The 115,343-nt window shown below is 53.6% G+C and carries 96 protein-coding genes, 1 tRNA gene and 1 pseudogene (1 of these 98 running past the window's edge); 27 read left to right on the top strand and 71 right to left on the bottom strand.

All coding sequences use genetic code 11. From position 1 onward, the window contains the following. Positions 1–123 precede the first annotated feature (123 nt). From H8K04_05745 to H8K04_05725, 5 genes are all read left to right on the top strand, one after another. Entirely contained in the window at positions 124–447 is a 324-nt protein-coding gene (locus tag H8K04_05745) for a helix-turn-helix transcriptional regulator (GenBank protein ID UVT17055.1), read from the top strand. Further along, positions 429–1,349, top strand: a complete 921-nt coding sequence (locus H8K04_05740; protein ID UVT17054.1) for an ImmA/IrrE family metallo-endopeptidase — start codon at positions 429–431, stop codon at positions 1,347–1,349. The genes H8K04_05745 and H8K04_05740 overlap by 19 nt, the downstream gene beginning before the upstream one ends. 325 nt (positions 1,350–1,674) lie before the next feature. Beyond that, complete coding sequence (locus H8K04_05735) at positions 1,675–2,565, top strand: sce7726 family protein (GenBank protein ID UVT17053.1); 891 nt, start codon at positions 1,675–1,677, stop codon at positions 2,563–2,565. A 4-nt stretch (positions 2,566–2,569) separates the two neighbouring features. Continuing rightward, complete coding sequence (locus H8K04_05730) at positions 2,570–3,514, top strand: sce7725 family protein (GenBank protein ID UVT17052.1); 945 nt, start codon at positions 2,570–2,572, stop codon at positions 3,512–3,514. Between the two features lie 6 nt (positions 3,515–3,520). Further along, entirely contained in the window at positions 3,521–4,564 is a 1,044-nt protein-coding gene (locus tag H8K04_05725; protein ID UVT17051.1) for an RES family NAD+ phosphorylase, read from the top strand. A 192-nt stretch (positions 4,565–4,756) separates the two neighbouring features. Here the strand turns inward: H8K04_05725 and H8K04_05720 are convergent, their stop codons facing one another. The 3 genes from H8K04_05720 to mobC are packed head-to-tail and all read right to left on the bottom strand — an operon-like array spanning position 4,757 to position 6,648. Continuing rightward, the gene (locus tag H8K04_05720) at positions 4,757–5,056 is read right to left on the bottom strand and encodes a hypothetical protein (protein UVT17050.1); all 300 of its coding nucleotides are present in this window, start codon (positions 5,054–5,056) and stop codon (positions 4,757–4,759) included. A 60-nt stretch (positions 5,057–5,116) separates the two neighbouring features. Beyond that, entirely contained in the window at positions 5,117–6,100 is a 984-nt protein-coding gene (locus H8K04_05715) for a relaxase/mobilization nuclease domain-containing protein (GenBank protein UVT17049.1), read from the bottom strand. Next, positions 6,097–6,648 carry a plasmid mobilization relaxosome protein MobC gene (gene mobC, locus H8K04_05710; GenBank protein ID UVT17048.1) on the bottom strand — a complete coding sequence of 184 codons (552 nt, stop codon included), beginning with the start codon at positions 6,646–6,648 and terminating at the stop codon, positions 6,097–6,099. Before mobC ends, H8K04_05715 begins: the two co-directional genes overlap by 4 nt. Before the next feature lie 534 nt (positions 6,649–7,182). On the opposite strand from mobC, the gene H8K04_05705 reads away from it, so the two are divergent. After that, positions 7,183–7,845 carry a hypothetical protein gene (locus H8K04_05705; GenBank protein ID UVT17047.1) on the top strand — a complete coding sequence of 221 codons (663 nt, stop codon included), beginning with the start codon at positions 7,183–7,185 and terminating at the stop codon, positions 7,843–7,845. A gap of 90 nt (positions 7,846–7,935) precedes the next feature. Here H8K04_05705 and H8K04_05700 read toward each other — a convergent pair whose 3' ends face one another. The 5 genes and pseudogenes from H8K04_05700 to H8K04_05680 all read right to left on the bottom strand — a co-directional run bounded on the left by H8K04_05700 (position 7,936) and on the right by H8K04_05680 (position 10,681). Continuing rightward, on the bottom strand, positions 7,936–8,361 hold the full coding sequence (locus H8K04_05700; GenBank protein UVT17046.1) for a hypothetical protein: 426 nt from the start codon (positions 8,359–8,361) through the stop codon (positions 7,936–7,938). 65 nt (positions 8,362–8,426) lie between these two features. Beyond that, the gene (locus H8K04_05695; protein ID UVT17045.1) at positions 8,427–8,669 is read right to left on the bottom strand and encodes a hypothetical protein; all 243 of its coding nucleotides are present in this window, start codon (positions 8,667–8,669) and stop codon (positions 8,427–8,429) included. Positions 8,670–9,169: 500 nt separating this feature from the next. Beyond that, a pseudogene (locus H8K04_05690) lies at positions 9,170–9,739 on the bottom strand (PIN domain-containing protein). A 2-nt stretch (positions 9,740–9,741) separates the two neighbouring features. Beyond that, complete coding sequence (locus tag H8K04_05685; protein ID UVT17044.1) at positions 9,742–10,200, bottom strand: helix-turn-helix domain-containing protein; 459 nt, start codon at positions 10,198–10,200, stop codon at positions 9,742–9,744. 268 nt (positions 10,201–10,468) lie between these two features. Then, on the bottom strand, positions 10,469–10,681 hold the full coding sequence (locus tag H8K04_05680; GenBank protein UVT17043.1) for a hypothetical protein: 213 nt from the start codon (positions 10,679–10,681) through the stop codon (positions 10,469–10,471). Positions 10,682–11,171: 490 nt separating this feature from the next. Here H8K04_05680 and H8K04_05675 point away from each other — a divergent pair, with 490 nt between their 5' ends. The 4 genes from H8K04_05675 (at position 11,172) to H8K04_05660 (ending at position 15,051) form a co-directional block, all read left to right on the top strand. After that, positions 11,172–11,381, top strand: coding sequence for a helix-turn-helix domain-containing protein (locus tag H8K04_05675; protein ID UVT17042.1), 210 nt, complete (start codon positions 11,172–11,174; stop codon positions 11,379–11,381). Continuing rightward, a complete protein-coding gene (locus H8K04_05670; GenBank protein UVT17041.1) occupies positions 11,356–12,465 on the top strand; it encodes a site-specific integrase in 1,110 nt (369 codons plus the stop codon). Before H8K04_05675 ends, H8K04_05670 begins: the two co-directional genes overlap by 26 nt. A 27-nt stretch (positions 12,466–12,492) precedes the next feature. Continuing rightward, positions 12,493–12,569 (top strand) — tRNA-Arg (locus H8K04_05665). 1,705 nt (positions 12,570–14,274) lie between these two features. Further along, positions 14,275–15,051 carry a hypothetical protein gene (locus H8K04_05660; protein UVT17040.1) on the top strand — a complete coding sequence of 259 codons (777 nt, stop codon included), beginning with the start codon at positions 14,275–14,277 and terminating at the stop codon, positions 15,049–15,051. Positions 15,052–15,229: 178 nt separating this feature from the next. On the opposite strand, the gene H8K04_05655 is transcribed toward H8K04_05660, so the two are convergent. Next, on the bottom strand, positions 15,230–15,484 hold the full coding sequence (locus H8K04_05655; GenBank protein ID UVT17039.1) for a SemiSWEET transporter: 255 nt from the start codon (positions 15,482–15,484) through the stop codon (positions 15,230–15,232). Positions 15,485–15,974: 490 nt separating this feature from the next. Between H8K04_05655 and H8K04_05650 the strand changes: the two genes are divergently transcribed. The 3 genes from H8K04_05650 (at position 15,975) to H8K04_05640 (ending at position 16,887) form a co-directional block, all read left to right on the top strand. Continuing rightward, positions 15,975–16,295: a hypothetical protein gene (locus H8K04_05650; GenBank protein ID UVT17038.1), complete on the top strand. Its 321-nt coding sequence runs from the start codon at positions 15,975–15,977 to the stop codon at positions 16,293–16,295. A 258-nt stretch (positions 16,296–16,553) separates the two neighbouring features. Next, positions 16,554–16,694, top strand: a complete 141-nt coding sequence (locus tag H8K04_05645) for a hypothetical protein (GenBank protein ID UVT17037.1) — start codon at positions 16,554–16,556, stop codon at positions 16,692–16,694. Continuing rightward, positions 16,684–16,887 carry a superinfection immunity protein gene (locus tag H8K04_05640; protein UVT17036.1) on the top strand — a complete coding sequence of 68 codons (204 nt, stop codon included), beginning with the start codon at positions 16,684–16,686 and terminating at the stop codon, positions 16,885–16,887. The genes H8K04_05645 and H8K04_05640 overlap by 11 nt, the downstream gene beginning before the upstream one ends. Before the next feature lie 350 nt (positions 16,888–17,237). Here the strand turns inward: H8K04_05640 and H8K04_05635 are convergent, their stop codons facing one another. Next, positions 17,238–17,408 carry a hypothetical protein gene (locus H8K04_05635; GenBank protein UVT17035.1) on the bottom strand — a complete coding sequence of 57 codons (171 nt, stop codon included), beginning with the start codon at positions 17,406–17,408 and terminating at the stop codon, positions 17,238–17,240. Between H8K04_05635 and H8K04_05630 the strand changes: the two genes are divergently transcribed. Further along, positions 17,402–17,875 (top strand): hypothetical protein, encoded by a 474-nt coding sequence (locus H8K04_05630; protein UVT17034.1) that lies wholly within the window; start codon positions 17,402–17,404, stop codon positions 17,873–17,875. The two genes, H8K04_05635 and H8K04_05630, sit on opposite strands and share 7 nt — an antisense overlap. A gap of 588 nt (positions 17,876–18,463) precedes the next feature. Then, the gene (locus tag H8K04_05625) at positions 18,464–18,862 is read left to right on the top strand and encodes a hypothetical protein (GenBank protein UVT17033.1); all 399 of its coding nucleotides are present in this window, start codon (positions 18,464–18,466) and stop codon (positions 18,860–18,862) included. Between the two features lie 1,614 nt (positions 18,863–20,476). Here H8K04_05625 and H8K04_05620 read toward each other — a convergent pair. Next, entirely contained in the window at positions 20,477–20,800 is a 324-nt protein-coding gene (locus H8K04_05620; protein ID UVT17032.1) for a hypothetical protein, read from the bottom strand. A gap of 441 nt (positions 20,801–21,241) precedes the next feature. Between H8K04_05620 and H8K04_05615 the strand changes: the two genes are divergently transcribed. The 3 genes from H8K04_05615 to H8K04_05605 all read left to right on the top strand — a co-directional run bounded on the left by H8K04_05615 (position 21,242) and on the right by H8K04_05605 (position 23,832). Next, complete coding sequence (locus H8K04_05615) at positions 21,242–21,739, top strand: hypothetical protein (GenBank protein UVT17031.1); 498 nt, start codon at positions 21,242–21,244, stop codon at positions 21,737–21,739. A gap of 65 nt (positions 21,740–21,804) precedes the next feature. After that, a complete protein-coding gene (locus tag H8K04_05610) occupies positions 21,805–23,364 on the top strand; it encodes a CRTAC1 family protein (protein UVT17030.1) in 1,560 nt (519 codons plus the stop codon). A gap of 135 nt (positions 23,365–23,499) precedes the next feature. Beyond that, the gene (locus tag H8K04_05605) at positions 23,500–23,832 is read left to right on the top strand and encodes a hypothetical protein (protein UVT17029.1); all 333 of its coding nucleotides are present in this window, start codon (positions 23,500–23,502) and stop codon (positions 23,830–23,832) included. 34 nt (positions 23,833–23,866) lie between these two features. On the opposite strand, the gene H8K04_05600 is transcribed toward H8K04_05605, so the two are convergent. Together H8K04_05600 and H8K04_05595 are read right to left on the bottom strand one after the other, a co-directional pair. Continuing rightward, on the bottom strand, positions 23,867–24,058 hold the full coding sequence (locus H8K04_05600) for a hypothetical protein (GenBank protein UVT17028.1): 192 nt from the start codon (positions 24,056–24,058) through the stop codon (positions 23,867–23,869). A gap of 276 nt (positions 24,059–24,334) precedes the next feature. Beyond that, positions 24,335–24,634: a hypothetical protein gene (locus H8K04_05595; GenBank protein UVT17027.1), complete on the bottom strand. Its 300-nt coding sequence runs from the start codon at positions 24,632–24,634 to the stop codon at positions 24,335–24,337. A 29-nt stretch (positions 24,635–24,663) separates the two neighbouring features. Between H8K04_05595 and H8K04_05590 the strand changes: the two genes are divergently transcribed. From H8K04_05590 to H8K04_05580, 3 genes are all read left to right on the top strand, one after another. Continuing rightward, on the top strand, positions 24,664–26,049 hold the full coding sequence (locus tag H8K04_05590) for a hypothetical protein (GenBank protein UVT17026.1): 1,386 nt from the start codon (positions 24,664–24,666) through the stop codon (positions 26,047–26,049). Between the two features lie 163 nt (positions 26,050–26,212). Beyond that, on the top strand, positions 26,213–26,467 hold the full coding sequence (locus H8K04_05585; GenBank protein ID UVT17876.1) for an Lrp/AsnC ligand binding domain-containing protein: 255 nt from the start codon (positions 26,213–26,215) through the stop codon (positions 26,465–26,467). Then, positions 26,464–26,952 carry a hypothetical protein gene (locus tag H8K04_05580; protein UVT17025.1) on the top strand — a complete coding sequence of 163 codons (489 nt, stop codon included), beginning with the start codon at positions 26,464–26,466 and terminating at the stop codon, positions 26,950–26,952. Before H8K04_05585 ends, H8K04_05580 begins: the two co-directional genes overlap by 4 nt. Here H8K04_05580 and H8K04_05575 read toward each other — a convergent pair. The 30 genes from H8K04_05575 to H8K04_05430 all read right to left on the bottom strand — a co-directional run bounded on the left by H8K04_05575 (position 26,949) and on the right by H8K04_05430 (position 66,337). Then, positions 26,949–28,361 carry a sigma-54-dependent Fis family transcriptional regulator gene (locus H8K04_05575; GenBank protein ID UVT17024.1) on the bottom strand — a complete coding sequence of 471 codons (1,413 nt, stop codon included), beginning with the start codon at positions 28,359–28,361 and terminating at the stop codon, positions 26,949–26,951. The genes H8K04_05580 and H8K04_05575 overlap by 4 nt on opposite strands. Then, complete coding sequence (locus H8K04_05570) at positions 28,361–29,533, bottom strand: hypothetical protein (protein ID UVT17023.1); 1,173 nt, start codon at positions 29,531–29,533, stop codon at positions 28,361–28,363. Before H8K04_05570 ends, H8K04_05575 begins: the two co-directional genes overlap by 1 nt. 79 nt (positions 29,534–29,612) lie before the next feature. Next, the gene (malQ, locus tag H8K04_05565; GenBank protein ID UVT17022.1) at positions 29,613–31,832 is read right to left on the bottom strand and encodes a 4-alpha-glucanotransferase; all 2,220 of its coding nucleotides are present in this window, start codon (positions 31,830–31,832) and stop codon (positions 29,613–29,615) included. Positions 31,833–32,083: 251 nt separating this feature from the next. Beyond that, positions 32,084–33,436: a TolC family protein gene (locus tag H8K04_05560; protein UVT17021.1), complete on the bottom strand. Its 1,353-nt coding sequence runs from the start codon at positions 33,434–33,436 to the stop codon at positions 32,084–32,086. 3 nt (positions 33,437–33,439) lie between these two features. Beyond that, positions 33,440–34,831, bottom strand: coding sequence for an HlyD family type I secretion periplasmic adaptor subunit (locus tag H8K04_05555; protein UVT17020.1), 1,392 nt, complete (start codon positions 34,829–34,831; stop codon positions 33,440–33,442). 13 nt (positions 34,832–34,844) lie between these two features. Next, positions 34,845–37,037 carry a type I secretion system permease/ATPase gene (locus tag H8K04_05550; GenBank protein UVT17019.1) on the bottom strand — a complete coding sequence of 731 codons (2,193 nt, stop codon included), beginning with the start codon at positions 37,035–37,037 and terminating at the stop codon, positions 34,845–34,847. Between the two features lie 101 nt (positions 37,038–37,138). Further along, the gene (locus tag H8K04_05545; GenBank protein UVT17018.1) at positions 37,139–43,273 is read right to left on the bottom strand and encodes a hypothetical protein; all 6,135 of its coding nucleotides are present in this window, start codon (positions 43,271–43,273) and stop codon (positions 37,139–37,141) included. 25 nt (positions 43,274–43,298) lie between these two features. Further along, on the bottom strand, positions 43,299–44,036 hold the full coding sequence (locus tag H8K04_05540; GenBank protein ID UVT17017.1) for a hypothetical protein: 738 nt from the start codon (positions 44,034–44,036) through the stop codon (positions 43,299–43,301). Further along, complete coding sequence (locus H8K04_05535; protein ID UVT17016.1) at positions 44,033–44,254, bottom strand: hypothetical protein; 222 nt, start codon at positions 44,252–44,254, stop codon at positions 44,033–44,035. Before H8K04_05535 ends, H8K04_05540 begins: the two co-directional genes overlap by 4 nt. Before the next feature lie 119 nt (positions 44,255–44,373). Next, positions 44,374–46,137: a hypothetical protein gene (locus H8K04_05530; protein UVT17015.1), complete on the bottom strand. Its 1,764-nt coding sequence runs from the start codon at positions 46,135–46,137 to the stop codon at positions 44,374–44,376. A gap of 2 nt (positions 46,138–46,139) precedes the next feature. After that, entirely contained in the window at positions 46,140–46,940 is an 801-nt protein-coding gene (locus H8K04_05525; GenBank protein ID UVT17014.1) for a hypothetical protein, read from the bottom strand. A 21-nt stretch (positions 46,941–46,961) separates the two neighbouring features. Then, complete coding sequence (locus H8K04_05520; protein UVT17013.1) at positions 46,962–47,285, bottom strand: hypothetical protein; 324 nt, start codon at positions 47,283–47,285, stop codon at positions 46,962–46,964. A gap of 514 nt (positions 47,286–47,799) precedes the next feature. Then, positions 47,800–48,078, bottom strand: coding sequence for a hypothetical protein (locus H8K04_05515; protein ID UVT17012.1), 279 nt, complete (start codon positions 48,076–48,078; stop codon positions 47,800–47,802). Between the two features lie 96 nt (positions 48,079–48,174). Then, the gene (locus tag H8K04_05510) at positions 48,175–48,351 is read right to left on the bottom strand and encodes a hypothetical protein (GenBank protein ID UVT17011.1); all 177 of its coding nucleotides are present in this window, start codon (positions 48,349–48,351) and stop codon (positions 48,175–48,177) included. A gap of 162 nt (positions 48,352–48,513) precedes the next feature. After that, positions 48,514–50,208 (bottom strand): hypothetical protein, encoded by a 1,695-nt coding sequence (locus H8K04_05505; protein UVT17010.1) that lies wholly within the window; start codon positions 50,206–50,208, stop codon positions 48,514–48,516. 90 nt (positions 50,209–50,298) lie between these two features. Next, positions 50,299–51,609, bottom strand: a complete 1,311-nt coding sequence (locus H8K04_05500; GenBank protein UVT17009.1) for a glutamate-5-semialdehyde dehydrogenase — start codon at positions 51,607–51,609, stop codon at positions 50,299–50,301. A gap of 103 nt (positions 51,610–51,712) precedes the next feature. Then, complete coding sequence (locus H8K04_05495; protein ID UVT17008.1) at positions 51,713–52,738, bottom strand: SDR family oxidoreductase; 1,026 nt, start codon at positions 52,736–52,738, stop codon at positions 51,713–51,715. Between the two features lie 158 nt (positions 52,739–52,896). Continuing rightward, a complete protein-coding gene (locus tag H8K04_05490; GenBank protein UVT17007.1) occupies positions 52,897–53,547 on the bottom strand; it encodes a hypothetical protein in 651 nt (216 codons plus the stop codon). A gap of 60 nt (positions 53,548–53,607) precedes the next feature. Then, on the bottom strand, positions 53,608–54,195 hold the full coding sequence (locus H8K04_05485; protein ID UVT17006.1) for a hypothetical protein: 588 nt from the start codon (positions 54,193–54,195) through the stop codon (positions 53,608–53,610). Between the two features lie 2 nt (positions 54,196–54,197). Then, positions 54,198–54,770 (bottom strand): hypothetical protein, encoded by a 573-nt coding sequence (locus tag H8K04_05480; GenBank protein ID UVT17005.1) that lies wholly within the window; start codon positions 54,768–54,770, stop codon positions 54,198–54,200. After that, positions 54,767–55,402 carry a PilN domain-containing protein gene (locus H8K04_05475; GenBank protein UVT17004.1) on the bottom strand — a complete coding sequence of 212 codons (636 nt, stop codon included), beginning with the start codon at positions 55,400–55,402 and terminating at the stop codon, positions 54,767–54,769. The genes H8K04_05480 and H8K04_05475 overlap by 4 nt, the downstream gene beginning before the upstream one ends. Before the next feature lies 1 nt (position 55,403). Continuing rightward, positions 55,404–56,399 carry a hypothetical protein gene (locus H8K04_05470; GenBank protein ID UVT17003.1) on the bottom strand — a complete coding sequence of 332 codons (996 nt, stop codon included), beginning with the start codon at positions 56,397–56,399 and terminating at the stop codon, positions 55,404–55,406. Positions 56,400–56,403: 4 nt separating this feature from the next. After that, entirely contained in the window at positions 56,404–58,131 is a 1,728-nt protein-coding gene (gene tadA, locus H8K04_05465) for a Flp pilus assembly complex ATPase component TadA (protein ID UVT17002.1), read from the bottom strand. A 57-nt stretch (positions 58,132–58,188) separates the two neighbouring features. Then, positions 58,189–59,403 (bottom strand): type II secretion system F family protein, encoded by a 1,215-nt coding sequence (locus H8K04_05460; GenBank protein ID UVT17001.1) that lies wholly within the window; start codon positions 59,401–59,403, stop codon positions 58,189–58,191. A gap of 44 nt (positions 59,404–59,447) precedes the next feature. Then, positions 59,448–60,221, bottom strand: a complete 774-nt coding sequence (locus H8K04_05455) for a LysM peptidoglycan-binding domain-containing protein (protein UVT17000.1) — start codon at positions 60,219–60,221, stop codon at positions 59,448–59,450. A gap of 47 nt (positions 60,222–60,268) precedes the next feature. Beyond that, on the bottom strand, positions 60,269–60,670 hold the full coding sequence (locus H8K04_05450) for a prepilin-type N-terminal cleavage/methylation domain-containing protein (protein UVT16999.1): 402 nt from the start codon (positions 60,668–60,670) through the stop codon (positions 60,269–60,271). Beyond that, entirely contained in the window at positions 60,645–61,151 is a 507-nt protein-coding gene (locus H8K04_05445) for a prepilin-type N-terminal cleavage/methylation domain-containing protein (GenBank protein ID UVT16998.1), read from the bottom strand. Before H8K04_05445 ends, H8K04_05450 begins: the two co-directional genes overlap by 26 nt. Continuing rightward, entirely contained in the window at positions 61,148–63,481 is a 2,334-nt protein-coding gene (locus H8K04_05440) for a hypothetical protein (protein UVT16997.1), read from the bottom strand. The genes H8K04_05445 and H8K04_05440 overlap by 4 nt, the downstream gene beginning before the upstream one ends. 220 nt (positions 63,482–63,701) lie before the next feature. Beyond that, the gene (locus H8K04_05435; GenBank protein UVT16996.1) at positions 63,702–64,997 is read right to left on the bottom strand and encodes a nucleotide sugar dehydrogenase; all 1,296 of its coding nucleotides are present in this window, start codon (positions 64,995–64,997) and stop codon (positions 63,702–63,704) included. Between the two features lie 377 nt (positions 64,998–65,374). After that, on the bottom strand, positions 65,375–66,337 hold the full coding sequence (locus tag H8K04_05430; GenBank protein UVT16995.1) for a fibronectin type III domain-containing protein: 963 nt from the start codon (positions 66,335–66,337) through the stop codon (positions 65,375–65,377). Between the two features lie 136 nt (positions 66,338–66,473). Here H8K04_05430 and H8K04_05425 point away from each other — a divergent pair, with 136 nt between their 5' ends. The 3 genes from H8K04_05425 (at position 66,474) to H8K04_05415 (ending at position 68,754) form a co-directional block, all read left to right on the top strand. Beyond that, on the top strand, positions 66,474–66,728 hold the full coding sequence (locus H8K04_05425) for a hypothetical protein (GenBank protein UVT16994.1): 255 nt from the start codon (positions 66,474–66,476) through the stop codon (positions 66,726–66,728). Between the two features lie 883 nt (positions 66,729–67,611). After that, positions 67,612–68,364: a transposase gene (locus H8K04_05420; GenBank protein UVT16993.1), complete on the top strand. Its 753-nt coding sequence runs from the start codon at positions 67,612–67,614 to the stop codon at positions 68,362–68,364. A gap of 51 nt (positions 68,365–68,415) precedes the next feature. Next, on the top strand, positions 68,416–68,754 hold the full coding sequence (locus H8K04_05415; GenBank protein ID UVT16992.1) for a transposase: 339 nt from the start codon (positions 68,416–68,418) through the stop codon (positions 68,752–68,754). Positions 68,755–68,932: 178 nt separating this feature from the next. Here the strand turns inward: H8K04_05415 and H8K04_05410 are convergent, their stop codons facing one another. From H8K04_05410 to H8K04_05400, 3 genes are all read right to left on the bottom strand, one after another. After that, positions 68,933–71,251, bottom strand: coding sequence for an AAA family ATPase (locus H8K04_05410; protein UVT16991.1), 2,319 nt, complete (start codon positions 71,249–71,251; stop codon positions 68,933–68,935). A 77-nt stretch (positions 71,252–71,328) separates the two neighbouring features. Further along, entirely contained in the window at positions 71,329–73,875 is a 2,547-nt protein-coding gene (locus H8K04_05405) for a polysaccharide biosynthesis protein (protein ID UVT16990.1), read from the bottom strand. Beyond that, on the bottom strand, positions 73,875–75,032 hold the full coding sequence (locus H8K04_05400; protein ID UVT16989.1) for a DegT/DnrJ/EryC1/StrS family aminotransferase: 1,158 nt from the start codon (positions 75,030–75,032) through the stop codon (positions 73,875–73,877). Before H8K04_05400 ends, H8K04_05405 begins: the two co-directional genes overlap by 1 nt. 826 nt (positions 75,033–75,858) lie before the next feature. Between H8K04_05400 and H8K04_05395 the strand changes: the two genes are divergently transcribed. After that, on the top strand, positions 75,859–76,074 hold the full coding sequence (locus tag H8K04_05395; GenBank protein UVT16988.1) for a hypothetical protein: 216 nt from the start codon (positions 75,859–75,861) through the stop codon (positions 76,072–76,074). 117 nt (positions 76,075–76,191) lie between these two features. On the opposite strand, the gene H8K04_05390 is transcribed toward H8K04_05395, so the two are convergent. From H8K04_05390 to H8K04_05325, 14 genes are all read right to left on the bottom strand, one after another. Further along, entirely contained in the window at positions 76,192–78,414 is a 2,223-nt protein-coding gene (locus H8K04_05390) for a heparinase II/III family protein (protein UVT16987.1), read from the bottom strand. A 130-nt stretch (positions 78,415–78,544) separates the two neighbouring features. Continuing rightward, positions 78,545–80,476 (bottom strand): acyltransferase, encoded by a 1,932-nt coding sequence (locus H8K04_05385; protein UVT16986.1) that lies wholly within the window; start codon positions 80,474–80,476, stop codon positions 78,545–78,547. A gap of 253 nt (positions 80,477–80,729) precedes the next feature. After that, positions 80,730–82,433 (bottom strand): PAS domain S-box protein, encoded by a 1,704-nt coding sequence (locus H8K04_05380; protein ID UVT16985.1) that lies wholly within the window; start codon positions 82,431–82,433, stop codon positions 80,730–80,732. A 520-nt stretch (positions 82,434–82,953) separates the two neighbouring features. Next, the gene (locus tag H8K04_05375; GenBank protein UVT16984.1) at positions 82,954–83,358 is read right to left on the bottom strand and encodes a sxtJ; all 405 of its coding nucleotides are present in this window, start codon (positions 83,356–83,358) and stop codon (positions 82,954–82,956) included. A gap of 11 nt (positions 83,359–83,369) precedes the next feature. After that, on the bottom strand, positions 83,370–85,214 hold the full coding sequence (locus tag H8K04_05370; GenBank protein ID UVT16983.1) for a carbamoyltransferase: 1,845 nt from the start codon (positions 85,212–85,214) through the stop codon (positions 83,370–83,372). A gap of 309 nt (positions 85,215–85,523) precedes the next feature. Next, positions 85,524–86,660, bottom strand: a complete 1,137-nt coding sequence (locus tag H8K04_05365) for a DegT/DnrJ/EryC1/StrS family aminotransferase (GenBank protein UVT16982.1) — start codon at positions 86,658–86,660, stop codon at positions 85,524–85,526. Between the two features lie 21 nt (positions 86,661–86,681). Then, on the bottom strand, positions 86,682–88,277 hold the full coding sequence (locus tag H8K04_05360) for a Gfo/Idh/MocA family oxidoreductase (protein ID UVT16981.1): 1,596 nt from the start codon (positions 88,275–88,277) through the stop codon (positions 86,682–86,684). Between the two features lie 439 nt (positions 88,278–88,716). Next, positions 88,717–88,869, bottom strand: a complete 153-nt coding sequence (locus H8K04_05355; GenBank protein ID UVT16980.1) for a hypothetical protein — start codon at positions 88,867–88,869, stop codon at positions 88,717–88,719. 84 nt (positions 88,870–88,953) lie between these two features. Continuing rightward, a complete protein-coding gene (locus H8K04_05350; protein ID UVT16979.1) occupies positions 88,954–89,886 on the bottom strand; it encodes an SGNH/GDSL hydrolase family protein in 933 nt (310 codons plus the stop codon). 686 nt (positions 89,887–90,572) lie between these two features. Beyond that, on the bottom strand, positions 90,573–92,009 hold the full coding sequence (locus H8K04_05345) for a GMC family oxidoreductase (GenBank protein UVT16978.1): 1,437 nt from the start codon (positions 92,007–92,009) through the stop codon (positions 90,573–90,575). Positions 92,010–92,353: 344 nt separating this feature from the next. Then, entirely contained in the window at positions 92,354–93,223 is an 870-nt protein-coding gene (locus H8K04_05340) for a DUF3473 domain-containing protein (protein ID UVT16977.1), read from the bottom strand. A 126-nt stretch (positions 93,224–93,349) separates the two neighbouring features. Next, on the bottom strand, positions 93,350–94,393 hold the full coding sequence (locus H8K04_05335) for a glycosyltransferase family 2 protein (protein UVT16976.1): 1,044 nt from the start codon (positions 94,391–94,393) through the stop codon (positions 93,350–93,352). 385 nt (positions 94,394–94,778) lie between these two features. Next, positions 94,779–96,659, bottom strand: a complete 1,881-nt coding sequence (locus tag H8K04_05330; protein UVT16975.1) for a hypothetical protein — start codon at positions 96,657–96,659, stop codon at positions 94,779–94,781. Positions 96,660–97,137: 478 nt separating this feature from the next. Then, positions 97,138–97,518: a serine acetyltransferase gene (locus tag H8K04_05325; GenBank protein ID UVT17875.1), complete on the bottom strand. Its 381-nt coding sequence runs from the start codon at positions 97,516–97,518 to the stop codon at positions 97,138–97,140. Positions 97,519–98,267: 749 nt separating this feature from the next. Here H8K04_05325 and H8K04_05320 point away from each other — a divergent pair. Both H8K04_05320 and H8K04_05315 read left to right on the top strand, forming a co-directional pair. Further along, positions 98,268–99,485 carry a hypothetical protein gene (locus tag H8K04_05320; protein UVT16974.1) on the top strand — a complete coding sequence of 406 codons (1,218 nt, stop codon included), beginning with the start codon at positions 98,268–98,270 and terminating at the stop codon, positions 99,483–99,485. A gap of 757 nt (positions 99,486–100,242) precedes the next feature. After that, positions 100,243–101,142: a right-handed parallel beta-helix repeat-containing protein gene (locus H8K04_05315; protein ID UVT16973.1), complete on the top strand. Its 900-nt coding sequence runs from the start codon at positions 100,243–100,245 to the stop codon at positions 101,140–101,142. An 82-nt stretch (positions 101,143–101,224) separates the two neighbouring features. Here the strand turns inward: H8K04_05315 and H8K04_05310 are convergent, their stop codons facing one another. From H8K04_05310 to H8K04_05260, 11 genes are all read right to left on the bottom strand, one after another. After that, positions 101,225–102,454, bottom strand: coding sequence for a glycosyltransferase family 4 protein (locus H8K04_05310; GenBank protein ID UVT16972.1), 1,230 nt, complete (start codon positions 102,452–102,454; stop codon positions 101,225–101,227). Positions 102,455–102,525: 71 nt separating this feature from the next. Continuing rightward, complete coding sequence (locus H8K04_05305; GenBank protein ID UVT16971.1) at positions 102,526–103,233, bottom strand: glycosyltransferase; 708 nt, start codon at positions 103,231–103,233, stop codon at positions 102,526–102,528. 571 nt (positions 103,234–103,804) lie between these two features. Next, positions 103,805–105,079 carry an O-antigen ligase family protein gene (locus H8K04_05300; protein ID UVT16970.1) on the bottom strand — a complete coding sequence of 425 codons (1,275 nt, stop codon included), beginning with the start codon at positions 105,077–105,079 and terminating at the stop codon, positions 103,805–103,807. 13 nt (positions 105,080–105,092) lie between these two features. After that, positions 105,093–106,217 (bottom strand): glycosyltransferase family 4 protein, encoded by a 1,125-nt coding sequence (locus tag H8K04_05295; GenBank protein ID UVT16969.1) that lies wholly within the window; start codon positions 106,215–106,217, stop codon positions 105,093–105,095. Positions 106,218–106,246: 29 nt separating this feature from the next. After that, positions 106,247–107,626, bottom strand: a complete 1,380-nt coding sequence (locus H8K04_05290; protein UVT16968.1) for a glycosyltransferase — start codon at positions 107,624–107,626, stop codon at positions 106,247–106,249. 76 nt (positions 107,627–107,702) lie between these two features. Further along, the gene (locus H8K04_05285) at positions 107,703–108,872 is read right to left on the bottom strand and encodes a hypothetical protein (protein ID UVT16967.1); all 1,170 of its coding nucleotides are present in this window, start codon (positions 108,870–108,872) and stop codon (positions 107,703–107,705) included. After that, entirely contained in the window at positions 108,856–110,409 is a 1,554-nt protein-coding gene (locus H8K04_05280) for a hypothetical protein (protein UVT16966.1), read from the bottom strand. Before H8K04_05280 ends, H8K04_05285 begins: the two co-directional genes overlap by 17 nt. 54 nt (positions 110,410–110,463) lie before the next feature. After that, entirely contained in the window at positions 110,464–111,435 is a 972-nt protein-coding gene (locus H8K04_05275; GenBank protein ID UVT16965.1) for a hypothetical protein, read from the bottom strand. Between the two features lie 147 nt (positions 111,436–111,582). Further along, positions 111,583–112,791 carry a hypothetical protein gene (locus H8K04_05270; protein UVT16964.1) on the bottom strand — a complete coding sequence of 403 codons (1,209 nt, stop codon included), beginning with the start codon at positions 112,789–112,791 and terminating at the stop codon, positions 111,583–111,585. A gap of 199 nt (positions 112,792–112,990) precedes the next feature. Then, the gene (locus H8K04_05265) at positions 112,991–113,983 is read right to left on the bottom strand and encodes a glycosyltransferase family 2 protein (protein UVT17874.1); all 993 of its coding nucleotides are present in this window, start codon (positions 113,981–113,983) and stop codon (positions 112,991–112,993) included. A 455-nt stretch (positions 113,984–114,438) separates the two neighbouring features. After that, a protein-coding gene (locus tag H8K04_05260; protein UVT16963.1) for an ABC transporter ATP-binding protein crosses the window boundary here: on the bottom strand, positions 114,439–115,343 show its 3' portion. The gene runs 379 nt beyond the window's last position; the window shows 905 of its 1,284 coding nt (coding positions 380–1,284); its start codon lies off the right edge, out of view — the gene reads right to left on this strand; its stop codon occupies positions 114,439–114,441.

Here is a 115,343-nt window from a genome sequence, read left to right as displayed (position 1 = left end):
GCTGTCTCCTTTCTGATGGTTGAGAACAAAAAGTATCGCTACTCTGAACTTGATCCTACCGATTCTTCTTCCTCTAGTCAAGTACATGTTGTATGATTACTCAGAACTTATGGAGGGCACCTAGTGACGACGCCAATCGGCAAGAAAATCAGAGATTTGCGTAAACAGCAGGGTTACACATTGGAGAAGTTGGCAGAGTTAACTGAATCGAGCAAGAGTTACATATGGGAATTGGAGAACAAGGACCCGCCGCGCCCATCGGCTGAAAAGGTCGCAAGGATTGCCAGCGTTTTGGGCGTCACGACTGATTATCTAATCAGCGCGACCAAAGCCGCTCCCAATGAGGAAGTTCTAGATCAAGCATTCTTTAGGGATTATAAGGACCTGGACGATCCGACCAAGGAGAAGCTGCGCGAGCTTGTAAAAGTATGGGGCAAGAAAGATTGATAGAGGTGCGTAAACCGACGCGCTGGGCAGTAGACATCTCCGCCATTCTTAATACTGTTCACGGTCCCAATCACTTTCCGATTTCGGTTGCCGAAGTCGCCCTAGATCTTTCCAAACATTGGTTTCCTGATGACCCGCTGTCACTCGTGAAGGGCGACAACTTGCCCGGTTTCGACGGTGCGCTCTTTCGGGCACCATCCGGTAAAAAGGGTTGGGGAATTTTTTACAATAACGCAATTCCATCGAAGGGTAGGATCAACTTTACGCTCGCACACGAATTCGGCCATTACTTGATTCACCGTCTCGCATTCCCCAATGGGGTGCGCTGCAGTCAACATGATTTCGTTGGATGGAATTCTGAATACAAGCATATCGAGAACGAGGCCAATACTTTCGCGGCATATTTGTTGATGCCTTTCGATGATTATCGGCGGCAGATCAACGCAAGCGTAGTTGTTACATTTGACATGCTGAGCGAATGCGCAGAGCGGTATGAGGTCTCGCTGGTAGCAGCGACGCTGCGCTGGCTTGCCTATACCGAACAACGGGCGGTGTTGGTAGTTTCTCGTGATGGCTTCATACTCTGGGCGCGCTCAAGTAAATCCGCGCTGAAATCCCGCTATTATTTCAAGACTTCGGGTCGGGCCATTCCGGTCCCAGACCTTTCAATAGCTGCCCACCCCGATTCTGTCGCGGACGCACGACTTGGGCTGAACCATCCTGCTGGCATCTGGTTTCCTGAACCCTGCCAGGAGATGAGCATAGTTTCGGAAAACTATGATTTTACGCTTTCCCTGATTCAGCTCCCGTCGAGCAGCGGATACCATAGCTTTGACGCCGATGACGGCGAGGAGGATTTCGAAACCCTCGCAGATAAGATCGAGCGCATTCATGGCCTATGAGTCCAACCAACGTACATATCGAAACCAGGAACTCCATGAGTTGTTCAAGTTGTGTTGACTGCGGAGTGTCTAGGGCAGAAATGCTCCGGCTCGTCGGGGTCTCCTGTAAACGGAGAAAACGTTGAGGCTCCCCGGATTTGGACTGGCATAACGCAGTACGAACGAGGTGCACATGCTTGGCGGAACAAATTGCTCTGCTCCGCACGCATAGCGGTTATAACACTATGAAATATAATGACATTATGATATAAGCAGGGGCGCGTTTGAGGTATATTGCGTTAAAGTTCTTCTGAAGGCACCATACTCAGGCCATATTAGTATGACTATGACGAACATCGCGTCAGAACAATTAGCTGCACTATCTCGGCTCTTTTCTTCAGGAGTAGTCCGGGAAATGGCGAGAAAAGGCAGATCGCCTATCTTTGCGAGATTGGCCACTCAGTCTGGACTCTGTCAATCATTGCCTGCATCCGATCGTGTGAGGGACCTGTTCGAGGCAGCGTTCGCACTACTAAAGCGCGAAGGTTATCGACATGAGTATATTTATAAGGCAGCGCTCACCCATAACATATTGCTCGGCATACACGGGTTAAAAAATGCTTCGATGCTAACTGAATTTCGCGTACGTGAATGTAAAGCCGATGTTGCGATTCTCAATGGCACATCGACAGTTTACGAAATTAAGTCCGAACGTGACTCTCTCAGCAGGCTGGAGCGACAAGTGGATGCATATGGCAAAGTATTCGCCAAAGTGTATGTTGTTGCCGCTGAAGATCACGTTTCTTCGGTTCTCTGCTCAGTACCTTCCTACGTAGGCGTGATGCGTCTAAGCAAGCGCTATCACATTTCAAGGTTAAGAGAAGCATTAGATCAACCAGAACGCACTCGGCCCGATGTAATATTTGACTCGATTCGGACGCAAGAAGCACGCTCAATTCTACTTGCACTCGGAGTGCGAACTCCGTTGGTACCCAACACTGAATTAAACGCAGCGCTTCGAGAATTATTCATTAGGCTGAAACCGCGTGAGGCACACGAAGGCATGGTGAGAGTCCTCAGGACAACGCGCAACCTACTACCACTCTCGGAATTGGTTGCTCGGCTTCCTTACTCACTGAAGACGGCAGCCCTCTCCGTACCTCTTCGCAAACTGGACCATGAGAGACTCGTTTCAGCAGTGAACACGCGTTTAAAAGACTCCATGGTCTGGGCATAAGCGTATGTATCATCCATATTTTCGCGGAAAACAGTATGAACTGATAACGATAAGAGAAATGGCCTCTATTCTTCAGGAGGCAAATTTTTGTCCGATTATTGAACCAGTCAAGGAAACTTTGAATGGGCTTAGCAGAACGCTAAAAGCTGTTGCTGAGGTCGAGGGCCACGCAATCGTCATTGTAAATCCACACCATGGCGACTTGTCAGAATCAGGGGAACCATTGACAGAACTCTTACAAGAGGAATTTCTTAACTTACCTGGAATATCAGCAGGAATTCTTCTCAAGCCCCACATGTCAGTTGCTGAAGCACTCGAATGTTTCGAAGATCACTCTGACCACTCACCGTGTTTCATACATGCGGGTTTTACCGATGCCAAAACTCTGTCGGTCAAGTTAAGCGTGTCGATGAAAGAACAATGCCATATCTTTGTTGATCGATTTTGCGGAAAACTTTACCAAAAGCATTTCAAACAGGCACATAGAGTACTCTTAAGAGACGGCTTTCAAAGAAAGCGAAATCGAGATTATGAAGAACTCGAGTTTTTTTCTGATCTTCACGTTACCTACCCGGATGAAGGCATGGATGGTTTCGGCGATTTTCTAATCGTTGGTGATGATTACAGCGAAACTGGGGGACCGGCCTATGCGGTTGCAATCCATCTTACATTTATCGACCCAGACAAAGATGATGCAATGCAGATTTATCATTTCGTGTCTGATCGACAGGATACGCCCCAAGACCCCGCAGGAAAGTTTGCTGAGGCGCTGGAAAAGATGATCTCGATTCTGAAGAAAAAACACTACAAGATAGAGGAGACATCAGCAGTCCAAGAGTTTCGCGAGCTTCACAGGCGAGGACATTTTCCTGGCTTGGGATATATCAAGAAACTTTCGATGAATCATCACATCGAGACGCTCGCCCGTTACTTTGATTCAGCGAATTAGCTCACCATGCAGTGTTGTCCAGAATGCTTCGGTGATCGCGGTCTTCGTCTCAGCATCTTCCCTCATTTGTCGACAGCAAAAGGCAAATGTTCATTCTGCTCAGCTGAAAATCAGCCGGTTCTTAACCCGAAGCAGTTGCAAGAATATTTTGAGCTATTAGTAAGTGCATACCGCTCGGATGCGAATGGCAATTTACTTGTTCATTGGTTTCGGGATGATTGGGGTTTATTTTCGAGCCCAGTAATGAATGAGGCCAAAGCAAAGGAGCTCCTGAGCGAGGTGTTGGATGACGGTGAGATAGTCAGAAAGCCGTTTCTGCCTTCCGAAATCGTTGACAAAGATAGATTGAGCGAGTGGGAAAAGCTTCGAGAAGAATTGATGTATCGAAACCGCTTCTTCCCCAATATTAAACTCGACGAGGATCGTTTAGAGCAGCTCCTTGATCACTTAATCATAATGTCGGGAGAAGTACCCGACGTTTGGTATCGTGCGCGTATAAAAACAGAAGAGGTTCCATTTTCTATCGAGAAGATGGGTGCGCCAGATAGACGGATCGCCGCCCACGGACGGGCGAATCCTGCAGGCATCCCCTACCTATATTTGGGTTCACATCCAAGAACCGCAGTATCTGAAATTAGACCTCATACAGGTGAAAGAGCTTGCGTGGCCGACTTCAGAACTCCTACTGACCTTAGACTCGTTGATCTACGCGGACCACGAAAGACTGTTTCGCCGTTTCTGCTAGCCGATGCTCTCGATATCCAAAGAATGAGAAATGATTTACCATTTCTCGAACGCCTTGGGTTAGAACTCACCACGCCCGTCCTTCCTCAAGCTGCGGCGGTCGACTACACTCCCAGTCAATTTTTGTGTGAATTCATCAAACGGTGTGGCTATGACGGAGTCATTTATCGCAGCTCGGTGAGCGATGGAATGAATTTGGCGCTTTTTTATCCAGCGAAAGCCAACCCCGGCTCTGTCGTTGAATACTCAGTCACTAGCGTGACTGTAGCGGTCTCCGAGACAAACACTGCGATAACATGTCAATGATTGAATAGATGTCGGCGACATTGTATCCGCACTGAAATATCTGCCGGTTGGATGAGTGAAATTTGAAGAAGCTCTACGCGTAGTTATTCCTCACCGATTAAAGCATGCTAGGCACATATCAAAGTAAGTCACCACTATAAGCGTGACCAGATGCGCCTTCCTGCTCGCACTCGTTGGCCTGCAAGACGGTCATCAATGCCTGTATCGTGATCGATTGTTTACAATCACATAGGCACATCGCTTGTCTTCCATCGCCTTCTTCACCAGACCAACAGTGTCTCGCCGCATCTCTGGAAGTTCTCCCACAATTTTGGTATAGGGCTCGGCGCGTTTCTTTGCGGCTTCATAAGACATTTTCAACGGCGTCAGGGGTCTCAGGACGGTAAATGGCGCAGTGAAGCGCTCCATGCGCTGATGCTGTTCATTCAACGGCGGCTTGTAGAACCAATGATTGTAGACATGGTCTTGGGGCCGCGCGTGAAGCGGGACCAAAACCAATCCTGTGGGCCGAGCTGGTCCATGTAAGGATCAAGAAACGGACGGTGCAGTACCTTAAGAAGAGCGGTCGCGCTCCTGCGAACGAGTCTTCGGGATTTCCTGCGATCGCTCACTCAAATAACGGACCAGGTCTGCGGCCAGTTGCCGATCTTCCCCTCGATCTGACCGGGCTAACGCTCGCATCACCTGCTCATAATTTCGCATGACCTCCTGGGCTTGCACAGATCGCCGCGTTGTGCGTTTCATCCTCTCTAGCGTCTTCCCTTTCCTGCTCGCTTCATGCAGATGCCGCACGGTCCAGCGTTCCTGGTTCGTACGGTGGAGGCGACTGGTCGTGGTGGCCTCGATACCATGCTCTCTTAACGATTCCGCAAACCCCTCTCGCCAGCGTTGGAGGTCCGCCTTCCTCGGATTTAAGCGAGCCCCATCGAGACTGGCGGCCTTCACTGTCAGGTGAACATGCGGGTGCGGAGCTGGGTCCGGATCCGGATCGGTCTCAAACGTGTGGAGGACCATCGCGTACTGAAAACCGGAGAACTCCCGCTTCGCAAACTCACGCGCCGCGCGTTGCACCGACAACGGATCGGTGCGTGTCGGCATGGAGAGGACGAGGTGAAAGGCATCGCGCATCGTAGAGTCCGCGGCGATCGGCATGCCGCCGTCGCGCCATTCGGTCTTCAGATCCTCCACGGCGGCCCTGCCTTGAATAACCTGGCCGTCCTGATCCTCGATCTCGAGTTGGCCATCACGCGAAATGTACGTGAGGTTGTTCGAGATCCCCTTCATACCCTTCGGCGCCTTGACGAGTTTTACCACCACTTGTGGAGCATGGCGGACCATGGCCTGCAGTTTCTGCCGCACATAGGTCGCACGAGCCTGCGGCGTGCTGAGCCGCCCGCCGGTACTTACGGGCTTGGCTGAGCCAAGAGGATTGCGCTTGCTACTACGCGGCCGCGGTAGGGTCTCGGTTGAGATGTTGAAGAGCCGACTCCCCCACTCATCGAGCTTCTCGTCGATCCGGTTGGTTGGCGGGGTCATTGAAGGTGCCATCTCTCCACGGTCCCGCGTAAGACATCGGACACCTTCTTCGTATGAGCCTGAATCACGCGAGAAAGTTCGGTGACGACCTCAACCCGAAACGCTGTTCTGTTTTGAGGCGCAGTATTCAGAACTTTGGCAATCTGGTTCAGGTTCCTCCCCAATGCGAGGAGTTGTTGATTCGACCGAGCCAATGTCTCCAGTTCCGACTGTCCTACCTGCGGCTGCCCGGTCAACTTAGCTCGCACCATCGCCACCACCCATTTCGTCGGCACATAGCCTTCGTGACCGGCCATGCGCTTCAGAGCGGCAAGCTCTGAGGTCGTCAGGTTCAGTTCGATGCGAGCGTTGGCTCGTTCTCGCTTGGGCATGACCCGCAGCCGAGGTGCAGGAGCCCGCGTTGCTCTCCGATCCATGGCCTGCCGAAGGGCGTTCCGCAACGCATGGCTCGGCGTGACGCCGTGGTCCTGACACCAAGTCTGCCAGGGCGCTTTCAGTTCACCCAGATCCACCGTGATCGTGGTCGTCCGTTTGGCCGTCTGCCCCATCAGCTCACCTGCACCAGCCCAAGTCGAGACGCTTCACGTCAATCACCAACCTGTGCCTGATTCTGTTCATCGGAGGAGAGTCCGGGCGCGGGAGCAAAAGAACATAGGCAAAACGATACAAGAAATGTAAGACAACTACGGGCAACAGCCATATCCTGCAACCTCTTAAAATCGGCCTCTCGCTTACTTTCCAAAGACGCCAGGACCGCGCCTGGATCACTGGTCGATGCAGCCTGCGTCAAGACGGGCACGCCGGCATCGTCTCGCGTTGCGTTCCCCGTTTTCTCTCCCCCAATGGAGGGGGATTACCCTCTTGTTATACTGAGAACGGGTGCAACACCCTCTACCTTTCGCTCTCGGGTTGAGGCGACAACCATGCGCACGACATGGCCGAACACGATGAAATGCCTTCTGACAGTCTGTTTGATGAGTGGGCTCGTTGCATGTGGCAACCTGACCAATTGCATAAATAGTGGGTTCGCTTCCGTCGCCTGTGGGGGTGGAGGCGAGTATGGCGAAAATCCCCCTTCTTCTATGCCGCGGCCAACAGCCCCATCAGCTGAAGGTCGATGGACCGGCGCGACTCCCACGAGTCGCACAGTCCGTGGACTGGTCCTCGATGACGGCTCCTATTGGGTCTTCTATGCGGCAAAAGACAATCCCACCGTTCTGGCTGGACTGGTTCAGGGCACTGGCACGTCGCACTCCGGCTCCTTCGGTTCCTCGAACACCAGGGATTTCAATTTGGAAGGCGCGGGCATTCGTGCTGCGACAATGAGTGGCACCTATGGTATGAAAGAGAACTTTCGCGGGACGATCGCGTATTTCAATGGCGACACAGAGAGCTTTACGACTACGTACGATGCGGACTCTGAGTCGGCCACAAATCTGAATCTGGTAGCCGGGAATTATGGTGGGCTCCGTGCGGACAACCACACGGTCACGGTGACAGTAGACTCAGCAGGAACTTTTTCAGGTCATTCAACAGATGGATGCGCCTTTGCTGGCACCCTATCTCCTCGTGCAAAGGGAAATGTGTTTCATACCTCGGTGACATTCGGAGGTGGCGCCTGTTCCCATGGAACCGACACAGTCACTGGGGTGGCCTTTTACGATGCACCAACACACCGGCTGTACAGTGCGGCCCTCAACAATGCCAGGACCACCAGCTTCATTTTAATCGGCACGAAGCGGTAAGCCTCACTGGCTCCGTGTTGTATCAGGGTTTCATTTTGTTGACGGCGCATGATCTCTTCACATTATGCCTCGTGAAATGGATTGAAGAGATCACAGCGATAAGATCTCTCGAATGGCGGTGGCCCCAAAGAATCCCTGAACTCTGAGCGTGGCAAACCAGGTCGTGGCAAACGTCTTCAACTCCTGTTTCAGCGTGGGAAACACGTGGGTACGTCTGCCAGCCTCGTTATAGCGATAGGCTTCTTGCGAGATCCCCAGGTAGTCGTTCCTAAAGGACACCGGTTCGGCTGCCACACCGTCGGGTACGTTATGGAACAGGAACACCATGTCGGGATCGCGCATCAGATCGCCGTTCTGTTCGCCATAATGGCAGAGGGACACCAAGCGGTGTCCCTCTTCACTGGATCCAATCTCCTCGACCGATAGCGGCATATAACCAGGTACTGAGATACGCACCGCACGTGCGCCGGCGAGTAGCTCGTCCAGGAGCTTCGCGCATTCCAGATATGTTTCCATCAAAGTTCTCCTTTCTTCGGATTCAGGAAGCCCCCGGCGCGAGGGCCGGAGGCTTCCCGTGACGGTCAGCGTCCTGACCGCTCGGTGACCCAGAGTTTCGCCTGTTGGGCGACAGCCACGAGCGCGTCGAGGTCCGCCGGGCCGAAGGATTCGGAATTCTTCCAGACTCCATCCTGGCCCTTGTACGAACGGGCTACGGTCACGTTGTAGAACGGGCCTTTTATGCCCTCGTTCTTCCAGATACTCGCCTTGATGTTGCTGCATCGCAGCGTGGTGACCGGCTTGGATTTGTGTTCTTGAGTTGCCATGTGTTGTCTCCTTTGGTTTGAGTTGTTGTGTTGGCCTCTCACTAGGCGTGGAGGCCACACAGCGACGACAAAGGAGACAGAGAGGCCGCCGCATCCTGGCGGACCGGCGGGCGCGATGCGGAGGAATGCGCGAGCAAGGGAGCCGTCTCAGAGGCGGCCCGCGGGCATGATCGACGCAGCCCGCCGGTGGAAAGCCAGGGCGAAGGCCGCATGCACACAGGCAATAACCAATAAGCCGGCTCTCACACACGCAGAGCACAGCACGATCAGAGAATGGACACGAGAAGTATAGGTCCTGTGTTCACATGCTGACCAACGCTCGCCCGCTTGTCGATGTGAAGGATAATCAATGGGTCGGCTTCGAGCTTAGTTTGACGCGGCTGTCGGCCGGCAGGCAACCAACTACGCGTCAGATGGTTACAGCACACAGTTGCATGCTGAACGGCTCTCGCGAGCTTGCCGTGGGAAACACCACCGTTGTGCTGAAAAAGGGGATCAGATCAGAGACGAACGGCGTAGGGACGAAGCGCCGCCACGAATTGTGCCAAGGACTGGCGTTCAAGCGTCTCGAGGTATTCAGCCGTGGTCTTTGGAGGATGTTTGAGCCTCGCCCGATGCGTTCTGGCAGCGGCACAGACGATGCTCGGTGCCAGATTGAAGAGGTGTTGCAGAAACTCATCGGGATGTTGGGGCGTGATGCCGTATTTCTGAAGTTCCTTATCGGGAAAGTCCGTGAGATTGTAGGTGACAATAACGTCAGCTCTCCCGCGAATGGCAGCCGCCAGGACATGCCGATCATTCAGGTCTGGTAGGGTGAGGGATGGAATCAACTCCTCAAAATCCTCAACGAGGCAGTCGCGAACATGGTCATCCATGAGGTCTCTCGTGCGCCGGAGTTGCGCAACGGTGAGATCTGATCGATGCTCAAGCACCGCCCGTATCCACTCGTCATGAATGTGTGAGGACTATTTGGCCCGAAATAGATCCGTTACAGCGAGTTCGAGGAGCAGATCACGAAGAGGAGCGGGATACAGGACGCAGGCATCGTAGAGCGCGGTGAAGGTAGCCACATTCAATAGCCCATCTTCAGCGCTTGCGCGTCTTGGGTCAGTTGATCGAGGACACCACGGCGGTCCGCATCGATCTGATGCTTGTAACGCATGAGATCCGCGAAGAGAATGCGCCGGTGGGTGCCAACCTTACGGTAGGGTATTTTCTGCTCGGCTAACAGATTCACGAGGAACGGACGGGACACATTCAGCACGTCGGCGGCCTCTTGCGTCGTGAGTTCGGCATGGACCGGAATCAGTGTGACGGCATTACCCGCCGACATTTCGTCAAGGATGGTGAATAGGAGTTGTACAGCCGAAGGAGGCAAAAACAGACGTTCAGGGGTTTTCCGCTTGTGAATAATCTGAACGTGGAAATCCATGGATGGGTCTTGATGCGATGCCAGGGCTTGTAGCGCTTTCTTCGCGAGCGCTGCATCCTTAGCGGTCGGCACAATCGGTTCTCTAGTCAAAGTGGTCATGGATTCGCTCCTCTCATCCCTGAAGGCAGTATAGCAGCCAATCGCAATAAGTGCAATAAACGAAATAAGTGAAATGCTATGCAGGTTTCTGTGGTTGTGTGATTGTGAGGTATGACGCTGAGGCGATTGCGCTGAGCCGACAAAGAATACCGGAAGTAGCCGTGTTAGCGTATGTTCAGACCTCGGGACGCGGCGCTGGCAGTGCCTCGCTCCAGTAATGGTGCCCTATTTGAGCTCCTGATCCTCCCTCCAAGGGCAGGGCGTTCTGCTAATAGTATCCAGGTTGACGGCTATAAGGATCACGTTGTGAATTCGGCGGCGGTTCGTCGTAACGATGCTGTTGGCCCGGTTGTGACGATCCCGTATTAACGTTGTCATAGCCAGGCGCGGGGCGTCGACCGGAATAGGAATCATCTGCATAGCCGGCGACCATGGCACCCGCCAGAAGGGCAAAGGGCAGAGCGCATAGAATACGAATCATACAAAACCTCCTTCGTCATTCGGATTTATTTCAATGCATTTTTCATCTAATCAGTCTGCTGTACGTACAAGATACCGCCACCCTACAAGCCTTCTCAACCTGCGTGCAACACCCCTTTCTAGCCTGCGGCCACGAACGGCTACAAGCGTGACACATTCCGAGCTGGCGCGGTTGCCACGGGCGTGCCACGCCTCTTGAGGAACGACGGCTATTGTCTCCGCACGGTCGAGCCGCGTCGCGCGACACGACGGTGCCTGACTCCACCTGGCACGGCGTCTCTGGACGCGGTGCCTCACCTCCCTGTCTGCGGACCCAAGAAAGTGCCCCCTTGGGGCTCGGGCATATACGACCCACAGCCTCCCCTACCTTTTCGGTATGGTGAAAAATTCTGGACCCTCTCATAACTGCCACCTTCGAGGCGTGCGAAAGTGTCGGTCGGCTCACTCGACCGCATTGCTAAAGCACGAAGTAAAGGCCTATCTGAAGCGCCATGAATAATCTTTTGACAATGGATGAGGCCGCGAAGTATTTAGGCATATCAAAATTGACCCTGTACGGGTGGGTCTCCGCGAGAAAATTGGGCTACGTCAAAATCGGCCGGCTTGTGAAGTTCAAGCAGACTCAGCTGGACGCATGGATCGATCAGCACACGATCACACCACGGAGAGACAGCCATGGGACTAACCAAGCGGCGCGATAGTTATTATGTTGAGTTCCGTGTGATTGAAAGTGAGGACGGCAAATCGTGGAGCCTGGCGAGTGGCGTACCCGGTGCAAAAAAGAAGCGATGGAAAGTGGGGTGTCTGAACAAGACGATCGCTCGAGAGATGGAAGCCGCTATTAAAACACGCTTGCTCTTGGGCCATGAGAAAACCGAACAGGCCAAGCCGATTCTCTTCAAGGAGTGGGCAACGGCCTACCTGGCTCTCGAATCAATCAAGACGCTCCGCAGCTACCAAGACAGACTCGAAATCATGGAGCGGCAGCTGATCCCCTTCTTCGGTGGAAAGGTCTTAACGGAGATTAGGCCTCATGATGTCGAAGCCTTCCGAGCACAACGTAAGAAGAAGGATGGAACAAAGCCCAGTATCCAGACTGTGAACAATGACCATGTTGTACTCAAACACTGTCTGAACGTGGCAATCCGACGGGGGCTCTTACAGGTCAACCCCGCTACCAGAGTTCCACTTCCTGATCCACAGAACGCCAGAGATAGAATATTGACTGAAGAGGAATGGAGCAAACTCTACGATGCCGCAAAGGGACATCTAAAGCCTGTCCTGTTACTTGCCTATCAGCTGGGCCAGAGATTTGGTGAAATTGTCGGTCTGACATGGGACCGTGTTGATCTCAAGAGGGGCTTTATTACACTTCGTGGTCAGGATACGAAGACTAAGAAGCCTCGCCAAGTCCCAATGACTCCAGATATACGAGTGGCCCTTCAACGCCTATCGAAAATCCGTTCGCTCTCAACACGTCATGTCTTCACGTTCAGAGGTAAACCGATACAGCGCATCAGCCGATCTTTTCGCACAACATTAAGAGGTGCCGGAATTACAGACTTTAGGTTCCATGATCTTCGACATTGTGCCTCTACTAACTTGCGACGGGCTGGAGTAGACACAGCGACCGCGATGAAGATCGTTGGTCATAAGTCTGAGAAGATGTGGAAGCGTTATAATGCAATCGAGGAACGTGACTTGGTTCAGGCCGCGCTAAAAGTTCAAAAATACCTCCAGGAGAACACGCCGGGAACACTTGACCCGAAGACCGAGAGTCTATAGAAGTGTAAGTTATTGAAATTGGGCCATGCCCCCGTAGCTCAGTTGGATAGAGCAGCGGTTTCCTAAACCGCGGGTCGTACGTTCAATTCGTATCGGGGGCACCAATTTTTCAAGCGGTTCCGAAAACAAGAACTTCTCTGGAAGAGGCAGGTGTTAGTGCCGTGTTAGCTTGGAGGTAACTGCTGAGCTTGCCGGCCGCCTTCACGAGATCCTCCTCTTCAACCGCATCGTAGCGCTTCCACATCTTTTCGGACTTGTGCCCAACAATCCGCATAGCCGTTACGCCTTACGCGCACTGATCGTGCCCTCTGCAGAGAAGAGTGTCTCTATGGAAGGACGCCACAAAGTTTGCCCAACCCCACATCTTGAGGTTAGGACTTTTCTCATGAATCGCTTTTTCATGCGCCCTTTACCCTACCTTCATCTCCAAGAGGTACGCTTACGTGTGTCGTAAAGATCGAAAGGGGGTGAATACATTATGCTAATGCTCCTTGAAATGGTTTTGTTGGCAGCGATATTCGGGGTTGCGTACGAAGTGCTGAACCTCGCAGGCCGTTGAGCCGTGTAAAACACCTATCCACGACTACAGGGAGGCAGACGATGTTCTTAGCAATTCTTACGGTGGGTGCGGTGATTGGAGTGATGTATAAGGCGTTCGCTCCGGAGAGAGACTAATGTCGCTCTGGTGGGTGCAAAGGAGCGTCTTACCGGGATACGTGTCGACAATCCGCTTCGCGTCTTCGAGAGCTGCCGTTGCTGCCTGTTCCCGAGATGCAAAACTGCCGTATGAATGCCCTTTGTGGAACCTCCAGCCGCTTGAGCTGATGTCGATAATGCGATACGCGCAACTCCAAGTCTCATCATCGTGCCGCTTAGGGGTCAGCTTGATTGTGCGATGTTTATAGCTTGGCATTGTCGTTTCCTTCAGCTCTCCGCAGTTCTTGAAACAAGGCTGAATAAGGAACCACGGTGAAGGTTTCCCTACCGTCCGGTGTCAGGATTGCACCCTCGGCCCTCCTGGAGTGCTAGGTGTCTGTATCGTCTTGTGTCTTTAGACGGGAGCAATCCGCTTGCGTCAGAACGTCTTCATAGTTATCCGTTTCCTCGCTCGGGGACACGAGTGAGTCCTTATCGAACTTCGGCGGGAGATCGTATTCTGCGCGTAGCTCGTTAAGGAATTGGGTAAATTCTTCGCTGTTCATCATTTCCAGATTCCTCCCTCTGTCAGCAGTGGTCCTGATAGACAAAGGATACCGATTCTGACACCTATGGCTATATTCGAAAGTAGGTGAAGCGGCCACTCTTCAGTAGGTGAATGCGATGGCCTGCATTGTGTTGGAGAACCGCTCGCAGGCGCCAAGCCTCGCACCTGCAGCGCATGTTTCTACGCTTAGATCGTGAACGGCGCATTGCCCTCTGAACGGTTGTTCACGAAGACATAGGCCGGGTTTGGCGAGATTGACCGATTGCTGCCTTCATGGGTCCAGGTGGAATTCCCAAATCTGACGAGAGGAGGGAACCACTGCGCCGGACTGCAACCCCAAGAATACCTCGACGCAACCCTTACAGGTTGAAAGGATCACCTGCCGACCGCAGACACCGGTCCTACTACAGGTCAATCTAGAAGATTCATTCAGGGAAACGTCGCTGAGCGGAGCGGATTCGGCAGTAGCCTGAATCCATTTTGATTCTCATAGAATCAAATCGATACATGTCATAGCGCAGCCTCCTGCGAAAACCTTCAAATTCCAATAAGATTCCACCTGGGCGCATTCCTTGCTCGGCTAGCGCCACTTGAGTAGGGATTGCATGAACAATGGGTACTCAGGTTTCGCTGCGCCCGCGTCATTGCTATTCGTCATGGTCTCATTGCCCCCTGTAGCCTGGTTTGGAACATCGATCGAGGTTCACGCTGGCCAATCCATCCCTGCGCCGTCTCAAACCGAACCGACACTCCGGAATCCAGTAAGAACCGAATATATTCTCGTCAAAAACCTGTCGTGGGATGAGATCCATCATACTGACTGCTGGACTCTTACCGTTTCTTTACAAAACACTGGCAATGAACGTGTTCAATACTACGGAGTGCGTGTCATGTATAGAGACAAGACAGGAACATATCTGGGCGGTAGAAATCATCTTGTTCGTGGACCCATTGAGCCGGGTCAATCGATCGAACTATCATTGCCGGAGTTTCGACCATCAAATGAGGATGGCAATCCATCTGTCGAGGCACGAGCGCTTCGGCCAGAAGAGTTTCGCATCGACCACAGCCAAGCCAGCCCTGCCACCACCGTGGAGCACGTTCTTTCAGTCAAGAAACCATCATGGACGGAGCTTAATTCAACAGGGGCGCTCAGTCTGATTGTGACGATCGAAAATGCCAGCCATACGCGCATTGAGGGATTTGCGATTGGCGTGAAATATAAAGATAAGACAGGAAAACTTCTTGGAGGAAGACATCATTTTACGATCCAACCTATAGATCCAGGACAGACATTCAATCTGCTATTGCCAGAGCGCCGACCTCCAGATGCGGAAGGCAAATCCATTGTGACGGCAGAGCCCCTCATTAAAATTCAATAGATGATTCACTGGATCGCGATGGCATCAGAGTTGAAAATTCATGCTGAAAGCCAAGCCGGGTTGTCGAATCCGCTGAGGTCATTCGACAAACCAAGTTGGCACTTTCAGAAGCCTCCCTGAGAAGAAACAGCATTCGGCGCATGGGCGAAGCAAGCCACGTCTACATTGAACGCGTCTTCTACCCGAATTTCACTTTTAGAAACAGGATCACGCTGGCGAGCGCCAGCGTGATGGCATTGGCAATAATGACGGGAATTGAGTGTATTAACAACCCATAGATGAGCCAGAGCAGGACTCCGGTACTGAAAATGATGAACATTGCGGTAGAGACATCTTTCGTCGATCTGGTTTTCAGTATTTTAGTTAGTTGTGGTAGAAAGGCGATGGTTGTAAGGGTCCCTGCTACTAAACCAATAAAGGTGGTCAGATCCATCAGTACAGCAAGAACTTGTTCGGATAACTCGGGATATTACGTTACCACCACATTAACTCCAGTCACAATTTAGGCCGTATGCGACATCCACCCATATAGCCACGAGCACCGCAGCATAGTGCACCCTTCATAGGTATTTGTCGTCCCCCACTCCGAAACGCCTTTTGTGCCCTGGTGCTGCATTCCTTAACAGAGTCTCAGAGCCATGACGGGTGGCAGGGTGTGCCGTCAAGAATGGTGATAGTAGTGAAGTTTTACACAACAAAACAGCTGAACGTATACGCCTCACCGGCATCGATTGCCCTGAGAAAAGGCAGGCCTTTGGTCAACGAGCAAAGCAAGCCACTTCTACACGGGATTGCCAAAATCTTCAACGGCTTGAGCAACTCCCTTTCACTGTTTCCTAAACCGTGGGTCGTTCGTTCAATTCGTACGCGGCGGCGTGATACTTGTGGGGAATGTTCATGGTGAAAGAACGAAAGGGCTGCACATGAGATTCTTCCCACGCGTGGTTCTCATCGTGGTCATCACCTGCTGTTCCGTCCTGGTTCCTCCGGCGTGGAGTCAGGCCCCTCCTGACATCCAGCTCACTGCCGCCGCCGTCACGATCCTCTATTTCCCGTTTAAAGCGGCAGTTGCTCTCGGAGGCGGAATCGTCGGTGGGCTCGCCTATGTGTTGTCGGGATTCTGTGAAACCACGGCGAAGGATATCTGGATTCCCAGCATGTATGGGACCTACATTATTACGCCGCACCATCTCAGTCGTGATCGTCCAATACGGTTTTTGGGCGTTGACGCCGAAATCGACTAACTTCCGGGGCACGTCTGGCTGAGAAGACATGCGCTCATCCCCGTCCCGCCAGCAATGCGTGCATCGGTTTGGCATGATACGCGCATGCTGATAATGATGTCCGGTTTCACCAATTGATAGCCCGAAGGTCATCTGCTACAGTTCGCCCACTCATGCCTAGACCACGCTCAGGAAAATCGAAACAGCAGTATCGGGCTACATCCTGCCCCTCACGTAATGATAGATCTGGAGCGTGTTTCAGTGGATGAAGAACGGTACATGAACGAACTTGTTGAAGAAGCGATTGAGGATCTTCTGAAGAAGTACCGCGATAAGGAGAAGGGGAAACGAGCGTCTGTGATTGAAGTGGAAAGGCTTCTGCCGAAAAGCCACATGAAGGGTGTGCCCCATGGACGATGATCTCGTCACTGATCTTTACGTCGTGGGCACGGCGTTCTTGTATTGCATTCCTTCGTTTGTCGCCCTCGGGCGAGGACATCGCAACTGCATCACGATTTTGGTCGTGAATCTCTCGTTAGGATGGACGGTGGTCGGCTGGGTAGGTGCGTTGGTCTGGTCGTTAACGAGCCGACAGAGAGAACGCGAGTCCTGACTGAGCATCATCGGCAGCTGCCGAATGGGAAATGAGTCAGAACACTATCGAAGCACATTTACTGCCGCCAGTCCATCGACGGCCAACCACGGCGGTGCGTGGTACAGCACCGCCTAACCCACGAGGGCATTATGGCCAACTCCGGTCATCCAGTACCATTCACACGCTCAGTGGTTCGGTTTGTGTCGAGCTGCACGCCGATCGAACGGCATCTTCTATCCGGTAAGCCGCTCGCAGATAGTGAACGCGATTTAATCTACAACACGGTGCTGATCCTGCAGGCAGCGCTCGAAGTATGGCAGAGAAAACACGGTATGCCCTTCAGTAAAGCGCCTCGACCTGATCACTAGTTAGCATGCCGTGGGCGGGAGTAGCGCTTTCATCAACACCTGAATCGTGAGCGGCGTATCGTCCTCTGACCGGTTATTCACCAGGACATCGGCCGGTCTCGCCAGGTTGATCCGTTGCTGGATGAGTGCAACCGCATCTTTTCGCAGGTAGTTCGCTTGCGATCTTGTCATACGGCTCTGCCCGGGAACGGCCTGAAGATATTCAACTACTGGCCGAATTCTTCCTGGGACAGTATGGCGACCAGAAGGAAGTGCCTGTCACGTCGTTTTCCTCTTCCGCCATGCAAGCGTTGACCGACTATTCATGGCCGGGGAATGTGCGGGAGTTAGAACACGTCGTGGAACGAGCGGTGACGCTGGCCAGCCACGCGGTTCTCTCGATCGATGATCTTCCACCGGAAGTCCTTCGCAAAGGCAAAAATCTGGTATTCCATACACAGATTCTCCCGGGCACACTCAAAGCGTTGCAGCGCGATCAGGTGCTCAAAGTGCTGGAGGTAACCCACGGCAACAAGGAGCGGGCGGCACGTTTGCTGGGCATCAGCAGGCGGACGTTGTATCGCCACATCGAACGCCACGGTCTCGGTAAGCCTCCCTCCTCATCCGAGGCTGATACTTCAGATTCCATCCCTTCCTGACTCATTCAGCAGCAAGCGATCTCGCTTCCAGTGTGCGGAATGGATTCCAGCCGTACTCGTATCCTACGGGCAAATCTTCCCTCATGAAGGAAAAAGCTCCGTTGTGATCACTGGTATCACGTTTGCTAGTAATGCGAGTAAGGCCTCAGATCGAGGTGGGAGGTCAACACAGAAAGGAGAGTGACAGATGCGTTTGATCCGTTTCGTCGGATTGATCCTCATATGGTACTGGTTGGAAAGCTGAGTGACTGCCCCACTGCTTCCTCTGAAGATCGTGAAACCATCAGCTTTGAGTTTACATTCTACTGGGCCAAACTCCAAAGGCATGGGTCGGTCACTCGCCAGGGGATATGTGATAATGGTGGATGGGAGGCCGGCGTGACCAGGTTATTCTGGCTGCATACCACCCGTAAGGATTCTGCGCGAAGCGTCGATGCATGGAGGTTCGTATCGGGGGCACCACATTTTTTTGTGATATGCCATCCCTTCCGGTCTCTTTCTCCCTTCCGCTCTCCTCATCACGCGATGTACCTTGACACCCATGCACCCATCCAGTACCGTCGCGCCCACAACCTCCTTGGATAGGTGATGGAACGCCAGCGCACGGTCCTTTCAGAAACCCGCCGGGGATTCTTGGTTGGCACCATCATTATTTTCGTCGCCATCGCGTTGGTCTTGCTGATATGGCCCCACGGGGTTCCTGAGTGGGCCCCCTACCCCGCCATCGTTGCGCTTCTCGCTCAGGTCCTTCTCATTCACCGACGAGAGCAAGCACTGTACACCTCGCGCCGGTGGCGGTTCTGGTACTCGTTGGCCGTCGCGGGGTTTGCGTGTGACCTCATGACCAAGCATCTCTGGAGGGAGCATGATATGCTCATTGATCCGCTACAAGTCCGCAGCCAGCTCCTACTGGGAGGGCTCCTGTTGTTTTATGTCATGGTCTTGCCCATCACGTTACATCTGGCCATCCGCGATAAGAAGTCTTAAGGTCTGCATTCGCACGAGATTTGAGAGGGCCATCGATAACTCGTTGATCTCATGGCAAGCTCGGTCGAGCTAGCGATCCAGACTCAGAACGCTGACCGGCTCTTTGCAGACGGGAAGTGAACAGATATGTAAGATATAAACGTTACAAAGGGTTGAGCGATGCTCCGCCTGGCAGAAATGCTGGATCCTTGGATGTGTGTGTTACGCTTTGATCGTGTAGGCGCGGAAATACAAAATCGCGCTGTGCACAATCGCGCTTTTACGACATGAATGTCGTGCCCATCGAGCTCGATTAGACTGAGCCTCTCCTTCGGAAGAGAATACAACGGACCGTTTTGGCTGCCCTCACTGATAAACCATCCAATACGAATGCACCCCGTCGCGCTCGGCCAACATCCGGCATTGCATCTCAGTCTGGCATGGACGCTCGTGTGAACCTTGGGCTGTCACATCGTTACCGCGGGCATAATCCACAACATATTCCTTCCGGGACGAGGTACAGCCAGGAAGCAACAGGATCATACACAGCAAAGCGCTGAGCACGAGAGCACCTTTGTACCCAGCATGAAACCCATGACCCTCTTGGGGTTGTATGAACATCGTCCCCTCCTTCCAGTGCGAGTGAATGAGAACAGAGTGTTGACTGATGATCCAATGCATTAAGTTCCCATCCTGCCCTAACCTTCACAAGACCCAATCCCGCATCTGTAGGGGACGCAGCCCTCCTTTTGGTGAATGATGTGAGTCGTCCCCCCACCGGCGATGCATCTCAGTGCCTGGCCGTTTGACCACTGCTGAGCTAACTCCAGGGAGCGCCCACGCAACTGGATGCAAGGGGCAGTCGGGAGCTATGTCGTCGTGAATATCTGGGATCAGGCTGCTGTGGCTGGGACTCAGGCGAAAACCTTCCGCTGATGCCTTTTCTAGACCGCGGACTAGCGAACTGAGTGTTTACTGGATCCAAATTGATTCATGTGGTGAATCTAACTGATTCTATGACTCAGTTGGAGAGAAGGTACCCGCATAAAAAAGTGCGATTCTTGGGGTGTTCAGACGTTGCATAATTAAACTGAGCGTAGGTATACAACTTGCCTTTCCGAAATCAGATTAGGAGTTGCCTTGGGCTATTTCGCTTAGACTCACCGTCTTTAAGGGATCTCCGGTTGGCTACCGAAGAAGTCCACGTTGAATGGCACCTTACTCCGCGCGGATGGGTCCGTGGCAATTGGTCCGCCAACACACCCCTCAAGTCAAGAATTGCACCACCGGAGGACCGTATTGAGACGTGGGTTAAAACAGAAACCACGCACGACCATCTGTTCTCTCAAATACAAAAGGAATGGTCACGGACATGGGTATCGCCTCAGCATAGTGAGTCAGATCGAACTGCGCTTCGGGCGATGCACCGCGTGCCGGTTCCAGAGTCGGATAATCCAAAGCCCACATGCTGGGATTTTCCTCTGAGCTAGCACGCTTCTAGACACAGGTGGTCCTCATTCATCTTGCGCTCTCTATGAATGGGAGCGTGTGGTTCGACCTGCGCCACCACGCCTTTCCACCAGCCTAATCGTATAGGTTTCCTCGATAATCCTCATACCGTCTGCATTCCATGACTCAAGAGAGAGTGGTATCATTGGTAAAAATCGTTTGAAAGGAGAACCACCCATGAAAGGTTCGCATTCCCATAAGCACGTCCACACCCATGAACATATGCATGGATCGGCTCAGTCTCACAACCATGAACATGAACACGAGCATGCCCATACTCACGAGCATGCCACCGACACCGGGCGCCATGATCATCAGCATACCGACGAGCACGGTGAACATCAGCACCAGCATCCAATGTAGTCTTCGCGTGCGCCGACATCCCTCGCCGGTCAGAGCTAGATGGCTATGACCGGCCCCGCTGAACACAGTCCCGGCGAGTCTTTCCAAGACACCGCTCGCCACCTCCCATAACAAATGTTCCGCCGACAGTACCCTGCACGATCATCAAATTCCATCATCACCGTTTATTCTCTCTACCCGATCTGACCCCACGATTGATGTCGTCCAAGTTCGGAACGTGGTCTGAGTTGCCCCAAAAGAAGCATATCTCGTTCAAGATTGACCTATTCCCACCCCGGCACCACAATTTCGCTCATTCGCATGCCGACCCGATAGGCTGTGCTCAACAGCATCCCCGGCAGTCTACCCAAATAAGCAAACGGACTTGTAAGGTTCTTATGCAGGCACAGACTATAGCCCATATACCCGAATGATGTAGGTCCTCTCTTCACACCAGCACGTGAAATTGACGGACTCTACAAACGGCCGGTTGTCGCAGATAGTGAACCCCACAGCCACCCATGTCCCGCTAACCTAAGGAGATCGATCATGACCCACACAACGATCAGCAACGAATGGCACAAAGACGGTAAAGTTTGGAACGCTTCATTGACACTCGTTCTGGGATTGACCTTTGCTGTATCGGGCTACGCTGCAGACTTGCCAGCCTCAGTGGCTGGAAGAGCGTCGGACGCCTTGGTCACGCTTGCGACCACGGGCAACCCAGAGCCGTTGCATGCCGAGATAGGAGGCATGGTGATTTCTTCGGAAGACCTGCAGAAAAAAGCCAGCGCCCTCATGCGATTGCATACGGCGGAACATCTGGCCCCCAAGGCTCTCATCGCACCGAATGGGGAAACCTACGCCATGGTCGCACCCACGCTCACCAAAGACAACTTTATTCTTGCCGATACTGCAGGAAATGTGTTGCGCGTGGATGTTGGCGATTCGGAAGGACATCGTATGCCGTTTGTGGTTGAGAATATCGTGGAAGATGGCGGAACGCCCTGGTATGTCGAGTTTTGGCGTTGGATTACCCGTCAATAAATTCACTAGCCGAATCTAGGCTGTCTATCGTTCAGCCGCTCCAGGCAATGAATGGGAGAAGCTCGATGTCCTCGGAAGATACTATTTGCAGCAAGGTCTGGTTGGTTGTCTGCGTGTTGGTCTTCGGTGGATGTGCGTCACGGTCTGCCGACTTTCCTCCGTCGGTACCGTTCACCTCAATTCCCGCCGATTTCACGCACGTGTGGAAGAAAGGGACCCATCCATTTACCGGAGCAGCGGTGATCGACATCGATGGGGATGGGAAGTTCGAGGTCTTTGTCGGCGGCGGAGAGGGACAGCGCGATGTCTTGTTGAGCTATCACAATGGCCGCATGGTGAATATTGAACACGGCACCGGCCTCTCGAATGACAGCGCCACCTACGGAAGCACGGCGATCGACATGGATGCAGATGGGGACACGGATTTGATTGTGGCGCGCGAGAACGGCCTCTATCTCTATCTCAACGATAGGGGGCGGTTTCTGGGAAAACCCATTCCAGTGGATCTTCCTGCAGATTCGGTCCCGTTTAGTGTGGCAGTCTCGGATATCGACCATGATGGAGATGGAGACCTCTATGTCAGCGTGTTCGTGAATGCGAAGACATTCCGGAGCGCGACCTTTAATGATCCGATGCACGCCAAGCCGAATCGCATGTTGTTGAACAACGGGGATCTCACATTTACGGACATTACTGAATCGTCCGGCACTGCAGGCAAACAAAACACGTTCCTCTCCCTCTTTGTCGATCTGGACTCGGACGGCTGGCAGGATTTGGTGGTTTCCCAGAATACGGGGGCGGTCGAGATCTTCCGCAATATGAAGGATCGTACATTTCAGCCTATAGCCACCAAATCAGAGTTCGGTTTTTGGATGGGCTTGGCAGTCGGCGACTTCGATAACGATGGCGACCAGGATCTGTTCTTTACCAACGTGGGGCGATCCATTCCTCTCTTCCTCACATCGGGTGATCTACGAGACGACCAACACCACACCCACGAATGGATGCTCTTGCGAAATGACGGTGATTTTCACCTCACCGACGTCACTGAGACGTACCGGCTCGCTGGTGAAGGGTTCGCATGGGGTGCTGTGTTCGAGGACCTAAACCTCGACGGTCAACTCGATTTGTTTGTGGCGCAGAACTACATCAAGTGGCCAATCCATAAAGTATTGAAACTCTCGGGTCGCACCTATCTGCAGTCGATCAAAAACGGCACACATAAGTTTCACCACATGCCGGCGCTGGGGATGGACAATCGACACTTTGGTCAGTCGCCTCTCATCGTCGACATAGACGGCGACGGCAGACAAGACCTCATGTGGATCAATATGGACGGACCGGTGCGCGTGTTTCTCAATACGTCTCGTGGAAATTACGTCACGGTTGTCGTCCCGGACACAGTCGGAAGCCTCGGCACCCGCATCAATATTGAAACGGACGAGGGGAAGAGTTATACCCGCGCTGTCATAGGGAATGTCGGCATGTTGACTGATCAAACCCCTGAGCTTAGCTTCGGAATAGGCCAACTCGAACGGGTGCTGCGCATGGTCATTCAGCGTCCAGATGGACGGACTGAGGTTATTTCTTCGCCACGTATCAACACAAAGACAGTCATCAATTGATCATCCCTGGTCGAAGTTACATCCCGAGGCAATTCTGACTATTCTGGATTCGTTTGCCCCGCATACGATTCATCCTCCGATGGTATATAACCCTTGGATTGACAGCATGGAACGCAAGGCGTAGCATCCAATTCCATGGGACGGGTATCTGTCTTTTTGGTGTTCCTGCTCATTGTCCTGACCTTCAATGCGTACGCCTGCGTCCTGCCGTTACAACAAACTGCCGAAATGGACTGCGCGTCAGGGACAGAAGAGCCTGTTCGCGACACCTGCGATGCCTTTCTCGAAATGGGTCCGCTTTCACAGCTTTCAACTCACCACGCCGCCAGTTCCTTCCAGCTTGAAAGTGCGTTGCCGGTTCCGCTCCTTTCCGATACGTTTGTTTCGCGTGTTTTAGTAACCAAACCGCCACGTAACCCCGATACCTCGATTCATCCCTCGGTTCGAACAACGGTCCTACGGATTTGATACCCTCTTTCATCTCGCTTTCTGCAATAGCCTGTTAGGCATTTCCATACTGTTTCGATGGTCCCAGATCCTCGTGATCGACGAGGATCAGACCCACGAAAGGGGGACGTATGCCAGACATAAGCAGAAGAACATTGGTGACTACCGGCGCCTCTTTGCTCACGACGAGTGCTTCGTTGCTGATGCTGCGGGTGGCGGATGCCGCGACGCACGAGTCAACCGCCATGGGAGGGCATCATACGATCGACGAGATGACCCGCTGTATACGGCTCTGCCAAGACTGCCATGTGCTCTGCGTTCGAATGATCGGGCATTGCGTAGAACTCGGGGGGCGTCATGCAGCCCCAGACCATATCCGCTTATTGATGGACTGTGCGCAGATCTGCACAACGACTGCCGATTATATGGCTCGGGAGTCTTCGCTTCACGATCGCATGTGCGGCCTTTGTTCCGAGATTTGCCGGCTCTGCGCGGAGAGTTGCGAGCACATAGCGGGTGACGATCAAATGGTGAAACAGTGCGCCGAGATGTGCCGTCGCTGTGCGGAATCGTGTAAGCAAATGGCATCCCACGGAGGCGTGTGACCGATCGAATCACTGGATGAGTTGAGAAAGGTATCCACCCGGCCGCCACTCCAGGTGGCCGGGCCATCTCGCTCCCAAACCCCGGCAGCATCTCTCTTCTCCGATCCCACCACCACACCTTGTGCCTGTAGCGCAGCCACGCAGGTCGTACAGAACAGCAAGGTCAATAACTGCTGTACGCATTCCGTAGAAACCCGTTGTTTTCTTGCCAGTTGCATGACCCTCAGCTAGACTTTTTCACACAGCCATGGCACGGACGCGCGCGACGGACCATCAACGAGCCCGATCGAAAACTGCTCTCATCGAAGAGATCACTCATGGAATCAATAGGTTTCAGGAAGTCCTGGCCGCAATTAAGGACTTGAGCCAAGAGGGATTCCCCTATCGCGACGCCGCGCAAAGCAAAGCCGAGCTACAGTTCCGTGAATGCCTGCGGCAGACGTTCGGTGATCGCTCCCACGAATACCAAACCTATCGGAACTTCAAGATTCGCACAGCGGATAAGGCTGAGGCGGCACAGACCCTTTCTGTCATTAAAAGCCTCATGCACAGCCTGGAGGACCGGAAGCTGGAACTTCAAGGACTCAAGCCGCCGCCAAAACCCGAGCCGTCACATGAAGCAAGCATAAACAACACCGCACGTCTGGTGCTTGTCTCGCCCGCGACGCCAACGACTGTGACAACCCAAGCGACTTCGCCGATGACGGTCGCCGTGGCCATGACGACAAATGTGGGGCCGACGATCCCCCCTGTCACACCCATACCTCGCGTACAATCGGCTGCGACAGAGCCTCAGATCACGGCATCGACACCGGCTCCAATACCAGCTCCGACACCGATGCCCATACCTGCCGCATCCGAGACTCCCGCTACCCCAATCCAAGAATCCTCTCCCCAGCCGACTTCAATTCCACCCGCTCAACCGATACCATCGACGATCGAGAGCTCAGTCGAAGAGAAGCACGTCCCACGAACACCGGCGGTCTCTCCAGCATCCCCTTCAATGCCCGCTGAACCTCCTGTTAATTCCCCATCCCCGACGGTGGACACTCAGACCGTGCACTCAGCGGTGACTCATTCTGTTGTACCGCCGCACGACCCGCAACTTGAGAAGCCAGCCATCGGTCTGAACCGCGCTCGGTCGGTCGAATCCACCCCTGATTCCGCGATCGACCAGAATCCGCTTGATGTCATTCGGAAAGTCTGTCTTCGCTTCCACGCCGTCGCTCGACAACTCCGGCTGCGGAGAGACTATCGTCCGACCCTCGAGGTCGAGGATGACTATGACCTACAGGACTTATTGTGCGCGTTGTTGAAGGTGGAGTTTGATGAAGTGGCCACCGATGAATGGACGCCACCCTATACAGGAGGCGCACCAAGAACGACGCTCCTAGTCAATAAAGATCAGATCGCGGTGGTGGCGAAGAAGACCAGACCTGGGTTGACGACGAAGGAGCTTGCCGATCAAGTTACCGCAGACTCAGCGCACTACAGAACGCAGGGGCGATGCTCAACCTTGTTTTGCTTTATGTACGATCCGGAAGGCCGCATCGGCAGTCCGAAGCGGCTGGAAACAACCTTAACCAGCGTCAGCGAGCACTGCAGGGTTGAAGTGCTTGTTGCGCCAAAGTGAGACCATGGCAAAACCAAACTTGAAATCCATCCCCTCTCCTTCATCATCAAAAGCCACTAAAACCAAGCCGGTGTTGACAGGCCAGACCGACTTTGCTATAAAGCAGCCCACTTCTGGGGCAATCCCCTACACGATTCATGGTCCGGCTCCAGGAGATCACGGTATGTCGGATCGTGCTTATGTGTTGATCAACGTGTTGCCGGGCCAGACATCCGCTGTAGTCAAAGCGCTAGGGGAAATTAAAGAGATTAAGACGATCGATCCCTGTTGGGGTAAGCCAGATATCATCGCCATCGCTGATATCCCGGACCAGGACGCCTTGACCCAGCTGGTGTTGAGCCGTATTCATGGTATAGAAGGAGTGACACAGACCGATACTCACCTTGTCTACCGTCTGAAGGAGGCCAGAACAAAATGATCCGAAAGGACTGTCTAGCCATCGTCGTCATCGCCGCCTTTGCCTTTGGATGCAGCAGCACCCCGCGTGCCACGATCGAACCCGATGTGGTCGATGTGACATTGCCCGTACCGGCAGATCAAGTGAAGGCAGCCGTGACAAAAGTCTTGAAAGACGATGACTACGACGTGAACTGGAAGGACGGATCTCAGTTACAGGCAGATTACAGGGATGAACAGCCCAGTATCTGGGATTGGCTCGTGAAAGGACGGTTCGGTGTGGTGCGAAGCCGCGCCGAAGCATCGGTCACACCGGAAACCGACAAAGCCACAAGACTCCGGTTACAAATCCTCTCCGAAGGCAAGCAAACGATGTTCGATAGCTGGGGTCCCACAGCTCCTCAAGTTCCTCAAAGCGCTGAAAATAAACTCCGGTTGATCAGGAACGAATTGAAAATCGTCCAATCGACGTACACAACTGAGACTTTTTACGGCGCAAAACCTTAGACCGGTTCTTTTTCTACTCCCTCAGCTTCTTCGCCAAGATCCAGGCCGAAACGCTCTGCCATACGGTAGAGCGTCCGCCTGTCGATTCCGAGGATTTTTGCGGCCTTTACCTTGTTGCCCTTCGTTTCTTTGAGCACACGGGTCAAGTGACGTTTTTCCACTTCCTCTAACGTGAGATACACTTCATCGAGTCGATCAGCTTGCGTCTGTCGCGCATCGACGTCGGCCGCTGCGCCTTGACGAATCACATCGGGCAAATCCTCAGGCGTCAAGAGCGGCCCGTGACTCAACGACACAGCCCGTTCAATCGCGTTTTCAAGCTCTCGAACATTGCCCGGCCACCGATACTGGGTCAACAGCGCCATGGTCTCCGGCAGCACACCGCGCACCGCATGCGCAGTTCCCGCCGCGCATTTCTGTAAGAAATGATGCACCAGCATCGGAATATCTTCCCGCCGCTCCACCAACGACGGCAACGTGATCGGGACGACTTTCAGCCGATAAAAGAGGTCGTCCCGAAACTTTCCTTCCTTCACGAGTTGCTCAAGATCCCGATTGGTCGCGGCAATGATCCGCACATCGACCCTTGTGGAGGTCGTACTCCCCACTCGGCGAACTTCCTGATCCTGCATGACCCGCAACAATTTCACTTGTAAGGCCTGTCCGAGTTCACCGATCTCGTCGAGAAACAACGTTCCCCCGTTGGCCGACTCGAAGAGCCCCACCTTGGTTCCTGCAGCGCCGGTAAATGCCCCTTTCTCATACCCGAACATTTCAGATTCCAGCAGCGTATCCGGCAAGGCGCCACAATTGACCGGGATAAACGGCTTATCACGGCGCGGACCATTCGTATGGATGGCCCGGGCAATGAGCTCTTTGCCCGTCCCGCTTTCCCCTTGCAGCAGAACCGTGCTTTTGCTCTCAGCCACGCGCGCGACCAACTTGTACACTTCCAGCATTGCCGTGCTGCTTCCGACCAAGGGAGACCATTCCCCCTTGCTCTTCAACTCTTCTCGGAACCGCGCATTCTCTTGGAGCAGCCTGCAGTGATCCAGGGCTCGTTTGACGACCAACTTGATGTCTTCTTTCTTGAACGGCTTCGCCAGGTAGTCATAGGCCCCCTGTTTGATCGCTTCGATCGCTCCTTCCAGAGAACCGAAGGCGGTCAGGACCACAACCGCTGTATTCGGGCTCACCCGCTTGAACTCCCTCAGCACCGTGAGCCCATCCACGGCGCCCATACGGATATCCGTCAACACCAAATCGACCCGTCCCTGTCTCCCGCGCGCGATCACTTCTTCTCCACCGGCAAATGGCTCAACGTGATACCCTTCTTTCCTGAGTGCTTCCGCCAGGAGTTCACGTGCAACCACATCGTCGTCGGCTACGAGGATCGTCGCTGGTTGCATCAAGCCTCCTCCATCACACGGGTGGGTTCACGTTGCACTGCGGGCAATGTCACCGCCACGGTGGTGCCACGCCCCATCTCACTCGTCAGCATGAGATTCCCGCCATGAGCCAGCACGGTTTCGCGGCTCAAGAATAGTCCTAAGCCGGTCCCCTTGCCAACTGCCTTCGTCGTAAAAAACGGCTCGAAGGCTTTTTCCGCATCGGCTTCCGGCATGCCGCATCCGGTATCTTGGACGGTCATCGTCATCACCAGCGGGGATACTCGGCCGGCCGCCCTTCCTCCGCGGTCGAGCTCTTCCGGCGAGGCTTCGCGAGCTGCCGCGACGATGTTCACGGTCCCTTCCGAAGGAGTGGCAGCCAGCGCATTCGCCAGGATATTCACCAACACCTGATGCATTTTTTCCTTATCGGCCCAGACCAGCGGCAGGTGCTCAGGAATCTGGATCGTCAAGGTAATCCCTTTGGCATGAAACGCGGGCTCCATCAGGTCGGCCGCCGGACCGATGACTTCCTCTACCGGCAGCCACTTGGGTTCCGGCTGACGCGGGCGGGTGGAGGACAGCAAGTCTTGGATGATCCGCACCACTCGCGTCAGCTGTTCATCGATAATGGCGACCCGCTTCTTCATCTCCTGCGTCACCCCAGGCTCCTCCGCCAGCGCCTGGACATGCCACGCAATCGAATGGAGCGGCGTGCCCACTTCGTGCGCAACGGACGCCACGAGTTGTCCTACCGCCGCCAGCCGTTCAGACCGGTTGAGTTGATCTTTTGCCTGAACCAGTTGGGTGTTGGCTTTGAGCAGATTCTCCGTCTGTCGGGCCAGGGCGGCTCGTGCCGCTTCTTCTCGTGCTTTCCGCTCTTCCCAACTTACCCCCAGATAGGCCACCAACAGCAGGACGCCGACGACGACGCTTCGATTGATGACCGCCGCTTGAAATCGGCCCGGCTTGGTCGGTTGTAGAAGCCCTGAATATGTCGCGACGACACAAGCCAAGACGGTCACCAACATCACGGTTCGATTCCGAAGCGTCGTCACCAACAAGATCGGCAAGACGTACCCATAGGCCCCCACGACGTTGGCCGGGGCAAATTCTTCGATCACTAAGATAATGAGAAAGCAGGCCGCGGCGATCGCAAGAACGAGGCGGTCACGATGCGTCATGGCGATCATCGACTCGCTCGGCTCCGCCGGTGGTCAAGACAACCGGTTCGAGACAATGGATAATGAGAGGATACGTTCACGGATGTTCTTACACAAAGGGGCGCGTCAAACGCAACTGAGCCGCGAGCCGTTCGAATCGTGGGTCGCTCTTCAGCTCCTCGACCGTGAGACTCAGCTTCCGGCACCAATTCGGATGCTGATCCACCGTCCCAGGCAAATTGGTCTGAGCACGGGTACCGATGACATCTTCGAGATTGGCCAGAACAATCCAGGATGGAGTATGAGCCAGATACTGATGAACACGCTCTCGTAACTCATCCGTCATGGTAGGCATGAGAGCTGGATCGTCCGATACACCGGCCGGCAAGAGTCCTTCGGACTTCAACGCAGCGAGGATACCGGCTTTCTCGTGTTGCCGCTCATCCAGCATCGCGTTCCGAGCTTGCTCGGAAGGAAATAGACCGAGAGTGGACCGAGTCTCAATATCGGCACCTTCCCAATATCCATTCAACGTCGGAAGATCGTGAGTCGTCACAACCGCGAGGGATTGCGCCGGATACTGCGCCGGAGGTTTCCAAGCCCCTGAGGGAGTCCGTTCAAAATACAACACCCGATAGGACAGGACGCCGGCGGTTCCCAGTCGGTCACGCACCCAATCGGGAACGGTTCCCAGATCTTCGCCGATCACGAGTGTTTTGGCCCGCGCGCTCTCCAACGCCAAGATCGCCAACAGTTCCTCGTCACGGTAATGCACATATGTGCCCATCGACGGTGGAAGGCCGCGTGGAATCCAAAACAAGCGGAAGAGCGCCATGACATGATCGATCCGAATCGCGCCACCATAGCGGAGATTGTTGCGGAGCAAGTTGATCATGTAGTGGTAGCCGCTTGCGCGAAGCCGGATCGGATCGAGCGGAGAGAATCCCCAATTCTGCCCTTGAGGAGCAAAGGCATCGGGCGGCGCACCGCAATCGGCATTCAACGCCAGGACCTCTTGATACCGCCACCCATCGGCTCCATAGCGATCGCTCCCGAGTGCAAGATCGTGGTAAAACCCGATCGGCATTCCGGCATCCTGTGCCTTCTCAACCAGTCCGCGTAGCTGTTCTGCCGCCAACCATTGCAGGTACTGAAAGAACCTGACCCGCGACATATGCCGGTGCCGAAATTCCAGCACGGCCTCCGACGTTGGAACTCGATAGGGCTCCGGCCAGTCCGCCCAAACGACCGAGGGTGATTGGAGCGCCTGCCGCTCCTCCTCCAGCGCCTGAAATAACGCATATTCGGCCAGGGATTCTCCTTCACGCTCGACAAAGCGAGAAAAGCTGTTCCCGCGCTCCGTCGTCGGCTTCAACTCCGGCTCTTCACCTTCGAAATGTTCCCGAAGAAATACACGATAGCAGACTTCAAGTATCTCGCGTTTCATCGTTTTTGCCGCATCGTAATCCACCAAGTCGCATCGCCGCGCTGCCTCGATCTGCGCGCGAAAGGTCGGATCAGCCAACCGGCTCCGTACCTCCGGTGCCGTCCCATACTCCGCAACCTGTTCAACGTCGATATACAGGTCGTTGAGAAACAGGCGGCTAGCCGGTGAATACGGGCTCACATGATAGGGTTTGGAATTCTTGAGCGCATGGAGTGGGTTGAGTCCGACCACGGCAGCACCCATGTGCTTTCCAGCCCATTCCACGATGGTCCCGAGATCGCCGAAGTCGCCGATGCCCCAATTGCGATCGCTCCGCAACGAATAGAGCTGCAAGGCGATACCCCACCATCGAGCACCACGCTGAAGTTTCTCAGGAACGTAACAACGCTCAGGGGCTACGATCAGACGGCACATTGTTTCGGTGTGCGTGCCACCTGCCTTCGCCTGAGCTCTCACCGCGTAATACCCGAGCGGCAATTCTCGTGGAAATGCCAAGGCCACACGAATGAAGCGACGCCCTTTGATCACACGCTGATCTTCGATTCTGAGCCCTGGCCCTTCTTCCCTCTCCCAGTACATCTCTCCAGTATCTGCATGGAGGGACCAGTGGATCTGTAGGAGAGCATCGTCTGAACTCTCGCACGGCACATGCAATGACCACATCCCAATCTCTCGCCCCGACCGAATCACATGGACCGGCTCGCATCCTTGTAGCCATGGGCGGTCATCCCAAGCGGTCAATTCCTCAATGAGTTCTTCGCGGCTTGCGGCTTGGAGATTCATAGCGGTGAGGATAGCCCGACGCGTTTCATCCGTCGTGACATGATGCGTGCCGGCAATGTCGTAGTAGTCAGCGACAATCCCGGCCCGATCGGCCAACATGCGCAGGAGGTCACTTTCAGACTGATTGTACATTCTTTGAGTGTGAGTGAAGGGCTAAGTCAAGTCAAGACAATGCCGTCTCTAAGCCCTTTTCTTTGAATTCGACGGCAGGTTGGCTATATGGGGAAGAGTGCAGAAGGAAGCCTAGGAACGGCACTGCCGTTCGTTTCCACACGATGCGGCGCGTGATATGCCTCGGCCCCTGTCTTTGGAATGGGCAGTCGTCTACGCTGGTCTGATGGCCAGTGCCACTAGTTCAATCGATCTAAGCCGCCTGTGGAGCGAGCCAGATTGACGCGAGCTGCATTGAGTTGGAAAAGTGCATTGACGAGGTTTTCTCTGGCGCGAGTAACTGCGGAAAGTCCGTTGGTCAACTCGAAATGGCTGGCCGAGGTGATGACGGCATAGCGTTCGCGCGCAAGGTCCAGTTCCTTTGTTGCCATCTCGAGACCGGTCTGCGCGATGCCCACCTGTTCTTTCGCCGCGGTCAGTGAAGCGAGCGCATCGCGCGCTTCCATTCTGACTTGATTGAGCACCGACTTCATCCGTAACGCTTCTTGCTGTACCTGGCTTCGCGCCTGGACGATGCGGCCTTCGCGTTGCGCTCCATCGAAGATCGGAATCTGAAGGGCCAACGCCATATTGTACGTGTCTACGGAGTTGTTCCAACGATTACCGATGAGGCCATACTCGCCTTGGGCAACCAGCGACGGCAAGCGCTCCCCGGTGATAGAGGAATAGGTCAGCTCCGAAGCTTTCATACGTGTGATCTGCGCCTGGACCTCCGGTCTTTGGCTCAACGCCGAGTCTATCGCCTGTTCCGGCGTCGGTATGTCCTGTACCTCCGTCAACCACTCATCGGTCAGAACAAGGGAACTTTCCATGGAGAGCGCAAGTAGATTGATGAGATTCAGTTTGGCATGGTCAAGGTCATACCGCGCCGATGATTCCTGTTGCCGTTCAGCCGCCAGTTGTGCTTCGAGCCGCGCAACATCCAGCAACGTCGCGACTCCTCCACGCTGCCGGTGTTTAACCGTCTCCAGTAGTTCGTTCATCACGTGCTGATTCGCTTCATGCACCTTGATCGTGGCCATGGCCTTCAACCCGTCCATGTAGGCCAGGGCCACGCTGGCCATCGTGTCGAATTTTCTCACCTCCGATTCCAGTTCGGTGACATGCAACGTCTCCCGTGAGGCCCGCCATCGCTGAATCAAGCTAAGACTGAACAGGTTTTGTGTCGCGCTGATGCGCGTATCGAAAATGCTGAATGGATCGGTGCGCACGGGAGAAAGCCCGATGGTACCCAAGAATTGCGTCTGTCTGGTCTGGCGAACATTGGCGGACAAGTTGGGCAGCATCGCCCCCAATTGGGTCCGAACCTGACCTTGCCCCTCCTGAATTCGTTCTTTGTACAGGAGGACGTCGGGATTGTTGCTGATCGCCGCCGCCAAGGCGCCTTTCAAGGTGAGAGAAAGAGGTTCGGAGACAACTGACTGCGGCGGTCTACTCGGTTCTCCGATTGGCAGACCGGCGGTCGAGAAGCTTGGCGCAAGCATCGTGGCGGCACATACACAGAATCCAAGAGGTGCAAACACCTTCAACATCCGTTACCGCTCTCTCAGGCTTTCTTTCATGGATTTCAGCAAAGGGCTCAACAGATATTCGATGATGCGACGCTGGCCGGTCTTGATCTCGACGGTCACAGCCATGCCGGGCGACAGGTTGACCGGCTTGCCTTCGACCTGAATCGTTCCTCGATCCATACTGACCCTGGTTGGATAGACCAGACCCACCTTTTCGATGAGGACCGCATCATCAGAAACCGTCACCACGCAACCTGGAATCGTGCCATAGAGGGTGAACTGAAATGTTTCCACCTTGATTTCGACCGGCTGCCCCTCCCGCACGAACCCCACATCTTTGTTCTCGACCTGCGCCTCCACCTCGACCGGATGGTCCTGCGGTACGATGATCAGCAACTGCTGGGCAGACGTCACGACTCCCCCGACCGTATGCACCGCCAATTGCTGCACAACGCCGGCAATCGGCGCGATGAGCCGCTGCAAGTCGGTCCTTTGGTCGGCCTTCGTCACCTCTTGCGCGAGCGACGCAGCCTTGGTTTCGAGTGCCGATAGTTCCGCCTGTTTCGTCTGCTGGAATTCCGACACCATGGCTCGATAGTGAGTCTCGGCCTCGCCGAGCGCGGCCCGGTCTTGCTGGAGTTTCCTTTTTTGCCCTGCGAGTTCCTGCGCCTTATCGATACGTTGGCCTTCGGCCTGCAGGAAGTCCATCTTGGTTGCTGCCCCACGATCGAATAGTTTCTTGTAGGCCTCGGCACGTTCACTCTCCATCGGAACAGTGGCTTCCAAACGGAGAATGTTCTCGTTGGTTTGCTCAACCGCAGCCTGGCGCTGATCCACCAGATGCTGCGCAGCCGCGACCTTGGCCTGATATTCCGCCAGTTGATCCCGTAGCAATTGCTGCTGCAACACCACGGAGGCTGCATCAGAATCGGGCGGCACTTCAAAGGTGTCCTGGTTCCGAATCAGTGCCCGCAACCGAGCCGCCTCCACTTTTGCCGCGCGGTATTCGTTAAGCGTCCGATCGAGATCGGCTCGATTGAGAGTCGAATCGAGATCGATCAACACATCGCCCTGCTTGACGGCTTGTCCATCCTGTACATGAATGGAGGCGATGACTCCGGTTTCATATGGCTGGATGATCTTTGAGTAGCCGCTAGGAATGATCTTCCCTTGCGCTGTCGCCACGATGTCGATCCATCCGAACATGGTCCACGACACCCCGCCCGTGAAGGCCGCGAGGATCGTCCAGAGAATGGCCCGACCGACCGGTGATGGCGGCGCCTGTTGAATTTCCAACACCGCCGGTAAGAATTCTGTGGCGTGTCCACGGGGAGCAGCTCCGACGGGCCGGCTCGATTCCACTTGCCAGGCCGCCTTCCACACGGTCCAATGTCGAGCCAATGCCCCGAATGCCATCCTATCGCCTACCTCACCCTACGGCTTCTTCTGTACCGACTTGATACGCATACAGTTTCGCATAACACCCGCCGGTACGGAGGAGGTCGTTATGCGACCCCTGCTCAACAATCTCTCCGCGATCGACGACATAGATACGATGGGCAGGCCGCACCGTGCTCAGTCGATGCGCGATGATGAAGACTGTGCGTTCCTTACAGATCTGTGTCATGTTCCGCTGGATCACGGCCTCTGACTCGTAGTCGAGGGCACTGGTGGCCTCATCCAATATGAGAATCCTGGGGTTCGCCACCAAGGCCCTCGCAAGGGCAATCCGCTGGCGCTGCCCTCCCGACAACGTGCATCCATGCTCTCCGATCACGGTATCGTACCCGTCCACCAATTCCAGGATGAATTCGTGGGCTCCGGCCAGTTTCGCGGCCTGCATCACCCGCTCTATCGCCAAGCCGGGATCCGTCAGGGCAATGTTGTCTCGTACCGAGGCGTTGAACAGGAAATTCTCTTGCAGCACGACTCCTACTTGTCTGCGGAGCCATGCCGGATCGACCTGAGCCAGATCCACTCCATCCACCAAGATGCACCCTCGCTCAGGCACATAAAGCCGCTGAACCAATTTGGCGATGGTGCTCTTTCCGGATCCTGAACGTCCGACGATGCCGATCACCTGACCCGGCTCAACGGCAAACGACACCTTGCGAATCACCTCCGGACCGTCAGACCGATAGCGAAATGTCACCTCTTCAAATCGCACCTGCCCTCGGACCTGCGGGAGCGTGGTTCGGTTCGGATTATATGAGGGCTCGGGCTGGGCATTGAGCACATCGCCCAACCGCTGCACCGAAATACCCACTTGTTGAAATTCCTGCCAAAGATTCACCAGGCGGAGGAGCGGGCCGGTGACCTGTGATGAGAGCATGTTGAATGCGATCAATTGCCCGATGCTGAGGTCACCCTCGATCACACGATAGGCACCTACCCACAGTACGGCCACCATCGTCACCTTTTGAACACAGGTCGCTGATTGGCCGGTTATCGTAATCAAGCTCGTGGCCCGAAAACTCGCCTTCACATAACCGGCCAGCTGCTCTTCCCATTTGCGTAACAGCGGCGGCTCGACGGCCATGGCCTTCACGGTCTGAATCCCGCTGACCGTCTCGACAAGGAACGCCTGATTCTCCGCCCCGCGATTGAACTTTTCGTGCAAGCGCGTGCGTATCGCCGGGGTGATCGCTACGGACAACAATGCATAGATCGGGAGTGAAGCCATCACGACGAGCGTGAGCGTCGAGCTGTAAAACCACATCACCGTGAGGAAGACAGCGGTAAAGACGACGTCCAACACCACCGTGACGGAATGACTCGTCAGGAATTGCCGAATCTGCTCCAACTCACGCACGCGGGCGACCATATCGCCGACTCGCCTCGCTTCAAAGTAAGACAGAGGCAGGGCCAAGATGTGCCGAAAGAGTTGGGCCCCGAGACTCACATCGATCCGATTCGTCGTATGGGAAAACAGATAGGTGCGGAACCCGCCGAGGAGGGCCTCGAAGACGGCCAGCGCGATCATGCCGAACGCCAACACATGAAGCGTCGTAAATCCTTTGTGCACGAGCACTTTGTCGATGACGACTTGCGTAAACAGCGGAGTCAACAGGGCAAAGAGCTGAAGAAAGAACGAAGCGACCAGCACTTCACCGAAAAACGTTCGGTACTTCACGATTGACGGAATGAACCAGGTGAAATCGAACTTGAGGTCCTTCAGACGGGCCTCAGCGCGCTTGGTAAAGAGCAGTAGTTCTCCGGTCCAAATCACCTCGAACTGTTCACGAGAGATGACGAGCGGGCGAGCTTCGACGGGATTGTGGATCAGCACCTTCTCCGCTCCGACCTTGGCCAATACGAGATAGCCCCCATCCACCAACTTGGCCATGGCAGGCAGCGGTGTCCCTTGCAGTTTGCTCCACTGAGTTTTGACCAAGCCGGCCTTCATACCAAGATGCTTGGCGGCGCGGAGCAGATCGGTGTCGGAAAGAACTTGCCCCGATTGGGCGAACTGATGCCGAAGCTGGGACCCATCGGCAGGGAGATCATGAAGCCGGGCAAGGATAAGAAGACAGGTCAGTCCCGTATCGGTGGGGATTCGTGACTGAGTCAGTATCGGGGAATCAGGGGCCTGAGGAAGCACTCTCGCTGCTTGAGCCGACATGTGGCCATCATAAGATAAGGTTCCCTCATGACCAAACGTTTTCGCTAATTCTACTTAGTGACCTTCACCTCTTTGGTGCTATCGATACCTTGAATTCCTTTTTACTGCCAGCTGGCGGCCAGGACGGCCTGCACGTCCTGCGGCCGCTGGTCGATGGCTTGATCCCAGGTGAGCCCCGATTGTTGCGTGAACGCCGCCATGGCCTGAATGAGTTGATCGACTTGCGTACTGAGCAACGTCTGCCCAGTGCCGGCCTGCATCATCTCCGTCTGATTCGTCGGGCCGCTGTACCAGTTCTGAATCGTCACCTGGTCGGTGCTCCCATGAATCGCCAGGCGCAAATTATTCGCCTGGCGGCTGATGACTAGATCGAGCGGGGTGATCATCGCGCCAAATCCCAGCGTATCCGAAGTCCCCGCGCTATCGACGACCGTGTCTTGGCCACCCCCGCGACTGTACCGGTAGGTGTCATTGCCGCCCAGCCCCGTCAAGACATTGTTGGCGGCATTCCCTGTTAGGATGTTGTTGAGGGTGTTCCCCGTCCCATTGATCGCACTGTGGCCGGTCAAGGTCACCTGCTCGAGATTCGAGCCCAAGGTCCAGGTGACACTGCTCTGCACGGTATCGGTCCCCTCATTCGCATTCTCCGTCACGACGTCTCCAGTGGTATTGACCACATAGATGTCGTTCCCCGTGCCGCCACGTAGCGTGTCGCTCCCCAGGCCACCATCCAGCGTGTCGTGGCCGGCTCCACCCGTAAGAATATTGTTGGCACTGTTGCCGGTGAGCACATTGTTGAGCGTGTTCCCCGTCCCATTGATGGCACTGGTCCCAGTGAGCGTCAGGTTTTCCACATTCGAGTTTACGGTCCACGTGACCGCGCTCTTGACCGTGTCGGTGCCCTCATTGGCTTGCTCCGTCACGATGTCGCCCGTGGTATTCACGACATAGGTGTCGTGGCCCGTGCCGCCGCGCAGGGTGTCGCTCCCCAGCCCGCCATCCAGCGTGTCGTGGCCGGCCCCACCGGTAAGCGTGTTGTTGGCGCTGTTGCCCGTAAGTATGTTGTCGAGCGTGTTGCCCGTGCCATGGATGGCACTCGTCCCGGTCAGGGTCAGGTTTTCCACGTTGACGCCGAGGGTATAGGTGACGACGCTCTGAACCGTATCGATGCCGTCATTGGCCAGTTCGGTGATGACCTCACTCGCGGTCTCGACCACATAGGTGTCATCGCCGGCGCCGCCGGCCATGCTGTCGCTGCCCGTCCCGCCGTTCAGCACATTGGCCGCGCTATTGCCCGTCAGCACGTTGTTCAGGGTGTTGCCCGTGCCGTTGATCGCGGTCGTTCCCGTGAGCGTCAGCTTCTCAAGATTCGACCCGAGCGTCCACGTCACCGCGCTCTGCACGGTGTCCGTGCCCTGGCCGGCCGACTCCGTCACAGTATCACCCGCCTCGACGAGATACGTATCGTTCCCGGCACCGCCCGCCAACACATTGGCCGCACTGTTCCCCGTGAGCACGTTGTTCAGGGTATTGCCCGTCCCATTGATCGCCGCCGTCCCGACCAAAGTGAGATGTTCAATATTCGCCCCCAGGGTGTAGGTGATCGAACTGTGGATGGTGTCGGTGCCTTCATTGGAGTTCTCCGTCACCTCATCGCCGATCTGATCGACGAGGTAGAGATCGTTCCCCACCCCGCCTGCCATGCTATCGAGGCCTGTGCCGCCATCTAATCGGTCATTGCCGCCATTCCCCGCCAGCTGATCGTCCCCGCCGAGCCCGAACAGCTCATTCTCGGTGTCGAACCCCGTGAGGGTATCGTTGCCGCTGGTGCCGGTGACCACGCGGAGACGACTGATGATCTCCGTCTCCCCCCAGATGGTCCCATCGGCGAACTGAATCGCGCCGATCGTGGGAGTCCGAAGGCCGGGCTCGATCAAATAGTTCTCCACCGTGAGCTGATCGGCTGTGCCGACAATGTTCATCACCAAATGGGTGCCCTGTCCCTCAAACGTCACCTCAGCAGGCGCCACGCCGGCCTGCATGTGGATGGAATCGATAAAGGTCGGCGACGCATAGGTCTGCGTGCCGGTCTGAATCACATCCTGCCCGTAGTCTCGTCCGAACACATAGAGATTGTCCCCGAGCCCGATCAGCGTATCGTTGCCTTGCCGCCCATCCAACACGTTGGACCCGGTCATCCGGTTGTCCTGTTGGTTGCCGACCAGATCGACCGCCCCGGAGAAGAAGGTATCCTCGCGCAATTCGATATGCTCCACGGCCTCAGGCACCACAAAGGATCCGGGGACCGCGATGCGGACCGTATCATTGCCTTCTCCAGCAACCTCGACGATCACATGGCCCGTCCCAAAGAGTTCATACAGGTCATTCCCGGCCCCGCCCACTAAACGATCGGTCCCGAGGTCGGCGCTCAAGCGGTCATCGCCGGCACCGCCGTCGAGCACATCATTTCCCTCCGACCCGAACAGCCGATCATGGCCGGCGCCGCCCTCTAAAATGTCGTCACCAGGACCGCCGTCCAACACATCGTTCCCCTCTTCCCCCAGGAGCGTATCCGCGCCGGCCAGGCCGGAGACCACATCGTTTCCCGCACCGGCGGCCAGGTGATCGATGAATGCCGTCCCCGTAAGGGTCTCGCTAGTGGCCGTTCCGCTTTGGTGGAATCCTCGCCCGATCAGCTGGCTATAGGTAAGCACGGTCCCATCGGCCCATTCGAACGTGTCGATGGGATGCGCGCCGGTTGGGACCGTCACGCCGAAGTTGGTGATCCGCACCGTATCCCCGGCCGTGCCCATGTGAAGGACCAATGTATCGCCCACCTCCATCCCCAGTGTCACCGACCCGGACGCAACCCCGGCTCCGAAGACGAGGCGATTGCCTTCCGCCGCTGCCTCCACGATCGTATCGGTGCCGTCTCCCTGATTGAACATGTAGGTATCCTGCCCGGATCCTCCAATGAGGACATCCTGCCCTGCCCCACCAGTGAGTACGTCATTCCCCGAATCTCCATCGAGCTCATCATCGCCAGTTCCGCCATCGAGAATATCGTTCCCCCCGTTCTCAGGATTAGGAGCCAGAGCCATACGATCACCGCGCAATGCATCATTTCCATCTCCGCCGAAGAGGGTATCGTTCCCAAGCCCGCCCTGTAGTTCATCATCGCCCTCTTCGCCATCAAGGAAATCGTTCCCCGCAATACTCACATCAAGGGGATCGTCTCCGAAGAGGGCATCGTTTCCCGTTCCGCCAAACAGCGTATCGGCTCCACCGCCGCCTTGCAGGTGATCCGTTCCTTCACCCCCATCGAGCGTATCGTCACCCGCTTGACCTTGAAATGAAGTCGCTTCGCCAAAGAGCAGATCGTTGCCTGCCCCTCCAAACAACATGTCATTACCACTGCCGCCTTGTAACTCGTCGTCGTCCTCGCCTCCGTCCAACAGGTCATCGCCAGCTTCCCCTTGTAGGTGGTCAAACCCGGCGTCGCCATAGAGGAGGTCATTCCCGGGAACGGGATCGTTGGTAAAGTCTCCGATCAGCTCGTCGTTCCCCGCTCCGCCAAACAACGTATCGTCCCCGCCCTCTCCGTAGAGAAAATCGTTTCCGTCTCCCCCATCCAAAATATCATTTCCGATCACGCCCAGGAGGTTCATCGCCTCTCCGAAGAGGTAATCGCTACCCAATCCACCGATCACCACGTCGTCCCCTTGAGCCCCGAGCACGTAATCGTCCCCATCGCCCCCGTCCAAATAATCGTTCATGCTTCCGATTGACAGCGCTGAATTCTCTCCCTGCATCCAGTCATTGCCATCTCCGCCGAAGATCGTGTCATCCCCACTATCTCCCGTAATCCGATCATCGCCCGCATCGCCATACACCAAATCATTCCCACCACCCGCCCAAATGAGGTCGTCTCCGCCTCCACCGTACATCTCATCCGCCTGGCCAAATTCCTCGATCTCTAGTTTTGTAGAATCGTTCACCAGGTTGGCAAAAACGAGCGTGCCTTGTTCGTCGAAGTAAAAGAATGTTAGCCACGTTGGATACGGAAGCCGATAGTTGTCATCGCCGCCCAAAAAGTCGGTTCCATCTCCGCCGAGCAGAAGGTCTGCACCGGAGGCGCCGAACAGTTCATCCGCCGCCGCTCCCCCAACCAGCACATCGTCGCCGGCGCCGCCATTGAGATACTCCAGCGAGGTTCCCACACCCGTAAATGTACTCAGCGAAGCGAGTTCCGCAAGATTCACGAGTTGGTCTGAGAAGAGATAATCATGGCCATCGCCACCTTGCATTCGATCCGCGCCCCCACCGCCGAGGAGCACATCGTCCCCTCCGAACCCGCGTAGCCAGTCCTCCAACTCGCCTGCGTCGATCGTGTCATTCCCCCCACTGCCCTGTAGATGATCTAACTTCGGCACCCGTGTCGGATCGTCCCAAATAGAATTTTCGAGATCGTCAAACCGAAATGGCCATGCCGGCTGATGATCACCCTCGATCGTCCGACCGGACGTCGGCAGCCCCGCCGACAGATCCTTCGCATCGATTAACTGAATCCCGAACTGCCCACTTTCAAAATTGTCGTTGACGGTCAGGATCTGCGTGCCGTTCAGCTTCACGACGAGATCGCCCCCTGACATCTGGTACTTGATCGTGCCATCTACGCTTTCCCAATCCGTGTGTCCCGCCTTCTTCACACCACCGCTGAGCATCCGGCCATTGACGAAAATCGCTCCACTAGCATCGGCGTCCTCAATCTGGTCGTACCCATCGCCTATACTCCAGTAATAGCGGTCGAAGCCGATGCCGCCGAGTAAGGTGTCATTGCCCCCACCGCCATCCAGTGTGTCGGCACCAGCATTGCCCACCAGCAGGTCGATCTGGCTTCCGCCACTGAGGGTATCGACTCGGTTGCCGCCCAGCAGAAAGGCTCCCCGGTTCTCGGCATCGGTCACGTTCATGCCGCCCGATCCCGCCTGCACGTACCAGTCACGCAATCCCGGTAATAACGATTCAATCCGGTCCCGATCACTAGCAGTAAAGGCGTTGGCCAGATAGGTCTGGAAGTAGAGGTCGTACCCCTTCGTGTCAGTGAGATTGGCAGCGACATTCGCCAGATCGAATCGGATCCCACCCGTCACGTCCGTGAACAATTCTTTGTTGTAGCCCGCACTCGTTTGTGTTTCGGTGTAGTACTTCTGCATGGCAAAGGCGATGAGAGTCTGGCTGACCAGTTTCACCGATGCGAAGGCATCATCGGCCATCGTCAGTCCACCATCCTGCGCCAGCTTCCAGAGGTCACTGGTGAAGCGGGTCACCATCGCGTTGCCTTGTTCATTCTGAACAAGACGCTCGAGAAAATTCTGGTTGTCAGGGTCAGTAGTTGGATGCGCATACAAGCTGTCGTCGAAGATCATCTCCACCAGCTTCGTGAGCCTGAACGTCACATCGTTCAACGCCTGTCCAGACAAAGCGGTCTGCATGCTCTGCAAAAAGGCCGTCAGTAAGGCCACGGAGTGGAGATCGTACCCTGATACCCCAGGCGCGTTGGTGGGGATAGAAGCGGGCTGGCCAATACGATCCAAGATGTTGTAGGGCATCCCAGACAAAAACTCGCCGTCCACATTGACGCTCGTCACCAGGCTAGAGTTTGGGATCTCACCGGGAGCCATGGCGGCACGTAGCGTGAGAAAGTCCGTCAGACCAACCAGCTTTTCAGGACTGTAACCCTCTGAGAGCAGATATTCCTTCAGAACCGCCGCGACATCTGGGAGGACAAGACTGGCCTCCGCCGAATTGGCAAACGGCGCCTGGTCGAATGTGGCTGCCTGCTTGCCGAAGAACACACCCATCAAGGCCGCTAGACCGCCGCCTAGACTGTGGCCCGTGAAGGTAATGGTGGCGTTAGGATTAGTCGCCATGATTTCCAAGTAGTATTCAGCGGCTTGCTCAAGCTGCACGGAGCCCACACCTGTGGCAAGCAAGTAATCGGCCGTATGGTCTGGTCCAACCAGCGATTCGTTGGGATTTGTACCGGCGTAGGAGATGACAATTTCATTGCCTCGTTGGAAAGAAATGGCTTCGAAGCCGGTTGCATCATCTTGGAAGTGTGGTGGGTTAGTTACGGCTACCCATCCTTGTGGTATTGGAAATTTGTTGATGTCGGGACGAGTAGAAATGTACGAAGCTCCAGCCATCAAGGCATATTCGATTGTGGTAGCCATGATTATTTGTCTCCTTTAAATTGTGTTACTTGTTACACATGCGATCAGCAAACTCTTTATTGAACTTCCCATCTGGGCTAGTTCCAAACCAACCACATTTGTAATGAATCATCTCTTGACAGTTCACCGCGGATCCCTCTGTCCCCAGCTTCATCGGTTCTCGCAGAATGGTTTTGTGGTCGGGATTCACTGTATGACGGTTCAATTCCTTAATCTTCTCTGCCAAAACAAAACCCTGTCTCACTAGCTCCGTTCCCTCACGCCCTATAATGCTGAGGGCCACATTGATCGTGGTAAACTCGGTCGGAAAGGCTTCAAGCGGAATGCGCTGCCAGGCCGTGCCGTCGTATTTGAAGAAGACATACGGCGGGTTCGGCCGCCCCCACTTGTTGTACGACAGGCATAAGTTCGGCTCCGTGACGAGATAGGGTGTACCGTTCAGCACATGCACGGCCAGTAGGTGAAAATTGGTTCGTCCGAGATCTTCCCCATATTCGCTGGTCCAGGTGATGCGCTTATCCAACCCTGGTGGTGTGAAGGCAATCGTGTGCTCTTTGATCGGTGGCGGCTGGCCAACTTCGCGCCGCCCCCCATACGTTTGCGAGCGGGTGACAACCATCTTGGTTCCGTCATGCAACAGCACTTCTTCCTGCCAACTATCTCCGCCAAAACCGAAGAGACCGGCTTCGACACCGCCGCTCAGACACGCCAGTAACACTCCGAGAACGGCGAGCGTGAGAAGCATTGCCTTTGAGTTGCTCATACCGCTTTCCTTTCCATCTGAAATCCCGAACCTGCAACATTGCCACCGCAGAAGCGTTTGCTTCTTTTTCGATCGATGCGATTCAAGAGGTCCCAAGACATCCTGGATAAGAATTCCCCGGCCACATTGATGCTGTCCACCAAACTGGCGTTCAAAATCTCACCCACAGGCATAACAGTGCGGAGCACTGCAATTGGCTGGTCTTTCATTTCACTCATGCGCGTGGATTCCTGGAATGATAGATGAGGGGAGATGGCCTAGCTGCAGCTTCGTGAATTATCCATTCCTACAAGAGCAACGTTCGAGTTGTATTTACACCTACGTTATAATAAGTACTTTATACTGTTGTATATATCTCTTTCGAGGGGGTCGCCACTTCGGTCCGACTTCCGCTATTCATCAGCGCATCATTGTTCTCATCGCTCTCAAAGTTCTCGTTGACGGTCAGGATCTGTGTGCCGTTCAGCTTTACGACGAGATCGCCCCCTGCCAGCTCGTACTTGATCGTGCCATCTGCGCTTTCCCAATCAGTATGCCCAGACTTCTTCACGCCACCCACAAGCATCCGGCCATTGACGAAAATCGCTCCCGTGGCATCGGCGTCCTCAATCCAATCGTGCCCATCGCCTGTGCTCCAGTAATAGCGGTCGAAGCCGATACCGCCGAGTAAGGTGTCATTGCCCCCACCGCCATCCAGTGTGTCGGCACCAGCATTGCCCACCAGCAGGTCGATCTGACTTCCGCCGCTAAGGATATCGACTCGTTTGCCGCCCAGCAGAAATGCTCTCCGGTTCTCGTCATCGGTCACATTCATCCCGCCCGATCCCGCCTGCACATACCAGTCGCGCAGCGTGGGCAGTAGCGACTGAATCAGCTGGCGATCGGTATTGGTAAAAGCGGATGAGTTGAGATAGTTCTGAAAGTACATGGTGTAGCCCTTGGCGTCGCTGAGCGTGGTGGCCACATCGGCCCGATCAAAGTGGACGCCGCCACTACCAATGCCCGCCGTGGCAAGATCGGTGAACAGTTCCTTACTCGCGTTCGTGGCATTAACGGTGTCTTCGTAGTACATCTGCATGGCAAACGCGATCAGCGTCTTGCTGACCAAATTCGTAGCAGGCGTGGGACCATCCGTCATTGTCAGTCCGCCCTCCTGCGCCAGTTTCCAAAGATCACTGGTGAACCGCGTCACCATTGCATTGGCCGTTTCGTTCTGGACCAGGCGCTCGAGGAAGTTTCGATTCTGAGGGTCAGTGGTCGGATGCGCAAACAAGCCGCTTGAAAAGATCATCCCCATCAGATCGGTGAGTTTGGCAGTGACGCCGTTTAACGTCTGTCCTGACACAGCGGTCTGCATACTCTGGAGAAACGCGGTCAGCAACGCATGCGAATGCAGATCGCCCCCGGACACGCCCGGAGCATCGGTCGGGAGATAGGTTGGCAGACCAATGCGGTTCGCCAGAACATTCCAAGGCACCCCAGCGAGAAATTCCCCTTGCACATTGAGGCTGCTCACCAGGTCAGCGCTTGGAATTCCGCCACTGACCGCACGGCGTTGTAGAAAGTCGGTCAGTCCGGCCAAGGCCGTTATGCTGTAACCCCGGGTAAGCAGATCGGACAGGAGCGTCTCGGCGACATTTGGGAACAGGCTTGGCGTCGCCGAGTTGGCGAACGGTGCTTGATCGAAGGTCACCGCCTGTTTGCCGAAGAACACACCCATAAGGGCCGCCAACCCGCCGCCCAGGCTGTGGCCGGTAATGGTAATCGTTGCGCCGGGATTGGCCGCCTGGACTTGCAAATAGTATTCTGCCGCTTGTAACAGCTGCACAGAGGCTATACCCGAGGTGAGCAAGATATTGGCCGTATTGTCCGGCCCGGGCGGTAAAATGCCGTCGTTCGGATCGGTCCCTGCGATGGAAATGACGATCTCGGTGCCACGCTGGAAATAGCCAGCCTCAAAACCAGTGGCTGGATCTCTTCGCCTCTTTTCCAGAGGTTCTAACCAGCCATAGCTATCTAGCGTTGGGAACCAATTCTTTTCGGCACGAGTGGATTGATACGCCCGGCCAGCCATCAACGCATATTCAAGTTCCGTCACCATGGTTATTCTCCCTTTTCCTTAAATAACGTGGCACAAGGACACCTCTCTACCGGCACATGCCAGCTTTCACAGGATTTGCTGCAGGCACTGTAAGACGGCTGATCTCGAAACCACCCCAACCCAATCCAACCTCCGCCTTCTTTCCCCGCATAAATCATTTCTCCACACTGGCTTTGCCCATGCTCCTTCATTGGTTCGCGCAGAATACTCTTGTATTGAGGGCTGACTATGTGCCGGTTCATCCTATTGATCTGCTCTGACGAGACAAAACCAAGTCTCACCAAGTTCTCTACTTCACGTCCAAGAATGTCGAGAGCCACATTGATGGATTGAAACTCGGCAGGAACGTCTTCAAGTGGAATACGCTGCCAGGCTTTGCTGTCGTACCTGAAGAACACATAGGGCGGATTGGGTCGGCCCCACTTGTTGTACGAGAGACACAGGTTCGGTTCCGCAACAATGTAGGGAGTTCCGTTCAGTACTTGCACGGCTAGTAAATAAAAGTTCGTGCGCCCAAGGTCGTCTCCATATTCGCTCGTCCAGGTGATGCGCTTACTCGACCCTGGCAGCGTGAAGGAAATCGTGTGCTCTTTAATCGGTGATGGCTGCCCGATCTCGTGGCTCCCACCATACGTTTGTGAACGTGTGATGACCATCTTGCTGCCGTCATGGAGCAGCACCTCCTCTTGCCAACTGTCTCGCCCAAAGCCGAAAAGACCGGCGTCGGCGCGGACCCCAATGCCCCACACCACGGCAAACAGAATCACGATAATCAGCGACCGGTTTGGCCATTTCCCATTCATTAGTTGCCTTCCTTCTAAGGGCTAGCCCTTTGCCTTCGGCTGCCGCGCTGCACCCAAGCTCTCCAGCACTTGCTGAATCTGTTGCTGCAACCTGGCCAAGGCAGCTACATCCATGGCCACACGGCTGACGAGATGCCCCTCGACACCTTTCGGAGCCGCCTGGCCGTCTTTCGCCGTCTTCGCAATCGCGGCAAGCAACGCGGGCTCGATAAATCCAAAGTCCAGATAGGCGATGCCCTGCGCTACCCCGACGTTGGTGTAGTTAGCCGTGCGTGGGTGGGCCGAAGAATCAGACGGTTTTAGCCGGATGTTTAACGCAATAGTCGTGTCTTTCTGGTCGCTCATCAACGCACACTCCTTGACAGTGGGTGAAAGTCCAGAAGAATAGATAGAGTAAGCTAAAACACTCACGTGTCTATTCTTAATTACAAAGTGGCGTGAGTGTAGTGGGCCCGTCAGTTGTCTGTCAAGATCTGATTCCTGAAAATAGGCTTCCAGAGCCATTTTGAATGGCCATATACGAAAGTGAGGAGGGATGGCTCACACGTAGAGAAGAGGGCTTCAACTACACCAAGACAGCGCATCTGGTTGAAGTCAAATGATGTCAGCTTGGTCCCATGTGACCGCAAGGGAAACCGTACCGTGGTTCCTAATAGGAGAATCTAGAGTTCTCTGCTGGAGGAAACAGATAAGGTGATGATGGCTGCTGGATGAAGAGTGGATTCGATCTGAGGAAAGGATTAGCAGAAAATCGAGGACGTCATGAAGTCGCGTTGATTCGAGAGAGGCACCGGCTGGCCCAGCTCATTGCCAGACCAACCGGACGTAGGTGGGTAACTACTGCTATGAACTAGAGCTCTCACTTGTTCATGAGGGAATCCATCGCTCCCTTGGCGCCACCACCGGACACTGACAGTGAAGAGAGATTATCTTTGGTCTGCTTGAGCGTATTCATATTCTTCTGCAGAGCATCGACATTCTTCTGCATGTCGACCAAAGAGGTTCCAATCTGGGTGACGGAATCCTTGAGCCCAAAGAGCCCCTCAGCTGAAGCGACATGCAACGACACCCCTCCCAACACGAACCCGAGCAAGAATGCGGGAATAGCGAAGATTGATATCGAACGCGCGGTTGTCATGGATCCCTCCTTGGTTGAATGGCTCTCGGCGCCTACTTACATTGCCAGCAGAATGCCTTCACATGGTACCAATCGGACAGGACCTTGAGACGAGTGCTATCCGAGGTACCTGCCGTACAAAAAGGCCACGAATTGCTTGGCTCCGCGCATGCGATTTTTTACATTCTCGTCTGAGACACCTGACTGTCGCAGCTGTTGTTCAAACCTGACCAGCGCATCCTTAAGCTCTTTTCTCAATTCTCTCTCGATGACTCGGTCGAGCACGCTCGGCATGATTTCCCTCCTCGATCGTTGACTACGTCCTGATCAGGCTACATCTTGTCTGGACGGTGTGATGTGCAGGCACCAGGGTGGGAATTCTACAGAACTTGCCAGGGACAAGCCAGTTCTTAAAACAGAGGGAGCCGCTCGCCCGAGACGTTTTTTCAGGCAATGCTAGAGCCGCCTGGCATGGAACACCGTCAGCCCTGTTTTCACTCTTGCCTTAGGCAAGATCGCCTTGTGCATACGGAAGGTCGGAAGGGAGACGACTGGTTGGTCCCAGCGCACATCCCACCCTGCTCTCGCCAATAGCTCCCGCAGCTCAACGGGTCCGACCACAAACGCCTCACCTCCCCGCCGCAAGGTGTGACTCAATCGTGTGACACCGGCCATCAAGGCAACCGAAGATCCAAACGAAGCATACGGCACCCAGTGATACAGCAGATCATAAGTCCCCTGGCTCACTGTAGACCGTTCATACTCACCGGCGGGTACCATGCGAATTCGCTGCAGCCACTCCCATTGGTGCACTTCGGCACACTGAGTCCACAGTTGTTGAGCCTGACGCTGCGCATAGGCCAAGTGGCGGACACTGACGGTGTAGTCGCGCGGCCGGTCGAAGAGAATACATGTTGAAATGACGGCATCCCCGTTGTCGATGAGTACGCGTTCCGCTTGTGATCGGAATCTTCCAATTCCACGGTCTTGTTCGCTCAGATCGTCCAGATAGTCCGCAACAAAAGCTTGCGCGGCGAGTTCGTTGATCTCTTCGTCGTCATCCGGAAACAGCGGCACCGCCTCAAACGCTTCGGCAGGGAGAATCTTCAGGAACCCTTGCGTGAAGACTGTACGCCAATCGATAGGACTTATGGGACACTCGGGAGAAGACGAGGGCAGCGGATGAAAACCGGTCGTTAACGAGACGACCGTTTCCCTTTCCCGATCCCTCAGGATCAACCGACTTCCTTGGACCTGCAGACTGCGATCCAGCGGAAGCACACGACGACCGCTTGGATTCATGTATGAAAGGCCGGCCGCATCATCCGCAAGCGTCGCCTTTTGGACGACCCCGGCTTGTACGGTCAGACATAATCCTTGGCTCTCGTCCAGATAGCGAACCGGAGGATGCTGGGCCGGCAGCCATGTACCAACATGGGATTTCATGGGATTCATGAAATCGGCAAATGGGTCCACGCCGCGTACTCGCTGCGGTGTGAAAAAACTGCTGAACAGGCGAAACGCCGCCTCAGATGGATAGGTGGGAATCCCGCGATATCGTAACGGCCTTGGAGTGACCTGTCCTTTGTTTTGATCGTCATACAGCCCGCGAATCAGCTCGAACACCGCGGAGCCGGTCCCCGGCAACAGCGACTTGAACAGCTCGACGACCGGGAGAAAATCAATTTGATCCCAATGCATCGCGCCCATGCAGGACATGAAGCGGGCCTGCTCAAACCCTCCGTCATTTAGCACATACAGCGCATCTTTTCGCTGGCGAATCGTCGCCGTCCCTGTTGGATCAATCGTCAGATCCTCATCCCGATAAAACCACCGCACCTCCTCGATCGGTACTCGTAATGCCCCGGCAGCTAGGGCGCGAAGATCATCAGGAGTGGTCTGCTGCCAATTGGGCTTTGCAGCGAGATTCAACCTCGTTTCGTTCACCAGTCCGCATGGTTTAATTCCGACCCACCGCCCCCAATCCAACCGGACGCGCGCGCGCGTCAGCAAAACAGTCCCGGCGGGGCTGGATTCCCATTCACACTCATGCAAGGGATAGCCTGCCGGATCGGCAGCGAGAAATCTCCGTCCATCAGGACCATAGAACACCAGATGCCCGGTCGGAAGGGTTTCGATGTGTCCACCCATCTGGTCGAACTGCTCAGCGAGCGTGCATGATGAGGGAAACCGGAGATGGCCGGGAGTCTTTAGGGCAAATGCAATGGCATTCGAGGGCATTCACTCGCGGAGCTGGCCGCTCCCCAAGACGATGAATTTACAGCAGGTGAGCTCTTCCAATCCCATAGGGCCCCGCGCATGAACCCGGGAGGTGCTGATACCGATCTCGGCGCCAAGGCCGAATTGATATCCGTCGTTGAGTCGCGTGGATGCATTCACGAGCACGGCGCTGGCATCGACTTCCTTGAGAAATCGCATGGAGCGTCCGTAATCCGAGGTCACGATGGCTTCCGTGTGCCGTGACCCGTACTGGGCGATGTGTTCCATGGCCTCATCCATACTTTTGACGATTTTGACGGCAAGGATTAGGTCAAGAAACTCTTTCCCATAGTCTTGTTCGCTTGCCGGCTTCGCGTCAGGGATCAGTTGACAGGTCTTCGGGCATCCGCGAATCTCGACATGGGCCGCTCTCAGGCTCGTGGCGAGTTTGGGGAGAAGCGTCCGCGCGACTGTCTGATGGACCAGCAGGGTTTCCATCGCGTTACAGGTAGACGGCCGCTGTGCCTTGGCGTTGACGCAAATGGCTTCCGCCATCGCCGGGTCTGCTGCGGCATCGACATAGATGTGGCATACCCCCGCATCATGCTTGACCACCGGAATCGTCGCGTGTTCCGCGATGAGCTTCATCAGCGATTCACCGCCGCGCGGAATGATCAAGTCAATAAATCGATCCTGCTTCAAGAGAATTGGGACCACATCACGATCGGCACGGTCGACAAAGGTGATTGCGCCGGGAGGGACACCGGCCTTCTCGGACGCTTCGGACAGAATGGCGGCAATCGCGGTATTTGAATAGATCGCTTCACTGCCGCCGCGCAAGACACACACATTGCCGGACTTCAGACACAGAGCAGCCGAATCCGCCGTCACATTGGGACGCGACTCATAGATGATCCCGATCACTCCGATGGGCACGCGTACCCGACCCACTTGCATCCCGTTGGGCCTCGTCCACATGGCCGACATCATACCGACAGGGTCGGGTAGCTTCGCGACTTCACGAACACCGGCTGCCATCTCTCCGATGCGCTTCTCGGTCAGCCTCAAGCGGTCAGCCATCGCTTTTTTGTCAGAGACCGTCTCAAATGCCTTGAGGTCTTGTTCATTCGCCTCGATCAATTCGGCCGACTTCGCCTCGATCGCCTCCGCCATCGCAAGGAGCGCTTGATTCTTGGTCGACGTCGGAAGAGAAGCCAATCTCCGTGCAGCTTGTTTCGCTTTGGAGACCAGCTCCAGTACATACTCAGAAGCAGGCAGTGGTTTGGATTCTTCGAGCTTGTGATCGGAGACAGTTCGACCTAAGGCTTCCATGCTTTTCACCAGCAATCCGCTCGCATCAAGACGAGACTGACCATACCGTGTGGGTAAGAGACGGGTCAAGAGTCTCAGGGTTGCTTGGTAGCCTGACTCCCTGTCAGTGGGCTGAACCGGCCTGACCCAAGACTGTTTGAAAGTACTGGATGGTCTTCTTTAAAGCATCTTCTAATTCAACTCTCGGTTCCCACTTCAGTAACGTTTTCGCGCGAGCAATATCCGGTCGCCTGACCTTAGGATCATCGGCGGGCAGCGGGTGGAAAGCAATCTCACTCGATGAGTGAGTCAACTTCAGAATCACGTTGGCGATTTCCAGCACTGTGAGTTCTCTTGGATTGCCGATATTGACGGGGTCATGAATGCTGCTGGCTTGCCTGCCGTTCTGTTCGGTAAAGAAGAACTTCCGGTCGGTTCGCTGCTCGACTGTCTTATCAGAGTCCACGAATAACAGACCAATGATGCCCCTCACCAGATCGTCCACATAACAAAAACTCCGCGTCTGCATGCCATCTCCATACACCGTGAGAGGCTTCCCTTGCAGAGCCTGCACAATGAAGTTCGACACGACGCGTCCGTCATTGGGCCTCATGCGCGGTCCGAACGTATTAAAGATGCGGACGATCCGTGTGTCCAGACCATGGTAGCGATGGTATGCCATGGTCATCGCTTCTCCAAATCGCTTCGCTTCATCGTAGACGCCCCGTGGACTGATAGGGTTGACGTTTCCCCAATACGACTCGGGTTGCGGATTCACGAGCGGGTCGCCGTACACTTCCGACGTACTGGCCAGCAAGAAGCGTGCTCCCTTGGCTTTCGCCAACCCCAAGGCCTTATGCGTCCCCAATCCTCCGACTTTCAATGTCGCGATGGGCATGTCGAGATAATCTTGGGGGCTCGCAGGAGAGGCAAAGTGCATCACCGCATCAAGATGGCCCTCGACATGAACATAGTCGCAGACATTGTATTTAATGAACGAAAATGAACTGTTCCCCATTAAATGAGCGACGTTCTCAACTTTTCCGGTGCTGAGGTTGTCCATGCTAATAACATGATGCCCTTCGCTGATGAGCGACTCGGCAAGATGGCTACCCAGAAACCCGGCACCACCGGTAACTAAAATGCGCATATGCTGAACTCCTCTCGGTTTGGATTCGGTCAAGTTTATCACAAGTTACATGAGAGCAAGAAGCCACCGCCTTCTCCAGGACAGATTCTAGGCGGTCTCGTCGTACCATCACGTCGCCGTAGGGATCATGCAAGGCCACCAGCTGGCCCCCCTGTGACCTATGGGATTGTCTCCGGTGAGGAAAGACCCGTAAGCTCTTGTGGCACAGACGGATCCATCAGAGGAGGAGAACCAGTCGGATCCGTTACATGCCCAGGAGAATCCACAGATTCTGAGGCGGCCGATTGGTCCGGGAATCCTTGTTCTCCCGGAACCATCGATTGGTCGGATACGGCTGGTTGTTCACGGACAGGAAGCGGCCCTGCCATAGATCCCGTGACAACGGCCATGGAGGGATTGGGATGCTGGAACACCCAATCATAATGAGTCGGTTTACCAAGGAAATGACGGACAGCAGGTGGGAACTCGCCCTGCTTGATCGGCGTGTGTTTGCTTTTGCTTCGGACACCCATGATCCCCCCCGTGGGTGCCCGCAGCAGTTCCCACTCACCATGCCCAACCGGATCGAGATAGACCTTCCTAAGAAAAGGCTTGGGCGGCCTCGTGAGTTCAACGAGTGTTTGAGGATACACCTCACCAGGCATAACTCTGCCGGCCTTTGCACTGGCCGAGTAGAGGGCCAACGCTGTTTGGATCTCGATACCTTTGGCCAGTAGATCCGCCTCTAGCTCCCGTTGCACCATTGTCTTCCATTGCCGGGCCGCCATCGTCAACGTAAGCCCCATCAGCGTGACAGCGATCATCACCATGAGGTACGAGAATCCTGCCTCTTGTCGTCTTAGCCATGCGGAGATCCGCCACACCGTCTCTCACTCCTGGTCCGCCGCCTCTTTCGACAACGACACCGTTTGATCCACACGTGTGCCGGTATCGCGTATGGTCACGCTCTCTGAGGTGATCGCCTTGAGGACCAGATGATCGTCGACGCGATCACCGACCTTGAGGACCTTCACTTCATCGTCTTTGCTGAGCACCGCCATCTCGTTGTTTGTTGTTCGCACTTCGCCCAGACGCAGAAATCCCAGATATCGATACGGCCCCAATTCCGTCGCTTCTGCCTGTTCCATCAAGGGATCGGCTTGTGCCGACCCTTGCTGGTTCACCGGGGCCGAACTGTTGCTGGTGGAAAAGGTTCCGTCGGAACGGGGCACCGTGAAAATGTTGCGAGGCGTCGTGAAGGTTGCCGCACGTTGAGCCCCGGTGGACGTAAGGAGATCGAGATGTACGCGCAGGCCGGTTCCCATCATCCCCGCGTGTCGACCCGATGAAGCGGAACCTGAGACGTTCGTGAGCGGGATACGCACCGGCTCCTCCAGCAGCCGCCATTGCCAAACAGCCAGGCCTGTCCACAGGACGATAAGTGAGACAGCAAGAATCGTCTTCTTCTTTGGATCCATGGCTAGGGGATGGTCTCCTGCACGCCGGGCCTATCGGTATCGGAGCGAAGATACGCCGCGATCTTGATGTTGAACGTCACCAGCGCGTCCGGCGCGCCCCCAGACCGAGCCAGTTCAAGGTCTTCGATAAACACCATCTCTTCCGCCGTCTCAAGATCATAGATAAATCGGCGGAGATCTTCGTATTGCCCACTCATCGCCCCCTGCAGCAGCCCCTTGCTCGTGTTCGCGACGGGAGTGGGCTCGGTCTTATAAGACAAGGCCGGTAGGGTGACTCGATCGCGTTTCGCCTCATCTGAAATCCCCAACGCTAAGGGAGCAAAGTCCCGTTCAGCGGGAAGTGCTGCCCATACTCGGCTCAGATCTTTTCTTGCATTTCTGGCCTCTCGATGATGTATCAACGACTGTCGCGCCCCGACCCATTCTTTCTCCAAACGCTCTCGTTCGGATTGGGCGCCTTCCACACCGATTGTGTGCACGACAAGCAGCATCAGAAGGAGACCTAGGGCCGCCGCGCCCCATGGAAGCAAAGGTGCAAACGGATGATGCAACACGATGATCAAGCGATCTTTCATCTCTCAAGCTCCGCCCAACGGTATCGCACCGTAATGTCGAACTCCACTAAACCCTTTGATCCCACGCGATGATGAGCCAATACCGGATCCTGAAATGTGGAGTGGTCCTCAAGCCCCACGGTAAAGGTCGTGATGTCCTCCAGGCTCATCGCCGACCCCGCGAGTCGAACCGTCGAACCGGCTTGATCGAGTCGCACACTACTCAGGGCCAGGCGTGAAGGAACGGTTTGCTCTAGTTCGGTCAGAAACTTCGTCCACGAAAATATTCTCTTCTCAAGCAGTTGATTGGCCAACTCGACCTCGAAGCGCAATCGTGTCAAGCCCTCCTCGGACATGTCTATTCCCTCCCGCCTAGCCTCCGCTATCAAGCCAAGATCCTGCTGCAGAACTCGATCCAGTTCAGCTTCGATGGCCTGGTTTTCCTGATACGCCAGGATCGCTTGCCTGAGATTCCAGAGAATACCCAACGCCAGCAATGCGCAACTACCGATCAACAGGAGTCGAAGCGGGGCCATCACAGCTCGGTATCGGCGACCCAGATTTATCTGAAACCGGTCAGGAGCACCGCCCGGCAAGGGAAGAGACCTGAGTGGATCGGTGAGTTTTCCGATGAGAACATTCGTGAGCGCCACGTTACGCCACCCCAGCCATCGCCGCCAGCGATGGCATTCCTCGATGACTCCCAGTCGCCACCCATCCAAGTGCCTCGACTGATTTCCAGTCGAGTTGCTCCACTGAGACTCGGAGTTCTACCTCCATCTGCTCTTGAAATGCTGCCATGTCTCCGTCCGCACAGATCACGGCTTCTTTAATGACCGCGGAGGGATGTTCCTGTCGGCAGACCTCCAGCGATGCACCGCATTCATCGAGAATCTTCTTCAACATCTCGGGCTTCGCCGGCACCTCGCTCGCTCCCACACCCAGGAGCTTGCATCGGTAAAACAGCAACCGCCCTCGCTGGGACACCATGGTCGTCAGGGTCCGATCAGAGACACTGACCCACAGCACATCGCGACGTCGCCAATCAGACCAGCCGGAAGCCCTCCGCCAGAGATTAAACAGCCGTAGACTTGTGACCCCCACATCTTGAGGGATCAATCCGACGGATTCACAGAGAGACTCATATTGTCTCAGTACTGTTTCCTGAACCGCCACCGCCAAAACTGTGAAGGTTCGCAGGGTCTCGCACCGTCGATCATGAAATACTTGAAACACAATCTTGGCCCCATTGAGAGGGAAGAGCTGTTCTTGGCCCAGCCGCCATCGAATCAGTGCCTCGCGTTCCTCTCGCCGAACGGGCAACTGTTCCAGGTGCAGCACCGTCGCTCTGACCGCAGTGTCAGGAAGCAGCATGGTGATCCGGCGAGGAAGAGCGGAAAGACCTGTCCCCCCGACAATGTGATGATCCGAGCCTGAACCGGTCAAGGCGCGAATACGACTTGCCAGCGTCGTAAGCTCCGACAAGTTTTCGTCGATGGCAGAGGGTTTCACCATGCCATCGGAAAGGGCCGACATCGTGCATCGGTGTCGAGAGTGCCCGCGCCAATTCCGTTCGGTCTCGGCCCACGCGATCGAATCGATGCCGAACTTCAAACAGCGGTGGGGCCGGCTGCTGACCCATTCCCACATCGTGTTATCCTTCCTCGCTGAACGTGACACGATTGACTTCGCGCAGCGATGTCTCGCCATTCAACATTTTTTTCAGTGCCGATTGCCGAAGCGTGATCATTCCGTCGGTGACCGCCCGGTAACGGATTTCAGAAAGCGGCCGATCCGCAAGGATCATCTCCTTGATCTCATCCGTCAGATCGAGGAACTCCGTAATGCATTTTCTTCCTCGATACCCTGTCCCATGACATTGCGGACACCCTTTTCCTTCGTAGAACGTCGTATCTTTGTACTGCTCATAGTCCAACCCTGCTTCTTCGATAAGGGCCTTTTGGGCTTTGACCGGAGTTCGACACGAGGCGCAAAAGATTCGGACCAGTCGCTGGGCCAACACGCAGTTGAGTGCGGACAGAAAATTATAGGAATCGATCCCCATCGACGCGAATCGCCCGATCACGTCGAATACGTTGTTCGCATGAACCGTCGTGAGGACAAGATGGCCGGTCATCGCCGACTGGATCGCGATCTGGGCTGTTTCGGCATCTCGAATTTCACCGACCATGATCTTGTCCGGGTCATGGCGAAGAATGGACCGGAGCCCTCGAGCAAAGGTCAGGCCTTTCTTTTCATTGACCGGGATTTGCACCACCCCCGGGAGCTGATATTCAACAGGATCTTCGATCGTGATCAGTTTGTCTTCAAGCGTATTCATCTCCGATATGGCGGCGTACAACGTCGTCGTCTTCCCGCTTCCGGTGGGCCCTGTCGCCAACACCATGCCGTAGGGACGGGCAATGGCTTTCCGGAATCGTTTGAGATCTTCCGGATTGAAACCGAGCCGTTCAAGCTTCAAGGACGACACTCCGGTCGCAATGGAATCGCGGTCCAGTATTCGGATCACCACCGATTCACCGAAGACGCTGGGCAGGATAGAGACACGAAAATCCACGGTCTTTCGATCCAGCCTCATTCGAAAACTTCCATCCTGCGGCACTCGACGCTCGGCAATATCGAGCTCGGACATGACCTTCAGACGAGACACCAAGGGTGCGTGTAATCGAATATCCAGTGGCTCCATGGCCGGAATGAGAATGCCATCGACACGAAGTTTGACTTTGGTTGCGCGGTCTGCGGCCTCAATATGAATGTCGCTGGCCCGGCGCTGCATCGCGCTCAGCAAGATAGAGTCCAGCAGCTTTACGGCGGGACTCTGATCTTCCCCCACTTGATCGAGGGCTGCAACCTCCTCCCCTCGATCATCTTCTTTCACCAAGACCGATCGATACTCCGCTTCGAGCTCGCGGAGTGCTTGGCTGGAGCCCGCGCTACGGTCCAACGCGGACAGGATTGCGCTCTTAGAACTGACGATCAGCTCCAGCGGCTTTCCGATCATGAGTTCCAATTCGTCGAGGCCCAACAAATTTTGAGGATCCGCCACCGCGATGGTCATCACACTGTCTCTCTCGGCGATAGGGACAAACGGAAATCGCTGCATCAACTTGACGGAGATCGTCTCGTAGTAGCGGGGATCGACTTGAAAACTCGTCAGCGGATCGTAGGGAAGACCGTATTGAGTGGCCAGTGCATGAGCCAACTGATCCTCCGAGAGAAGCCCTTCGCAGACCAGTGTGTGTCCTAAGGCTGCTGTGACACCTTTCAATCGGTGCAGCACGTCCTCGACAGTCTGTCTCGCAAGCAGGCCCTGGCTGACCAGAACCTCCGCGAGAGAAGGCCGAGCAAGACTACGCAGCATGCGCACACTCCCAGGTCATCAGCACATCGTTCTGATCCACAGATTGATTGTCCCAATCTACCCGCCGACCGTTCCCGCCATCTGAAAGACCGGCAGGTACATCACGATCACGATCCCGCCCACCAATATTCCCATCACAAGCAGCAGAGCCGGCTCGATCCACGTCGTCAGCTGCGTAAGCCTGGTATCGAGGTCGGCTTCGTAAAACTCGGCGACATCCCGTAACATCGTATCGAGGGAACCCGTTTCTTCGCCTACCGACAACATCTCGATCGCGAGTTTCGGAAGCACCTTCGGACGATCCAAGGCACCGGCCAGCGTCGTTCCCTCGCGGATCTCATTGGATGCCCCGATGAGTTCGTGCGAAACAAAGCGGTTCGAGACGGCTGCGCGGGCACCCTGCAACGCATCAACGAGAGGCGTTCCACCCGCAAGAATAGTTCCGAGTGTTCGCGTGAGCTGTACGGTATTATGTTTCACGGCGATCGGACCCACGAGGGGAAGCTTCAGCACAAGGCGGTCAAGGACCAGATGCCCTGCGGCCGTGGCATAGTAGGCATGTAACCCTAATGCGATGCCGATCACCGCAATACCGGCGGGCAATCCCCAAACCTCTGCGTGTGTCACGACGTCGAGTAGGAGCTGAGTGGCCAATGGAAGAGTCTTCGCTGCTTCTCCGTAGACTGACACGAATGTCGGCATGACATAGGTCAGGAGAAACCCGATCACGGCCATGCCGATAAATACGAGAAAAATCGGATAGGAGATCGCCTTCGTGACTTTTTGACGAAGCCCGATCATCAGCTTCAAATACGTGATATATCGCTGGAGGACTTCAGGAAGATTGCCTGATTGCTCTCCCGCCTTCACCGTCGCAACATAGAGCTCAGGGAAATACATCGGGTGTCTCATCAATGCGTCGGAGGCAGATGCTCCCCCTCGAATATCCTCTCTCACCTCACGTAACGTCTGCTGAAATCCGGCATGGCCTGCGCGTTCAATCAACAAATCCCACACCCGTAAGATCGGCAATCCCGATTTGACGAGCGCGAGCAGCTCTTGATTGAAAACCAAAAACTGCCCTAACGGAAGCCCGCTCCACGACCAAGACTTGCCGGTCCTCACCGAGACCATTCCACGACGGTGAAGATTGAACACCAACAAGCCTTGGGCCTCTAGCTTGGCACGAACGTGCGATTCCTCCTCCCCTTCCAGGTGTCCCTGGATCGTGGAGCCATCAGGTCGTGCAACGCGGTATGCAAATACTGCCATAGCGGCGGACCTTCAAGACTCGCGGACTAGCCCGTAACACGCGACTACATTCGGTCGTGTTCGGACTCGCCGGTGGATGATTCAGTGAGCCAGAGCACCTGACCAGCTTGAATATGGTCATTGGAAAGCGCATTGATCTCCATGAGGCGCTTTACGGACGTACGATGCCGTTGCGCGAGGTTCCAGAGCGTATCTCCAGGCTTGATCAACACGGATAAGTCAGTGGCCATGGTTGACGGTCGAGCCATGCTCGGAACTGTCCCGACCGAAGATCCTCTCGACACATGAATGGCCGGCTGCGGGATGACTCCGGTACTGTCTCCAAAATCATCCGGTAGGGCTTCCCCCTGAAGGCCTAGGGTCGCCAATTCCGGTTGACCCTCTCTGGGGAACGCCATAGCTGCAGGCATTTCTCCCGCGGTGTGCTTTCCCATCTTAGATTGGTACTTTTGGAGTTGCTTCAGTTGGTTTTGAAGGGCGGCGCCGGTCCGACGGGCACGATCTCGCTCAGTACGCGAATTAACCAACTCTTCTCGTTGAAGATCAATGACATGGCGGGCTTCAGTCAACCGACGTTCCGCCTCTCGAATGCGCCCCTCGAGTTGAGCCCGAGTAATCTGGGCATCGGCGAATTCTTGGCGGCGTGCTTCAACCTCCACTCGCAAATCGACAAGCGCCCGTTGGGCATCACTTAGCGATGTTTTGAGCGCATCCACGGTAAGTTGAAGATCCCCGGTGTCCTGCTCCAAAAGAGGTTCGAGTGAGCTACACGCCGATATCCCAAGTAAAAGGATCCCGACGGCAGTGCTCCTCCACATCCCGCCTCGGGATGCCTTCTCTCGCAACCAAAATGTATTCCTCTCATTCACCATTTGTTATAGGGAGTTCCATTCGTCCCAACAAGGTCTGAGCCTGAATACACATCAAAGATACCACCCTCGGTCGGTTCCATAATCTCTTGCCAAGAACTCGAGGAATTCGTGAAGGGATCTTTGGGAAGGACCCGTAGATATCCCGCCGCCACCAGACCATCTAACGAGGGAGGATACTTCCCCTGATCGGCGCGGTGGTGATCCAGTAACTCGCGCAGCGTGAAAAGGTCTTGTCGCAACACCGTCTCCTTAGCTTTGAGCAACGATGACTGATAGGACGGAACCGCGAGGGTGGCCAAAATGCCGACAATGGACACCACAATCATGAGTTCGACGAGCGTAAAACCTTTCGTGTTCCATTCGCTCACTCTACCAATCCTGATACTTGGTGCCATCGAGCGCGGTCGCCTCGCTTTGTGACATCACATCGTAGATATCTTCACCACACCAACTAGTCGGCTTCGGACGATCCTTGTAACAGCGCAAGAGCCAATCAGATTTACCCGTCAGAGGGTCGATCGGCATGACTCGCAAATAGCGCCTCGTCGTGGTGCCTCGGAGCGTCGCTTCCTGCCCCGTTAACTTCACCCCCAACAGCACATCGAGAGACTTCGGATAACCATACGGCCCGGTGACGTCCTTGCACGTGAGCTTATTCTTGACACACACGGTTCCAAGTAGGATCTCGCCGTCACGATTCCATTCCAGCTTAAACACATCGATCGCGCTGCGAATTGTCCGAAGATGCTGGCGCAGCTCGATCTCTTGGGCTCGTTTCGTCGATACCTTACTCAGAGGCATGGCGACCGAGGCCAAGATCACAACGATGGTCATTGTGACGAGAATCTCGATGAGTGTGAGGCCGTCCTCCCTCACCGCACCTTCACCACCCCTGTCCCGATTTCTGAAGCAGCCGCCCGGCCATCACCCTCTGCAGCCATGAGCTCAACACGCACCGGAGACACCCCAGGCGATTTTGCGACAAAGACAATACTCGCCGACCGAGGAGTAGGCCCGTTGGGAAGGGCCAGTCGAAACGCGATACTTCCTACGGCTTCTTTTTGATCCCCTGAGGAAGATCCCGATGAGCCGACAAGTTCCGCCTGGCCAAGCTGTTTGAACTCAAGAATCTTCGGGTCATACTCGAACTTGAAGATGTGTTGGTCCGATGGGTCGAGCCGCCCATCTAGGATCGACAACTTGATTTCTCGACCGGTCTGAACCGCCGATTCATTCGGCCGGATGGCTAATCGGGGATCGGGAGCCCCCTGTTGAGCCAAGGAACGGGTTGGGCTGGCTACCCCGACCGCTTTCGCGGCACTGCCGCCATCCATGAGATGGTCCTCATACCTCGTTCCCAACGGCGAGGACATTTTCCGCGCAGGGATCGAAAACATTGGGCCGGTGGTATAGGTCGATTCCGTGCCGGACCAGAACGTTTGCGTGCTGGGCATCGGAGGGGTCATGTTCTGCACAATGTGCGGCGTGATCGTCAAAATCACTTCCGTGGTCACTCGGTCCGTCCTGAACGAGCTGATGAGATTTCCGATCACAGGAAGGTCGCCAAGCCAGGGAATCGTCACTCTGGTCTTCCGATCTTCTTCTTGTAAGAGTCCACCCAATATGACGGTTTCCCCGTCCTTTATGCTCAGCATCGTTTCAGCAGATCGATTGCCGAATTTGAACTGCGTGATGGGAGGAGAGGCCTGCAGCGTGATTTGCTCGCCGAGGCGAATCACTTCGATCTTCATTTTCAATCCGAGCTCGCCCCCCAACCGGATCGAAGGTTCCACCGTCAGTTTGACACCGGTATCTCGAAATTCGATCGACGTCACCGTCGATGTGGTCGGCACGGCACCCGTCGCGGCTTGACCGGGTAAGACGTTCGTGGTTGACAACAAGATCGGCTGCTTGTCGCCGATGTTGATTTCCGCCTTCTTGTTGTTCACGACCCGGATCTTCGGCGCGGCCAGCGTCTTCGCATCCGTGATCTGTTTGAAGAAATCGAGCTGGACATTCGTCGGAAGCTTGAACAAATAATTATCCGGTCCTAGGTTGGCCAATTGGCGATAGGTGAATTGCTGTGCCAGTGTCCCGGCAATCACTCCCGCAGGGCCTGGCGGAACCATGGCAGCGGCTGCCTGTTTTGGATACGTCAGTCCATAGGTCTGATTGACGGTCCGATTGACCTCCAACACCTCGACGTCAAAGAGCACTTCCGACTCCGGACGATCATTGGCCAGGATGATTTTCTCAGCCATCTGAATTTTTTCAGGCTGGTCACGGATCACAATGGTATTGAGCTGCTCGTTGGCATGCATACGTTTTGCATCGAGCATGCTTTTCAGCAGCGTCAACATGTCTTTGGACTTCGCGTTCGACAGATAAAAGGTTCGAATCATCAAGTCCTGATATTGCTCCTGCTTCTGCTTGGTATTGGGGCTGATGATCAGCACTCCCGGAGTGGCCATCCTGGAAAATAGGCTGTTGCTGTTGAGAAGGAGCTGCAGCGCGTCGTCAAACGGCGTGTCCTGAATCGAAATCGAAATCGGATCGTTCCTGACGTCCTTATCGAAGATCAAGGTAAACCCACCCGCTTTTGCCACTCCCTCCAGCACTTCCTTAATCCCCGCATTTCTGAATTTGAGTGTGACAGGCTGCTTCATCCGATCACTCCGTAGAAGTGCCTGCTGCTCCTCTGTCAGCCTGCTGATGCTCTCGAGAGGCTCTCGAAAGGTTGGATCCAATTCAGCGGAGCGAGTATAGCCATCCATCGCCTCTTCGATTCGTCCTAGTTGGGCCAAACGTTCCGCTTCGCGATAGTGTGACCGAGATTCCCTCAAGCGAACGGCTTCCTGGAAGCCGGCCTGATGCTCGGCGTTCGAAGGCTCGACCGTGAGCGCCCGCTTAAATTCTTCAAGCGCCAGATCGGCTTGCTTTTCTTTCAGAAGCGTACGGCCGCGTTCGCCATACAGAGCCGCGGTGCGTTCGCGGGCCAACGCATACTTAGTCTGCAGTGACGTATTGAAAGGATCGTCCTTTAACGCGAGGCGATAGGCGAGACCGGCTTCTTCCCAACGTTGCGCAGCCAAGTGCTGATCTCCACGCTTCACATCAGGAGACACCACGAGCGCGCAACCAGCGATCCCCAAAATTCCCAGGGGCCGGGCAAACTTCATCGCCCGGCCGGAGAGACACGCAGTCATATGACGAACTCACCCTTGTTCTTGTGCCCTCATTCGGCACAGCAGCAGAGATTGAGCCTGCCGACAATCAATTTTCTTATACTACGGATTACGGCAGGCTCAAAGAAAAAGGCTAGAAACTGAGGGAGTAGGTTGGGGAGTTACACATCCGTACTGCGGTGGTGGATGTGCTTGTTTGTTATTACTAGGGTTATTTGCCGACCAAGAACTCGGATGATCCTTAGAGACGCCAGTATTTTAGGGAAGAAGGGATTTGGCTCTGGTCAAGGATGCTCTTGACGTCGATCACGACACCCTGCTTTCGATTCCGAAGAGGCTTGAGCAGATCCTGTAGACTCACATCGGCGAACTTCTTATGTGCGACAGCCACGATCAGTCCGTCGAGATCTTTGAGCTTGTTCCATTCGACGAGATGAATGCCGTACTCTGCCATCGCTTCTTCAGATTCTGCAATAGGGTCATGCACCAGTACCTCGATCCCATATTCACGAAGCTCATGAATGATATCGGGCACCTTGCTGTTGCGAAGATCGGGCACATTTTCCTTGAACGTCAACCCGAGCACCCCTACTCGTAGTTCATTCGCAGGGCGTGACAGCTGGCTGAGCAACTTCATGGTATGTTCTGCGACAAACTTTCCCATCCCATTGTTGATGCGCCGGCCAGAAAGAATAACCTGGGGATGGTAGCCCACTGATTCCGCTTTGGAGGTCAAATAATAAGGATCCACGCCGATACAATGACCGCCAACGAGGCCGGGCGAGAACTTGAGGAAGTTCCACTTCGTCCCGGCGGCTTCAAGAACGGATGTCGTATCTATTCCCAGTCGATGAAAAATCAGTGCCAGCTCGTTCATCAACGCAATGTTCAGGTCTCGCTGAGTATTTTCGATGACTTTGGCCGCCTCCGCCACCTTGATGCTTGATGCGCGATAAATACCAGCTTTCACCACCAGCGCATATGTCGCCGCTACGACATCCAGCGATTCACGGTCTTGCGCAGATACCACCTTCGTAATCTTTTCGAGCGTATGCTCCTTGTCACCCGGATTGATTCGCTCCGGCGAGTACCCGATTTTGAAATCAACGCCGGCTTTCATTCCCGAAGTTCTTTCCAGAATCGGCAGACACACTTCCTCCGTCGCGCCCGGATAGACCGTGGATTCGTACACCACGATGGTGTCTGCAGACAGGTTTCGCCCGATCAGCTCTGATGCTTTCTGCAACGCCGTCAGATCCGGCTGCAATGCCTCATTGATAGGGGTTGGAACTGCGACAATGATGAATTGGGCGGCTTTGAGGTCCGACGGCTCTGACGTATACCGAACCTGCGCAGCTTTCAGATCCTTTTTCGATACTTCCCCTGTCCGATCGATTCCCTTTCGTAACTCGTCAATTTTCTTTTTATTGACATCAAACCCAACGACTGGGGCAATCTTCCCAAACGCCACTGCGATCGGAAGACCGACATAACCCAATCCCACAACAGCGATAGAACGCGACGGTCGTTTCTTCATATAACCCCCAGTCTGAGAGGACGTGAACGACGTTAACAATGGCAGAAGACTTTGTGATCGTCAAGGAACAGATAGGCTTTATCATCTTTGTTTCGTTCTAAGATGACCTGTCATGACACAGGATATCTTTGACGCCGATCAGACCTGGAAGACCAACGGATCACACCTGGGCGCGAGTGAATTCTCCGCCTCAGGAATTCGAAGAAGAGAACATCTGGTCAAAGCGGCTGGTCACGGGTCTCTTTAGATAAGCCGATGCTCTTGGAGGGTTTACGAAGGACAGGCTAAGGCCTGCCTGTGGACGGGAACTGATCCAGCGGGTTCACGGAACCTTACAGATGAATTATACACACGCCTGTTGCTCGATCCTCACCTGATCAAAAAATACTTTTGCTGACCTCATTCGAATAGGCGCTTTCATTCCCCGCGATGTCATAGGCTGTCACGACAAAAAAATACGTTGTCCCGTATTGCAAACCTGTTGCCTGGTAAGTGGTCACGCTTCCTCCGACCGTGGCAATGGGGGCTCCATAGGCCCCTGAACTCGTTGCTCGATACACTTTGTATCCGGCCAAATCTGTTTCGCTATTGGCCCTCCAAGTCAGAGTTGCGGAAGAACTCGACGGGGCATTCAGAGTCAGAGTGACGGTTACGTTTCTGGTTATACCCCCGCTAGTCAGCCTAATAGTAGTTGAATTGCTTCCCTGAGTGGCGGTTGCCGTGTTCACGCTTGCCGTAATGCTTCCACTCTTCGATCCAGACGTCGGACTAAGCGACAGCCAGGCGGCATCGTCACTCGCCGTCCACGTGCCATTTGAATCGAGTGTGATCGCCTGGGCCGCAGGGTTTGCGGCTCCCTGAGTTGCCGTAAAGGCGAGGTTATTGGACGATACCGTCAATGAAGCGGCAGAAACCGTCAAGGATACACTGATGGTTTTTGTGGCGCCTCCACTGGTCACGGTAATAGTGCCGGTATTTGTTCCGACTGGAACGTTCCCTAAATTGACGCTCGCGGAGATGTTTCCGTTGCCCGAGCCCGACGTCGGACTTAGCGTGAGCCAGGTCGCATTGTCGCTGGCCGTCCAACTCCCATTCGAGGTGATGGTCACAGCCTGGTTGGATGGATTAGAGCCGCCCGACACGCCTGTATAGGTTAGTGACGAAGGGTTTAGTGAGATCGAACTCGGGGCCGCCGTCACGGTGAAGGTCACCGGGACCGATACGCTGGGCGCTCCCGCGGCACTCAAGGTGATCGTCGCCGTGTGCGTCCCCGCCGTCAGGGCGCCCGTGGTAACGGTCAATGTGACCATGCCATTACCCATGCCAGAAGCCGGACTCAACGTTAACCATGCTGTATTAGCGGTGGCACTCCAGTTTAATGTTCCGCCGCCGCTGTTAGTAACGGCGACGATTTGAGCTGCCGGATTGCCTTGGCCTTGCTGCGCAGTGAAAGAATAGCTTGCGGAGCTAATTGCTATGGAAGGATCTGGTATCGGTGGAGGTAGAACAGGTTTGGGCGGAGGGGCAAGTTGCGTCAATTCCGGCATCGTAGACATCAGCCGCCGCATTGGGGCTGGAGACTTCTTGAGAAGAGGATTAGGCGACGGTGCAACCACTGCGCTTGAAGTAACTGTAGTAGACGCGGATGCGACGGGCGCTGAGGTAGCCTTGATGGCAGACACGCTAGGACTTGAACTGAGTGGAGACGTGACCGTCGACTGCGAGTTGTGAGATTCGGACTGTGAAGCCCCAGCAGAAGTCGTTAAAGGGGCCGGTGGCGTAGTGCGGCTTATCTCCGCCTGCGGTTGAGGTACGGGTTTTTTGATGAGACTGTGAGGCGTGGGCGCTGTACTCGTAGACGCGGACACTCCCGAAATCGCTCTACCGTCGATTGGGCGAGAATCATTAAATCTCCCCTGAGTAGTGCCCTGCTGAACCATGATCGTACGTCCATCACCCGCCGCTAGGACTGTTTGTATTGATAAAATCGAGGACTCAAAAATCATCTGGAACGCGCCGAGGCCGGCGACGAGGAATAACAATCGCTGAGTATTCTGGCGCATTGTCGGGAATCCTCCAATAGACTTGCGACCTGTCGTTAACGTAAGAGACAAGGCTAGGTCCGGAGTTGAGCAAGTTGAATGCCTTTGCAACGGAAGATAAAGATCTTGCCGCTCTTGAAGGCTAAATGAAGAGTATTCTGTTGGTTTTGAGGGAAAGCGTATCTCTGGGGGGTGTTACGAAGGAGACGGCATCAGTTGGGAAGGAGCAGCGTATTGCTCTCATAATTGTACACATAAAGTGATAGTTGATACTTTGATATATAATTGCTTGATATGGAATGAACAAGCTGAATTTTTAATGGCATAGAATGCCAGGATATTATTGATATTGCTGAAGTCTATTTTTGCGTAGGTTCTTGTATAAGCCTGACTTCCTCCCACAAAACCGGAGGAGCAATAATGGAACGGGATTGAGCTGCAGTATATCCAAAGGAGGAGGCCGGATCAGAATGCGTTCAATAACGGTTTGACATCTCGCCCCGAAAACGACGGCACCGTGAACGCAGAGTAGACTCAAGGCTTCGACGGTCTCCTGCGAAAGAACTGGCCCTATGAAGCGGCCAAAGTTTTCTGAAGAGCGGATCGTCTACACCCTCCGGCAAATGGAAAGCACTACCTCCCTCAGCGACCTCTGTCGGCAACACGGCATTGCCGAGCAGCTCTTCCCTGCCCGGAAGAAGAAACTCGATGAAGTAAACAGTTGGCTGAAGCGGCTGGTGGCCGATCTCGCTGGATACACATATACTGTCGGAGGCCTTGTGAAAAAAAAGCTAAGGCCCGCCCACCGCCGAGAATTGGCTCACTGGTTTCGGGACACCTTCTCGGTGAGTTGTGCGCGGGCCTGTCACTTGGCGCAGTTCAGCCGCGCTGCCTTGCACCGGAAGAGCCGGGACAAAGGTCGAACCGCCTTGCGGCTGCGCATGCGGGATCTTGCCCATGCCACGCCGCAGTTTGGGTATCGACGAATTTGGGTGTGGCTACGGCGTGAGGGCTGGGTGATCAAGCGCAAGCAGGTCCGCCGGCTCCATCGGCTCGACGGCTTGCACCTGTTTATGCGCGTGCGGCGACGCAAACATATCGCCCTTCACCGGGGTCCGGCCCCGATTCCGACCGGTCCTATGGAGCGCTGGAGCATGGATTTCGTGCATGATACCCTGGCCGACGGACGGCCGATCCTGATCCTGACCATCGTGGATCATTGGAGTCGCTCGAGTCCGGTTGTAGAGATGGGAGGGCGTATGTCGGGGGAGAGGATAGGCTGGATCCCCGGTCGAATGACGGCGAACTGGACCCTTCGGCGATAGGGCAAGTCTTCCAGGGCACGCGATTGGAATTCTGTCCCATGATCGACCGTGATGGAACGCGGTATCGGTTGGTCCCCGAGTACGCGATCGGGCAGACCCGTCGCAAATGCCTGTATTGAATCGTTCAATGGACGACTGCGCGACGAGTGTCTGAACGGGCACCCGTTCGACTCGCTCGCGGAGGCACAGGCCATACTGGAAACCTGGCGGATGGATGACAATCGCGACCGGCCCCACGGTTCACTTGAACACCTGACTCCAAGCGAATTCGTCAGCCAACGTCAGGACGAACGTATCGCCGAAGCAATCATCTGCTCTGGTTCAAAGTTGTCTCGAAACGGGACCAACGTCATCTGCCAAAACGTGCTCCCTCTAGCTGTCTACGATTGAAGGGAGCTTACGTCACGACCTCGTCCTAGAAGCGGCCTCAATTTCAAGGGACCAGGATACGTTTTCAGCTGAGTGTGGTCGGCTTGATTTCACGTAAGCACTACAATCAGGGACGTCTTTCATCGCGGAAAGCCCGACATCATCCTGACCGAATCAAGAGTTGAATTGGGGTTAGGATCTAGACAGCTACCCGACTCTCGCTGGCTGAATAATCCAGCATATAGCTTGGAAGCGAGTTTGCCGAAACACCATTGAGAACCACATGAATAGGTTTGGCTGCCCGCAAAGAGCCCAGTGCCTGGGTTACCGCTTGCTTAGACGTCAGATTTGCTCTCACCACAAGAAGGAGGAGATCGCTATGGCTTTCCAGCACGTTCATCGTGGCCACAGGCAAGATCGGTGGAGCATTCAGTAGGATATAATCAAATTCCTCTCGGAGCTGTGACAGAACACGATTAAGCTGACCGGCTCTTAACAATTCGTTGGAATCCTCTACAGATTCGCCAGCAGGCATTAGCCAACAGGGAACATCGGCAAAGGAAGTCATGGCTTGTTGCAGGGGAATGTCGCTCCTCAGGCAGTCAATTAGCCCATATTTTATCGGAGTTTCCAGGAAGGCCGTCAGTTCGGGAAAGACAAAGTCACAATCCAGCAGAAGCACTCGCCTCCCAAAGTCTCGCGAGAGCGTATAGCCGAGATTAATCACAGTCGTCGTTTTCCCCTCACCTTTGATGGCGCTCGTCACGGCTACAACCATTGATGCCCCTGTCGTGTTGAGCAACTGAAGCCTCGCAGCTGCAACGCGATACTGCTCAGCAGCCATGGAACGGGGAAACATTTTGGTTACAAATCTTCTGTCAACCTCACCAAACCGCGGTCGATTGTCCAATAACTGCTGGCTCGACATGACCTCAGGCTGAGATCTCGAAACCATATCCAGCGGCCGTCTCAGCAAGTAAGAACTCTGCAAATTCCTTGAGTCGCTTCCCGCACGCCACAGTGATGAGAAATCCGGAATAGCAGCTAACAACCGAGGACCAGTCAAGAGCAGTTCTACATCTTCCGGTTCGCGGAATTGCGGGGTAAGTCTCTCGCGCAAGATTGACAAGCCGGCTCCAGAAACACACCCAAAAAGAAATCCTAATACCAACACTTTCAGCTTGTTTGGAACTGCCGGAGTTCGAGGGAAAGTGGCGCGCTCCAGGATGCGGAACTTTCCTTCCTTCTGCCGCTTTTCCATATTTTCCGCAACTCGCGTATGCAATCGTTTATCCAGAAGCATTGCATAATTCGCCTTCATATTATTGTAGTCGCGTTCGAGGACCAGCAACTCCTGTTCGACTTGAGGCGACCTCTCCAGGCGTTTTTCAAGATCTCTCTTGGTGGCATGCAACTGTTCCAAACGTCGCTGGAGAAGAGTTATCTCTGTCTTCTCCTCGTTCTGCATTCTTAAGAGATCTTGAAGATATGGGTCAAGAACCGCTTTATCCAGTCGAATCGCATCCTTGCCATACAAATTGGTCAACTCTTCTTCAACTTGCCGAATTTCCTCCTTGGTCAGGACCACCTCAGGATATCCGTCCCAAAACTCTGCTCTAAGTTTGACGAGTTTCTCTCGGAGTTCCTTCAGCCGGCGATACAGCGAGTCTGGCTCCATAGAGCGTGTACTCACGATTCCGGCACTCTGCTGCCCAGACACACGGTACTGCTGCACTGCTTGATTCAGCATAGACAACTTGTCTGAATGGCGCTGAAGACTCTCGGTGCTGGCGGTAATCTCTCCCTCAGCTCGATCCAAGCTTCTGATATTGGCATCCGACTGCTGGGGGAGATCACTGATGTGGGATTTTTTGAAGCGACTGATGTTCTCTTCTTTGTTCTCCAGCTCCCGTTTCATCCATCGCATCTCTTCATCGAGAAACTCTCCCGCACCTTCGAATTCCCGCTCGCGCTCCCTGTTGTTTTCATCGATGAACTTGTCTGCAATTCTGGCTGTCACCTGCATGGCCGTCTTGGGATCCTGATGCAGAAAGGAAACCACAAATCCTTCAATAAAGGCTGTTCCGCTGAAACCCGCGCCTTGCTCCATCTTGACTCGCTCAATTCTCGTATTCGCCTTCAACTCGTTGAAGGCCGCAACCTCTTCTTCTTCGTTAAGTCCACTCTCATATAGACTGAATTCTTTGAAGACCGCACCCAAGAAATCCCTGCTGATGATTTGGCGCTGAATCAGAAAGAGATGCTGATCGAAATTTTCTTCTGCGTCAGCTTTTTGCTTGTCGATAACATTATCGATGCCTCTGCGTCCTTCGGCAACAATCATCGTCTGTGACAGATAGTATTTAGTAGCTATTAAGTAGTACCCGAAAGCCAATGCCAGAGAGAGCGCTATCGAACTTGCTATCACCCACCTGTTGCGCGAAGCAATGAAGAGATACTCACGGGCAGTGGTTGCTCCCGTTTGTTCAACTAGCACAGCAGCATCAGTGGTTTGCATTCTTCACTCCAAAGAAGCCCACACCGTACAACTAGCCCTGGTATAGAGAAATGTCATCGGCATTTCGAGCAACATATCTATTTACGGATAGCAGCATCAACACCGCTCGAAACCGCCAAAAACTCCGTGCCGGAAACGGAAGTTCGAAACATCGGGACAATTTCCTTCAGTCGTTCGAGCACCGTATTGATCTCGTCCCCATAACTTGCTGCCTCTAGCGCAGCTAGCTTGGCCCGAAACTCTTCGAAGTCGAGCCGATTAATTGTCCGAATCTGCAAGATCTTATCCAGTGAGGAGCCCACTGCAACCTCTCCTTCTCCGACCAATTCCTCGTAAAGCTTTTCCCCTGGACGAAGGCCAACGAATCGAATAGGAATGTCCTTGCCAGGAATAAATCCTGACAACCTGATGAGGCTCCGCGCAATATCGAGAACTTTGATTTGCTCCCCCATGTCAAGAATATAAATGTGGCCTTGTTCGCCGATCGTTGCCGCCTGAAGGACCAACTGAACGGCTTCAGGGATGAGCATAAAGTAACGTCTGATTTCAGGATGCGTGACGGTCACCGGTCCACCAGCCCTAATCTGCTCCTGAAAGCGTAGCAATACACTCCCGCTACTGCCAAGAACATTGCCAAACCGCACAAGAAGGAAACGCGTCTGACTTGTCCTCGCAATGTCTTGAATGATGAGTTCAGCCACCCGTTTAGTGGCTCCCATCACACTCGAAGGATTAACCGCCTTGTCAGTCGAGATATGAACGAATTGCTCAACTCCGTAGAGGCTTGCCGCCTCTGCAGTGACCCGTGTGCCAATGCAGTTATTTTTTACGGCTTCAAGTGGATTCAGCTCCACGAGTGGAACATGCTTGTGCGCTGCAGCATGGAACATAATCTGAGGCTTATGCTGCTCCAATACCGTACAGAGTCGATGAGCATCAGTAACGTCCCCAATCAAGGGAATGACGGGAAATCCGAGTTTCCGATCATCTAACTCTTTATGAATGTTGTATAAGCTATTCTCATGGCGCTCATAAAGCAATAGCACTTTTGGCTCAAACAATGTGATTTGACGAGCCAATTCCGAGCCGATCGAGCCACCTGCACCCGTGATTAAGACACTCTTGCCTCTGACCATCTGCTTCGTTGCTTCATTGTCCAAATCTATAGGTGCACGAGACAGAAGGTCTGGAACAGAAATATTGCGCATCTGGCTAATTGTACTTTGATCAGTGAGAAGTTCCTCTTTCCCAGGCAGTGTCTTAATTGAGATGTCATATGGCTCTAACTTGATGACAAGGCCTCGAAGAAAATCAGGCGTTGCCTCAGGGATAGCAACCACGACCACTTCGGGCTTGAGCTCTTCTACAAGTTTTGGGATGTCTCTCACGCCGCCCAAGACTCGGACTCCGTGGATGCGTTGATTGAGAAGCCCAACATGGTCATCAACGATTCCGATCGGTTGACAGTTGAATACCGTACGAGTTTTCATCTCACGTACGACCCGTTCCCCTGAATCGCCCGCCCCGACAACCAGCACCCTCCGTTTCTTCTGAAAAATCGCTTTGTCGCGAAGCACCCTCGATGGCAGTCTCACTCCGGCAAGAAAACCAATAAGTAGAATGGCGTCGATAGCAAATATGGAACGTGGATAACTGTGTATCTCCATTATCCAATGGACCCAACCATAAAAGACCACCGTACTGGTCAAGACTCCGGCAAGGATATACTGAAGATCCCAAATACTCGTGTATCTCCATAAACCTTCGTTGAGCCCAAACAATGCAAACGCCACGCCTCTAATGGCAACCAACCCAAGCACTGTTTGCTCGAACGTACCCATCTCACCTACAGGAATGCTTCCATCATATCTCAACACAAATGCCAAATAGTTCGCCAAAACTATTAGACCTACATCAAGCACAACGATGATTGGCCTACGCCACTTTGTGACGAAGGCCCCCAGGGTAGTCCAGGGAGAAGACGAAGGAAGTTCTACAGCGGCTTTTAGTTCCGGAAGCGTAAAGACTACGATCGGCAACCTAACAATATGCAGGAGAGTTTGCATGATTATGGCGAAATCGAGTCGCAGAGACATATGGCGAATATACAGCTTGGCCAATCGAAGTTTTTCGGGAAGGACTTTGAGCTGATATTCTTCTTGCGGGTTGGAGGAGAACGCTAGAAGCGTCGCTTCATCGATGTATCTCAACGAGGCCAGGTCGGTAATCCCGGGACGAACAGCGAGCACCTCGGAATATTCAGAACGTAAGCTTTCAACATAACGTGGAACTTCTGGCCTCGGGCCGACAAAGCTCATATCACCTACAAGGACATTCAGCAGCTGAGGCAGCTCATCGAGCTTATACTTCCGCAAAATTCGACCAACTCTCGTTATACGAGCATCTCGTCCGACCGTGAGAGGCAAACTGCTCCCAGAAACATCCACAGCCATAGTCCTAAATTTTTGTATCTCGAACGGACGAAATCCCCGTCCCACGCGAACCTGTCGGAAGATCACCGGCCCCAGCGAGTCTAACTTAATCAAAATAGAAATAACCGCTAGAAGAGGCGCCGTGACAACCAGTCCCAAAGCGGCCATGCACACATCAAATGCGCGTTTCATCACCGTCGGTTCCTCTCGACAAGATCACGGACGGTATCGATCACACGATTCATTTCGTCTTCCGTCATCTTTGAATACAACGGCAATGAAACGATCCGTTGAAATACCATGCTTGAAGCGGGAAAATCTTCCGGTCGGTAGCCTCCCATGTCACGGTGGTAGGGGTGCAAATGAAGGGGTATGAAATGTACACTGCATCCAACGCCAGCTTGCTGCAATTGACGGATGAATTCATCTCGACCGACCCGCAACCGATCCAAATCCAATTGAATCACATACAGATGCCATGCGTGCTGCACATGAGAGGCTGTTTGAGGACACATAATCTCGGGAAGATCTTGGAAACCGTCCCGATACATGGCGGCATATCGCTCACGTCCTTTCCAAAACCGTTCACACTTCTTCAACTGGGCCAACCCAAGCGCCGCAGCGATATCAGTCAAATTGTATTTAAACCCTGGGGAGAGTATCTCATAATACCAGGACCCTTGAGCAGAGTAGCGATTCCAGGCATCCCGACTGAGCCCATGAAGGCTCATCATTCGCATGCGAGCGGCCCACTCGGCATTATTGGTGGTGACCATACCCCCTTCACCGGTGGTGATATTCTTCGTCGCATAAAATGAAAAGCAGGTGGCATCAGAAATGCCGCCGATCATCTTGCCGTGATATCGCGCCGGCAGGGCATGCGCCGCATCCTCAATTACATGCAGGTTATGTCTCTGTGCTATCGTTTGAATTGGCTTCAGATCGCACGGATGTCCAGCAAAATGGACGGGTATGATCGCTTTGGTTTTGTTCGTGATGGCCGCTTCAATGCGATCCGTATCCAGATTCAACGAATCTTGCAGGCAATCGATCAGGACCGGCCGTGCATTGAAATACGTAACTACCTCTGCCGTTGCGGCAAAAGTCATTGTCGGAACGAGCACTTCATCTCCTTCACCCACGCCGGCTGCTTCAAGGGCTAGATGAAGTGCAGCAGTACAGGAATTAACGGCGACCGCGTGTTCGGCTCCGACCATCGCAGCAAACTCTCGCTCAAACTCTCTCACTTTTGGACCCGTCGTTAACCAGCCCGAGCGAAGGACCTCCACCACCTCTGATACCTCTTCTTCACCCACATCAGACCTATGAAACGGCAAAAAGTCTTTCATTCACAGATCTCCTTTAGGCTTAGAGAGCTAGCTCACAAGTTCTACACTTTCCCACAACCGTGAGAAAGCACAACCCACCTTTGGAGGGGGCCATGAGAGAGGTATCTGATTCCATGCATAGCTCCGCCTTGGCTGTATCGGTCATCCTATAACATTGAAAAGACTCAAGGCTATTACAGAGTAATAAGATTAGAAGTTTATAATTGTTTCTCTTAGTTCAAGGGGGTGAAAAAATGATGATGCTATCAATCTGGCCGCCTAAGAAAATACTGTGTATTCCTCATTGAGTGCCATTCCATCACCAAACTCTCTCTGTCGTTTCCGGGCTCGGCATGCCCTAAAATGCCTTCGACCAGGACCTCTCTCCGGATAAGCTCCATGTACTCGACAGCATCACAATCGTCGCCAAATGTATCCTTTCTCGATGAAGAATGAGCATACCAAACTGAGAACCCTCTGATCAGATTTACATGACCCATTACTTTTAGCCCCCGATCCCGGCCGAAGCCGCCCACACCCACGTGTTCACCGTGACCGAGGTCGAGGATTGACAGAGAAGTGCCTTGGGGCGGCCGGAAACGCGCTCTGCAGTCGGTCGAACGGTGATGAAATCAAGAAGCTGAAACAGAATATCGAGATCTCGCTCGGCAACGATATCCTTCTGGAGGTATTGTCCTAACCCATTAGATATCCGACGCGCGACAGACAGGCTGCTGGGAGGGTGTTAGATGCGGCGTGTGCGTCAGGTGAGTCGGAGTAATACCGGTGGACCAGCGATATGGGGCATGTTCTCTGTAAGCATGTTGGCTAGGCGTATCTCATCGCGGTGCTCGACAGTCACAATCGCGAGGTCATCGGCTATCAGTTTGCCTTGCTGAGTCACGAGAAGGAAGCCGAGCTGGCCGTTGAATCGGCCTGCCTCCTACGGTTTGGCACACTGCGACTGATAGGCGTCCAGGTTCTGAGCAACGACACATTCGGCTGGAAAAACCTATGGCGAGATGCATTCCTTGACTGGAAGATCAGCGATCGCTTGACCTGATCGTCGCGGCAAGCCACGGCGCGTACGAGACCCCTCTGATTTGCTGCGATAACACGGTGGACAAATCATTTTTAACAGCTTGAAGAGGATGTCCCGTGAAAGCCTGGGAAGGCCAGATCAAATCAAGGACATCTTGATTACAGTAAGCCAGATACCCACCAAAATCCAGCCTATTAGGCTGAGTCCGCGCAAGAGCGTATAGCCATAGGAGAAAAATCTTTCGTAGGCGAAAAAGAACACTTCTTGAAAAACGAACAATGCAATCGCAAAATATGTCATTCTGAATCGATAGGCGATCTCATCGCGAACCCTTGGCTTGCGATACTCTCGCTTCGCATCTTCCGTAGCTGTGTAAATTTCTGCCACTTTCCGATCGATTCCTTCAGACGCTGCCAGTCCGAGCATACTCGAGAGGGAGGCACCGCCCTCTGCCAACGATATTTTATCCGACTCGCGCGACAGTCGAATCGCCCCTGAGCCTCTAGGAACCACAATCGTCCAGTTCTCAGGCCCCTTCCACGACTGCATGGATGGCACGACTGCAATCTGCTTCGCCTGTGATCTGGCATCGTCCAACGACCAGATGGCCACTGACCAGGAATCGCTGGCTGGCTGCTCGACCATGATGGCTGAGGCAGGCTTAGGAACCTCCCCGGCAGCCATCTGCCATCCGGCAAACGGCGATCGGCTGCCTTTATACTGGTATATCTCCCCACTAGAGCTTAAAATAAAGGTTTTCATCACGGCCGTGTTCGATGGGCTTGAAAGAATGTACGACCCTGGAATCTGTCCCTCTCGTACTTCTACATCGTGCGCAGTGGTCCATAGAGTAGAAGTTCGATCTTTATCATGGCCTCTGGTGTAATCGAGAACCACCCAAAGATCACCCAGGGCTTGCGCCACTTGGCGACGTGCCACATATCCCTGCGGCCCAGTTCTTTCCAAATCGATGAAGGAGAGCCGGTCCCTTCGAGTCTCACCGAGGAGCCGCGTCTTGCGTGGACTCGCGACATTCTCACCCGCTAAATGTGGGGCATTAGAGCCATTCCATGATTCCGCTTCACGACGCTCCTCAGTGCCATAGGGCCAGTAGCCGACGTTGGTCCACCATGTCTGACCCCGAGCCCAGAGCAATACACTCATCTCGTCCGCGTGCACATGGGCATGATTGGGAAAGTACGACCAGGCAACAACGGTTTGGGTGGAGCCTAACAAATTAGTCAACCCATCCCACCATATCGAATATCCACCAATAGGGTACAGAGCAGTTTGAGGCTGTACCGACTCCAGCCTGCCCTGTAGCGGGCCGTATATCCCTCCTGGCACTGACGCGGAAAGCACCGGTCCCGGCAGGTGAATGCCGCCCTCGGTATCGCCGAACATCGGCAGGGAGCCATCCGGTCTTCGGAGTCGCGCGTATACTTCCTTGGTCTTCTCATACGTGTGTCGCCACTCGTCGGGAACGTCCATTCCGTGCAATGTCATATACCTAAAAGCCATACTAAGGAAGTCTACTCCGGTCTTCTGATAACCGGCTGAATGTTCCAGGACCACCCCCTCCTCGCTAATGTAAAAAGGCATCTGCTTCCTCAACCGCTCAACGGCCAGCTGTGAATAGCGGGAGGCCTCAGGAAGAGATGGAAATGCCAGGCTCAGGTGCCATAGCGCTAAGTTCTGCATGACCCCATGGTTTGACGAAGAGGTGAACCGTGTAGGATCGGCCGAAAAAATCCCGCTACGAGCGGCAAACACAAAAAGGGCTTCGGCGACATCGGCATTGTAGCTAGGGTGATGGCGGTACACAGCCCAAAATTCCGCAAGGGCCAAAACACGTTCCGCAACGGCGTGATCATTCCACAAGGCCCCTTTCGGGATGAGAGCTCGCCGTTCATACGCTGCCCACCCCAGAATGATATCGCGCGCCATCAGGAAGAATTTTTCACTTCCTGTCTCGCGGTACGCGGCAAGTAATATGCGCGGGATGACCAGACGTCCGTGGAACAGTTGCCAGTTAGGTGAGCCTTGATCGATATCCGCAGAATCAAAAGGCAGATGAACCGGCCTGGGAGGTTCGCCAAGATACCCATATTGTCCTTGCAGAATTTTTTCGGCTTCCTCAACAGTAAAGAGATGGTTTTCATCATCAAAAAAGCGAAACTTGCTCAGTTCCTCGAGAACGACGTTCGATGGCTGTTGGCGCCCTCGCTCGATCACCTCTTTCGAGATGACCGGACTTGGGACGTAGTAGCGTGTGAAGACGGTAAACCAGATGGCACAGAGTACGAGGGCTGGCGCGATAAAATAGGCTGCGCCACGCAGCATGGGCTGGTCTTTCTTCATGTGCGTCAATACTACCTTGATGTCTTCGAAATGACTAATGACTATGGAGGAACTCGGTCGGTCGTGTCACTGAAAAAATGTATCTTACCGGGGTTCGTAGGTGCGGAGGTTACCAGTCAGCATGACATGCTCATGGATCTTCGACGACAGAGGCTGCATCAACAGGGGCCTTCGCGATTGTAAGCAATTCCTCGTTCAAGGTTGCCATCAGGCTGTCAGCATAGCTGCCAGTCACATGATGGCGATCTCGGTAAATAACTGTATCTCCCTGAAACGGCCTACAAGTGTCACTCTGACAGATGCGGTCGGTTATATCAATAAACCGAACATTGGTCAGACCTTGCGTCCCGGCTCGTTCCGACTCAAAAACTGCAGGATTGAGGACAATTGAACGGTCTGCCTCACAGAGGCCGCCGGGATACCAGGAGTGCCGGATGGATCTGGCGAGGCAGGTCGGGATGTCATATTGGAAATACGGAATATCGCGTATGATAACGACTCGCAAGCCTTCAAGGGCTTGCACGGTTCGCCTTGTCCCCTCCGTCAAATCGCGAAGTGAATGTGTGATCCATGGGTTGGCTCGATCTTTCTGTCCAAGGCTGGTGGTCAGGTTTCCCAAAATCACAATCGTGGGGCGCATAGCAACAATTTGCTTGAGTGCTGTCTCACGCCACTGCGCACAAGAATCAAGGTTCGCCGCCTTGTGACCAAGCGGTCGGATGTCGAACGAGTGGCACGAGGATTTCACCACCGTTGTTAACTTCCATCCGTTTAGCTCCGCTAACTTCTCTAACGGATTGAACCATTGCATCGCATGTGAGTCGCCAAACAATACGACAGTGACTGCTGATGATGAGTTTCCGAAGTCGCATGTTTTGACTTCAGCTGATTGGATATCGGTCACACAGCGTTGCTTCGGAAGCCTATAGCCGTCATGAATCGCCGCAGAGACCGCCTTCATCTCAGGCTCCTCTGCCAGTTGTGTTGCGAACTGCATGGATAGAGCCGCAGCCCCAAACAGACACGCCGTTATAACTCCGGCGAAACACACCGACAATATTGGACGCTTAAGCAAAGCGGGATGATACCGTACTGGGTTCTCGACAAGATGGTAGCTGAGGCCTGCGACCATCAGAGACGCAGCTGCGACGACAACCTTTCCGGGCAGGGTAATGTTCGGGAATAGCACCTCTGAAAATACGAGGAAAGGCCAATGCCAAAGGTACCAAGCATAAGAAAGTCTACCAAGGACCTGCAGTGGAGCAGTGCGGAGGACACTGCCAACTCCGCCGCTTGAGGATTCCGTTTCTGCAACTAATACTGCGGCAGTGCCCAGGACAGGAATGAGGGCAATCCAGCCAGGGAAGTTCGTGTCGTTCACAATGGCGATGAAGTGGGCGGCACCAAACACTGCAAGGATCCCAACCCAACCCAAAGCGAACGACCACATGCGCGGTATGATAAACACGCCACGAGTAGACAAGCTCGCCAACCCACCGATGCCAAACTCCCAAGCTCGTGCCGGCAATTCATAAAATGCAAAGGTGCTCCCCTTCCCGGTGTACCAAACACCGACACCCAGCGAAACGACCGTCAGTACGGAAAGCGTCGTCGCTAGAGCTTTGGTCGTTCTCCACAACCGTAAAGTCACTAACAGCAGCAGCGGCCAGAACAAATAGAACTGCTCCTCTACAGCGAGCGACCACGTGTGCAGCAGCGGATTTGATTTCACGTCACGAGCAAAATAATCTCCGGCCTGAATGTCGAAAAAAATATTACTGATGTAGAGTGCAGCGGCTCGACCGGCATGTCCGGCTAAATCCAGCTCATGTGGAGACAGAATGAATGCTCCGACAAGCAGACTCACGATGAGGGTAAGCGCAAACGCAGGAAGCAACCGACGGACGCGGCGCGCATAAAACTGCAACAGGTTAAGATTTGAAGTTTCCTGGATCTCCTTGACCAACATTCCAGTTATCAGAAAACCGGACAATACAAAGAAAACATCGACTCCGATAAACCCACCGGACAACCCTGGGAAACCGCAGTGGAATAAGACCACAATGAGGACCGCGATTCCACGCAGTCCTTCGATGTCTGGGCGAAACGTCGGTGAACGCTCGTGCAGGCTCATTTACTTGGCAGCGTTATTAGGAATGAAGTAGTCAGAGTGCAACCAACGAAGTTCATGGAGTTCGGCAAGAAGTCGATGGAATATGCTGATACTGCAGTCGTTGCCTTCCGTCACACGTGATCTAGACTCGGCAAGAGTCCAGCTTCGTGGACACAGAATAGCAAGATCTGGCCCGTCACGGCTAGGATTCAGTGCGGCGATTGACCTCGACGATGGTGCTGGACCGATCGGAAGACTTGGGGTTCTGTTGAAGCTCCCAATGACTGACCACGATGACCTGTGATCCGTCTCGGCGTTTATGGACGAGCTTACCTTCCCAATATCCCGTCGTGCGGAGCATTTCCTCGATCATGTCAAGTGGGACTGGAAACACGGTTTTGAGCAAGCGATGAGACGTCGTTCCCAGGGCATCTTCCGGTTCCCACCCATACAGTTTCTTCGCTCCTGTGCTCCAGTACCGAATCGTCCCATCGAGATTGCGGACCATGATCGCGTCGGAGGCAAGGACACCCTCGCCATTCAACTGGTCGGGTGAGGGCTGCTTCGCGTACATTCTCGTTCCAAACGTGAGGGCCTTGGCTAGAGCTTGAGCAACCACTTGATGCCCATCGCTTGCCCAGTGGGTATCATCTGGCAGGAATACCAGCGTGTTGTTGCGCGCAGCCGACCGGAGAGCAGGCGTGAGATCAAGGTAATCGATCTCGGGAGAGATGTCGGCCATCATCTGGCGCAGACGCTCGGGGAGATCATTGACGTCCCACCGAGTCACTCCTCCGCCGATTCCCTGGAAATGGGCGAGATCATGATAGACGCGGAACGCATGCGGGGCGAAGACGACCATGAACCGCGCCCCTTCTTGCTGAACAAGCTGATAGGCCTCCTGGATCACGTCCACCGTCATTTGCAGGTCATGAAGTTCCTGCGTAGTAAGGCTCACTGAGTTAAACCGCCCCTTGATATACAGCCGGTGTGCTTTCCCTTCATGGTCAACAACCGTGGCACGCGCTGCTTGAAGCTTTTCGTATGGGTTGGGAACACATCCGTTGAGAAACCGCGTCAGCCAAGACAAAGAATTTTTGGTGAATGCGCGTTCCCAAAAGCCATCCAAAGAATCCCATCGAGTTCGGAGCAGCGACACCGTGTCCGGGTAGCCGCGAGCATCGAGGAGATCGTTACCCTCATAAAACACCCAGACGACGGTTTTGGGATGCAGTGGGAGCACATAGCGCTTGAGAACCGCCAGTTCCTGTTGCGGGCCGTAACCGGATTGTCCAAAATTAGCAACGGACATTCTCGTGAGTCTCGCCAGCTCGGTCGTCGCCAACTGCGAAGCGGGCAGCATTGGAGACTCGACATAGGAATCGCCGAGGACCGCTACCTCGGCAGTCGTCAGATCTTCCTCATTTCGGAACCCGTTTTGATCGTACTTCAGCTCGAACGGCTCGGATGGGTGCGGCGGAAGACAGAGCACCTGCCCAATATTCCCCCGGCTAAACTGCATCTTGACGGTATAATGAGATTCGGGCTTTGCCAGGAGTTCCCTATCGGGCACATAGTGAGGTCGTTCCCATGGCAGGCTCCCCGTGACGGCAAAGAGCTCTCGATAATCAATTATTCTAAACCAAGCAGGGAGTTCTATTAAGAGCAACCCCATTCCAAGGGCGAACGTCAGCAGCACAAACTGGGTTCTGATCTCGTCCCGTGGAATAGTCGTAGCGAGTGCATAGCCACCCCAGACCACAAGATACGAAGCGACCAGAAAACTGAACAATTGCCGAATATCAGAAACGCCGGCCTTCACGACGAGCAAATAACCGGAGACGAATAACACTAATGTCAGTCCGATCACGACTCGTTTGGTATTAGGATTGGGGACTTGGTTCATGCTTCACCGATTTTGTATGATCTCTTATGAGCAGCTACGCCCAATATATAACAGCGATAACGTGAATTGAGCACAAGGTCCGCTCTGTGCGGCAGGAGCATATATCTTCTTAAGGTTTAGAATTGCAAGTTAATACTACGTTACATCGGAGGTGCGCGTACGTGGCACCGATGGGAGCGACATCACCTCACTCAATCGAACGATCTCACTTAACGAGGAACTCAGCCTAAAGCCTTGCCTCTCAATGGTTTGCAGCGACGTCACATATTCGTGGAGCCTCTTCCCATCGAGGTCGACTCACTCTACTTCGTGTACAAGAACGCTTACCAGCATCGAGGCGGGTACCGCCGAAATCGATTATTTAGAGAAGACTTCCAAACTGTTCTGATTCCATAACATGTTTTGAGCTAAGCATTCCGGAGTGTGCGTCACGCAGTAGATGGGCGCAGCTGGAGAATAACCTAGGAACCACCCTAGCGCTTCGTAAAGTCTTCATCCACCCGTGTGTTTTGCGATAATTCTAGAATTGATTGCGCATGTGCTCGCGAGGCCGCGGGGCGCGCACGATCCGATAGGTGTCGGCATCCTGCGCCAACGCCCGGCGCATAGAATCTTTGCCCATCAACCGCATCGCAAGGCCCATGGGGGTAATCAGGAGATAATAAATGATTCCGAGTATGATCCTCGTATTGATCGAGCCGAGTACGTGGCCGATCTTCATCCATCCTCGATGAACCTGTGTCAGGCTTTGGGGCAGAACTGCCCCCAGAATGATCAGCAGGCCACCGAGGATCAGCGCCCAGAGACGAGGAGACTCACTTCGAAATACTACGGGCCACAATCCGATCACCGAAAAGACTGCGCCGACAAGGAGGCCGAATTGGCGCAACTCCTTCGGTGTCGGAGGTTGAGTAGGTCGTTCCATTGAGTGATCTCCTAATCGAGTTCGAATTCTTTCTGCCAGTTCGTATCGCCTACTAACGGCTTCTGGAGGGATTTATACAGAACACAACTTTCGAGCACGAGCACATCCATTTCCGTGCGCATAAAGCACCGATAGGCATCCTCCGGCGTACTCACGATCGGCTCTCCCCGAACGTTGAAGGATGTATTGACCAGCACGGCATAGCCGGTTTGCGACTCAAACGCCTTGAGCAAGCGGTAATAGCGAGGATTGGTGTCCTCGTGTACCGTTTGAATGCGAGCGGAGTAGTCCAGATGCGTAACGGCGGGAATATCGGATCGCGGCACGTTCAGCAGATCGATTCCCCAAAGACCGGCATGGTCAGTAGGCACCGGAAGTCGTCGCTGTTCCCGCACCGGCGCGACCAGCAGCATATACGGGCTATCCGTATTCATGTCAAAGAAGTCCGACACCCGTTCTCGCAGCACCGACGGGGCGAATGGGCGGAATGATTCGCGATATTTGATCTTGAGATTCATCACCGACTGCATCTTGGTATTTCTGGGATCGCCCAGAATGCTTCGACCGCCGAGGGCGCGAGGCCCGAACTCCATGCGGCCCTGCAACCACCCAACCACCTTGCCTTCCGCCAGGTCCTTGGCCACCCGCTCAAAAAACGTGTCGTCATCGAGCAACTCATAGGGGGCATCCGCTTGCTTGAGAAACTCTTCGATTTCAGCATTCGTATGTCGCGGCCCCAGATAACTTCCTCGCATTCGATCCGCGCCCGTGGCGTTCCTCGGCTGATTCTCATACTGGTACCAGGCAGTCAACGCCGCACCGACCGCTCCTCCCGCATCTCCGGCTGCCGGTTGGATCCAAATGCTCTTGAATGGACCTTCCCGAAGAATCCGTCCATTTCCCACACAATTCAGCGCCACGCCGCCGGCCATGCAGAGAGACTCGATCCCGGTTTCCCGGTGCAGCGTCCTGGTCACGCGAAGCATCACCTCTTCGGTCACCTCTTGAATCGAGCGCGCCAGGTCCATTTCTCGCTGTGTCAACTTGCTCTCAGCTTTTCTCGGAGGCCCGCCGAAGAGCTCGTCAAACTTGTCCCCCGTCATGGTCAGTCCGGTACAGTAGTTGAAGTAGTCCATATTCAAGCGGAACGTCCCGTCGGCCTTCAGATCGAGCACGTGATCATAGATCGCCTTGACGAATTTTGGTTCACCATAGGGCGCTAATCCCATGACCTTGTATTCACCTGAGTTTACCTTGAACCCTGTGTAATACGTGAAGGCGGAATAGAGAAGTCCCAAGGAGTGAGGAAAGGGGATCTCCCAGAGCGGAGTCAATACATTGCCCTCGCCGAGCCAGGCGGAGGTCGTCGCCCACTCGCCCACCCCGTCCATGCACAGAACCACGGCTTTGTCATAGGGCGACGGATAGAAGGCGGAGGCCGCATGGGATTCATGATGCTCCCCGAACAACAATTGGGGGAGTTCAGACTGTTTCATGTCCGGGGCCAAGGCGAGGAATTCCTTGGTGAGCAGGGTTCGGAGCAGCAACTTTTCCTTCAGCCATACCGGCATAGCCGCGACAAACGACTGGAGGCCTTTCGGAGCGAATGCCAGATAAGTTTCAAGCAAACGCTCGAATTTCACGAGTGGTTTATCGTAGAAGACGAGATAGCGGAGTTCGGCCAGGGAGATTCCTGCCTCTTTCAAACAGTAGGCCACGGCATGAGAAGGAAAACCCGGATCATGCTTCCTTCGCGTAAACCGCTCTTCCTGTGCTGCGGCGATAATGTCTCCATCACGAATGAGGCACGCCGCGCTATCGTGATAGAACGCTGAAATGCCAAGGATGTAGCTCATGAGGTAGTTCCCTTCACCAAATGTATCCGAGTGGATGCATGCTAAGCAATCGAGGAGTGGCTCAGAAAGAATCCAATGAAAGATGCGGGATCATTGGACTCGTTCCGCAACACGACTCTGGAAACTCGGTGAGTAAAAGATCGCAGCCTAGGCACTACGATGACGAGTGTGGGCGATCTTAAACCAGAACCTTGAGCTTTCCAGATCCCTTCACTTCTCGTGATGATAATGTGATCGTCTCTGTGTCTCAAAATGAAATCAAGAAGTGTGCTGACAAGCCAACTTGAGTCTCGATTAAGTTTACTGGATCTATCGGTAGAATCCGACGATCCCTTCGACCACCTCGGCTTGCTGTTCTATCGTCAGCTCTGGATAGATGGGAATAGCGATGGTCTCCCTGGCCGCCCGTTCGGATTCCGGGAAATCCCCCTCCTTGTACCCCAGATATCGGAAGCATTCCTGCAAATGGAAAGGAACCGGATAATAGATTTCCGCTCCAATCCCTTTCTGTTTGAGAGAGGCCAATAACTCGTCTCGCCTTTCCACTCGGAGCACGAATTGATTGTAGATGTGATAATGCTTGGCGCCGGAGTTCCGGTAAATCGCCGCGGGCAAATGGATGGTTTCCGAACGAACCAGGCCGCTCTGTGTGAAAAGATCTTCGTACCGAATGGCATTTTCCTGGCGTTTCTTTGTCCATCCATCCAGGTAATTCAGCTTGATGTTGAGGACTGCGGCTTGAATCGTATCGAGCCGGAAGTTTCCGCCGATCACTTTGTGATAGTACTTCGGCTGGCTCCCGTGGACCCTGAGGACTCGCATCCGCTCTGCGAGTTGAGGATCGTTCGTCACCGCCATCCCTCCGTCACCTAAACACCCAAGATTCTTGCTCGGGAAAAACGACAAGCAGCCGATGGTGCCTATGCTGCACGCGCGCCGGCCGTCTCGGTATTCCGACCCGATCGCTTGGGCGGCATCTTCGATCACGCTCAACTTGTGCTGCCTGGCGAGATCCATGATCGGCGCCATATCGGCACATTGCCCGTAGAGATGGACCGGAATGATGCATTTCGTTTTCGACGTGACGGCGGAGCCGGTCTTGGCGGGATCGATGTTATAAGTCGTGGGATCAATATCGACAAGCACTGGCTTGGCACCAAGCCGAACGACCGCCCCTGCCGTAGCAAAGAACGAATAGGGTGTGGTAATGACCTCGTCCCCGGGTCCAATGCCGAGAGCCATGAGGGCCACCAGAAGCGCATCGGTTCCCGAGGTCACGCCGACACCGTACTTGGACTGACAATAGGCGGCCACCCGTTCCTCCAACTTTCCGACTTCCGGCCCAAGAATAAACGCCTGGCTGCGAAAGGTCTGCTCCAACACCGTCATAATTTCCTTATGGAGCGGTTCGTGATGCGCTTTCAAATCAAGTAGTGGAACACTCATGCCGATCTCCATCGTTGAACACTAAATGGCCTTCATCCCTGCCTTATCCGACAGATATTGCCGCCCACAAGTTGGACAAGATGCCTTTTTGGTTTTGATCACAAGCTTCGCCCCGCACCGACACATCCAGCCCGTTATTCGACCCGGATTACCGACGACCAACGCGTGATCAGGAACATCCTTCGTGACGACCGCTCCTGCGCCGACAAACGCGTACTGTCCGATGGTAATCCCGCACAAAATAGTTGAATTCGCTCCCAGCGTCACCCCCCGCTTCACCAGGGTGGGTCTCAACTCCGTCATCCGCGGAATCTCGCTTCGAGGATTGAATACGTTGGTAAAGACCATGGAAGGTCCGCAGAACACATAGTCTTCCAGAGTCACCCCTTCGTACACAGATACATTGTTCTGGATCTTCACTCCGTTACCGACGGTGGCTCGCGGGCCGATGACGACATTTTGGCCGATCTTGCAGTGCTTCCCGATATGAGATCCGTTGAGGATATGCGACGTATGCCAGATGCTGGTCCCTTCTCCAATCTCGACTCCGTCATCCACGAAGGCCGACTCGTGGGCGAAGTACGGCCTGTCCGTCCGGGAGGTCGGGGGCGTGGGGTGCGACGCGGACTGCTCCAGCGCCTTCTGGCACTGCTGCAACACAGACAGCACACGCAGCCCTTCCTCGCCGTCGGTTCTCGGCCTGGTTCGTGTCGTCACACAATCCAGAAAATGCTGGCATTCTGCGCGTAGCGGCTCTCCTTGATCCAGATCAACCGGATGGGCGTCCGCCCTATTCGCGATCGGAAGATTATCCTTCCAATCGATAGAGTGGGGATAGAGCAGCAGCTTATCCTTTTTCTCCATGTCATCGAACACCGCCATTTTTCGATCGCCCACCACAATCAACTTTTGCTCCTTGAAGGGGTGCAGCCAGGAGACGAAGATATGAGCCTTGACTCCGCTCGGGAACGATAGCAGGCTGATGGTCACGTCGGCGATATGCTGATGAAGATAATTTCCCCCCTGCGCCCTGACCGCATCGGGTGTTTCGTTTAATAAGCCGAGGATCACGGAGATATCGTGGGGTGCGAAGCTCCAGAGGATGTTTTCTTCCCGCCGAATCTTGCCAAGATTCAATCGATTCGAATAGATGTATTGGATGCGCCCTAATTCTCCCGCGCGAATCAGTTCTTTCAGTTTCAGCACCGCCGGGTGATACCAAAGGAGGTGCCCGACCATGAGAATGCGGTCCTGTTTTTTGGCCAGGGAGACGAGGTCTGCACCCTCGTTGACGGAAAGACAGAGCGGCTTTTCCACAAAGACGTCTTTACCGGCCAATAAAGCTTCGCGCACCGCATCGGCATGTCCTTCCGCCGGTGTCGCAATCGCCACGGCCTGGATCGTTTCATCCGTCAATACATCCGAATAGGCTCGGAGCAGCTTTACCCCAGGATACAGCTCCTTGAACGACTCCAACCTTTCGGCTTCGCTGTCGCAGATGGCACCCAGGGCGTTCAGACAAAAGAAGTTACGCACCAGGTTCTTACCCCAATAGCCGGCCCCGACGACAGCCACCTTTGCGCTGACCTCTTCACGATTATGAGCTGAACCATCCATCGTCTTCCTTCTCACGTAATAAGCAAACGGTCGACCCTATCCCAGTGCAATCGACTACTCCCTATAACTCGATCGACAAGAAAAATCAGAAAATGAGCTGGCATGCGACGTATTCTATCTTCTCATGATCGCGACTCGCCGATATCCGCACCCGAATCATAGATGTATGAGCGACCTAACTATTACGTCACCAAGTACGTCGAACGCGCGCACACAGAAGAAACGTTTGTCCAGTGTTGTATCAGTTGATAATTGACCGTGTCATCCTGATTCCGCGCCGACATTTGCTCATAGAGCTCATCGGTTCAAAGATTTCTTGACGAACACGGGTAACGGGTTCGACCCCGATAGTCCTTCGAGACGGATATTAGGCATCCGCAGGGGAACCACTTCAACCTCGGTATGCGAGGCTTCCCTTCGGTGACGCTCACCCCAGTACCTAAAACAATGTATAGATAAACGGGGCCACAGCCGACCCCTGTGTCAGCACAATCAATGTGCCAAACAAAAGAAGGACGATCAGAATCGGCAACAACCAGAATTTCTTCCGCTCCTTCATGAACGCCCACAGTTCCATGACAAACTGGCTCACGGTCATCCTCCTTTGATTAAAGACAGGTCCGATACCGGTCTGAGGTACGAAATCTTGGCCTGGTAAGCATGTCACTGCACAATCCTATGAAGAACTGCCTGCGACTGCCTGACGAACCACCTCGGTCAGGCATTTCGTAACCGCGGCGTTACCTTTGGGTGAATAGTGGCCGCCCAGAGCAAAACGATTATTGGGCTCTACTTCGAGCAAACAAGGAGTAACATCGGTATAGTCGATACCGGCGTGCTGCAGAACACGTTTACCCAGTGGGAGGGACAGATTTGGCCTTTCAAGCTCCTCGCGTGGAAAGTAAACCACCATGGGGATCGCCCCGGTCTCCGACACCGACCCAATAAACGCTTTTAGGATCGAGGCGTTCAGTGTCACGAGTGTTTCATCGGAGACATCAGAAAGGACAGGACTCCAACGTGGAAACAAGGTCATGAATGCCCGGGCGAGGTATGAAAGCTGAGCCGAGTTCTGAAGCCATTGACTGTCGATGTATCCTTTATCCTGTTCGAGAAAAGGAAGCTCGGAAATCGACCCCTTGGAAAAGATGGCCTCAGGTGCCACAGGAGGAATGTTGAGTGTGTGGAGGCCACCGTCACGCAAGACAAGGCGCGGCTTTGAAAAAGGAATTTGCCAATGAGGAGCGGCAATAAACGGATACACACTCATCGTGCGAACCACATCAGCGCTGATAAAGCTTAATATCACAACCTTAGGGCTCCACCGACGGACATCTTCGTTGTACCGTAGGAACGCCTGATCCAGACCGTATGACCCCACCCCGGCGTTTAAGACTTGAGCATCCGAACCTAGCGCTTGCTCCAAGAGATGTCCCCAGGTATCCTCATATGCCACGTCCTCGCCAAATGTAAAGGAATCCCCTACTAAAGCAATGCGCGTCCTCTCAGTGACCGTGGTGAGCGAGACACCCTCGGGGGCGCACGCAGTCCCTCGGAGCTGGAATAGTAGAGCCCATTGGCGCTTCGCCTGTTCGGTCCGACCGTCCATCCCAGGCGATCATCATATATCAGATAGGTAAGGCGTGCACCGGCCTCATTCAGAAGCTGACGATTGCGGAGCGCTACCCCGGACCAATTTTTTGGCACCAACGCCTTGCCTAACAGGGTCTCGCCTTCTAAGGACTGCCGAGCCGATACTCTGACCACGGCTTCGCCTGTGATCAGTATGAGAAGAACGGTGACAAAATTCATGGTCACGATCAAGCGGAAATGGCTCGAGGATGACCGCATGTTCGCCAAGCATCGACGAACAATGACAGTGCCGCTCACAATGAGGATGCCGGCTGCACACAGAGCCGCAATGCCAGGGCGACTGGAAAGGAATGTGCCCAAGAACCGCTCACCCTTCATGTACAGTGCCATCGCGAGAGTCGCAATCGACGATTCGAAAAGAATGAGCGAGACGAGCAGGAGCAGGTCTTGCTGTGAAACGACAGGAGCCGGGCTCCTGGAATCGACATGGGAGTCGTGTTGTCCGGAAGGAAAAGGATCACGTATCAAGGGAGGTAAATTTGACGCCACCACATCCTCGCTATCGGCTCACACGCATAAGAGATATCGATACATTGGGTTATTTCAAACTCTTATCGAAGCGAAGTGTGAGGTATCGACGTGTACATAATGCACATGTTACGCAGGTGGGTATATGCTCAAGACACCACGACACCGTTGAGTTTATATATTCCGCAAGTGATCAGCCAATCGCAATGAGAGCTGAATGATCGAGAGAGTCGGATTGGCTTCCCCGCCGCTTGGGAAAACCGATGACCCGGCAACGTACAAATTCCCTTGTCCGAATACACGACAGTTCCTATCGACAACACCCTTTTCAACCGTGTGTGCCATGCGGGTCCCGCCGATATGATGATAACTCACGCCGTCGTTTCCGCTGGACGGATACCCGTCTTTCGCGAAGACCCAATCGTCGAGCTTTATCCGGCCGTGATTTTTCACCATCAAGAACTCATTGAAATGCGTGATCGCCTTCTGCATCGTGGCACGATCGCGATCGGTCTTCTTCCAGTGAAGCTCTACGGTCGGAATGCCGAAACGGTCACGCTTGGTCTCCGACAGCTTCACATGATTGCTCCACACAGGCTCTTGTTCCCACCCTATGACGAATGTGCCACCGCAGACGAGATTCTTTCCAGCCAGCGAAGCCGCCCACTCTCCCACTCTCGGCGCGACGCAGATGAGATCCTTAATGAGACCCATCGTCCCGGAAGCCGGCATCGGTTCCAAAACAAAGCTGCACTCCAAGATGCCTAACCTCTTGAAAACTTCCTCGGTGAACGTCAGCAAGAGATGCGGCTTGAAATACTCGGTTTTCGGAATCTTGAGGTCAACGAGGGCATATCCGACCCGATACGCCGGATGTTCCATCCAATATCGACCGAGCGGTGCGCGCGAGTCGATGAGACGGCCATTCGCCTGATGATTGCACCACAGTAAAATACGGCTGTTCTCAATTCCTCCCATCGCCAACACATACTGCTTCGCCCTGACCTCGGCAGATTGCCCTTTAAAGTTGGTCACGGTTGCGGACACAATATTGCGGCCATCCGTTTTCAACCCCGTGAGATTCGCGCTAGTCGCGCAGGTGATGCGTTGAGACGAATTGAGCCTTTCCCGATATCGTTGGCCGAACCGAACCTTCGAATAGGAAATCCGAAATTCTTTGATACCGAACTCACTGTCCAGAACGACATCGTTTGGAGGCGCCTTGATATCAAGAACCGCCCGTGCTTGGTCCAAATAGGGGTCCAAATCTTTCTTTTCAATCGGCCACTGTGCATCCTCAAAGCCCGGTTTCTTTTTGAACGCTAATTCCGTCAACGGATAGGTCCACCCCCCCCAATGACCGCTTGTCCCTCCGAGCATCCGGGCGCGTGCGTACTCAAGACCGACATAGTGATCGCCTATCACTTCCCCTTGATAGAGCTCATACGCCTCCGGAGTCCACTCGAGGCCGCCTCCTTCCAAAAGCAGCACGGAACGGCCCTGGCGCTCAAGTTCGAGCGCCAGCGTCATACCCGCCGGTCCTGATCCGACGACGCAAAACTCAACGTTCTTGGGAAGGCTGCCGACCGACGCGTTGAAGTCAACGAACATCACACATCTCCTTCTTGCAGCAGCCAGCCTTGTTTTATGAATTTTCGGTTTCTTCCATTCGGCATCCTCGCGTGTATCCTGTTCACAAGTCCCAATTGAGCTAGAAGAAACAATCCGATCAAGAACCCTCTCCGAGAACACATGCGCTACCACCTCCTTATGACGTTCGCGCGTTAACCGGCTCAATCATTCATCGACTCTCAACATTCCAGCGGAGGCATACACGATCTGCACTTTCGAGATTTCTGCCCGCTCTATTGACGTCCTTCTTGGGTTCAGGGTCGTCGAAGCCGCTACCCTACTCTCGTTTTCATTGTCGTCATTTCCGTGGGAAAACGGGTTCTCTACGAAGAAGACGAGTGCAACTTGTGGACATGGAAGTCGGCCCATGCTTGTGAAGAGAGCATATCGCGGAGCGGTTGACCACCAAAGCATCTGAGAAAAGCTTGGAATCGCTGTTCAAACCATCTCCGACCTGCGCCTTGGTAAAATCGAGTCGTGCGCGGAACCGGAACCGAGATCTCGGCCAGCTCATGCACATCGAACTCGTACGGGTGGCAGTAGAATACGAACGGGGCCTCCATCATGATTCTTCGAGCGAAGTATCGACTCGCGACGCCCGGCAACAGACGATGGTACCCGCCTCCACCGACCGGCCAATTCCTTCCAAGCGCGCGAAATGTGGCCAAAGGAGCCTCTAGAATGCTGCCGCCATGAGCGAGTTGCACCCGAACCGGAAGAGCGGGCCACCCGGCGATCCCATACCGAGGAAGTCGCGCCGGCACGATGCTGGAATCATACTCAAATCCTGCCGCTGCAAGCATATCAAGCGCCCAGAGCGTCTCCCGGACTATCGAAAAATCGGGGGCTCTATATCCTCGAACCGGCTTCCCGATGATCTGTTCGAGAAGATCCTTGGAACGACGGATATCGTCAAAAAACTCCTCGGGAGACTGCCGGCCGACTTCCAGGTGTCCGTGACCGTGACACGCCACTTCATGACCATCGGCATGTATTTCTTTAACGACCTCGGGAAAGCGTTCGGCTAACTTGCCGAGCACGAACATCGTCACCTGCACCCCCTCCTCCCGCAGAAGACCCAAGAGGTGACGCGTGTTCCGAACGGCTCGTTCCGTGATTGGAAGATTCCGGTCCCAGGTGGATTGCGGCCAATCTTCCACATCAATAGAGATGACCGGCGTACTGTATCTCATGGCCTCAGACATCCTTGAAAGTCCGGTTCAGCATCAGCAAGGTCAGTTCCGGTTTGAATAACACGGTTCACGAACACACCCCTGACGAAGTACAAAAGAAATGTCGACGTGAGAGACCAACATAACTTATCGCGACAGTCGAATCGCAAACGAATCAGACGCTTCTTGTTTTCGCAGAATCAAGAAGTCGAGAATTCCCTTCAAATACCCGACCCCATAACTTATATGAAGGATGGGGAAAACGATCGTCGACCAAAGGCCACACCGCACACCTCTGCTCAGCGCTACAGCAACCGCAATACTGAGATTACTCGTCATATATGCAAAGACGCCGACCGCCAACAACACCGCTGCAATATTCGACTGGAGCGCAAGCGCCGCAGTGAGAACGACATACAAAACAAACGCTGATGGCACGAGTTGTCGCATCGTCATCACTGCGCCGATCATTCGCACAGCAAACGGCTTATAGTAGCCGTACTGGTAATACATAACCCAGAGTTTTTTAAGAGAATCTCTTGCGGTATAGTAGGACACGATTTCCGGCACAAGTAAGACGCGTCCTCCGTGCCTGATCAATCGATGATTCAGTTCGTCATCTTGATTGCGTATAAGCCTCTCATCAAACAACCCTATCTTGTCGAAGACTTCTCTTCGATAGCATCCAAACGGAACATGGTCCACCCATTTGGGCGCTGTGACTCCGATCCTAAAGTGCGAATTTCCTACCCCCCACGGATGAGAGAGCCCAACAGCAATCGCATGCGCCTTGGGGGTGTCATTGGCAGGTCGTGTGATACATATTCCACCCACATTATCGGCTTCAGTCCGTTCGCTCCAGTCAATGAGTTTCGAAACGTAATCGGATGGATACACCGTATGACCATCCATCCGCATCACGATTCGTCCTCTAGCAGCGCAAATGCCGATATTCAATGCCGCAGGAGTAATCCTGCGATCATTGTCGAGAAGTCTAATCCATGGATACTGCTTGCTGAAATTATCGATTATATCTCTGGTCCCATCATCACTCTGCCCATCGACGACAAGCAATTCCAGCCGATCCTTTGGATAGTCACTCTCCACAACCGATTCTAGACAGGAACGAATATCCTTTACCTCGTTCCTGCAGGGCATAATAATGGATACATAGGGTGAGGGAACGCTCATCACTTTTTCCCAAGCCATCAGTTACCAAGCACCAAGAGGCGTCGTCCTGGCTTCTAAAGATTACTGGCTCGCCTCGTGGGATCCACACCATTGACAACCCAAAAATCAAATGATGTGGACAAATTCCTACGCCCTTCCAACAGAGACACCGGTTTAACAGGCCAGGCGGAACACAACAAGTATTCTCGAATAGAGCCGGGCTGTGGGAAAGTCCTCTTTTGTAGGGAGCGTTCGCACTCAGACAAGATCATGCCGAGATAATACACCAATTTCCATAACAGCCCAGAATAATAGTTCAGCGTAAGTGCATGTACGCTTCCGTGTCAACGAGATCCGTCGGCAATAGGGTATCAACTCCGCAACCGACGACAGGCCCGAAGGTCAATTAATGAGAGGACGGCGCGCCGGATTTTGAAACAAACCGGTCATGCCAGTTTTTAAAGACCAGAAAACGAAGGATCACAACATAGGGGAGCAACGCTCGCTGCAATCGGCTGGCACGAAGCTCCGTGGCATAGCGAGGGAAGCATGCAAACAATGCCTTATTTCTTCCTGCTCTGATCCGATTCTTAAGATAATCTGCTTTCCCTTGTTCTCGTGACGCCGTGGACGGCGAGGTGAGAGAAAGCGCGTTGAACAATTTCACCACGGCGGGCCGATCAAAATACTCCCATACCCCGCTCTGGGTATCGTTCAGTTGGTTTTGTGTATATTCCCGTAGTGACGAGGCTGACACTAATTCATTTCCCCAGTTTTCATACCCGGTTCGATTGGCAATGGGAATGGTGGCCAACATCGGATTCAGCTCATGAACTGCCTTTCTGAATAACCCCTTATCGAGTCGATATTGCGGGGGGACCCGAGCGAGAAATTCAAGGATGGAGTCGTCCAATAAGACGTTCCGATGATCAAAATACAATTGTTTATAATACGCTGCCGTATGCAGATATCCTTGGAGCCGGTGCTCAAAGTAGAGATAGTCCTTCGCATCGTTGGGCTCCATTCCCTGGATAGAAGAACGTATTCTTGCCATGCCGGCGTCACTTGCTGAACACCACAATGAATAGAACTTCGGTGCAATTATTTCGGAATACAACGGAAGAAGTCCTAGAGGACGGAGCCCAACTTCGGTTTCTGCCTGAGAATAGGTATAGACTCTGTCGTGCCATCCAAAAATCTCGTCCCCTCTCAACACACGTTCGTAGCCGGATTCCTTTATTTTCCTCATGATGGTAAGTTCATAAGGATGAAATGCCGCGATATCTGACAAGCCGTCAACGATGTAGTTGGTTTCCTGAAAATGATCCGCATATTGCGCTGTCAATCGCGGGAAAAACTCGTGCGTTAGGTTAAACCGGGCAGAAATTGCTCTTGCGGTATTGGGATCTGATCCGGTGATCCCTTCGTCGAGGCCCCAGCTCACAGTGCGCAAGTCATGTCTTTGCCATTCCGTTGCGTCGAGTGCCCCTGCAAGAATCCCCCGTGAATCCACTCCTCCACTCAAAAAAATAGCTGTTTTTTGCGGATCCCCCATGTTCCTGACCACTGACTGCTTGATAAGGCTTTTAAGCTCCTCTTTCAACCCACCTTCGCCGGCACCGTGGCTTTGGGATCCTGGAAGAAAAGACCAGTAAGACCCATGGCTTAGTTTTTCATCCTCGATCTTAAGATAACTTCCTCCGGGTAGGCGCTTCACAGAAGACACCATGGTCTGCTCCCCCAATAAATGCCCGCCTGAAAAGAACATCGGGGCAGCTTCAGCGTTGAGCTCGACCGGATGGGAAGAAATGGATAATAACGCTTTCACTTCCGGAGCAAAGAAAATCATACCCCTTTCTTGTAGATAGAAAATCGGCTCAGATGCCCTACGATCGACTGCAATGATAGTGGTCCCTAGTGCTTCATCACGCATCACCAGGCTGTAGAACCCGGTTAGTTGCCGCAGAAAGACCTCAGGGTTCAGAAACGCATCTGGGCGCTGGGTTTGAGAAACTGCATCCGAGTAATCTCCAAACAACGCGCCGTGCACGAACAAGTTGGATGGTAGTGTTGGCTCCTGAATATCACCGGGCCAGAGACCATTCACGGTTGAAGGGAGCGACATCCGCCCAATGGCAAGCCCATGAGAACTACGCACGCATGTTTTCAAAACCGTACTGTTGCCATGTCTTAGACTGTTCGCCATGATTCGTAGAGTATCGACGGCGAAGTCATCTGACATTGAGCCGGAAGAATTGAGAGTCAAAACCCCAAAGAGTCCTGGCATAGCGAGTAAGTCCTCCCATTCGATCTCAATAATTCACTAGCTTTCCTGAAGCGGGACGCAAGCTTCAAGAACTTATGGGCTTCGATTGGGCCCGGTGGATGGCCGAGGGAAGCTCGACCAGCGCGTCATGTGACCGCTCCTCGTTGTAACTCTGTAACCAGTCCTCGCTGATTTCCCGAACCACATCCCCTTGAGACAACTATTCTCGTGCTTCAGTTTCTTCAGTCGGTTCACATCAGAGGCCTCAGACCTTCGTACTTGGCCCTCCAGGCGTAGAAGACCACAAAGCTGAGCCGCAGTGCAGCCAGATCCCATTGACCGGGCAGCCCGCATCAGCCCATTTCAAAATGAACACAATCTGCGCTTCGGTGAACTTTGATTGGAGCAGGGGATCCTCCTGGCTAAATTGCTCATTTTACCAGGAAGATTCTTCGTTTGATCGTCTCAATCTATGCAGAGCTTACAGAAAAACTTCAGGTTATCCTTGCGATTCCCGCTTGCCCCTGAAAGAGATTATCCTAAACCCCGGGTCTAGGACAACAACGGCATCGTCAGGAATGTCCTTATGTACCACCGCATTGGCTCCTATTTTCACATTGTTACCCACACGAATCTTTCCGAAAATCTTTGCGCCTGGAGCAATGTATACATTGTCCCCAATTATAGGAACTCCCCTATTTTCTCCACGCCCTGACACCCCGATTGTCACTAACTGGGAGATATTGACATCCCTGCCGATTCTTGCAAGGCCAGAAATTGTAATCCCTCCATAATGTCCTATATAGAATCCGCGACCTATTTCTGCTGATCGTGATATTTCGATTCCCCATTTGCTACGAATTCTATGAAATAGCATCATGTATGCTGGTTCAAGCAATATTCTTAGAAATTGGTTCTTCTTTTTCAGCCAATGCCCAAACCTATAGATACCGACTGCGTGAAGTCCAGGAGAACGATAACAATCGATTACCCTCCTGATCACACTCCCGCTGGTCAAATCATATACCCGCCTAAAGTCCGCTCTAAAAAGGAACCCAGCTTCTGATGGGACACTACAACTTGGCGACATTGGCTGTGTGCCTGACTCAAACGATGTCCTTTTCATTCCGACCAGGTCTCTTCTGTAAGGTTACATTGATTACCTAGACTGAAGCCAGCTGGAATCTCCCCATTGTAAGACTCGCGTAAACTTTCCCCTTTCTGACCAGTAACGCCACTCGGCGCTTCGCCATCCATCGTCCAATGGATTCTCCTGCTTCGGCTTCCATCTCATCACCTCTTCAGCTCACGCTGGACCTTGTCGTAGAGGTGATCTCAATTTCAAGGTGAGCAGGATACGCCTCGCCCAAGGGATAGTCATCTACTTGGGAATGGATACTTGTACGCTTTGACCTACTCTCATACATTTCATAAAACGTAACTCAAACTTGGATCGTCATATAATCAATATCTTGCATCATATTAAACTTGGCACAGAATATGCTCATTCCGGCTCAAACCTGAGTCTAGACGAAAAATCAAAACCCCTACTTGGATTACTAACTCCCATTAGGGGAAAGGCTAGATAACTGGAGATGGATATGACAACCACGTTGAGGAGTTTATATCATGCGTGATTTAAGGAATCTATTGCGCCCTGCGTTGTTCCCACTTTGTGGATTACTCCTGTTATTTGTTCTACCTGAACCCATGATGGCGCAAGCCGCTACCTACTACGTCGCAACGACGGGCAGCGATTCCAATCCAGGCACATCGAGTAGTCCATGGCGTAACCTGCAAAGATGTACCCGCTCGCCCATCAAAGCGGGTGATACTTGCATCGCGCGTGCTGGCACCTATACAGATACGGATGGAAGTGGTACCACTTTATATGTCGACCCGAATGCACCTGCCGGCACTTCTTCGCTGCCCATTACTATTAAAAGCGAGACACAACTTGGGGCGGTAATCATCATACCAAGTACGCACGCCAATAACGTCGGCGTCTATATCACAAGACCCTACTACATCATCCAAGGATTCGATATTACCGGAGGGAATAAGGCCGGTGCCGGCAACAACGGGATTACCTTTCAGCCAACAGCAACCGGTTCAGTTGCCCGACTGAACTCTATTCACCACATTGGTCGGTCAGTCTGCTCCAATTCAGGTATCTATAATGGCGTACTCGTAGGAAAAGTCTCCGGTATTGTGGTTGAACGCAACCGGTTCTACAGTATCGGAAGGCGTCGGAATGGAGAAAGCGGTTGCTCCACATCGGTTTCTAACCTCGATCATGGAGTATATGTCGCAGGACCCTCAAATCTCGTCATCCGGAGGAATGTGTTTTATGATGTGAATCGCGGATACCCCATTCATGTCTATGGGGCGACAACAACAAATCTTAGCATTTACCACAATACATTGTCCGGCAAGAGTCCTACCGGAACACCAATGGGGCAAATCATGTTAGCCTCAACAATCAGTGGGGCTACCATTAGAAACAATATCTCGCACAATCCAGCGACCGCTATGATTGCAACGCATAATTTGTCGGCTTCTAACGTGAATGTAAGTTACAACCTCGGCACGGCCAAGATGAAAGGAGTTTCAAGCATAGGAGGCGTGACGTTCTCCAGTAACTTTGAAAATATTGCCAACCTAGGCTTTGTCAATTCGACAGGAAATGACTTTCGCCTTACCTCTAGCAGTTACGCGATCAACCGAGGAACGTCGTCTGGTGTACCTCTGGTCCCAGATGGGGCACCTGACATTGCAGCCTATGAGTATTCGGTACAGAACAATATATCTTCTCCACTGACTCCCACGGGGTTACGCTCGATGTAAGAGCGGCTCGGCTACACCGTTCGAGATAACTCTCAATGACAGTAGAGAAATCTTCGACGATTCGTCCTTCCTGACGTTGAGTGACAAACGCACTCAGCGTCAGGCCCCCCATTCAGCCAGCAGGCGATCGATGACCTGGCTACCATCTCATTTCCCGTTCTATTCTGAACCTTGATGTGACTAATTCAGTCACATGTCAGGCAGATGTCAGCATCGCCACCGCTAATATAATCCATAACTTACACTATTGCGCCCCTGGCACAGAGCCTGCTCATTGTCCTACCTGACTCGGCCACTCAAAGCGTCATGACTATCGACACGGAATTGACAACTTAGACACTTTAAGTTCTTGATTTTAGTGTCGTAACATAGATTGGATATACTTTATTTGAGGAGCACTATGTTGGTGCACAACCCGAGCAGAGCCGCGCGCCGCACGCTGGTTATACTATCAGTAACGTGTGTTCTACTTGTAGTTTTCGGAGCCGTCACGGCTCAGGCCACCACGTACTATGTAGCCCCAACGGGCAGTGATTCTAATCCAGGCACATCGGCTAATCCGTGGCGTCACCCACAAACATGCGTCGCGGCGCGATCTCCGCTGGTGGCAGGCGACACCTGTCTCGTGCGCAACGGAACCTACACGGACACAGACGGCGATGGGATTGTGGTGTATGCCAGAACGACTGCGCCTCCCGGTACTGCGTCACAGCCCATTACCATCAAGAGTGAAACACCGCTTGGAGCCCGATTCGTCGTGCCAAGCATAGTGGGCGCTCTCAACGCTGGATTCCGTATCACCGTCCCATACTACATTATTGAAGGGTTTGAAATTGAAGGACCGCCCATTACTACCGGCAATTCGCACCACGGCATTACTTTGACACCCGGCGCCACCGGTTCAGTCATCCGAATGAATTCCATGCATGACCTTGGGAGGACGGTTTGCTCAACTACTAGTGTAAATACCGGTATGACCTTTCATGGTGTGGCCAACGTAGTAATCGAACGCAACCGGTTCTACACGATCGGCAGACTGCGACCAGGGGAAAATGGATGTGTTGCGTCCTTGGTCGATCACGATCACGGAATCTATGCGGGTCAAAACCCGAATCTGACGATTCGCTACAACGTTTTTTATGATATCAATCGTGGGTATCCGATCCACATATATAAAGAGGGTGGCTGCACGAACATTGGACTGTTCATATATAATAACGTGTTCGCTGATAGGAGCCCGACCAATAGGCCTCCAGGACAAATCCTTCTCGCTCATTCCCTAACCAACGTGCACATAAACAATAACATTTTTTATGATCCCCCGAAGGGGTATGGCCTTGACTTTTACCATGTCGGTCCTGTTGAAAACGTCACCGTGTCCCACAACCTGACTAACGGAACCGCGTCCGTCATGATCAACCCGAGCGGAAAACCATCATCTGGCTTGACCTATGAGGACAATATGTTCAATACCGACCCGGGGTTTATCAATGCTGAAGCCCGTGATTTTGCGCTGACTTCGAAAAGTGCCGCCCTCGATAGAGGAACCAACGTCGGGATGCCATTCAAAGGAAAGGCCCCAGACATCGGCGCTTTTGAGTTTTCTGAACAGGAGGGAAATTCACCGTTTCGTCCTGAAGGGTTGCAGATCCGCTGACTGCGCGACTGAACGTCCAGTTACTAACAACAAGTGCCGGGGTTATTCCAACCAGTTGGCCGAAAGTTGGCCGAAAATCGAATCATGGCTTTGCTATCAGGCTAAGGAACTGGCGCGTATTCGTACGCTGGTTGTGCTGTTGCTCGGCCAGGATACGCGCCTGTTTCCCAAGGCGAAGCCGCAGCGAATCATTGCACCTCAAGTTGTCAATGGCCTCAGCCAAGGCAGCAGGGTCATCCGCATGAACCAGAAGCCCTGTTTCGCCATCACGAACCAATTCCGGAATTCCAGCAACTGGGCAACTAATCACCGGTCTCCCTGTAGCCATGGCCTCCATAAAGACCGTCGGGATACCATCGATGTTTCCCGTCGTCGGATCCTTCCGGCAAGGCATGACAAACACATGACATGCCACCAACTCTGTCGCAACTTTCTCTTGCGGAATCGGAGTTTCCAGCTGAACCTGACCTTCCAGACCTAGGCGTGCGACTTGGTCAATGAGGGCTCCTCGCAACGGCCCTGCGCCAAAAACGTTCAGATGGAACGGAATGGATCGAGTTTTTAGAAGCGCGCACGCGTCCAGTAGAGTATCAACGCCTTTCTTATTTTCAAGCCTCGCAATACACAAAAGCCGGAGTTCCCCGTCATTGACCGGAGGTGACGCCTGCTCGTGGAAAAGATCCATAGGAATTCCCACGTAGACTCTGTGTACACGTCCACGATCAGCTATCGCTAAGCGATCACGGAGAAGATTTCCCCCATGTTCGCTGATTGCGATTACCTGGATGGCATGGCGAACCTTCCAATCAAGCGTGTCGTTACGCAATCTCATGGTCGTACAGTAGATATCGTACGCATGCGCAGTAAAAGAAAAGGGGATCCCGCTCACGACGCCGGCAATTCCCGCGCACGTGGCCGTGTGTGACGCAAAGTGCGCGTGAATACGATCGACGTGTAAACGAGTCAGCCACCAGGCCGTGGCCAAGGCCTTCGGCGCGACTGCGAGTATCCCCGCATGAGCGAATGGATTAAGGCCTGCCGACCAATGCAGCGAAAACAGCGTGCGAAGAACCTTCACGGGCCGGGTGAGCAGCATGGAAAGAGAGCGCCATAGGATCGTGGTGCTACAGAGACTGGCCGGCAACATATTCTCAGGCTTCAAGCGGTCGAAGATCCTGAACGGCACTTTGGATGGAGGTGTCGAATACAGCGGTACGACCACCAGGTCGTGCCCGGCTTCCTGCACCTCGATCATCTCGTTGTAAATGAATGTAGTGGGGGTTTGTGTCGGTATGACGTATGCTATGCGCATGATTCAGATACAGTTAACCTTCCCCTTTTGGTCACCGCACATCTCCCATCCATCTACTGATCCCGCACACACTACCTATCCTCCCAGCCTTCAGCCCGGTAGACCGTGAAGGTTTCCGCCCGCAAGCGATCGAGCCCGAATGCTTGCTCAGCTTTGATTCGACCTGCCTCTCCCATCCGGCGACATAGCTCCCGGCCTTCAAGAAGGGTGGCTATACGCTCGACGAGTGCGGGTTCGTCTCCTCTCGGCACTACATAACCTGTCTTACCATCCTCTACGAGATAGGGAATATCACCGGCATCTGTGGCAACAACGGCGCGACCACAAGCCATTGCCTCCATTATGACATTTGGGCAACCTTCTTCATCAGAAGTATGCACTAGGAACGCCGCACCGGCAAGCAAGTCTGGGACATCGCGTCGTGCACCCAAAAACCGGAATAGGTGTTCTATATGAAGATTCCTTACCATCGTCTCCAGTTCTTCCCTCAAAGGTCCTGATCCGACGTGGAGCACTTCAAGGTGCAACCCTTTTGAAGCAAGAAGAGTGGCAGCTCGGATTAAACGATCCCAGCGCTTCCCTACACAGATACTTCCTACTGCTAGGATATATCCCCGTTCAGGAGGAGGCCGAAGTGAAAACCGATCCAGATCGATCCCGTTTTGGATGACGTAGCTGCGCCGGGCTCGAAAGAGCACCGTCTCTTGCTTCGCATTCCGCTCACCAGTGAAGCTATTGAAGATCTGGGCTGACGGCCACCGCCCACAAAGTCGCCACAATACCCTCCCGCTTTCTCGGCGATCTAGGCTGAAGTTGCTTCGCACCGACCCGATAGGTATAGCTCCTGTACCTCGAGCTGCCCACCAAGCGGCTATATTTGTATAGAAGGTGTATGAATGAATCACCTCCGGTCGAACCATGGATACCAGGTTACACAGTGCTCGCAACTTGGCCAAACGTGTCCGGTTCTCTCCTACACGTATCACCGGTACATCGAGCGCACAAAGATCTTTAGCGTAATGGTCGTCAGGGGAATTACCCCATACAACCACGACTGGTTTGTAGCGCCCTCGATCCATTGATTGAATCAGATAGACAAGCTGTCGTTCTAATCCCCCTAGAGACAACTGACCAACCAGGTAAAGGAGGCGGCATTCTATCTGCTTATCTTGATCTCCTGTCATGAAGATGTTCCCCTTATGAGTACCCCTGCATTAAGATAATTCTGTGATGGTATAGTCAACTAGTGGTGACTATTTACTCTCAGAAGTTCTTACGGGTACGGGGTAGATTCGCTTCTTGTTTTGCTGAGGCCTTGACTGTTCAGAACACCGTCCACCAACGGGGTATTCAGACTCCGCCTCTGATGCTAGACGTGGCCTCAGTTTTGGGGCGGCCATATTGTTTCGCAGTAACTTGCGAGGCAGTCATCGCTCTCTGGAACGCATAAGCTTCGCTGGCACCGGCGGCCATACCAAATATCACTACTATCCATGGAGACAGAAACGCATAGTCGAGCATCATTACCTCGAGAAACGCGAACACGACCAACGGAGGAAGAAGTGCAGCTTCTCCCTCATTTACCCTCCACATGATACGGAGAGTTTCGATCCCTACCTTAGCTAAATAACCACTAAAGCACATCAGAGGAAGAATTCCTGCCCCTAGTGCGATATGGAGAAGCCCATTATGTGGATTCATAAGTCGACCATTCCTCATGACTTTGATATCTCCCAAGCCGTAACCGATCCATGGCGCATCGAGAAACCGCTCCATCCCGGCCGACCATAATACTTCTCTTCCCGTCTCCTCTGCTCCTCTGACAAAGTAGGAGTCAATTTCTTCATCAAACACGCCGGACATGTAGACAAGGCATATCAAGAGGACGAGCGAGAAGAGGGGGGCATAAGCGCGCTTCAGTACCGGCCGCAACCCAACGATACACCCTAAAACGATCCCCAACAATGGCGCGCGGCTAACCGAAAGCAGGACCATGTAGAGACAACCTACCGCAACAGTCCAGCAGGAAGCCCTGTAAATAGGCTTCTTCGAGTGGAGTCCCCAAATGACAAAATAAACAGTGCAGAAACCAAACCACATTCCCAGCGCATTTGGGTTCCCAATTCCTGTTCCGGAAGCCCAGGCTCGCACAGCCGTACCAGCGGAGCGCACTTGTATAAAGGGCACAGAAGCTAATCCAATCCCGACAGCCACTAGTGCAAAACGCTGCAGGAACCCCGGGCGTAGAGACAACGCCTGGGCAGTGATCATCATTGCAATCCATGCCACGAAATCAATACCTTCATGCCATGCCATGGCGGACCCCTCATGAAAAAGCAACTGTATTGCAATCACAAGGACTCCGGTCAATAAAGCCAATGCAACCGGTTTATACACCCGTATGGCGTGGGCATGAACGCTTAGAAAGCAGCCTACAGCGACTAATACCCATATTACCCCTCCCACCGAGGGGATAACGATCCCCCAGGCCTGCCCAAGGAACATGTAGATGAGGTTCACGTACCAAGCATACTCCAAGAAAGCCGGTGGACATGATGAAGCCGCAGAGGTCGTTCCCTCAAAGAAATGTGCACCTGCTCCTGATTCATTGCGGATCTTGCTCATCCTACAGTTCCATTTATCTTGTTATCTTGGCGTTTATGTTACTCGGTAGCCGCCGAGTGGACATAGCTGCAACAGCGGCTTCAAACGCTCGAACCGCCGAAGATGGGCTATGGACTTCTTCAACATGACGCCGAGCTCTCAGTCCCATCTCTTGGCGTTGCTCGGATGATGCCATGAGGGAGCGTACCGCTTCGATCGTTCCCTCCAGCGTATCGCCCATCTCTCCCAGTTTGGAGTTTCGAATCTTGCCATCGGGATCGATCTGCACACTTACGACCGGTGTTCCCGCCGCCCATGCTTCTAAGAAGACACTAGGAAATCCTTCTCCATCAGATGTCGAAAGAAGTAGACTCGCATCACTTATTGCATTTAAGGTCTCATCTGGATCTACATGGCCACGAAAGTCCACATTCGGCAGAGAGCGTAATTGTGCGAGGATGCTTTCAATTTCCTTCGCATCCCATAAATCAAAGGATGGCGCACCGCAGACGATGAAGCGGATCATGGGTAGTCGACGCGCAATTTCGATCAGGCGATCCGGGCGTTTCACCGGTCTGATGACAGCGACCCAGAGCACGGCTTCCTTTCGCTCGAAATGAGGCTTGACGGCACCAGGAAGCGGCACAATTCCGGGAAGCGGAAATGCTCTATTCCGCAACGGCGCCGCCAATTGATCACGCTGATCCTGATGTTGGACAAAAATGAGATTGGAACGTCGGAGTCCCCATACATAGAGAGGCCACCAATACTTTCTAAACTTCAACGCTATCCTCGGCTGCACGTCTCGGTCATGCATCGTTGAAAAAATCGTTCGAACTTGAAGCCATTGGGCGATCTCCGCAGCCGGTCCCCAGAGATGATCGGCACATTGCCAGAAACACCAATCCGGCCGCTCATTCTTCAGGAACGTATACCAATCCAAGAGAAAATGAGTTCGGCGGCTGAGACCGAGAAATTTTACTTCATCGATTACTCGTACCGTCCCTTCCGGCAAAGAATATACCCCTACCGTGACCGACCAGCCCGCATGCGCCAGCGCTCGCATGAGATGCCATCCGTACCGCTCAGCACCACCTCTCGCAGCCGGATCTCCGATCGCATATCCGTACACGATGTCATTTACGTACACAACTTTCATTATCCAACCTCGTACTGCAAATAAAGCGATTAGGAAGGTGCTCCTATCATGACCAGCTTCTCGGGAGATGCTTCATTTAATGCGACAATCAGATCTGAAATTTGCTGACGAGACGAGTACGCCTCGCAGGCTGCACGATTCGGAACGAGACTCTCAAGTGTCCTGTTCGACCAGGCGTCGAGAACTTTCTCGAAAATGGCACAGACCTCCCCTGGAGCCTCTGCGTCCGCTATCAGAAGGTTTCCGACTTGACTCAAAATACGGCGCGTTTCGTCATGCGGTACAATCCCGATAATCGGTCGTCCTGCTTGAAGATAGCCGAATAATTTTGCCCCAGCGACGAGTTCATGCCCTTTTCTATCCTGGTTTCGGCCCAATACCAAGAGAGCATGGGCCTCCTGCTGGAGCCGCCGAATCTCAGCACTTGAAGTGGGAGGAAGAATCTCAACCAAATCACGAAGCCCGAGTTCCGTGACTCGCTCCAATAGTTCCGGCACGCCCTCGCCAACAAACCGGAGCTGTAATCGAGTGGTACTCCTTGGATCTTTCTGTTTGAGCTGAACGAGACCTTCAAGCAAAGTATCGTAGCGATAACTCTTTAGGGTACCAGCATAAAGTACCCTGCAACGATCGCCCGGTGCATGGGCAAATGGCGCTACCTCGCCTTCAAACCCATTTGGAATGATATGAATCTTTGCTTTGTCCAATGCCGGGAATGCCTGTAAGTAGGATTGTGCGACGGATTCAAACATGAAAACCACCGCTTGAGCCTTCTCAAACAGTTGGGAGATCATGCGATTGTCTTGCCTCTTCGCCCAAGCGGGACGCCTGGCCTCACGCGGGTAGTACTCCAGACCCCAAGGATCCCGAAAATCCAACACATAGGGAATACCTGTCGCCATCGACGTGCGATAGGCAACCACACCGGCCGAGAGCGGTCCAATCGTGGCCCAAATCACGTCCGGCCGATCTTGCAGGCAGATCGCCATTGTTTTTCTCGTGGTTGGTCTTATCCATGGCATAGCAAGATCTGGACGATATACGCTGGCTTCTACTGTCCTGACTAACTCACGCAGCCTTGAACGCCAAGACAAATAGTGCTTTGCCACGACCTGCCGAGCTTCTTCGGCAGATGACCGAGCTAGTTTGGTCTCGAGCCGCACTCCACGCCAGGTTTGCAAAGCGCGCCAAGGATCGCGGCCCTTCACACGAACAATCTGCGAGCCTGGCGGCACCTGCTCGAGGAGCGGCGGATCGTATCGTTCGTGGTGATAAGGTTCACAGCAGATCACTGTCGCATGCCACCCTTTCTTCACCAGCTCTTTCAGAAAGCGCAGAGGACGGTAGACGGCTGCGTTCCCTTCGGGGGGGAAATAATAGGCAATCATAACGACTGATTTGCGATCCATGGGGATTCGTGTCAAGGCACCGTGAGATATGCTCAACGTAGAAATGTGAAAACAGGCGCGCTGAATTTGCCTGCTGCTAGTTATCCTCGCTTCTTACGCACAACTCTCGATAGGCCGCCGCCAATGTTTCCGGATTCCTGGCCTTACGCACATCCCAAAGTTTAAGCACCTGCCGACGGTAGCGCGATGTATCAGATGTGTGCAGGATCTGCTCAATAATAGCAGATAGCTCCGAGTCCTGATCGAAGAGGTGACCGATCTCACCATATTTTTGAAACATGGCCCTGACCGGAGGGATCCCTCTGGCAATGACGGGCTTCTGCCATGCAATCGCGTCAAGGAGAACACCGCTGGCCGAAAGGGTATAGTTTGCCGCCTCATAGGGCAAAACGATAAAGTGAAGCGGTGCGACTCCCCGAATGAACTCCTCTCGAGTCAGCTGTGCGGAAGCCGGTTGGGTGGTGAGCGCATCCGTTCCCTTTACACTTCTGCTTTCGTCCGGGCATCGTCCAATCACGTGAAACTCCGCGCGCCGCCCAAATTTCGCCGTGATCGTATTGGCGACCTCCACGAATAACGAATAACCTTTGCTTTTCAGCGCGGTCCCAAGAAATCCAAAGCGGATAGGGTCGGTGAGCGCTACGACTTCTGATGCTCCTTCGTTGGGAGAAATGGGATGCTCAAACGCTTCAATCCTTCCTTTTAGCTGCGGAAGGCTCGTCACAGCGTAGTCCCGTATGGATTCTTCCAGAACAAGGTATTGGATGCCGTTGTTTCCTAACAGGGTCAGCGCCGTATTCATATCTTGAAACCTGTACAGCGGATGCTTGCGCCGCTTACCAATAACTCCACTCATCCCGTGGAGCACTAGCTGCACCGCGGGATTCCCCGATTGGAACCATCGAGCGACTTTCATCGCCAGTACGGTTGACGGAAACGCTGACGTCAAGATCAGGCGAGAGGTCGAGTCCTGAGGAAGCTCTCTAAACAGCTGCCGAATGACGTTCAACTCACGGGGTAATCGTTCGCCATAGCTAGCCCCCGGCGGGATGGGTACGATGTGTTTCCAAAGGATCGAACCCGCGGCTGCCGGCCCTACTTGCGCCTTTAGCTGTTCTATATGCGTCGCAGCTCCATAGAAGGCCAGATCTTCCTTTGGAAACGCCGCCCGGATCGTGGCCAACAACCCCGCATTGAACGGAACGTGGGCTCCTCGGTCAAATGTGATCTCACAGATGATGATCATCAGCGTATGCCTTTGCCGCTCTATTCACACAAAAACAATACAGTGCGCCATTAAGGTTGGACCACATTCGCTTGAAACGAAAATGCCGTCCGATAAGCTTTGAAATGACACGTTCCACAAAATACACGGCTGGGTAGCGTCGCTGCGATCTCATCATGAGAATCGAGTTGACCCAGCGAACGAACGGCCACAGGCATGTCATGGACTTTGCCATGATCTTCTTGTCCGCCAGATACTGAAAAAACTCATCCCGCAGGGCTTTCCCATGCGGGATCGCGGGCGAAGGGAAAATAACTACCGACCCTTTTTTCTCTTGGCCAAAGAGTTGTCTGGGAACCCCGGCCTCTTCGGCAATTCGCCTGGCAATAGGCCGATCATAGGCCCTCCCCAATCGCCACCGGTCCAGCTCCGAGGATTCGGTAATATCGAGGATATCGCGCTTTCGTCTGGCTCCTACATGGGGCAAGGGAAGCTGGATAAAGCCGACAACCAATCGCCATTCAGCCATGCCCAACCCCCCAGAATCCGTTGAGTTAAGCTCGGAGCCGGGTAGCTCTTCTCCAAGCAACTCAGCTCTGGATGCTTTGGGGTACCATATTGCGCCGCCGTTTCCTGTCAGGAGCACGCTCACCCGTCGGATGTGCTTGCCGATCTCCAAGAGGTTTGCATCCTGGTTGTGATGGAGCGCACGGTAATACAGATGCTCTTCGTCGAATTCCTCGGCGAATGCCCGTCGATTGATGGGAATGCATGGCAGGCCGAGCAAACTACAGATCACGCTCCCATCATCATCCGGGTCCTCACCTTCGGCCTGATGGGCAAGAGAACCTACGCTCTTGGCTTTCGTGACGGTGAAACTTTTTTCAATCCCATACGCGCAGGCAAGCGCGTTCACCGCCGTGGTATCGTATCCAGTGGACTGAGTCGACAAGATCTCCAACGGTTCACTACGAGTTGAGTCTCGCGCATTCGCCGCCATGAGGGCGTAGTTATGCTGGAGATACTCACGGTAATCCTCGAAACGCGGGAACCTGGGAGGCATCCTCTTTTCAGACTCCCAGACCCTTTCTCGAGAGACATTTAGATTCCAGTACAGTTGACGCCGGACCGTACCATTTTTTGTCGGAATCTCCCGACGATAGTGGTTGATGCCGAGCATGATCGAATCACAGATCTGCGGGTATTCCAGATAGCGAGGGTCGAGGGAGTCTTCAATATATCCCAGCAGGAGCGGCAGAGAATTGGACACGATGACGCGAGAGCCCGACTCCTTATAGTACAAGGAATCGACCGTTGACGCGCTTGGGACGAATCGAACGGATTCCGCATCGAGAATTCCACCCGTTCCGAACACACAATCCGTTTCTCCGAAATCCCCATCCTGAAACGGACCGTTCCAAACTCCTTCTATGAAGTAGTTCGCACGAACCTCCACACAGGGGCCATGCAGGAGAGTGACGCTTCCATTGGTACGATCAACGTCCGACAGCCAAGCGAGCTTCGGCAAGGAAGGTTTGGCAATGGCTTTCAGTTCCATATTTCTTCCGGGAACTAGTTGTAGCAGTACCGTCAAAGAAAACGATGAGCAGCCCTATGCTTCCATGATCCATTTTTCACCTAACTTATCGTCCCAGATTTCAGGTCGCAGCTTCAATAGACCGCCGGTCGGGGTCAGCGTAAATTCCCCAAAGTATATTTTCCCTTCTATGTTGTATAGATCAATGCGCACAAAATCAAACCCTGCGGAGAGCTTTGATGCCAGCTCAAGCATTTGCTCGAAGTTCTTTGGTTTTTGGACAGAAGGTCGAGCGGCCTGCTCTCTGTAATAAAGGTCCAGTTGGTTCCATTGAGCGTCGAAGAACGGGTTGATATCGTGCGCATGATTGTCAACCTGGATCACCTCAGGTTGACCTCCAAAGCACCAGAATCTGTAGTCGAGGGGTCCGCTCCCGTCCTGAAATTTGAGATATTCCTCAATCATGATCCTCGGCTTGATATCGTAGTACTGGCCTTCCCGCGCGGACCAATAGTAATTCCTATTCAACCAGACAGCCAATTTGTCGATGATATCCCTTCGATCGGGAGCTCCCTTGACCACGATCACCTGCGCACTCCCGTGGTTGGTCTTAATCACGTATTCTTCAGGCAAGCTGTCGAACGGGATCATCCCCGGAGTTTCTCCATGCCAGAGGAGTTTGACCAAATACTCTTCCCCTATCTTGCTCGCCACATACGCTCGCGCTGAAAACTTATCCGACACCTGAGTAAAACGCGGAATCGGTTTTCGATTCAGCGAAAGCATTCTGCAAAACAGCTTCTCAGTAAACGTTAGCGGATTTGTCAAATTCAAGTGCCTACCATGCACTCGAACATATCGCTCCAACAGAAGCTGCTCACCATCAGAGCGCCGCAGGAGACGCCGCTTTAGATCTCGTAAATTGTCAAAGACCACGTAGCCCCAAGTATCGCGGACAATATTTGCAAGGCAGGAGTAGATCTTCATCAGAGCCCTTGATTCCAATACATCTTCTTCCAACACTGAGTTTCCAGCATCAGTGACCACAACAAATTTGGCTCCATATTTACAGGACCGACTCCCGTCAAAGGTCACAAACCTGCATGCCACCTGGAGAGGACATGACACACATTACTCGCAAAATACTTTCCTCCACGTCACAGCACGTTAAGTCCGAATAACGAACCAAAATCTTTACACAGTCCTCTTCAATGGAACTAAATGTTGATCCTTGAGAAACTGGAGTAACAGCTCGGCAGCCAGACGGTGGCCGGCCTGATTCCAGTGCCCCCCATGACTTGACCCGAACCCGTGTAGGTATTGGCCCGTTCTTGTATGGTGATCTCGAAAGGCCGGCATCAGCTTCAGAAACATGACCCCCTTCGCTTTCGCGAATTCCTCAAGCATTCTGTCCGGCTGCTCATAATCCAACTCAACCTCGTATTTATTCTTCAGCTCTTCACCCATCTGCGGATGGACTTGCTCGGCATTGGAGAGTCCAAGCAGTAGAAAGCGGCTTCCATTTGATTCAACAGTTTCCCTAAATTTTAGAATGACTCCCTCAGTAATCTCGATTGCTTCTTTCCACTGCTGAGTTGGATCAGACTGATAAATATTCAGATCCGAGAACAAGTCCAGTTTCTTGGCCCTATTGTCTCCGCCACTACCTCTATTGACATCTGCCGCGCCGGCCTGCAGGAGTTGACGCTTGAGGAGATAGATTCGTTCTGAGATCAGGCTCAATAGATGGGACTTGGCAATTAGCTCATTGAGCACTCGCTTAGGAGGAGTGAGACTTTCCTCATATGAGTCGACTAACGAACGGTCCAATGCGAGTTCACGCTTCTCATCAAACTGATAATAAAAGCCAACAGTTTCCCGATTCAGGAATCTCGAATTATTGCGAAAATCGTTTCCCGTGAAAAACGCCACGATGACAAGATCAGGATCATAGTGTAAACCGAAGTTTAAGTATCGCAAATATTCGTCTGCTGTTCCAAATCCTGATTGACCGAGTGCAAGAACCTCGAATCTTGTCGCCGACGCCTGCTCATTGAGAGCCTTCTCCAGTAGCGCTGTGAATGATTCTTCCAGCTTTACTTGTAATGCCTCTGTATAAGAATCACCGAGCACCAGGATTCTAAACACCCCAACTGGTTTATTGATGGTCCGTTCATAATCACGGAAGCCATGAGAGTTAAAGTACCCCTCCGAGAATCCCTCTTTTGTGTGACGATAATAGGCATGGGGGATGTAGGTCATCCCCTTTCCTGTCACAAACCTGGTGTTCGCCGGCACATTGAATTTCGTGAGCTTCAGCACAGCTTCGAACACACAAGCGATGAGGCCTAGCACCACGACTACAATGCCAAAATTGATTGCAAGCGTCTTATATTTGCCCACAAGAAGTATCTAACCTAAGAAAGGCCATCATGTTGAATGAGCCTACGTTCGTGGTGCAGACTAAGTTTTCACTCCGGACAACTCTTTTCTTTGTGTAAAATGGCGCGAATGATTTCCAGTGAACACCGACTGACAAGCGGCCTATCTCCACTATTTTCCTTTGTTAGATATCCATCTGAAAGTTGTGATACCCTTTTGATTAATTTTTTCGACTTAGCTTCGCAGCAACTCTTCTGTAGGTCTTAAGTGGGTTCAGAACGAGATCGATCAGTTCGGTTACCACTGGCTTAGCAACTTCTCCATAATTTAATTGATAGCCCAACCTGCCCAATTCATTTCGCTGAAATTGCCAAAATCCTGAGTCGACACCGTGCAACAGCTTGCCTCCGAGAAATTCGTAATACTTCTTCCACCTGATCCTGAAACATTGATCAAGCTCCTCGTCACTCAAGTAATTGCGTCCGTACTTGGTCAGATGTTCAAGCGTTGCGATATAATCGGTTCCAAATCGTTTGGAGAACGTGCTTTCCGCTTGAATATGTTCCCGAGTAAAAGTTAACACCTGATGCACAAATCCGAAATCGCGGTCCCTCAGAATATCGAAACAGATCTCAACGTCACAATGCCGGTTGGCTTCGTTATAAAATACAGGGCGCTTTCTCACCTCGTCGCAACAAATCAACGTCGATGTTGGTGACCCAAACACATATGGGCCTCCTAGAAAAGTATTCCGACAAATCTCTCGACCAGTCATGACGGTTGTTCCGTGCGGAATCCCATCCCAGGAGACCCATTCATTCCGGAGTCCGTAGGCACCCACAATGGCGACTGTTGGATGTGCCTCGGCAAGTTCAACCATTTGCTCGATACACTCGGCAAACAGCCAGTCATCCGCATGAACCATCTTGCAGTACTTACTCTCGGGGGCAATTTGCCTGAAGGCAATATTTCCATTCTGGTCACAGCCCACGAACTCGGAATTGTTATGAATGCGGATTCTCTTGTCCTTCTCCGCATACTGCTCGGCAATCACCAGGGTTCGATCGGTGCTGCGGTTGTTCACAATCACGTATTCCCAATTGCGGTAGGTTTGTGCCAACACGCTTTCGATACATTCAGCTAGATATTCCTCACCGTTATAAACTGGCGTGAGCACACTGACGAGTGGCTGAGGATCTTGGCTCTTCAACATCATGTCCCTCATGAATCACAGGGTAAGATAGAGCATTCTGAGTATCAGTCTAACAAATCGTACGATGATCGATCATCCTAGCAGCATGATACAGAAGTCCTCCAACTTCGCTCTCACGCCGCTCGGTAGTTCAACCTATGGCACTGAGTATATCTCTGTCCCTTCGCTCGCTGCGTCTTTGTTGGACAGGCTCTCTTGAATACCCTGCAGACTATTCTGATTCGGTTTGTGTCCCTCGAGAAATCGAAGGCTACCGAGCGACAAAATAGTTTTTCAACAGCTTGCTAGCGGAGATTGCGCTCGATCTTCTTACGGAATGCGCTGACGGACGTTCGTGCAGCAGACCATAGGAGACTACGTCCGACATCCGAGTTTGCAGGTTTCTCAACCTCGGGGTCGCCTCGTCTCGCTATCAAGCCAAATCTCGGCCTACCGGATCGTCTAAACCGCGGCCTTTATTTACCGTCTTCGGACTTCACGACCGTGCTCCAATTGAGTAATGGCCTTACCACCCCGGCTAACGACCCGGCATAATCACCCCGTGCAGAGTCGCCATCGGTTGTGTCAGTAATATGAAACGCCACCGCCTGGCGCACTTTGAATAACACTTCGTAAGGATCTACCCTATCGAGTGCTACATTGACGATCATTGTCCCTTCGGCAAGATAGTTTCCTGGGATCCAGGCAATGCTTTGGTAACGTCCCGGTGGCCGAACCCGTTTTCTCCATGCAGGATCTTGCTCGAGCGCTATAAATATTAACACTCCTTCATCATTATAGACATCAATGGCTGCCCTAAACTTACAACCAGGCTTCAACACTTCGTACTCGATCTCGATTCCAACCGGTCTTCGAATATCAATGTTATCGGTGTACTGACCATCATCGGTCCGGACTCGCACAGCGCACAACCTAGCGACCTCAGTTTTGGGCGCCTTGACCGGGTCCGGCCATTCTCGTATGGCCATGGTGCCAAGCCCTGAGTGCAGATAGGTCTTGACCACGTCGTGTGGAGAGCCATCAAGACGAAGTTTCCCATCCTCCAGATAGATCACTCTCTTGCAAAGCCGAGCAATGGCTTGCATGTTATGACTGACAAAAAAGATGGTCCTCCCCTGATCGGCTACTCCTTCCATTTTCCCCAGGCACTTCTTCTGGAAGTCGGCGTCACCTACCGCCAGCACCTCATCGACGATCAGAATCTCCGGCTGTAAATGCGCGGCGACCGCAAAGGCCAGCCGCAAATACATCCCGCTCGAATAGCGCTTGACGGGAGTATCGATAAATTGTTCCACCCCCGCAAACGCCACGATTTCATCGAACCTTTTGGTCACCTCTGCGCGCTTCATCCCGAGAATGG

Origin of the sequence: Nitrospira sp. (assembly GCA_024760525.1) — a bacterium.
Taxonomy (GTDB): domain Bacteria; phylum Nitrospirota; class Nitrospiria; order Nitrospirales; family Nitrospiraceae; genus Nitrospira_D.
This window is presented reverse-complemented; position numbering and strand designations above follow the sequence as displayed.

Excerpts from the sequence above, each read along its gene's own strand:
- H8K04_05740 (UVT17054.1), top strand. The coding sequence starts at position 429 with ATGGGGCAAGAAAGATTGATAGAGGTGCGTAAACCGACGCGCTGGGCA.
- H8K04_05735 (UVT17053.1), top strand. The coding sequence starts at position 1,675 with ATGACGAACATCGCGTCAGAACAATTAGCTGCACTATCTCGGCTCTTT.
- H8K04_05730 (UVT17052.1), top strand. The coding sequence starts at position 2,570 with ATGTATCATCCATATTTTCGCGGAAAACAGTATGAACTGATAACGATA.
- H8K04_05725 (UVT17051.1), top strand. The coding sequence starts at position 3,521 with ATGCAGTGTTGTCCAGAATGCTTCGGTGATCGCGGTCTTCGTCTCAGC.
- H8K04_05715 (UVT17049.1), bottom strand. The coding sequence starts at position 6,100 with ATGACCCCGCCAACCAACCGGATCGACGAGAAGCTCGATGAGTGGGGG.
- mobC (UVT17048.1), bottom strand. The coding sequence starts at position 6,648 with ATGGGGCAGACGGCCAAACGGACGACCACGATCACGGTGGATCTGGGT.
- H8K04_05705 (UVT17047.1), top strand. The coding sequence starts at position 7,183 with ATGCCGCGGCCAACAGCCCCATCAGCTGAAGGTCGATGGACCGGCGCG.
- H8K04_05700 (UVT17046.1), bottom strand. The coding sequence starts at position 8,361 with ATGGAAACATATCTGGAATGCGCGAAGCTCCTGGACGAGCTACTCGCC.
- H8K04_05695 (UVT17045.1), bottom strand. The coding sequence starts at position 8,669 with ATGGCAACTCAAGAACACAAATCCAAGCCGGTCACCACGCTGCGATGC.
- H8K04_05685 (UVT17044.1), bottom strand. The coding sequence starts at position 10,200 with ATGACCACTTTGACTAGAGAACCGATTGTGCCGACCGCTAAGGATGCA.
- H8K04_05680 (UVT17043.1), bottom strand. The coding sequence starts at position 10,681 with ATGATTCGTATTCTATGCGCTCTGCCCTTTGCCCTTCTGGCGGGTGCC.
- H8K04_05675 (UVT17042.1), top strand. The coding sequence starts at position 11,172 with ATGAATAATCTTTTGACAATGGATGAGGCCGCGAAGTATTTAGGCATA.
- H8K04_05670 (UVT17041.1), top strand. The coding sequence starts at position 11,356 with ATGGGACTAACCAAGCGGCGCGATAGTTATTATGTTGAGTTCCGTGTG.
- H8K04_05660 (UVT17040.1), top strand. The coding sequence starts at position 14,275 with ATGAACAATGGGTACTCAGGTTTCGCTGCGCCCGCGTCATTGCTATTC.
- H8K04_05655 (UVT17039.1), bottom strand. The coding sequence starts at position 15,484 with ATGGATCTGACCACCTTTATTGGTTTAGTAGCAGGGACCCTTACAACC.
- H8K04_05650 (UVT17038.1), top strand. The coding sequence starts at position 15,975 with ATGAGATTCTTCCCACGCGTGGTTCTCATCGTGGTCATCACCTGCTGT.
- H8K04_05645 (UVT17037.1), top strand. The coding sequence starts at position 16,554 with ATGAACGAACTTGTTGAAGAAGCGATTGAGGATCTTCTGAAGAAGTAC.
- H8K04_05640 (UVT17036.1), top strand. The coding sequence starts at position 16,684 with ATGGACGATGATCTCGTCACTGATCTTTACGTCGTGGGCACGGCGTTC.
- H8K04_05635 (UVT17035.1), bottom strand. The coding sequence starts at position 17,408 with ATGACAAGATCGCAAGCGAACTACCTGCGAAAAGATGCGGTTGCACTC.
- H8K04_05625 (UVT17033.1), top strand. The coding sequence starts at position 18,464 with ATGGAACGCCAGCGCACGGTCCTTTCAGAAACCCGCCGGGGATTCTTG.
- H8K04_05615 (UVT17031.1), top strand. The coding sequence starts at position 21,242 with ATGACCCACACAACGATCAGCAACGAATGGCACAAAGACGGTAAAGTT.
- H8K04_05610 (UVT17030.1), top strand. The coding sequence starts at position 21,805 with ATGTCCTCGGAAGATACTATTTGCAGCAAGGTCTGGTTGGTTGTCTGC.
- H8K04_05605 (UVT17029.1), top strand. The coding sequence starts at position 23,500 with ATGGGACGGGTATCTGTCTTTTTGGTGTTCCTGCTCATTGTCCTGACC.
- H8K04_05600 (UVT17028.1), bottom strand. The coding sequence starts at position 24,058 with ATGGCGGTTGACTCGTGCGTCGCGGCATCCGCCACCCGCAGCATCAGC.
- H8K04_05595 (UVT17027.1), bottom strand. The coding sequence starts at position 24,634 with ATGCAACTGGCAAGAAAACAACGGGTTTCTACGGAATGCGTACAGCAG.
- H8K04_05590 (UVT17026.1), top strand. The coding sequence starts at position 24,664 with ATGGCACGGACGCGCGCGACGGACCATCAACGAGCCCGATCGAAAACT.
- H8K04_05585 (UVT17876.1), top strand. The coding sequence starts at position 26,213 with ATGTCGGATCGTGCTTATGTGTTGATCAACGTGTTGCCGGGCCAGACA.
- H8K04_05580 (UVT17025.1), top strand. The coding sequence starts at position 26,464 with ATGATCCGAAAGGACTGTCTAGCCATCGTCGTCATCGCCGCCTTTGCC.
- H8K04_05575 (UVT17024.1), bottom strand. The coding sequence starts at position 28,361 with ATGCAACCAGCGACGATCCTCGTAGCCGACGACGATGTGGTTGCACGT.
- H8K04_05570 (UVT17023.1), bottom strand. The coding sequence starts at position 29,533 with ATGATCGCCATGACGCATCGTGACCGCCTCGTTCTTGCGATCGCCGCG.
- malQ (UVT17022.1), bottom strand. The coding sequence starts at position 31,832 with ATGTTGGCCGATCGGGCCGGGATTGTCGCTGACTACTACGACATTGCC.
- H8K04_05560 (UVT17021.1), bottom strand. The coding sequence starts at position 33,436 with ATGTTGAAGGTGTTTGCACCTCTTGGATTCTGTGTATGTGCCGCCACG.
- H8K04_05555 (UVT17020.1), bottom strand. The coding sequence starts at position 34,831 with ATGGCATTCGGGGCATTGGCTCGACATTGGACCGTGTGGAAGGCGGCC.
- H8K04_05550 (UVT17019.1), bottom strand. The coding sequence starts at position 37,037 with ATGTCGGCTCAAGCAGCGAGAGTGCTTCCTCAGGCCCCTGATTCCCCG.
- H8K04_05545 (UVT17018.1), bottom strand. The coding sequence starts at position 43,273 with ATGGCTACCACAATCGAATATGCCTTGATGGCTGGAGCTTCGTACATT.
- H8K04_05540 (UVT17017.1), bottom strand. The coding sequence starts at position 44,036 with ATGAGCAACTCAAAGGCAATGCTTCTCACGCTCGCCGTTCTCGGAGTG.
- H8K04_05535 (UVT17016.1), bottom strand. The coding sequence starts at position 44,254 with ATGAGTGAAATGAAAGACCAGCCAATTGCAGTGCTCCGCACTGTTATG.
- H8K04_05530 (UVT17015.1), bottom strand. The coding sequence starts at position 46,137 with ATGGTGACGGAACTTGAATATGCGTTGATGGCTGGCCGGGCGTATCAA.
- H8K04_05525 (UVT17014.1), bottom strand. The coding sequence starts at position 46,940 with ATGAATGGGAAATGGCCAAACCGGTCGCTGATTATCGTGATTCTGTTT.
- H8K04_05520 (UVT17013.1), bottom strand. The coding sequence starts at position 47,285 with ATGAGCGACCAGAAAGACACGACTATTGCGTTAAACATCCGGCTAAAA.
- H8K04_05515 (UVT17012.1), bottom strand. The coding sequence starts at position 48,078 with ATGACAACCGCGCGTTCGATATCAATCTTCGCTATTCCCGCATTCTTG.
- H8K04_05510 (UVT17011.1), bottom strand. The coding sequence starts at position 48,351 with ATGCCGAGCGTGCTCGACCGAGTCATCGAGAGAGAATTGAGAAAAGAG.
- H8K04_05505 (UVT17010.1), bottom strand. The coding sequence starts at position 50,208 with ATGGGTGGACACATCGAAACCCTTCCGACCGGGCATCTGGTGTTCTAT.
- H8K04_05500 (UVT17009.1), bottom strand. The coding sequence starts at position 51,609 with ATGGAAGCCTTAGGTCGAACTGTCTCCGATCACAAGCTCGAAGAATCC.
- H8K04_05495 (UVT17008.1), bottom strand. The coding sequence starts at position 52,738 with ATGCGCATTTTAGTTACCGGTGGTGCCGGGTTTCTGGGTAGCCATCTT.
- H8K04_05490 (UVT17007.1), bottom strand. The coding sequence starts at position 53,547 with ATGGTGATGATCGCTGTCACGCTGATGGGGCTTACGTTGACGATGGCG.
- H8K04_05485 (UVT17006.1), bottom strand. The coding sequence starts at position 54,195 with ATGGATCCAAAGAAGAAGACGATTCTTGCTGTCTCACTTATCGTCCTG.
- H8K04_05480 (UVT17005.1), bottom strand. The coding sequence starts at position 54,770 with ATGAAAGATCGCTTGATCATCGTGTTGCATCATCCGTTTGCACCTTTG.
- H8K04_05470 (UVT17003.1), bottom strand. The coding sequence starts at position 56,399 with ATGTGGGAATGGGTCAGCAGCCGGCCCCACCGCTGTTTGAAGTTCGGC.
- tadA (UVT17002.1), bottom strand. The coding sequence starts at position 58,131 with ATGCTGCGTAGTCTTGCTCGGCCTTCTCTCGCGGAGGTTCTGGTCAGC.
- H8K04_05460 (UVT17001.1), bottom strand. The coding sequence starts at position 59,403 with ATGGCAGTATTTGCATACCGCGTTGCACGACCTGATGGCTCCACGATC.
- H8K04_05455 (UVT17000.1), bottom strand. The coding sequence starts at position 60,221 with ATGTGGAGGAGCACTGCCGTCGGGATCCTTTTACTTGGGATATCGGCG.
- H8K04_05450 (UVT16999.1), bottom strand. The coding sequence starts at position 60,670 with ATGGCACCAAGTATCAGGATTGGTAGAGTGAGCGAATGGAACACGAAA.
- H8K04_05440 (UVT16997.1), bottom strand. The coding sequence starts at position 63,481 with ATGACTGCGTGTCTCTCCGGCCGGGCGATGAAGTTTGCCCGGCCCCTG.
- H8K04_05435 (UVT16996.1), bottom strand. The coding sequence starts at position 64,997 with ATGAAGAAACGACCGTCGCGTTCTATCGCTGTTGTGGGATTGGGTTAT.
- H8K04_05425 (UVT16994.1), top strand. The coding sequence starts at position 66,474 with ATGGAAGGATCTGGTATCGGTGGAGGTAGAACAGGTTTGGGCGGAGGG.
- H8K04_05420 (UVT16993.1), top strand. The coding sequence starts at position 67,612 with ATGAAGCGGCCAAAGTTTTCTGAAGAGCGGATCGTCTACACCCTCCGG.
- H8K04_05415 (UVT16992.1), top strand. The coding sequence starts at position 68,416 with ATGGAACGCGGTATCGGTTGGTCCCCGAGTACGCGATCGGGCAGACCC.
- H8K04_05410 (UVT16991.1), bottom strand. The coding sequence starts at position 71,251 with ATGCAAACCACTGATGCTGCTGTGCTAGTTGAACAAACGGGAGCAACC.
- H8K04_05405 (UVT16990.1), bottom strand. The coding sequence starts at position 73,875 with ATGAAACGCGCATTTGATGTGTGCATGGCCGCTTTGGGACTGGTTGTC.
- H8K04_05400 (UVT16989.1), bottom strand. The coding sequence starts at position 75,032 with ATGAAAGACTTTTTGCCGTTTCATAGGTCTGATGTGGGTGAAGAAGAG.
- H8K04_05390 (UVT16987.1), bottom strand. The coding sequence starts at position 78,414 with ATGAAGAAAGACCAGCCCATGCTGCGTGGCGCAGCCTATTTTATCGCG.
- H8K04_05380 (UVT16985.1), bottom strand. The coding sequence starts at position 82,433 with ATGAACCAAGTCCCCAATCCTAATACCAAACGAGTCGTGATCGGACTG.
- H8K04_05375 (UVT16984.1), bottom strand. The coding sequence starts at position 83,358 with ATGGAACGACCTACTCAACCTCCGACACCGAAGGAGTTGCGCCAATTC.
- H8K04_05370 (UVT16983.1), bottom strand. The coding sequence starts at position 85,214 with ATGAGCTACATCCTTGGCATTTCAGCGTTCTATCACGATAGCGCGGCG.
- H8K04_05365 (UVT16982.1), bottom strand. The coding sequence starts at position 86,660 with ATGAGTGTTCCACTACTTGATTTGAAAGCGCATCACGAACCGCTCCAT.
- H8K04_05360 (UVT16981.1), bottom strand. The coding sequence starts at position 88,277 with ATGGATGGTTCAGCTCATAATCGTGAAGAGGTCAGCGCAAAGGTGGCT.
- H8K04_05350 (UVT16979.1), bottom strand. The coding sequence starts at position 89,886 with ATGGACGGTCGGACCGAACAGGCGAAGCGCCAATGGGCTCTACTATTC.
- H8K04_05345 (UVT16978.1), bottom strand. The coding sequence starts at position 92,009 with ATGTTCGTTGACTTCAACGCGTCGGTCGGCAGCCTTCCCAAGAACGTT.
- H8K04_05340 (UVT16977.1), bottom strand. The coding sequence starts at position 93,223 with ATGAGATACAGTACGCCGGTCATCTCTATTGATGTGGAAGATTGGCCG.
- H8K04_05335 (UVT16976.1), bottom strand. The coding sequence starts at position 94,393 with ATGAGCGTTCCCTCACCCTATGTATCCATTATTATGCCCTGCAGGAAC.
- H8K04_05330 (UVT16975.1), bottom strand. The coding sequence starts at position 96,659 with ATGCCAGGACTCTTTGGGGTTTTGACTCTCAATTCTTCCGGCTCAATG.
- H8K04_05325 (UVT17875.1), bottom strand. The coding sequence starts at position 97,518 with ATGATGCTATTTCATAGAATTCGTAGCAAATGGGGAATCGAAATATCA.
- H8K04_05320 (UVT16974.1), top strand. The coding sequence starts at position 98,268 with ATGCGTGATTTAAGGAATCTATTGCGCCCTGCGTTGTTCCCACTTTGT.
- H8K04_05310 (UVT16972.1), bottom strand. The coding sequence starts at position 102,454 with ATGCGCATAGCATACGTCATACCGACACAAACCCCCACTACATTCATT.
- H8K04_05300 (UVT16970.1), bottom strand. The coding sequence starts at position 105,079 with ATGAGCAAGATCCGCAATGAATCAGGAGCAGGTGCACATTTCTTTGAG.
- H8K04_05295 (UVT16969.1), bottom strand. The coding sequence starts at position 106,217 with ATGAAAGTTGTGTACGTAAATGACATCGTGTACGGATATGCGATCGGA.
- H8K04_05290 (UVT16968.1), bottom strand. The coding sequence starts at position 107,626 with ATGGATCGCAAATCAGTCGTTATGATTGCCTATTATTTCCCCCCCGAA.
- H8K04_05285 (UVT16967.1), bottom strand. The coding sequence starts at position 108,872 with ATGATCATCATCTGTGAGATCACATTTGACCGAGGAGCCCACGTTCCG.
- H8K04_05280 (UVT16966.1), bottom strand. The coding sequence starts at position 110,409 with ATGGAACTGAAAGCCATTGCCAAACCTTCCTTGCCGAAGCTCGCTTGG.
- H8K04_05265 (UVT17874.1), bottom strand. The coding sequence starts at position 113,983 with ATGTTGAAGAGCCAAGATCCTCAGCCACTCGTCAGTGTGCTCACGCCA.